Consider the following 115,343-nt stretch of genomic DNA (forward strand, 5'->3'; position numbering starts at 1 on the left):
CCAGGCGGCGCAGGCGCTGGGTGTCAGCGCCCCCACGATGGCGCAGCCTAGCCCGCGCGTATCGCCCGGACAGCCCGCGCACGTGAAAACAGTTCAAGCAGCAAACTGATCGCGGGCATCCGCGCCCGCTGGGCGGGGGAGTGCCGAGCAGCGGGCGTATCGACCAGACGCCGCGCATCCTGGGCAGCCAGGGGCAGCAGCATGTCCACATGCAGGGGGCTGGCCAGCCGCAGGTCCGGCATGCCCGACTGCCGTCGCCCCGCCACATCGCCACCGCCGCGCAGGCGGAAGTCCTCATCGGCGATCAGGAAGCCATCCTCCGTCTCCCGCAGGAGCGCCAGCCTGCGCCGCGCGGTCTGGCCCAGCGCGCTGTCATGCAGCAGCAGGCAGTAGGATTCAGCCTGCCCACGCCCCACGCGCCCACGTAGCTGGTGTAACTGCGCAAGGCCGAAACGCTCGGCATGTTCGATGATCATGACCGTGGCGTCGGGTATGTCCACCCCGACCTCGATCACGGTAGTGGCCACAAGGATACGGGTCTTTCCCGCCGCGAAGTCGGCAATGGCCTGCTCACGCAATGCGATGTCCTGCTGACCGTGGGCAAGGCCAACCACCCCGGCACCAAAATGCGCGCCCAGCGCCTCATGCCGGGCCTCGGCGGCGGCAATGTCGCTGGTCTCGCTCTCGCTCACCAGCGGGCAGACCCAGAATATGCGCGCGCCACGGGCCATCGCGCGTTCCATGCCCGCCAGCAGTTCCCCCATGGCCGACAGGCTATGCAGGGATGTGCGGATCGGTTTGCGGCCCGCCGGTTTCACGTCCAGCCGGCTGACCAGCATGTCCCCCCACTGTGTCAGCAGCAGGCTGCGGGGGATGGGGGTGGCCGTCATGACCAGCACATCGGTCTGCGGGCCTTTTTCACCCAGCATCGCACGCTGTTCCACGCCAAAGCGATGCTGCTCGTCAATCACGGCCAGAGCAAGGTCCTGGAATACCACGCCTTTCTGGAACAGCGCATGCGTGCCAATGACCAGTCGCGCCGTGCCATCGGCAATGCGGGCCAGTGACTCACGCCGGGCCTTGCCCTTCACGCTGCCGCTCAGGAACGCCACGGGCACGGGGGAAAGTTTTGTAAACGTGGCCAGATGCTGCCGGGCCAGAATTTCGGTTGGCGCCATAAGGGCGGCCTGATGGCCGGCTTCCACCGCGCCCAGCATGGCCTGCAGGGCGACCAGCGTCTTGCCCGCACCCACGTCCCCCTGCAGGAGGCGGGTCATCTGGCGTGGTGCGGCAAGATCCGCATCGATTTCCGCAAGGGCGCGTATCTGTGCGGTCGTCGGTTCATGGCCAAAGCGCGACAGGGCCACCCGGCGCAGGCTGCCATCGCCCACCACCGCGCGCCCCGGCCGGTTGAGCCTGCGCGCCTGCGCCATGGCCACCTGCTGGGCCAGCAGGTCATCACAGGCCAGGCGCGCGCGCGCACGCTCGGACGCGCCCGCCAGCGCATCGCCTTCCAGCAGGGCGGGGAAATCACAGGGGCGGTGAAGCGTGCGCAGCGCATCCTCGAACCCCGGCCAGCCGCGCTGCCTGATTACAGTGACGTCCTGCCATTCAGGCAGGGAAGGGAATACGGCAAACGCAGCCTTGATCGCGGCGCGTACCTGGCCTGGAAACAGCCCCGCCACAAGCGGCCATACCGGGTCGAACAGCGGAATTTCATTCATGCGCGCGATGGGCACGAGATAATCCGGATGCGCCATGTTCAGCCGTTCGCCAAACCGCTCCAGCGTGCCCGATACGCATATGTCCTGACCCGCCTCCAGCCTGCGTACCTGATGGGGGGAGAAGAAGACCAGTTCCGCATCCGCCGTGCCGTCACTGACCACCACGCGCCACGGCCGCTTGCCCCGACCGCCACCGGGCGCGGGGGGAACCACGCGCGTGACCGTTACGTGCAGCGTGCAGACCCGGCCCGTCCCGGCCGCGTGCAGGGTCGGGCGGTAGCGCCGGTCCACCACCGATTCCGGCAGATGGAACAGAAGATCGATCACCCGGCTGCCACCCGCCGCCCGTGCCAGCAGCCTGGCGGTTGCGGGCCGCACGCCCTGCAGGCTGTCCACGCCCGCAAGTAACGGGGCAAGAAGGGAATTGGCGGGCGGGGCAGTGGGATCGGACACGCGGTGGTTCATCCTGCGGGGTGGCATGCTGGTCTTGCGGGCTGACAGATGCCCGTATGAGGGCTATAGGACACCTGCGTTACGGAACAAAACACAACCATACAGGGGTGGAACGCAATGGAAGCCAGAACGCCAGACCTCTCCCGTCTCGATACACGACGCCGGAAGATATATTACCGCGCCACGCACCGTGGCACGCATGAGACCGATGTGCTGATCGGCGGGTTCGTCGCCCCCCGGCTGGAGGGCATGACCGAAGCCCAGCTTGATGCGCTGGAAGCGGTGATGGACCTGCCGGATGCCGACCTGGCGGACTGGTTGAGCGGCCGCCGCCCCGTGCCGGAAGACGTGAATACCCCCATGATGCAGGAAATCATGGCCGACGCCACCGATCCCGCCCGTCTTGCCGCGATCCGGGGCGGCAGATGAACAGTACGGCAGGCTTTTCGCTGGCACCCGACGCGCCCCTGCCCGTATGGGGCGTGCCGGAGGGATATGATGCCTTCCTGATCGCACGCAGGCTGCGCGAGGGTCCGGGTCCCGTGCTGCATGTCTGCCGCGATGATGCGGGCCTTGCCCGTATTGCAGACCAGCTTGCCTTTGTGGCACCGGACGCGGAAATCCTGCGTTTTCCCGGCTGGGACTGCCTGCCGTATGACCGGGTTTCCCCCAATCCCGCCATCGTGGCGGAGCGGGTGGCGACCCTGACCCGCCTGCTGGAAAAAGCTGCTGCCCCGCGCATCGTGCTGACCACCGTGATGGGGCTGGTGCAGCGCGTGGCCCCGCGCGCGGCCTTTGCCGGGCAGTCGATCACGATTGCAACCGGCGAGAGCCTTGATGCCCCGTTCCTCATGGAACTGCTCATTGCACAGGGCTACAACCGAACCGATACGGTTATGGAACAGGGTGAGTTCGCGACCCGTGGCGGCATATTCGACATTTTTCCCGCAGGCGAAAGCGAGCCCGTACGCCTCGACCTGTTTGGGGACGAGGTCGAGAATATCCGCCGCTTCGACCCCGGCAGCCAGCGTTCGACCGCGAAGATCGACAGCCTGACCATGCGCCCGGTGGCCGATTTCAGCCTTGATCCCGCCGCCATATCGCGTTTCCGCACCAGCTGGCGTGACCTGTTTGGTCCGGCAGCCGCCAGTGACCCGCTCTACCAGCATATATCCGATGGCAGGCGCCACGCGGGCATGGAACACTGGCTGCCCCTGTTCCATGAACAGATGGAGACGCTGGTGGACTACATGCCCGGCGTCTCCATCTCGCTTGCCAACCAGGCGGAGGAAGTACTCGCCACCCGGCTGGAAATGATTGCCGACCATTATGATGCCCGCAGGCAGCCCACGCGCGAAGGGGAAGTGCCCTACCGCGCCCTGCCGCCACACCTGATGTATCTCGACCGCAAGGGGTGGGATGCCGTGGTGGCAGGCAGAAAGGCCGTGGTGTTCATGCCCTTCGCCCAGCCTGACGGCGCACCCGGCATGGATGCAGGCGGCAGGCCGGGGCAGATGTTTGCCAAAAGCGTTACCGACGGGCGTGAAAATGTCTTCCCCATGCTGCACGCAAAGGTGGAGGAATGGGCCCAGACGGGGCGGCGCGCCTACGTGACCGCCTGGAGCCGTGGCTCGTGCGAGCGTATTGGCGTGCTGCTGCGTGAATACCGCCTGCCGGTCCAGAGCTTTGCCACATGGAAAGAGGCGCAGACGCTCAGGCCCGGCACCGTGGGGCTGCTTACGCTGGGGCTTGAGCGCGGGTTCGTGGCCGATAACCTTGCCTTCGTGTCCGAACAGGACCTGCTGGGCGAACGGATCTCGCGCCCGCCGCGCCGGCGCAAGAAAGCCGACCAGTTCATAGCCGAGGCATCGGAAATTGCGGAAGGCGATCTGGTCGTCCACCAGGATTACGGCATCGGCCGCTATGACGGGCTGGAGACGATTGGCGTGGGCACTGCCCCGCATGACTGTCTGCGCCTGATCTATGACGGCAATGAAAAGCTGTTCCTGCCGGTCGAGAACATCGAACTGCTCAGCCGCTTCGGCTCGGACCAGGCGCATGTGGCGCTGGACAAGCTGGGCGGCGTGTCGTGGCAGTCGCGCAAGGCGAAGATGAAGCAGCGCATCCGCGACATGGCGGGGGAACTGATCCGCACCGCCGCCGCCCGCGCCCTGCGTGAAGCCCCGGCACTGACGCCGGAAGACGGGATGTGGGATGAATTCTGCGCCCGCTTCCCCTTTGTCGAGACCGAGGACCAGTCCCGCGCCATTGCCGACGTGCTGGATGACATGGCATCGGGCAAACCCATGGACCGGCTGGTCTGTGGCGATGTGGGCTTTGGCAAGACGGAGGTGGCGTTACGGGCCGCCTTTGTTGCCGCCATGTCCGGCGCGCAGGTGGCGGTTGTGGTGCCCACCACGCTGCTGGCACGCCAGCATTACCGCACATTCTCCGCCCGCTTTGCCGGGCTGCCGGTCAACGTGGCGCAGCTTTCGCGCATGGTGACAGGCAAGGAAGCCACCGCCGTACGCAAGGGGCTGACCGATGGCACGGTCAACATCGTGATCGGTACCCATGCACTGCTGGCCAAGACCGTGAAATTTGCTGACCTCGGCCTGCTGATCGTGGATGAAGAGCAGCATTTCGGCGTGGCCCACAAGGAAAAGCTCAAGGCATTGCGCGAGGACGTGCACGTGCTCACGCTTTCCGCCACACCGCTGCCACGCACGCTCCAGCTTGCCCTGACCGGCGTGCGCGAAATGAGCCTGATTGCAACGCCACCCACCGACCGGCTGGCCGTGCGTACCTTCATCATGCCGTTCGACAGTGTGGTGATCCGTGAGGCGATCCAGCGTGAGCGCTTCCGTGGCGGGCAGATATTCTGCGTGGTGCCCCGCATCGAGGATCTGGACCGCATGGCTGCCCGCCTGAGCGAGATCGTGCCCGATGCCAGGCTGGTACAGGCACATGGCCGCCTGACACCAACCGAGCTGGAACGGGTCATGACCGAGTTCAGCGATGGCAAATACGATATCCTGCTTTCCACCAACATCGTGGAAAGCGGTCTGGACATGCCGGCGGTCAACACGCTCATCATCCACCGCGCCGACATGTTCGGCCTGGGCCAGCTCTACCAGTTGCGCGGGCGTGTGGGACGCGGCAAGCAGCGCGGGTATGCCTACCTTACCTGGCCACAGACGCATGTGCTCTCGGCCGCCGCACAGAAGCGGCTGGAAGTCATGCAGACACTGGATACGCTGGGCGCGGGCTTCACGCTCGCCTCGCACGATCTTGACCTGCGCGGTGCGGGCAACCTGCTGGGGGATGAACAGTCAGGCCATATCCGTGAGGTTGGCATCGAACTGTACCAGCAGATGCTGGAAGACGCCGTGGCTGATCTGCGCACCGAAAAGGGGCGGCGCAAGCTTCAGGACCGGGACTGGACACCCAACATCATCCTTGGCCTGCCCGTACTCATACCTGACAGCTACGTGACCGACCTGCCGGTGCGCCTTGGACTGTACCGCCGCATTGCCGGTCTTGCCAATGATGCGGAAGTGGAGGCAATGGAGGCCGAACTGGTGGACCGCTTCGGCACGCTGCCCGATGAGGTACGCAACCTGCTGGATGTCGTAACCCTCAAGCGCATGTGCCGCGAGGCGGGCGTGGAACGGCTGGAAGCCGGGCCAAAGGGCATGGTCATCCAGTTCCGTGGCAATACCTTCGCCAACCCTGCAGGGCTGGTGACGTGGATTGCGAAGCAGAAGGAAGCCAATGTCCGCCTGCGCCCCGACCACAAGCTTGCAATCATACGCGAGATGACCAACGCCCAGCGGATCACGCAGGCACGCAAGGCCCTGGACGCGCTTGTCAGGCTTGCACGGGAGAATGCAGCCATCCCGGCCTGAGTATCCGGCAATGTCGGCACGACCGGCTGCGACAGGCCGAAAAGAGACAGTTGCAAAAGTCCGCCCGTCAACGACCGGTACAATCGTGCAGGATCTTCCGCTGAAGTTTTTCCAGAAAGCTTCAGCGGAATCCAGCCTTTCGGGAAAGGGCGGCCCCGGGGTCCCTGTCATTCCCGTCGGTACCCTGTCTTGAACAGATTTCGTTCGCGTTAATGAATGGGCAGGGGAATATGGTTGACGGTCATCACGCCGCCTTCCCAGCTTACATCCCATGACGTGCCGCCTGACGCGGCCTTATGCCCGAACAGCTTGGCCAGTACCAGCGCCGCGCTGGCGCGCGTCTGGCCTGCATTGCGCAGGGTGTCGATCACGGCGTCAAGGTTCTGCACCTGTATGTGACCCGTGGCGGAGGACGCATCGGTATTGCCGGTCAGGTTGGCATCCCCATTGCCGGTAATCTGCATGGCGCCACGTTGTGCGTTGAGTGATGCGACATGCAGCGGGACCATCACGCCCTGCGTGGGGTGGCCGGTAATGGCAATGGCCAGCGGCACCAGTGCCGAACCCGGCACCGAAGCATTGGCCGTTGCCTGCTGCGGCAGCGCACTGGCCAGCAGCGTATTATGGGTGCCGGTTATGCCGATGCCCTGCGTGTCCAGTGTCAGCGTAGCGGGCGTACTGTCGCCCTGTGCACCCGCCAGATGAAGATGCGCACGCCGGAAGGACAGTTTTGTCTCTCCGCTGGTCAGCACGCCACCCTGCCATGTCAGGTCATAGCTGTGCCCCGCACGCAGCCCCGCCATGATGGGCGTGGCGGCGGAGGTGAAGTAATCCCGCGCGCAGCCTTCCGAATGATGGCCGGTCAGGGTGGCGAGCAGGACAAGAGAGGCCACATCCTCCATATCGCGCAGGGCCTGCGGGTCGAGACCGGTACCCGTGGCCGCTATGTCGGCCGCGTGGAAGGTCCGGTCCGCATTCCCCGCAAGCGACAGGTCATACCCGTGCCCGGCAAGGGTGCCGGTTCCATGTGGCTGGCTGCTGGCCACTTCCACATGGGCGCAGGTCGCGGGCAGGGCGGTTGCCCGCGCCACCCCGATGCAGGACAGGGCGACGAGGGCGGTGGTAAGGAGCAATGTCTTCATTTGCCGCACAAGTTGGCGTGATTACGCGCCGGATGCAATGCGGTATGGTATGGCGCGGCATCACAGTTTCCTGCCATGGGCTTCTTCCATGTTCCGCAAGATCGATACCTTCCTTGCATGCCTGCTGGCCACCGTGGCGCTGGCCAGCATCCTGCCCTGCCACGGGGCAGGGACCAGCGTGTTCAACATGCTCGCCATTATCATGATCGCGAACATGTTCTTCCTGCAGGGCGCGCGCCTGTCACGCCGCGCAGTGGTGGACGGCATGACCAGCTGGCGTATCCATCTTGCCATCGGACTGTGCACCTTTGCCCTTTTCCCGCTGCTGGGGGTGGGGCTGCATGCGGTTGTGCCCGGCCTGCTTGACGGGCCTATGTGGACCGGGGTGCTGTTCCTGTGCTGCCTGCCTTCCACCGTACAGTCCTCCATCGCATTTACGTCCATTGCACGCGGCAATGTGGCGGCTGCCATCTGTTCGGCAACCCTGTCCAACATACTGGGTATTTTCCTGACCCCGATGCTGGCGGGCATGGTGCTGGCGCGGCATGCGGCAGGTGGGGGCGGGGGCATCATGCCCATCGTGCTCCAGCTGCTCGTACCTTTTGTCGTGGGGCAGGTGGCCCAGCCCTGGATCGGGGAATGGGCACATCGGCACAAAAAGCTGCTGTCCGTTTCCGACCGGGGTTCGATCCTGGTCGTGGTCTACACCGCCTTCAGCGAAGCGGTGGTACAGGGGCTGTGGCATCGCCTGCCGCCCATGCAACTGGGCCGCGTGGCATTTGTGGACGTGATCATCCTGGCCGTTGTGCTGGGACTGACGCGGCAGATCGGGCGGATGGGCGGATTCGGGCGCGCGGACCGGGTGGCGATCCTGTTCTGCGGATCAAAGAAATCACTGGCATCGGGTGTGCCGATTGCAAGCGTCCTGTTCCCGCATGCCGATGTCGGGCTGATCGTGCTGCCGGTCATGATCTATCACCAGATCCAGCTTTTTGCATGCGCGACCCTTGCCCGCCGCCTGGGCGCGCGGGCGGAAGGGGAGTGACCGGCCTGCATTGCGCGCGATACCCAATCCCCATTATGTAGGCACGCCATAAACAACCGCATGGATTGGGTGAGAAAAATGACAGGACTGGACCCGGATAACTGGGACGCACTGCGCGCACTGGGCCACCAGATGGTGGATGACATGTTCAACCGCCTGTCGACGCTGCGCACCCGTCCGGTCTGGCAGCCGATGCCCACCGCGCTGCGTGAACAGCTGCGTACCGGCCTGCCACATGATCCCACCCCGCCGGAAGAACTCTATGCCCGGTTCCGCGAACTGGTGGAACCGTATTCGACCGGCAACATCCATCCCGGCTTCATGGGCTGGGTGCATGGCGGGGGCACCGCCGTGGGCATGCTGTCCGAACTGCTGGTGGGCGGGCTGAACGCCAATTGCGGCGGCCGGGACCATGCACCGATCGAGGTCGAGCGCGAGGTCATCCGCTGGGCGGCCGAAATGTGCGGCTTCCCGCCAGAAACCACGGGGCTGCTGGTCACCGGGTCCTCCATGGCCAACATGATTGCCGTCATCACCGCCAGCCGTGCCGTGCCGGACGGTCTGGACATGCGGGCAAAGGGCGTGGGCACCCGCAGGCTGGTGGGATATGCCGCTGCCACCGCTCATGGCTGCATATCGCGTGCATTCGACCTGACCGGCCTGGGCACGGACAGCCTGCGCGTGATCCCGGTCGGTGCGGATAACCGCATGATCCTGCCCGAACTGGAACAGGCCATTGCTCGTGACCGGGCGGCAGGGCTGGAACCTTTCATCGTCATCGGCACGGCGGGCACGGTGGATACCGGTGCGATTGATGACCTGGATGCGCTGGCCGATATCGCGGCGCGGGAAAACATCTGGTTCCATGTCGATGGCGCATTTGGCGCGCTGGCCATGCTGTCCGACACGCTGCGACCTGGCCTGCGCGGGCTGGAACGGGCCGACAGCGTGGCCTTTGACTTTCATAAATGGGCGCAGGTACAATACGACGCGGGCTGCATACTGGTGCGCAGGCCCGGCGCGCAGGCGGCGGCCTTCGCCCAGTCGCGCGCCTATCTGGCGCGCGAAGACCGGGGGCTGGCCACCAATGCCCCTTGGTACTGCGACCTCGGCCCCGATCTGTCACGGGGGTTCCGTGCGCTCAAGGTATGGATGACGCTGGGTACCTATGGTGCGGATGGCATGGGCGAGATGATCGCCAACTGCTGCGCCATTGCCCGCCATCTTGCCCGCGCGGTGGAAGCCAGTCCCCGGCTGGAACTGCTGGCGCCTGTCACGTTGAACATCGTGTGCTTCCGCATCATGGCGCCCGTAGACGATCTGGACCATTTCAATGGCGAGGTGGTGAAGGACCTGCACGAAAGCGGGATTGCCGCACCGTCCACAACCATCATCAATGGCCACAAGGCCGTGCGTGCCGCCATTGTAAACCACCGCACCACCACAGCCGATGTGGACCGCATGCTCGATGCCCTGCTGGACCTGGCCGATCGCAGGCTTGCGGCTGGCTGAACATGAAAAACCCCGCTCCATGAACCGGAGCGGGGCAGGAAATACCAAGCAGTCCGGCCGGTCAGCCCCCGCGTCGGGGCTTGGTTGCCGCTTCCTCGGCAAACAGTTCGGACAGTTTCTTCATCATCGTGCCGCCCAGTTCTTCCGGGTCGGTAATGGTCACGGCGCGACGGTAGTAGCGTGTCACGTCATGGCCAATGCCAATGGCCAGCAGTTCGGTGCTGGTACGGGTCTCGATATGGGCGATGACCTCGCGCAGGTGGTTTTCCAGATAGGAACCGGGATTGGCCGACAGCGTGCTGTCATCTACCGGCGCGCCATCGGAAATGACCATCAGGATGCGCCGTACCTCTGCCCGCCCGGCCAGCCTGCGCTGGGCCCAGAGCAAGGCCTCGCCATCAATGTTTTCCTTGAGCAGCCCCTCACGCAGCATGAGACCAAGGTTACGCCGCGCGCGCCGCCACGGCATGTCGGCGGCCTTGTACACGATATGGCGCAGGTCATTCAGCCTGCCGGGATTTTCCGGCTTGCCCGCCTGGCTCCAGGCTTCCCGGCTGCGGCCACCCTTCCATGCGCGTGTGGTAAAGCCCAGAACCTCCACCTTGACCGCGCAGCGTTCCAGCGTACGGGCCAGGATATCGCCACACATGGCGGCAACCGAGATCGGGCGCCCGCGCATGGAACCGGAATTATCGATCAGCAATGTCACGACCGTATCACGGAAATCCGTGTCCCGTTCCCGCTTGTAGGACAGCGAGAGCATGGGATTGACCACGATGCGCGAAAGCCGCCCGGCGTCGAGCATGCCTTCCTCCAGGTCGAATTCCCACGCCCGGGTCTGCTGCGCCATGAGCTTGCGCTGCAGCCGGTTGGCCAGTTTGGACACAACGCCCTGCATGCTGACAAGCTGCTGGTCCAGCGTCTGGCGCAGGCGGAACAGTTCTTCCGCGTCGCACAGGTCCTCGGCTGCTATTTCCTCGTCATAAACAGTGGTGAAGGCACGGTAGGCGGGAAGCGTGCCTTCCTGTTCGGGGCTTTCCTCACCGGGGCCACCCGCTTCTTCCGACCCGCTGGCGGTGCCACCCTGTTCACCGTCCTCCGGCTCATCATCACCTGCGCCCGTGCCCTGCGACATCTGCATGGGCTGGGAGCTGTCCTCCTCCTCCGGGCCTTCATCCTGCGGTTCGGGAGTTGCGTCCTCGCCCTGCTCCTCGTCTTCGCTGCTGGCGCTCTCGGCCTCGGTCGTGCCATCGTCGGCAGCTTCGTCGGGCGTCGTTTCCTGTTCCAGCAGCGAACAGGCCATGAGCAGCCTGCGCGCGGCCTGCGCAAAATCGGCCTGGCTGTCCTGACGTGACGCCATCTCATCCAGCGCGCGGCGGGCGGCGGGCGGCAGGTCATCGTGCCAGCGCGTCATGAGGTCGCGCATGGATTCCACAACCGGCTGGCCGGACATGCGCGCACGCGCCAGCAGCCCGAGCGCCACGGGCGTGGGCAGCCGGGTATGGCTGGGCAGGCGGTCCAGCCCCAGATCCGCGCATTCCTGCGCCAGACGGGCATCGAGATTGGCGGCAACACCCGCCATGTGCCGCGCGCCAAGGCTTTCCACCCGTGCCTGCTCGAGCGTGTCATAGACTTCCCGTGCCTCACCCGCGGGCGGGCGGGCACGGTCATGCAGGCCCGTATCATGATGGCGCAGGCGCAGGGCCGCGGCATCGGCAGCACCGCGCATACGGGTCATTTCCGCATCCGTCATGCGGCGTGAGGGATGGGGCAGGCGCACATGCGAACCGGTGACCGAGACACCGGACGGCACAGGACCGTTAAGGAACGAGACCTCCGTCTGGGCCTGGCCGCCCATGGCGCGCACGGCGCCTACGGTCGCGCGCTTGAAGCGCTCGGCCTGCCGTGCCTCGATCTCGGCCTGGGGAGTGGGGGATTTTTTCCCGTTTTCACGCATGGATCGCCTGTCCTGCCATCAGCCCCTGGGCGCCAGCGGACTGGCGTTGAAGCAGCGCTGGTAATATTCCGCCACCGTGGGGCGCTCCGCCTCGTCACACTTGTTGAGGAAGGTAACGCGGAAGGCAAAGGCAAGATCATTGAAAATGCGGAAGTTCTCCGCCCAGCTGATCACCGTGCGCGGTGACATGACGGTGGAGATGTCCCCCGCGATGAAGCCCGAGCGCGTCAGGTCCGCCAGCGCCACCATGCTCTCCACCCGCCTGCGCCCGGCTTCGTCCTTTTTCGGGTCGATACCCATCTTGGCCAGCACGATGGCGGTTTCCTGTGCATGGGGCAGGTAGTTGAGCGTGGTCACGATGTTCCAGCGGTCCATCTGGCCCTGGTTGATCTGCTGAGTGCCATGGTACAGCCCCGTCGTATCACCCAGACCCACGGTATTGGCGGTGGCGAACAGGCGGAAGAAAGGATGCGGGCGGATGACACGGTTCTGGTCGAGCAGCGTCAGGTGGCCTTCCACCTCCAGCACGCGCTGGATCACGAACATCACGTCCGGCCGGCCGGCATCATATTCATCAAATACCAGGGCACAGGGGTGCTGCAGGCCCCAGGGCAGCAGACCTTCGCGGAATTCGGTGATCTGCTGGCCATCCTTCAGCACGATCGCATCCTTGCCCACCAGGTCGATGCGCGAGATGTGACTGTCGAGATTGATGCGCACGCTGGGCCAGTTCAGGCGTGCCGCCACCTGCTCGATATGCGAGGACTTGCCCGTGCCGTGATAGCCCTGGACCATGACACGGCGGTTGAAGGCAAATCCGGCAAGAATGGCCAGCGTGGTGTCGTGGTCGAATTTATAGGACGGATCGATCTCGGGCACGTGTTCCGTGCGCACGGAAAAAGCCGGGACCTTCATGTCGCTGTCGATGCCGAACACATCGCGCGCCGTGACCTCCAGATCTGGGGCGGAGACAGCCGAAATGGCGGGAAGCGGGTTGCCATTGGCATCCACTGCGGCAGTTGTCAGGTCTGCGGGTTCGTTCATCTGCTTTTTCTCGTCCGTCACTTCGTCGGTTTTGGCCCGTCATGCCTGCGCGGGGCGTGCATACCGGGCCTTGACTATAGGCATATATGTAACAGCCTGCCAGTCCATGGCGGCGTTACGATGGGAACGCACCGGTATTGTGGTGGTGTGCATTCAGGCGCTGCGGGCCATGCCATCCTGCCCGCCTGCCGCCACAAGGTGGGCCCGCACGGCGGCATAGGCAATGTTTATGCCCTTGAAGCGTTCTTCCGCCCTGCGGTCGCCGCCATTGGCATCGGGGTGGTGGCGGCGGGCAAGGTCCTTGTAGCGGGCCTTGAGTTCCTCCATCGAGACGGGCCAGCCCAGATCGAGCACCCCCAGCGGATATCTGAGCGCCTGCGGCGCGTCCGCGCGACGGTCTTCCTCCTGCCTGCGGCGCGTGGCGCGTGCGCGTGCCCTTGCCGCCCCCCTGAGCAGGTCCAGGGGGTCGAGCACGTCTTCCTCGCTGAAGGCATGGGCGGCGCCTCCCTGTCCCAGTTTCCAGGACGGGCGGTTCCATGACGTATCGGCACGGATATGCGCCTCGATCTGGCCGGGGCTCATGCCACGGTAGTAGTCCCACCGCGAATTGTACTCGCGCACGTGTTCAAGGCAGAACCAGAAATACTTGTTCAGCGCATCACGTGATCGCGGCGCCCGGTAGCCTGCGGGCTTGTCGCAGTCATGCATGTCGCAGCAGCGGTCCGGAGCATCCGGATCGGGGTCAAAGGCGCGGTGCCGGGTGTTCCTTCTCTTCATCATTGTCGTTATGTGCGCCTGTTCATACTTCGTGCAAGAGCGAAGCTGTGCAATGAATGATCCCGCTATCATGGAGCCGCCAATGGAACAGCAAGCAACCGGACGGGCCGGACGGATCGAGCGTATCCTACGCGAAAACCTCGCCCCCGTGGAACTGCAGATCAAGGATGACAGCGCCCGCCACGCCCATCACGTCCACATGCGCGACAATGGCGTGCAGGCAGGTGAAAGTCACTATAACGTGCTGGTCGTCAGCCCCGCCTTTGATGGCGTGGGCCGCGTGCAGCGCTCCCGCATGGTGCATGACCTGCTGGCGGCCGAGTTCGCAGGGGGGATGCATGCGCTCTCCCTCGTGCTGCGCACGCCTGCCGAACAGGCACGGATGGATGTGGCATGAAGCCTGCTTTCCCCTTTGCCACGCGGCGGCTCATGATGGGTGGGCTGCTGACCCTGCTGGCCGCCTGCGCCGGCGTGCCCGACCGGCAGGCACTGGACCAGCGCGGCGATATCGAGCGGGTCGAGGCCTACCTGAACACATCACGCGGACTGCAGGCCGATTTTGTCCAGACATGGCCCGATGGCGGCAAGGGACAGGGGGTCATGCATTATGATCCCGGCCGGCTGCGCCTGGACTACACCACGCCGGGGGCGATGAAGCTGGTGGCGGCCGATGGCCACCTGCTGTTTGTCGATCACCGCCGCGAATCGGTCACCCGCATGTCACTTGGCCACCAGCCGCTCGGCCTGATCCTGGAACAGCCCGTGCATCTGTCCGGCCAGATCTTGGTCACGGCGGTGCAGCATGGCGCAAACAGCCTGCAGGTCTCGCTTGCGCGCGCGGACAGCCCGTCACAGGGGATCCTCACGCTCGGATTCTCCGATATCGGGGGCAGGCTCTCGCTGCTCGTGATCGAGATGACGGATGTGGAACGCCAGCACATCCGCCTTGACCTGAGCAATGCCGCGGCAAGCGGGCAGCCCTGGCCCGACACGATGTTTACCCTGTCCGCCAGCAATTAAATGTGAGAGCGGCGCACGGGTTACCCCCGTGCGCAGGGAATCGGGCCAAAGCATTCCGGCCAGGTCGCGGCCAGTGCCGCGTCCACATCCTGCATGGTCGCATGCCGCCCCAGTTTCGCCAGGCTGGTCACACCGTAGTCGCTGATGCCACAGGGCACGATCCCGCCAAAATCACTCAGGTCAGGCGCCACATTGAGCGCCACCCCATGCCAGCTGACCCAGCGCGATACACGCACGCCGATGGCAGCCACCTTTTCTTCCCGTCCCGTGGCGGGATCGACCACCCACACCCCGATACGCTCGGCCCGACGCTCGCCAGCCACATCGAAGCGGGCGAGGGCACGGATCAGCCATTCCTCCAGCGTGTGGACATAGGCGCGCAGGTCACGCGCGGGCACCATGCCGTGGGGTTTCGCCAGATCCAGCATGGCATAGGCCACCCGCTGCCCCGGGCCATGATAGGTCCACTGCCCGCCACGCCCGGCGGGATAGGTCGGATAGCCCCGTGGGTTGAACAGGTCCGATTCCCGGGCCGAGGTGCCAGCGGTATAGGTGGGGGGATGTTCAAGCAGCCACACGCGCTCGGGCATCGTGCCCCCCCGAATTCCGCGGGCCTGGGCCTCCATTTCCGCCAGTGCGGTCGGGTAGGGGACCAGATCCGGCGCCCTGTGCCATAAAAACTCGTTTTCAGTCATTGCCCGCGCGCCTTCCATCGGTTATACGCCCCTTCATCGTCATGACGGTATCGCCCAGTCGATCATCGTTGTCACGTTGCGGCCATGGCGGAATGGTAGACGCGCAAGCTTGAGGTGCTTGTGGGGGCAACCCCGTGGAAGTTCGAGTCTTCTTGGCCGCACCACCCTGTTTTCCTTTAAAAATGCCACGTAACGGGATTCTCTTTCCACAGAAGGGGAGCCCATGCCCGCGCATGTCCCACGCATGGATGGCATGATCGCCAGATGGCATGGCAACCGGACGGATACGTCACTTTTCCGGGTAGGACCGCAGGCCGTGCCCTGAAAAAGTCATGATCTCTCCCCACAAAATCCGTGTATGCCCCTCAACCTGCACAGGAATCGCGCAGGCAACGTTCCATGCATGGAATTGTGACAAAAAGTTGAAACATCCATGATACGTGGTGGTTTCAGGAAGGAATCGTGATTTAAATCATGTCTGGTCCTGATAGGGCGCGCTACATCCTTGCCATCTGGAAGCACCCCATGCCCTGTTTTCATCATGATAACAGACTACAAGGGGATGTTTTCTGTTTCTGTCATGCATCTTGAGGTAAATATTAGTGATTAAGCCCCTTAAAAAAGCCGTATTGCCGGTTGCCGGTCTTGGAACGCGTTTTCTGCCTGCCACCAAGTGCGTGCCCAAGGAAATGCTGACCGTCGTTGACCGTCCGCTCATCCAGTATGCGATTGACGAGGCACGCGAAGCCGGCATCGAGGAATTCTGCCTCGTTTCCAGCCGGGGCAAGGATTCCCTGATCGATTATTTCGATATTTCCTATGAACTGGAAGACACCCTGAAGGCCCGCAAGAAGGCGTCGGCCCTGAAGGCGCTGGAAGCAACCCGCGTCACCCCGGGTTCCATGCTGTCCGTGCGCCAGCAGGAGCCGCTGGGCCTGGGCCACGCCATCTGGTGTGCGCGTGAGTTCATCGGCAATGACCCGTTTGCCATCCTGCTGCCCGATGACGTAGTGCAGAGCAAGAAGTCGTGCATCGGCCAGCTGGTCGAGGTCTACAACAAGACCGGCGGCAATGTCCTGGCCGTAACCGAAGTGCCGCGTGAGCAGACCGGCAGCTACGGCATCCTTGATGTTGGCCATGACGATGGCAAGACCGTCGAGGTCAAGGGCCTGGTTGAAAAGCCCGACCCGAAGGATGCGCCCTCCACCCTGTCCGTGATCGGCCGTTACGTGCTGACGGCGGATGTGCTCAAGCACCTTGCCAAGCTCGAAAAGGGTGCCGGTGGTGAAGTCCAGCTGACGGACGCCATGGCCAAGACCATCGGGCATGTGCCGTTCCACGGGTTCCGCTACGAAGGCAAGCGTTTCGACTGCGGCAGCAAGGTCGGCTTCCTTGAAGCCCAGATCGCCTTTGCGCTGGAGCGTGAGGAACTGGCGGGCGACGTTCGGGAATTCCTGAAAAAGTATAAATGATCTTCCAGCATCGGTTCGATCCCTCGACCCTGCGGGAATATGATATCCGCGGGGTTGTCGGGACGACCCTCGGCCCGGAAGACGCCTATGCCATCGGCCGTACCTTCGGCAGCATGGTGGCACGGGCGGGTGGCTGGCGCATTGTCATCGGCCATGACGGGCGGCTTTCGTCTCCTGCCCTCGAGCGTGCGCTTGTGGAAGGGGCCGTGGCCTCCGGCATGGTGGTGCAGCGCATTGGCTGCGGGCCGACACCGATGCTGTATTTCGCCTCGATTGCCCTTGGGGCGGACGGGGCGGTCATGGTTACGGGCAGCCACAACCCGCCGGACCACAACGGCTTCAAGATGGTGTGCGCCAACAGGCCATTCTTTGGTGCACGGATCAGGGAACTGGGGCGGCTGTCCGCCGCGGGGGATGTAGTGCCACATTACCCCGGCACCACGCATGACGTGGATATCAGGTCCGATTATGTCGCGCGCCTACTGCGCGACCGCGATGACGGCCCACGCCCGCTGAAAGTGATATGGGACAATGCCAGCAGCGCCGCCGGGGAAGTCCTGTCCCTGCTGACCAGCAGACTGCCCGGCACACACCGCATTCTCAATGCCGCAATTGATGGCCGCTTTCCCGCCCATCATCCCGACCCGACCATCCCGGCCAATATGCGCCAGCTTGCCGATGCAGTCAGGCAGGACGGTGCCGACATCGGCATGGCTTTTGATGGCGATGCCGACAGGATTGGCGTGGTGGATGACACGGGCACCATCCTATGGGCAGACCAGCTGCTGGTCCTGCTGGCGCGGGACGTGCTGCGCGAGCATCCCGGCGCCACGATCATTGCCGATGTCAAGGCAAGCCAGACCCTGTTCGATGAAATTGCGCGCGCCGGTGGCACGCCGCTCATGTGGAAATCCGGCCACTCCCCCATGAAGACCAAGATGGCCGAAACACAGGCCCCGCTGGCGGGCGAAATGTCTGGTCATATCTTCCTTGCCGACCGGTGGTACGGGTTTGATGACGCGCTGTATGCCGCCATCCGTCTGCTGGGGATCGTCTCGCGGCTCGACATGCCCCTGTCAGCGGTGCGCAAGGCGCTTCCCGCTACCTTTTCCACTCCCGAACTGCGCTTCGACTGCCCGGAATCACGCAAATTCGACGTGATTGCGGAAGTAGCATCCCGACTGGAAAAAAGCGGGGCCACGGTCTGCGCCATTGATGGCGTGCGTGTCTCCACGGTGGATGGATGGTGGCTGCTGCGTGCTTCCAACACCCAGGCACTGCTGGTGGCGCGGGCTGAAGCGGCGAGCAGGTCGGCGCTGGAACGGCTCAAGGCCGAACTGTGCGCCCAGCTTGCGCTGTCAGGCATCGCGGCACCCGACTTTACGGGGACGGACGCGGAACATTAAGACCATCCGCCCCCATGACGCACCGGGGGTCGATACCGTTTTTTTGTTGTATGCCCGGCAATGGGGTTTAATAAGGCCCGCACCGGTCCGATATGCCGGTCATGACCCCATGCAGGAACCGTGCAGCATAATGGCCCAACCTCCTTTCCGATCCTTTCTTGTGCCGGGGCAGCCTGTCAGCCATCCCGACCACCCGGAATGGGGCGTGGGCGTGGTCCAGTCCGCCATCGGGCACCGGGTGACGGTCATGTTCCCGCATGCGGGCAAGGTGGTGGTTGACGCCACGGTCGTATGCCTGACCGAACTGCCATAGGGGAAACATGGCATGGATACTGCCCCACTGCCCGATTCCTACGGCCGGCTGCTGACCTACCTGCGCGTATCGGTGACTGACCGGTGCGACATGCGCTGCATCTACTGCATGGCGGAAGACATGACCTTCCTGCCCAAGGCCCAGATCCTGTCACTTACGGAACTGGAGCGGCTATGCACATCCTTCATCCGTCATGGCGTGCGCAGGCTGCGGGTCACGGGGGGCGAGCCACTGGTCCGGCGCGATGTCATGTCCTTTTTCCGTGAAATGGGCCACTGGCTTGGCCGGGCGGATGGCCAGCCGGGACTGGATGAACTGACCCTGACCACCAATGCCAGCAGGCTGGCGGAATTCGCGGCCGACCTTCATGCCTGTGGCGTGCGGCGTGTCAATGTCAGCCTTGATTCGCTCGATCCCGCCCGGTTTGCCCGCATAACCCGGCGCGGCAATCTGGCCCGCACGCTTGATGGCATCCATGCCGCGCGTGAGGCGGGGCTGGCCGTGCGCATCAACACCGTGGCCATGGCGGGCGTGAACGCGGATGAATTCGACAGCCTGATTGCATGGTGCGGCGAGATCGGCGCGGATCTGTGCCTGATCGAGACCATGCCCATGGGCGAGACGGGCGAGGACCGGACCGATCGTTATCTGCCACTGTCTGGCGTGCGCCGCAGGCTCGAGCAACGCTGGACGCTGGAACCGCTGGCCTGGCGCACCGGCGGGCCCGCACGCTACGCCCGCGTTGCCCAGACCGGGCGCAGGATCGGCTTCATCACGCCCATGACCCACAATTTCTGCGAAAGCTGCAACCGGGTGCGGCTGTCATGCACCGGCAGGCTGTATACCTGCCTGGGGCATGAAGGCTCGACCGACCTGCGCGCGCCGCTTCGTGCAGGTGCCAATGACGGGGAAATGATGGATCATGTCCGTGCCGCCATCCTGCGCAAGCCGCGCGGGCATGACTTCCTGATCGGTCGCAGCGCGGATGATCCGGCCCGCGTGACCCGCCACATGAGCGTGACCGGCGGCTGAAGGCAGGCGCATGCTACGGATTGCCACGCCGCAGCGCATCTTCCAGGCTGATACTGAACTGCCCTGGTTGCAGGGGCTGTGGCTGGGTGGGGGCAGGGGACCAGCCGGTCATCATCGCGACATGCAGGTCCTGCGCCAGGCTGCCGTCTTCCGCCAGCGGCAGGCGTCCAAGCGCATCCGCCAGCAGGCCTGGATGGGTCAGGCCGCGCATGCGCTGGCGCAGGGCATTGGTCTCCCCCCCGTGGCGCAGGTCGTCCAGCAGCCCGAAGGGCGTACGGTAGGACAGATGGATCACATCCGCATCCGCCACCGGCAGCGCGAATCCCGCACGCTGGAGCAGGCCCGCACAGTCCCGCAGGCCGGGAAAGGGCGACACCCGTGGCGAAACCCCGCCGCGCCGCGCCATTTCGGCTTCCAGCAGCGCATGGCGCAGCCCGCCCAGCGTAGGCAGCACCGGCATGCATGCCAGAAACAGCCCGTCGGGCACCAGTATGCGGCGCACCTGCGCCAGCAGGCCCGGCAGGTCATTCACCCAGTGCAGCGACAGGCAGGCCACCACCAGGTCAAAGCTGTGGGGGGCAAAGGGCAGCCATTCCCCATCCATGCATACGGCGGGGCCACTGTCCTGCCCGCACAGGCGTGGCGAAAGATCGGTCGCCACGGTGGCGATGCCGCGCGCGCGCAGGGCGGGGGCAACCACACCCCGGCCACCCACGTCCAGCGCCGTGCCAAAGGACCGGGTCACATCATCCAGCCGATCCAGCAGGCGCGTGGCGGCTTCCGCCACGATGGGGCGTATATCCACCATGCGGGCCGCCGCGCGGTCGCGATGAAGGCGCACGGCATGGCGGTCGAATATCTGCGGCACCTCGGCGTTCATGGTCATGATGTGCGCCCATGTCCCGCCGCTGCCAAGCCCACGATCATGTGAGCGCATGACCCGCTTTCCCCCATCTTCCCCGTGGCGACGGACCGCGACGCGTCTGCTCGACACACTTTTCCCCCCATCCTGCCTTGGCTGTGGGGAGGCCGTAGACCGGGCGGGCCACCTGTGCGCGACCTGTGTCAGCCAGATTCACCTTCTTGCCGCACCGTGCTGCCGCCGCTGCGCACAGCCTTTTGCTTCCCGCGCGGCAGGTGGCCCCGACATGACCTGCACATCCTGCACCCGGGACCCGCCGCCATGGGCGCAGGGACGCGCCGCCATGGTCTATGACGACATGCCCCGCAATCTTATCCTGCCGCTGAAATATGCCGACCGCACGGAAAACGCAGGGCTGCTGGCCCGTTACATGGCACGGGCAGCCATGGGGCTGCTTGGGCCAGACAGCCTGCTCATACCTGTTCCACTGCACCGGATCAGGCTGTTTGGCCGCCGCTATAACCAGGCAGGCCTGCTGGCCCGCGCGCTTGGTCGCCTGACCGGGTCGCCGGTCATGGTCGACGGGCTGGAGCGCATCCGCGCCACCCGCCCGCTTGAAGGGCTGGGCCGGTCTGCACGCCATGACGTCATGCGCGGCACGATTGGCGTACGCGCCCGGCACCTGGCAGCGATACGGGGGCGGCATGTGATCGTGGTGGACGATGTCATGACCACGGGGGCGACCCTTGCGGCCTGCACCCATGCCCTGCTTGGCGCAGGGGCCGGACAGGTTGACGTGCTGGCCGCGGCGCGTGCCTGTGGCCAGCATGAACAACAATAGGATAAGCTGCACGGGCCACCCGCCCGGCACGGCGCGAATACGACAACAACGAAGTGAAGATACAATGCCCACGATCGACATCTATACCCAGCCCGGCTGCCCCTACTGCATCCGCGCGGTGCGCCTGCTGGCGCACAAGGGTGTCCCGTTCAACGAAATCAATGCCCCGCACGGCACCCCCGCGCGGGCGGAATCCATCCGCCGCTCCGGCGGCAGCACCACCGTGCCGCAGATCTTCATTGGCGATGCACCCGTAGGTGGCTGTAATGAGCTGATGGCACTGGAACGCGCAGGCAGGCTGGACAGCCTGCTGGCGGCGGACTGACACGCGATACAGGTGGAGAGGGCATGATCCGGTATCAGCTGCGCTGTGGCGCAGGCCATGAATTCGAGGGATGGTTTCCCGGCAGCGGCGCATTCGAGCGGCAGGCCGCCGATGGCCTGCTGTGCTGCCCGCAATGCGGAACACATGACGTGACCCGCGCCCTCATGGCACCCGCGGTCCATACGGCCCCGATTCCCGCACCGAAAGATGAAACAGTCCCGCCACCGGCCGCCACGCCACCCGGCCATGCGCCAGGGGTGGTGCCCGATGCCATGATCGCTCTGTTACAGAAAATGCGGCAGACGGTGGAGGAGCATTGTGATGACGTGGGCGACCGTTTTGCCCAGGAAGCCCTGGACATGCACCGGGGCACGCGCGAATCCCGTAGCATATACGGTAACATGACCGCACAGGAGCAGGCCGAACTGGATGAGGAAGGCGTGGAAGTCCACGCCATACCCTGGGTCCGGCGGGCCGACAGCTAGACGAACACGCAAGCGCGCGGCCCGGGCCGACCCCGTCCGGTCCCGCGCCATGTCGGGGAATGATTTGAAATGCATGACAGCAAAAGGGACAACCACCCGCGCCACGCCGGCCACCATCTGGCGCGACACCTGGCGCGCCGCGTGGGTGCCACGCTGTGCGCCGTGGGCATGGTACTCGCCCCCATGGCCATGCCCATCACCCACGCACGGGCGGCGGAACCGGACATCATGGGCCGGTGGATGACCAAGGACCATGACGGGGTGTTCGAGATATTCCATTGCGGGCAGGAAGTCTGCGGCCATCTGGTGGGTCTGCGCTACGAGACCGACATGCCGCGCGACAAGCGCGGGGAAGTGGAATGCAACCTGCCCATGCTAAACGGCTTCACCCCTGATACGGACACACCGGGCCACTGGAACGGACGTGTGACCGACCCGGATACGGGACATGTCTACCATGCCAAGCTGTGGGTTTCACAGTCTGGTGACCTGAAGCTGCGCGGCTTCGTGGCCGTGCCTTTATTTGGTGAAACGGAAACCTGGAGCCGCTATACCGGAACCATTGGCCCGGCATGCAAACTGCCCTGATGGCCCAAGAACACACTTCCAGACCAATGGGGACGACACTTATTCCATGAGCAGCAACATCTCCCGCCGCGCCTTCGCCACCACCCTGGCAGCAATGGGCGTGCCCGCCGTGTCGCGCCGCGCCGTGGCACAGGTCGCAGCCAAGCCACGCATCATCTGCTATATCGGCGGCTATACCCAGCACGGGCCGCCGGGCGGTGCTGGCAACGGGCAGGGGATTTCCGTGTTTGAAATGAACCCGGATACAAGCAGCCTCTCGCCGCTCATGACCTATGTGGACATTGCCAGCCCCTCCTTCATGGCCATGTCGGCGGATTTCAGACATCTGTATGCCCTGAGTGAAATCAGTGACTTCAACGCCAACGGGGAAGGCTGCGTCACCGCGTTTTCCGTCAACCGCTCCAGTGGCGAACTGACCAAGCTCAATGTGGTGCGCTCGGGCGGTGCCGTGCCCGCGCACCTGAGCGTGCATGCATCGGGCAGATACGTGCTGGTAGCCAACTACATGGGGGGTACGGTCGGCGTGCTGCCCATCCACCCCGATGGCGGACTGGGTGACCCGACGGACGTGGTGCACAATACCGGGCCACGGATGCCCGACCGGGCAGCAGACAACCCGCCTGGCAATTTTGCGATAAGCGACCATTCCAGTTCGCATGTGCACATGGTGGCGTCCGACCCGTCGGGCCGGTTCGTGCTGGCGTGCGATGCCGGGCTGGACAGGGTATATGTATGGACGCTTGACCTGCATACCGGCCGCCTCGTGCCCGCAAAGACTCCGTTCATCTCCATGACGCCGGGCTCCGCGCCGCGCCACTTCTCGTTCAATGAGAAGGGCACGATGATCTACATCCTGGGCGAGCAGGATTCGAAGGTGGTCGCTGCCAGCTTCAATCCCCAGACGGGTGAGATCGTACCGCAGCAGACCGTCAGTACCGTAACCCCCCATTTCCGTGGCAGCACGCTGGCGGCGGGCATCCTGCTCTCGCCCAATGGCAAATACCTGTATGTGTCGAACCGGCTGGGCGATTCGCTGGCCAGCTTCCATGTGAATGACGACGGCACGCTGAACCTGGTGGAAGAAATCTGGATGCATGCCGATTACGGGCGCGCGATGATGTTCGACCCCAGCGGCAACTTCCTGTTCTGCGCCAACCAGCGCAGCGATTCCGTCACATCCTTCAAGGTCAATGCCCAGACCGGGGTGCTGGACTTCACATGGAACTTCACCCCCGTGGGCAGCCCGACCACATTCGCGTTCATGAGCACGGTCTGAACCACGATGCCCATGGCCGGGCGGTGCGCGGCCTAGTCGCGCACCAGGGCCGCTATGTAGTTGACCGCAAGGTCACGGCTTTCACGCCAGCCGCCAAGGCCGGGAACCATACCGGCAATGTCAGTGACGCGCAGCCCGGCCTGCGCCGCATGTCGGCCCAGTTCGGCAGGCGTAATGAACTTGCGCCAGTCATGCGTGCCCACGGGCAGCAGGCGCAGCACGTATTCCGCCCCGATCTTGGCCATGGCCATGGAGCGCCATGTGCGGTTCATGGTCGATACCACCATGACCCCGCCCGGGCACAGCAGGGTCGCCAGCATGCGCAGGAAGGCGGCGGGATCGGTCACATGCTCGATCACTTCCAGCGCGGAAATCGCATCGAAGCGCTCGCCTTCGGCCATCAGGGTCTCGGCGCTGGCGCAGCGGTAGGTGAGGGGACCGGCAGATGCGGGCAGCGGATGCTGCCGCAGGTGCAGACGCCCCGCCGTAATCGCGGCCTGGGACGCGTCGAGCCCCGTTACGTCGTAGCCCGCGCGGGCGAAGGCCTCACTTGCCAGGCCCGCGCCGCAACCGATGTCCAGCAACGTGCGCCGCGCGCCATCCGCAGCCAGGGGGGCGGGCAGGTGGCGCATGCTCCAGCCGGTACGCAGGTCATTCATGGCATGAAGCGGGCGCATGGGGCCGGCGGGATCCCACCAGTTGGCGGCGAGATCGCTGAAATGGGCGATCTCTTCCGGGGCGACCGAATCTGCCGACAGAACGGGCGAATCGTGATGCTGCATGGGTGCACCGCCTTTCATTTGGCTTTCTCCCGCTGGACGCGGAAGCTGGGGAGATGTATGTGACGCGGCTTGCATAACCGCAATGCCCCGCATTGGCCAAGCACTGCCATGGCCGGGATCCGTTGCAGCCCGTAGCCTTTATGGAGCCATTATTCCAATGTCCCCTACCGTACCGCGGATCGTGATGAAATTCGGTGGCACCTCCGTTGCCGATCTGGACCGGATTCGCGCCGTGGCGGAAAAAGTCAGGAAACAGGTCGAGGCCGGGTGCGAGGTGGCCGTTGTCGTCTCCGCCATGTCCGGCGTGACCAACCGCCTTGTCGGCTACTGCCGCGATCTCTCGCCCACGCACGATGAACGCGAATACGACACGGTCGTTGCAACGGGCGAGCAGGTAACAAGTGGCCTGCTGGCCATAGCACTGCAGAAACTGGGTGTGAACGCACGCTCGTGGCTGGGCTGGCAGATCCCGCTGCGTACGGACGATGCACATGGCAAGGCCCGGATCGTCTCCATTGACGGCACCAGCCTGATCGGCAGCATGCGGGCGGGGGAAGTGCCGGTCGTGGCAGGCTTCCAGGGCATCGGTCCGGACGGGCGCATCACCACGCTGGGACGCGGCGGTTCCGATACATCGGCCGTGGCGCTGGCGGCGGCGCTGAAGGCCGACCGCTGTGACATCTACACGGATGTGGACGGCATATATACAACCGACCCCCGTATTGTTACCAAGGCCCGCAAGCTTGACAGGATCACCTACGAGGAGATGCTGGAACTGGCATCCGTCGGGGCCAAGGTGCTCCAGACGCGCAGCGTGGAACTGGCCATGAAAGAGCGCGTGCGGGTGCAGGTACTCTCCAGTTTCAATGATGGCCCGGCGCCATCCGAGGGGCACCTGCCCGGTTCAATAGTTGTGGATGAGGACGAGATCGTGGAACAGGAACAGGTCGCCGGCATTGCCTACTCCCGGGACGAAGCCAAGATTTCCGTCCGCCAGCTGCCTGATCGCCCCGGCATCGCGGCAGGCGTGTTCGGCCCGCTGGCCGACGCCAACGTGAACGTGGACATGATCGTCCAGAGCACGGGCGATGACGGAATGACCAACATGACCTTCACGGTCGGCAAGACCGACCTGGAGCGCGCCATTGCCGTGCTGGAGGCGCATCGTGCCACCACCCGCTATGCCGAAGTGCAGACCGATGACAGCGTGGTCAAGATCAGCGTGGTGGGTGTCGGCATGCGCTCGCATGCCGGTGTAGCCAGCACCATGTTCCGCACGCTGGCCGAGCGCAACATCAACGTGCAGGTCATTTCCACCAGCGAAATCAAGGTTTCCGTGCTGATTGCGTCGGAATATACCGAACTTGCGGTCCGTGCCCTGCATACCGCCTACGGACTGGACGCGGCGTGAGCGCCACCGGCATGACGAACGCCACGGCCACCGCCCTGGCTGACCCGGCCCGCAGGGCGGAAGCCCGCAGCCGGCTCGACCATCTGTGCGGGCGCGGCACCCGGTTCCTGGGCAGCCGATATGCGCTGCTGGGCGGGGCGATGTCGTGGGTCAGCGAACGCAACCTTGTCTCCGCCATTTCCAACGCGGGTGGCTTTGGCGTACTGGCCTGCGGTGCGATGGAGCCTGAGCGTCTGGCCGAGGAAATCGCGGCAACCCAGGCCCTGACCAGCCGCCCCTTTGGCGTCAACCTGATCACCATGCACCCCCGGCTGGATGACCTGGTACGCGTGTGCCTTGACGCGGGTGTGTCCCATATCGTGCTGGCGGGCGGCATTCCGTCCGGCCCCGTGATCCGTGCGATCAAGGACGGCGGGGCCCGGGCCATCGGCTTCGCCCCGGCGCTGGTCCTGGCCAAAAGGCTGATCCGCTCGGGCATTGATGCGCTGGTGATCGAGGGATCGGAAGCAGGCGGCCATGTCGGCCCCGTATCGCTGACCGTACTGGCGCAGGAAATCCTGCCGCATGTACACGATGTGCCGGTATTCGTGGCGGGCGGGCTGGGCCGTGGGGATGCGATCCTGTCATACCTGGAGCTTGGCGCCGCGGGCGCGCAGCTTGGCACGCGTTTCGCCGCGTCAAGCGAAAGCATCGCACATGAGCGGTTCAAGAAGGCCTTCATCCGCGCCAACGCGCGCGATGCCGTGACATCCGTACAGCTTGATGAACGTTTCCCGGTCATTCCCGTGCGTGGGCTGAACAATGCGGGCACGCGGGACTTCCTGCAGCATCAGGCGGAAACACTGCGCCGTTTCCAGGCCGGTGAACTGACAAAGGAAGCCGCCCAGCTTGACATCGAGCATTTCTGGGCTGGTTCGCTGCGTCGCGCCGTGGTTGATGGGGATGTGGAGCACGGCTCTGTCATGGCCGGGCAGTCCGTCGGCATGATCACGGGCGAGCAGCCGGTCAGCGAGATTATCAACGAATTGGTCGATCAGGCCGTTGATGCCCTGATCCGACAGGAGGAGAGGGCCCGCTACGGATGACCGATGGCAAGCGCGTTTTTCGCCCTAAATCCGCACCCGGTACCACGGCTCCCGCGCCAGGCACCACGCCCATCGCATCGGTGGGGGACATATTGCGGGCGCGACGCGAGGAACTGGGCTGGAACCTGCCCGATGTCGCGGCATGGCTGCGCATCCGCCTGCCATATCTGGAAGCACTGGAATCAGGCCATGCCGCCGAACTGCCGGGCAGCGCCTATGCAATCGGCTTCCTGCGCACCTACGCCAAGGCTCTGGGGCTGGAAAGCGAACCGCTGGCCGAACGATTCAAGACGGAAACCCGGGGCGCGTTCACCCGCCGGACAGAACTGAGCTTTCCCATGCCACTGCCGGAGCGCGGGCTGCCCACGGGCGTACTGCTGCTGTGCGGTATCGTGATCCTGGTCGGTGCCTATATCGGCTGGTACAGGCTGAGCAGCTCCGGCGGCGCACCGGACATTCCCACCAGGCTGACGCTGCCGGGCCTGTCGTCCAGCACCACCACCGCATCGCCCCAGGTCGCCTCCATGCTGCCACCTGCGGAAGAACGGCCCGCGCCGCAGCCGCTCCCCCCGCAGGAGCGTGAGGCGCTGACCGGCGTCCCGGCCACCACCCCGGCGCCCCAGCCATCCAGCCCGCCCATGCCCGCAGCCCCATCCCAGCCACTGGAAAAGATGGGGGAAGACCGCAACTTACTGACCCAGCCGTCAGCGGCGGCACAGTCCCCGGCAGCTGCGGCCGCCACGACGGATGCGGTCACCCTGAATGCAACTGCGGCGACATGGGTCCAGGTCCGCAAGACCGGTGGTCCCGTGCTGTATGACCACGTACTCCAGCCCGGCGAGACATGGCAGGCCCCTGCTGACCAGACCGGACTTGTACTGACGGTTGGCAATGCGGGCGGCCTGACATTGAGCACCGGCAGCGTGACCACACAGCCGCTGGGCCGCAATGGGGAAGTCAGGCGCAATATCCCGCTGAATCCGGCGGCAGTGGCTGACGGGTCCGTCATGCATGCCCCGGCACCGGTACAGAACATCCATCCGGCCATGCCATCCACCACGGCCGAGACAGCGCCAGCGGACATGACCACGACAGGGAACGGCAATAATCTCTCGCCGCCCCTCCCGCAGCACATCAATCCGGAGTAGGATGGTCTTCCACGGCATGGCCCTGATGGTTCCCATGCCGCAAACCGGCATGTAACAGATTTTCGGGTCGTTACCGTGTCCCGCCACGGCGGGCCGGAGCACAGACCGCCGCCTTATCTGGAGGGCACAAAATGAGCAGCTATCGTCCTTATCAGCATATCGAGCGCCGCAAGTCGCGGCAGATCCATGTCGGCAGCGTGCCGGTCGGTGGTGACGCCCCGGTTTCGGTCCAGACCATGACCAACACGCTGACCACCGACGCCGAGGCCACGATCGCCCAGATCCGCCGCGCCGAACTGGCGGGCGTGGACATCGTGCGCGTCTCGTGCCCCGATGAGGAAAGCACGAAGGCGCTGGCTGAAATCGTGCGCGAGGTGAATGTTCCCATCGTGGCTGACATCCACTTCCACTACAAGCGCGCCATCGAGGCAGCAAAGGCGGGGGCGGCGTGCCTGCGCATCAACCCCGGCAACATCGGCAGCGCCGAGCGCGTGCGGGAAGTCGTGAACGCAGCCAAAGACCACAACTGCTCGATCCGCATCGGCGTGAATGCCGGTTCACTGGAAAAGCATCTGCTGGAAAAATACGGTGAGCCCAACCCCGACGCGCTGGTAGAGAGCGCGCTGGAACATGCGAAAATTCTGGAAGACCACGACTTCCATGAATTCAAGATCAGCGTAAAGGCATCGGACGTGTTCATGGCCGTTGCCGCCTACCAGCAGCTGGCCGATGTATGCGACCACCCGCTGCATATCGGGATTACCGAGGCGGGCAGCAAGCGCGCGGGCACGGTCAAGTCCTCCATCGGGCTGGGCAACCTGCTGTGGGCTGGCGTGGGTGATACCATGCGGGTCTCGCTCTCCGCCGAGCCGGAAGAGGAAGTGCTGGTCGGCTGGGATATCCTCAAGTCGCTCGGCCTGCGCCACCGTGGCGTGAAGATCATTTCCTGCCCGTCCTGCGCGCGGCAGGGCTTCAACGTGATCGAGACCGTGCAGACGCTGGAAGACCGGCTGGCGCACATCAAGACGCCCATGACGCTGTCGATCATCGGCTGCGTGGTCAATGGCCCCGGTGAGGCACTGATGACCGATATCGGCGTGACCGGCGGCGGTTCGGGCCGTCACATGGTCTATTCCGCAGGCAAGCAGGACCACACCATGCCCGCGGGCGACATGATCGAGCACATTGTCGAACTGGTGGAAAAGAAGGTGGAGCAGCTCCAGGCGGCTGACGCCAACAACACGCCCGCCGAGGAAATGGCCCGTGAGGCCAGCATGTCCACCGCGGACTGAGGGTACACGCCGCGCGCCACACCCGGTACGCGGCCACCGGCCCGCCTTCCCCCGGGTGGGCCGGATTCAATGCAGGAATATCGCTTAGTGAGCAGTTTGCAGCCCGTTCGTGGCACCCACGACCTGATCGGCGAAGAGCGCAGGCGTTTCAACCATGTGGTGGAGACCGCACGCCGTATTGTCAGCCTGTACGGGTTTGATGAATGGTCGACCCCCATATTCGAGGATACGCGGGTTTTCTCACGCTCGCTGGGCGATACGTCCGATGTCGTCTCGAAGGAGATGTACACCTTCGAGGACCGTGGCGGTGAATCCCTGACCCTGCGCCCCGAGGGTACGGCCGCCATCTGCCGTGCGCTGGTCACCAACGGCCTGACGCAGTCCCTGCCGCAGAAGGCATTCTACGCCGGCCCCATGTTCCGCTACGAACGCCCGCAGAAGGGGCGTTACCGCCAGTTCCACCAGATCGGGGCGGAACTGCTAGGGGCTGCCGAACCGCTGGCCGATGCCGAGATCATCGCCATGGGCCGCGACGTGCTGAATGCTCTGGGCATTGGCGCGGAAGTGGTGCTGGAACTCAACACGCTGGGTGACACCGCCAGCCGCGATGCGTGGCGCACGGCGCTGGTCACCTATTTCACTGACCGCCGTGATGAACTGTCAGCCGACAGCCAGACCCGGCTGGAACGCAACCCGCTGCGCATACTCGACAGCAAGGCCGCGCAGGATCGCGCCCTTGTGGCCGATGCACCCACGATCGACCAGTTCCTGACCCCCGACGCACAGGAATTCTGGGATGGCCTGCGCCGCACGCTTGACGTGATGGGCGTGCCGTTCCGGCACAATCCGCGCATCGTGCGCGGGCTGGACTATTACGGTCATACCGCATTCGAATTCGTAACCGAACGCCTGGGCGCGCAGGGGACCGTGCTTGCCGGCGGGCGGTATGACGGGCTGGTGGCCGAGATGGGTGGTCCGGCGACGCCCGCCATTGGCTGGGCAGGCGGGATCGAGCGCCTGTCCATGCTGCTGGCCGACAGCCCCGGGGACCCACGCCCCGTGGCCGTCATCCCCATGGGGGCGGATGCACAGGCGGCGGCGCTGACAGTCCTGCAGGCCGTCCGCGCCGCGGGTATCCGGGCCGAGACCTCCTATCGCGGCAACATGAAGCGCCGGATGGAACGCGCCAACCGCATGAACGCCACCCATGCCATCGTGATCGGCAGTGACGAAATCGCGCGTGGCGTGGTGCAGGTCAAGGATCTGGACAGCGGGCAGCAGGCCGAGGTGGCGATGGATGGGGTGGCTGGCTTCCTGCGCGCCGGTTCCGCCACGAAAGCCTGAACCGTGGCACAGTTTGACGACCGTCTGGACCGTATCGTTGCCCGCTGCGACGAATTGCAGGCCCTGCTGGCCGAAGGGCTGTCGGGGGCCGATTTTAGCCAGGCCTCACGCGAATATGCCGAACTTGAACCCATCGTGGCCCGCGTCAATGCCCTGCGTGCGGCGGAAGAGGCGGAGCGCGATGCCAGCCAGATGCTGGCCGACCCGGAAATGCGGGAACTGGCACAGGCCGAACTTGACGCGCTGCGCACGCAGATACCGGACCTCCGTCATGATATCCGCCTGGCCATGCTGCCGCGTGATGAGGCGGACGAGCGCAGCGCCATCCTTGAAATCCGCCCCGCCGCAGGCGGTGACGAGGCGGGACTGTTCGCATCCGAACTGTTTGGCACCTATCAGCGCTATGCCGACCTGCGTGGCTGGCGCTTCGAGGTGCTAGAATATGACCAGTCGGAACTGGGCGGCCTGCGGGAAGGGATCGCCAGCATAACCGGGCGCGGCGTGTTTGCACGGCTGAAATACGAATCCGGCGTGCACCGGGTGCAGCGCGTGCCTGCGACCGAAAGCCAGGGCCGCATCCATACCTCCACCGTGACCGTGGCCGTCCTGCCCGAGGCGGAAGAAGTGGATGTGGAAGTCAATGAATGCGACCTGCGCATTGATGTCTATCGCGCATCCGGGGCAGGGGGGCAGCACGTCAACAAGACCGAAAGTGCCGTGCGCATCACCCATCTGCCCACCAATATCGTGGTGGCGATGCAGGAAGAGAAGAGCCAGCACAAGAACCGCGCCAAGGCGATGAAGATCCTGCGCGCACGCCTGTATGAGCGCAACCGGGCCGCAGCCCATGAATCCCGTGCTGCCGACCGGCGCGCACAGGTCGGCACCGGTGACCGTTCCGAGCGCATCCGCACGTACAACTTCCCGCAGGGGCGCGTAACCGACCACCGCATCGGCCTGACACTCTACAAGATCGACCGTGTCATGGCCGGTGAACTTGACGAGTTTGTCGATGCCCTGACACAGGAAGAACAGGCCGCCCTGCTTGCGGCGGATGAAGGCTGAAGCAGGCAGGGCCCGTTATGACGTGGGGGCCGCGCACAGCGAACTGCGGCCGGGATGGCGCTCGACCACATTGGGATCATCGGGGTCGGCCAGATAGAATTCGGTAAAATTGCGCGCGCCCAGCGCAACAAGATGGTGGCCGTCCGGCTCGTGCAGCACACCTTCGCCACTGACCTGATGGATCTCGATCTTACCGGCGGGGCGCCGGATGGTGATCTCGCCACACAGGGCATAGCTGTGGTTCACACGGCTGACAGGCGTCTCGATATGGGCAGTCTGGGTGGTATGGTCATGATCAAGGTGGAAGGTCGTGACAAGCTGCTCGTCCACATACAGACGCGAGACCTCGGAAACTTCGCCCTCGCCATAGCCATCCTCCACCTCGAACGACCCGGCAAGGGCAGGGGTGGCAAGAATGGTGCACAGTACTGCGGCAAGCAGGGCGCGGTCAGGGCGGAATGAACGAAGCGGAATTTGCATGATGCCTAAATATGACGGAAAGCAGCCATGATGAAAGAGACCATGGCCCCCACACCCGCAAATTTGCGCATGCTCCTGTCAAACGCCACGACCCGGCTCCGTAACGCCGGCATCGAAGCCCCCCAGCGTGAGGCCCGGCTGCTGGCCGCCCATGCCGCTGGCACCGATCTTGCAGGCCTGCTGCGCATCGATGTGCTGGACGACACGGCCCATGCCATGTTCACCCGGGTTCTGGCCCGCCGCCTTAACCATGAGCCGATGGCCTACATTACGGGGCAGGCCGGCTTCTGGTCGCTTGACCTTGCGGTGTCCCCCGCCACGCTGATCCCGCGCGCGGATAGCGAAACACTGATCGAGGCCGTGCTGCACCACCTGCCGGACCGCACGCGGCCGCTGCGCGTGCTGGATATCGGTACGGGTACGGGCTGCCTTGTGCTTGCGGTGCTGGCGGAATATCCGCACGCTACCGGCATTGGCACCGACATCAACCCGCAGGCGGCCCGGCTGGCCGCATGCAATGCCATGCGCAACGGACTTGGATCACGCTGCATGACCCTGTGCTGCAACTGGGCCGACGCCACGGGCGGCCCGTTTGACCTTGTGCTGAGCAATCCACCCTATATCGCGCATGCCGAACTGTCCGGCCTCATGCCCGATGTGGTGGAACATGAACCCATCCGCGCGCTGGATGGGGGTGCTGACGGGCTGGTAGCCTATCGTGCCTTGGCAGCAGACCTGCCCACGCTGCTTGCGCCAGGTGGTATCGCGGTGCTGGAACTGGGAATAGGTCAGGACCACAGCGTGCCCGCACTCATGCAGCGCAGCGGACTGGAAGTAATGGAAGTCCGCCCCGACCTGGGGGGAACAGGACGGGCGCTGGTGATAAAAAAATAATTTGGCAGAAGGTAATACGCACGGTATATTCCAAAGGCGCAGGGAACACGAACAGCACGCTTTCATGCTATTCCATTCCCACGCGAGCGATCCCGATTGCAAAACAGAACAGCTGGCGACATGAACCCTCGGGGTTCCGCCATGCGCAGGGATCCGGTCCGGTATCAACCGGACAATCACTATGGCAACAGACGGGACGGGCAAGACCGCCCCACGGTCCAGGGCAGCGCCAGCGACCGGCAACAGGAAAGTGCTGCGACAGCTTATGAACATGAAACGCATGCGAGGCCGTCACAATCGTTCGGGCGGCAGCAATGGCGGAAGCGTACGCCATAACAATGGCCAGATCCCGTTGAACCGCAACCATGTCTTTGACAGTAATGGGCCTGACCTGCGCGTGCGTGGTACGGCGCAGCAACTGTTTGAAAAATACCTTCAGCTCGGTCGTGATGCCAGCAGCACGGGCGACCGCGTGATGGCGGAAGCCTATTTCCAGCACGCCGAGCATTATTTCCGCATTCTCAATGCCATGACGCAGGCGGCACAGCAGAGCCAGCAGGAACGCATGAACAGCCGTCAGCCGCGTCCCATGCCGGACAACCGGCAGCCGACGGATACGGTTATGGATGAAGCGGGGGAACAGCCTGCCATCGCCGCGCCTGCCCAGCCGGAAGAAACCGCGCCCCAGCCCCCGATTGCAGCCGCTACGCCAGAAGCAGCCCCCGCAGCCCCGGCCCCGCGCGCACCGCGTGTTCCGCGCGCGCCACGCCGTGCCAAGCCGCCGGTGGAAAAAAAGGAAGAACTGGAATCCAGTTCCTCCTGATACGGATATCCCCATCCGCCAGCCGGGTGGGGATCCCGTCAGGCCATGCGGGCAGCCGTATGGTCAGTTACATGAATTGACCAGCCGCCAGACCTTGCGCTTGCGGCCATCTGCCGATTCAGGTGCGTCTTCAACCGTTACCAGCCCCTGATTACGCAGCGCCTGCAGCGCCAGCCGGGCATGATAGGTGCCAAGTTCGGGGAACAGGTCCCCGATTTCCCTGACCGAACGCGCCTTGCCGTCGGACAGGATCTTCAGCACGATCTGTCGCTTGCTGTCATGATTTGTCATGCGCCAGGATCGATGCTGAAAAAAAGTCATTCCTTTCCATACCAGATTTGTCACCAATGGCCTAGCCATCGATCCGTCAAACCTGCACCGGACTGGACAGGACCGTATGGATGGCCGTGGTCAGCTTACGCAGTTCGGCTGACGTAATGGTAAAGGCCGGTGTCAGATAGACGATGCTGCGGAATGGCCGGACCCATACCCCTTGCCCGACCAGCGCGGTCTTGAGTGCGTTCATATCCGGTATACGGTCCAGTTCCACCACGCCGATCGCGCCCATCACTCGTACATCCACCACGTGCGGCAGGGAGCGGCAGGCTTCCAGTCCGGCGCGCATCCGGGCACCGATGCGCGCCACCTGTTCCAGCCGGGGTTCGCGCTCGAACAGGTCGAGGGAGGCATTGGCGCAGGCACAGGCCATGGCATTGGCCATGAAGGTCGGGCCATGCATGAGCGCATGCAGCGGATTGTCGGACAGGAATGCCTCGAACACATGCCGGCGTGCGACCGTGGCCGCCAGTGCCATGGTCCCACCGGTCAGCGCCTTGGACAGGGTCATGATATCCGGCACGACACCAGCCTGTTCACAGGCGAACATCGTGCCGGTGCGGCCAAAGCCGGTAAATATCTCATCAAATATCAGCAGCACGCCATGCCGGTCAGCCAGTCGGCGCAGGGTGCGCAGGACATCGGGCGCATGGAACAGCATGCCCCCGGCTCCCTGTACCAGCGGCTCGACAATAATCGCGGCGATACGGTCCGCCGATTGTGCCAGCAGGGTATCGAGTGCCTGCGTGCGCGCGTCATCCGTTGGCAGGTCGGTTATGAAATGCTCGGGCAGGGCGCCATTGTACAGGCTGTGCATGCCTTCTTCAGGGTCGCACACGGCCATCGTGGCCATGGTATCCCCATGATAGCCGCCACGGAAGGCCAGCAGGCGCGTACGCCCTGCCTGGCCACGGTTGAGCCAGTACTGGATTGCCATTTTCATCGCCACCTCAACGGCGACGGAACCGGAATCGGTAAAGAACACCCGCTCCAGATCACCGGGCAGCATGTCCGCCAGCCGTGTGGCCAGTGTCAGCGCCGGCCTGTTGACCAGGCCGCCGAACATGACATGCGGCATGCATTCCAGCTGCTGCTGCACGGCATGACGGATATGGGGATGGTTATAGCCATGGCAGGCAGTCCACCATGAGGCAATGCCATCAGTCAGTTCCGACCCGTCGGCCAGCGTTATGGTGCATCCCTGCGTGGCCGTGGCGGCCAGCGGGGGCAGGGCAGTCTGCATCTGGGCATAGGGCAGCCAGACATGGCCCATGCCGCGTTCCAGCCATTCAGGTCCATGCATGCGCTGTCTCCATATGATATTGCATTGGCGGGATTGACCGGAGCAGCATGCTCCGGCAGGAGAATGCGCTTCATGGCCCGTTTTGATCCAATTTTCCAGACCGCGCTTGATCATATGGCGCAGCAGCACACCCGCCGCGTGCTGCACCCCATGCGCCATGTGGGGGCGGCTAACGTCGTGCGGAATGGACGGACGCTGATCAACTTCTCCTCCAACGATTATCTCGGCCTGGCCCATCATCCGGCCCTTGCCGCGCGCGCGGCCGCCTGGCTGGCGGAAGATGGTACGGGAGCAGGGGCCTCCCGTCTCGTGACCGGCACCAGCACGCGGCATATGGCGGTCGAAGCCCGGCTTGCCGCCTTCAAGGGGACGCAGGCGGCGCTGCTTCTGGCCAGCGGTTGGCAGGCCAATGCATCGGTGCTGGCAGCGCTGCTGCGGCTGGCGGCCGGGCAGGGCGCACCACCGCTGGTTTTTGCCGACCGGCTGAACCATGCCAGCCTGCACCAGGGCTGCATGGCGGCAGGCGTGCGGCAGCTCCGCTTCCGCCATAACGATCTGGACCATCTGGAAAGCCTGCTCGGGCACCATGCGCAGACACCCGGCATGCGGGTGATCGTGACGGAGAGTGTATTCAGCATGGATGGCGACCAGACCGACATCGCGCGGCTGGCTGCCATTGCCCGGCAGTACGGCGCCTTTACCTATGTGGATGAAGCCCATGCCACCGGCGTGCTTGGCCCGCAGGGGCGGGGGCTGTGCGCCGGGCATGATATCGATCTGGTCATGGGCACGTTCAGCAAGGCGCTGGGCGGGTTCGGGGCGTTTGTCACGGGCACGCGGGCGCTATGTGACTGGCTGGTCAATGCCTGTTCAGGCTTCGTGTTCACCACCGCACCCCCGCCCGCCGTGCTGGGTGCGATGGATGCGGCACTTGAACTCCTTCCCACGCTGGATGCCGAACGCGCACGACTGGTCCGCAATGCGGATCACATACGCGGCGTGATACGTGACTGCGGTCTCTCGCCCGCACCGTCCATGACACAGATCATACCGATCATGCTGGGCGAGGCCCCGCGCGCGCTGGCATTCGCGGCTCACCTTGAGGAGCGGGGCATTCTTGCCACTGCCATAAGGCCGCCCACCGTGCCGCCGGGTAGCAGCCGTATCCGGCTGGCGCTCGGCGCAGCCCATACGGATGGCATGATCGACCAGCTTGCCACCGCCATTCCCGCCGCCCTGCGCGAAAGCACCTGAATGGCACCGGTCCTTCCCGTCGTCTTCGTCCATGGCTGGGCGTTCGACCCGACATTCTGGAACACGACACGCGCCCTTCTTGCTCCGGCAGACACGCAATGCCTGGATTTCGGCTTCTTTGCACCAAAACCTGCCCTCACGCTGCCCACGCGCCCCTATATCGGGGTCGGGCATTCCCTGGGCGCATTATGGCTACTGCGTCATCATGGGGCGTCATGCCGGGGGCTGGTCCTGATCAACGGCTTCAGCCGGTTCAGCGCGGGAGCGGACTTTACCGATGGAATACCCCGAAGGGTGATCGCACGCATGCATACCGGCCTGAACCGTGCGCCTGAAGGACTGCTGCGCAGCTTCCGTCAGCGCGCGGGCATCGACACGCCCCTGCCGCCCCATATCGAACGTGACAGGTTGGACCGCGGCCTGCAGGACCTGATGGACATGGATTGCAGGCCGGACCTGCGGGATGTCACATGCCCCGTTCATGTCATGGCCGGAACGCGCGACGCCATTGCGCCGGCGAGCCTGACGCGGGCCTGTTTCCCGCCCCCGATACTGAATTCCATCCAGTGGCTGGACGGGGGTCATCTGCTTCCCCTGACCCATGCCGCACAATGTGCCCACGCCATTACAGCCATGACCCGACGGATATCCACGCCATGACCCGCAATGCCCGCATTGCCGCATGTTTTGACGCAGCCCATGATTATGAACAGGCTGCCCGCGTCCAACGCATGGCGGCACAGGAACTGGCCCGCCGCATCGGTTACCACCATGGAATGGATGCGCCGTCACGCATTCTCGAGATCGGTTGTGGCACCGGCCTGCTGACCCGTGAACTGCGGCGGCTTTTCCCCAAAGCCCATATTACCGCAACCGATATCGCCCCCCGCATGCTGGAACGCCTGGCACGGCGGATGCCTAACGATGACCGCCTGACCCTGCGCCAGATGGATGGTGAGGCCCCGGATGCGACTGGCCCCTTTGACCTGATATGCTCCAGCCTGGCCATGCAGTGGTTCCATCACCGCTCACAGGCACTGCATGGCCTGGCGGCATTACTGGCGCCGGGGGGGCGGATGGCTTTCGCCACGCTGGCGGATGGCAGCTTCGCGCAGTGGCGGGCGGCATATGACCGGACGGGCGTAACCTGTCCGATGCCGGATTATCCCACGCAGGACGCGTTGCAGCGGGAATGGCCCGTTTCCGGCGCGGGACTGTGGCAAATCACGGAAATTGTCGATACACCGTCAACACCGCTGGCCTTCGCCCGTGAACTCAGGGCCATAGGTGCCACCCATACGGAACACGCGCCCGCCACGCCGGGACAGATGCGTCGCGTGCTGGCGGCCGCACGGGCCCGTCCCTTTGCCATGTCCTATCAGGTGGCATATGGCCAGTTTCACCGCGCACTCTGGCCCGGCGTGTTTGTAACCGGCACGGATACGGATGTGGGCAAGACCGTAGCGTCCGCAGCCCTGGTCCATGCATGGAAAGCCGCTTACTGGAAGCCACTGCAGAGCGGCACGGACGATGCACCATCGGACAGCACGGGCGTGCGCGGGTTGACGGGACTGGATGCGACGCGGCTCTACCCGCCAGCCGCAAGCTTCGGCGCATCCCTCTCACCCGAGGACGCGGCGCGCCATGCCCATACCCGCATCGACCCCGCCGCCATTACCCTGCCGCCCCATGACGGCACACGCGGGCCGCTGGTCGTGGAAGGGGCAGGGGGCGTGTTCGTGCCCATTGCCGAAAACTACCTCATGATCGATCTCATGGCCCGACTTGCCCTGCCCGTGGTGCTGGTCGCGCGCAGCACGCTTGGTACGATCAATCATACGCTGCTCAGCCTGGCTGCCCTGCGTGCCCGTGGCCTGCGGGTAGCGGGGGTCATCCTGAATGGTCCGGCCGAACCCAATGGCCGCAGCGCCATCGAACGGCACGGGCAGGTGCGGATACTGGCCGAGTTCCCGCTCCTGTCCCCGATGGGGCCGCAGGCGGTAGCACAACTGGCGCGCCGCCTGCCGTCCTGGGCGCAAATTACGGGCGAAGCCGTCAGTAACGGCGGATAAGCCCCGCAAGCGTGCCCTGTACGCTGACGCGCGATAAGGGCAGGACACGGGTTTCGTAATGGGTGTTGGCGGGAATGAGTGCGATCCCGTCCTTTTCATGCCGGATGCGCTTGAGCGTGACTTCCTCGCCATCGATCAGGGCCACGACAATCTGGCCATCCGTAGCCTGCATGCCCTCACGGATGATCACCATGTCCCCATCCAGGATGCCGGCATCCTGCATCGAATCGCCCATGACCTCCAGCGCGTAGTGACCGGCCTTGCCCAACATGTCCGCCGGGACGGAAATGCGGGTGGTCGTGGTGTTGATCGCCTCGATCGGGTTGCCTGCCGCCACGCGCCCGACGAAGGGCACTTCCACCACCGCAGCGTGGAAAATCTCGGGGGGCATGGCCGGTGGGGGCACGGGCGCCTGCACGGGGGGGGGAGGCACCTCGATATCCGGCAGGCGCAGGATCTCCAGCGCGCGCGCACGATGGTGCCGGCGATGCAGGAACCCACGTTCCTCCAGCGCCGAGATCAGCCGGTGAATACCGGACTTCGAGCGCAGACCGAGCGCGTCCTTCATTTCATCGAAGGAAGGGGAAAACCCCGTCCGGCGCAGATGGCCGTCTATGAACAGCAAAAGCTCATGCTGTTTTTTCGTGAGCATGCGATGTATCCTTTTGCCGTGGGCAAGACTACCGGGGCGGGGATGCAACGGAACAAATCAAAAACCCGCATCCATGTTCTATATTGGTTCCATATCCGCAGTCAACCGGCTTTCACACACGCGCTCAGCCTGGAACATGGTCGATGCGGATGATGTCGCACATTTCCCCGCATCTGGCGGCAGGGGCGTGGGGCGCGCGCAGCACCAGCGCCTGGCTTTGAGCCAGCACATGCAGCATGGCCGAGTCCTGGACGGGAAAGGGCGTGGCCACAAGTCGGCCCGCCGCGTCATGTGCAAGGCGTGCGCGCAGATGGTCCATACGCTGGTCATTGGTCGGCACATCGGCGCCCAGGACGGCCCGTACGGGGGGCTGGATCGCCTGCGCGATGCCCGCCATCCGCCGCAGGGCGGGCAGCACGAACACGATGGAACAGACAAAGGCCGCCACCGGGTTGCCCGGCAGGCCGATGAACGGCAGGCGACCCAGATGACCGTACATGAGCGGCTTGCCCGGCCGCATGGCAATCTTCCAGAAATCGGTTTTCATGCCGACCTGCTCCAGCCCGCGCCGCACCAGGTCATGGCTGCCCACACTCGCACCGCCTGCCGTGACCAGCATGTCCACGCCATCAACCATGCGTTCAAGTGTTGCAAGATCCGCCATGTCGTCACGCAGCGCGGGCAGCATGACCGGTTCGGCCCCGGCGGCGCGCAGCAGGGCCGCCAGCATCGGCGTATTGGAATTGGCAATCTGTCCCGGCCCGACCGGGCTGCCGGGCAGCAGCAGTTCATCCCCCGTGGCGGCAATGGCCACGCGCGGGCGGCGGGCCACTTCCAGCCATGCATGGTTGGCCGCTGCCGCCACACCGACATCCTGCGCCGAAAGCCTGCAACCCGCCGGGATGATGACCTGCCCCGTCGCGAAATCCTGTCCCAGCCTCCGTACATAGGTGCCGGGGGCAAGAGTGTGGGTGGTGCTGATGGTGGCGCCATCCGCGCTGGCATTTTCCTGTATCAGCACGGCATCCGTACCTGCGGGCATGACGCTGCCGGTAAAGATGCGTACGCATTCCCCCGCGCCCACCTGGCCTGCGAAGGGATGACCCGCCGGGGCGTGACCAATGCAGGCAAGGCGTACGCCCCGCGCGTGCAGGTCCGCCGCACGCACCGCGTACCCATCCATGGAGGAAACATCCGCCGGGGGATTGGACAGGCGCGCGCGTACGGGCGCGGCGCTGACACGGCCACAGGCGTCGGTCAGGGCGACGACTTCGGTGGGGAGGGGGAAAACGCCTTCAAGAACCCGTTTTTGCGCTTCGGCGACACTCAACATCGTACCCGGCACTCCTTTTTTACCCGTTATGGACGAATTTAAGCAGAAATATCGGTCAGGGTGCTTGACCTCAGCCTTGTGTATGCGCATTTTCCGCCAACTTGAACCACTGCTGCACCTGAGTGTTCCAGCAGCGGCGGAGCAGTGCTGAGGATATCATGGCCAAGAGCAACACCATTCAGATCAAACTCGTCTCCACGGCGGACACCGGCTACTTCTACGTGACCAAGAAGAATGCCCGCGCCCAGACCGGCAAGATGGAACTGCGGAAATACGACCCCGTCGCACGCAAGCACGTGGCCTTCCGCGAAGCGAAGATCAAATAACTTTCCGCCCCGGCGGATACAAAAAAACCCCGGCGGAAACGACCGGGGTTTTTTTGTGCCTCCACCCAGGCGGGTACGGTCTTCAGTACAGATGGTCATGGTCGCCATAGGGCACGACAATCTCATCCTGACGCGCAAGGTTCTGCATGGAACGGGCACGCTCATCCAGCAGGTCGGTATCCAGCGCCCCTTCCTTCAACCCGCGCACCCGGCGCAGCCAGACTTCCTGTTCGGCTGTCGCGTCGTGCTGTGCGGCGCGGGCTTCATCAAGCAGGTGCAACTGGGTGGCATAGCTGTGCAGCCCATGTTCCCCGCGCATGACATTCCAGCCAAAATAGGCGGTGAGCCCGATGAACAGGGCAGGGGGAATGGTGACGTGCAATACACGCCGCATGATCTTGCCCAGTTGCATTCCACTTTCTCCCTGCCTTGATGTGCCGGACGGGCTTACCCCGTCCGGCGCGGTCTGTCACCCGTTCTTCAGGATCGTACGCCCGGCATAACGGGCAGCAGTAGCCAGTTCGTTCTCGATACGGATCAGCTGGTTGTATTTCGCCGTCCGGTCCGAGCGCGAAAGCGACCCGGTCTTGATCTGCCCGCAATTGGTCGCAACCGCCAGGTCGGCAATCGTGCTGTCCTCCGTCTCGCCCGAACGGTGGCTCATCACCGCCGTATAGCCTGCGTGCTGCGCCATCTGCACGGCTTCCAGCGTCTCGCTCAGCGTGCCGATCTGGTTGACCTTGACCAGCAGCGAGTTGGCCACGCCATCCTTGATGCCCCGGCGCAGGCGGTCAGGATTGGTCACGAACAGGTCATCGCCCACAAGCTGCAGCTTGTGGCCCAGATTGGCAGTCAGTTCGGCCCAGCCTTCCCAGTCATCTTCCGCCAAGCCATCCTCGATCGAAATGATGGGATAGCGGGCGGACAGATCGGCCAGATAGGCGATCATGCCAGCAGCATCCAGGCTCCTGTCCTCGCCCTTCAGCTCATACCGGCCATCCTTGTAGAACTCGGTCGCGGCGCAATCGAGTGCGAAGGTCACGTCGTCGCCCGGCCGGTAGCCTGCTGCCTCGATCGCGCGCATCATGAAGCCCAGCGCCTCGTCAGCGGATTTGAGTGCGGGGGCAAACCCGCCCTCATCGCCAACATTGGTGTTGTAACCGGCACCCGACAGGCTTTTCTTGAGCTGGGCGAAGATTTCGGAGCCCATGCGGATCGCGTCGGTTACGGTTGGCGCGCCAACCGGCTGGATCATGAATTCCTGTATGTCGATGGGGTTATCCGCATGCTGGCCGCCGTTGATGATGTTCATCATCGGTACGGGCAGGGTGCGGGCATACACGCCGCCCACATAGCGGTACAGCGGCACCTGCAGTTCCTGCGCCGAAGCCTTAGCCACGGCGAGTGATACGCCAAGAATTGCATTTGCACCCAGGCGGGACTTGTTGGGCGTGCCATCAAGGTCGATCATCGCCTCATCAATGGCGACCTGATCGCTCGATTCCACGCCCTGCAGGGCTTCAAGGATTTCATGCTCGACATGGCCCGCGGCCTTGAGCACGCCCTTGCCGCCAAAGCGCCCGGGGTCACCATCGCGCAGTTCCACCGCTTCATGCGCGCCGGTGGATGCACCCGATGGCACGGCGGCACGGCCCTTGGCGCCGGATGCCAGTTCCACGTCCACCTCGATGGTGGGATTGCCGCGACTGTCGAGGATTTCGCGGGCGATGATATCGATAATGGCGCTCATGGTATCTGTTTCCTCAGATTTGACATTATGGGGATACGGCATACGACCGCACGCATATCCTGCCTCACGATAACAGATGCCACGCATCATGCCAGAGCGGGCTATACACATCATGACCAGATTCAGGAGAGTCCCGCCATGAAACGCCTGCCCCTGCTTGCCGTCGTCACCGCCATCGCCAGCCTGCTGCCGCTGCTTGGCTGTACCTGCGCAATCCTGTTCCTGACGCCGGACCATACACCGCGCCTGCTTACGGCGGCGGTAGGCTATGGCGCTGTCATGCTGTCCTTTCTTGGTGCGGTGCACTGGGGGCTGGCGCTGGAGCAGCCTGACATCATCCCGGCAGGCGGCACGCAGCGCCTGACCAACATGCGGCTGGCGCTGGGGGGAATGCCCGCAATCATCGGCTGGGTCGGGCTGTGTGCTGCAACCGTACGGGAACTGGCCGGGCTGCTCATCGTGATTGCGGGCTTCATAGCTGTAGGCATCGGTCAGCGCATGGCGTGGCAACGTGGCGCCATGCCGCGCGGGTACCTGACAGTGCAGTGGTTTGTCATCTGCCTGGCGGAACTGTGCTTCCTGACCATACTTGCGGCATGCATGGGCATGCGCCCGGCACAGTAGGAAATCGGGCAAAATGCACTGTTGAAAAACAAATAAAATTTTCTGGTGAAGCTTTTCTAAAAAAGGGCGGCATCCGAAAACCGTCGTTTCCGTATCAGTCTGTCTTTATGGGCGGACCGACTTTGCTGCATAATAAAAAACCCCGGCACATCAGATGTGCCGGGGTTTTTGCATTCAGGCCACCTGTGCTCAGGTGTTCTGCAGGGCGCGCAGTACATCCGCCGGGCGCACCGGCATATGGCGCAGGCGCACACCCACGGCGTTGAAGATGGCATTGCCAATGGCTGGCCCCACCACCGTCGTGCCCGGCTCACCCAGACCCATCGGTTTTTCCGTGCTGGGCAGGAATTCGATATCCATGTCCGGCGTATCGGCAATACGCAGCGGGGTGTAGGTGTTCAGGTTGCGGTCAACCGGCATACCGTTGACAATTTCCGTATTCTCGAACAGCACCATGCTCAGGCCCCACAGCGCGGCGCCCTCGGTCTGGGCCTTCGCACCATCGGGGTCAACCACGGTGCCCGCATCCACCACGATGGTCAGCTTCTGGCAGGTCACGACACCGGTGCTGCGGTCAACATGCACCTGCGCCACGCAACCGATCCATGTCGGCATGCCGCGTTCCTGTCCCGCCGTGGTGGCGAGACCCATCGCGGTATCCTTGGGCAGACTGGTCTTGCCCCAGTTCACCTTTTCCATAAGCCGGCGCACGACAGCAGCCTGACGCAGCGCGCCACCCACAGAATCCGGTGCCTGACCCTTGTTGCGACCCTGCGCGGTCAGCAGGTCAAGACGGAACTGGGCAGGGTCTTTCTTCTGGCGGTGCGCGACCTCATCAAGGAAGCACTCGACCCCCCAGCTGGTCCAGCCGGGGCTGACCGAACGCAGCCAGCCGGGGCGGAAGGTCTTTTCCGCCAGGTCGTTACGCAGCGCACGGACACGGAAGGCACCCACTTCGTACCAGTGGTCGCCACCGGCGATGGCAAACTGGTCATACGGCTTGCCATCAACGCCCTTTTCCATGAACGCTTCGGCCATCACACCCGTGGGCCAGCCCGCAGCGGCCTGGTAATCCATGGCCGTGATCTTGTCGCTGCCATCAAACGCCATGCGGACACGCTGGACCGAAGGCGAACGGAAGGAATCGAACTGCATGTCATCCGAGCGGGTCAGGATCAGCTTGACCGGCTTGCCCCCCAGCGCCTTTGACGCAAGGGCGGCGGGAATCATGTAGTCACCGTTCAGGCGACGGCCAAACCCGCCACCCAGCAGGTAGCTGCGCAGGATCACCTTGCTTTCGGGCACCTGCAGCGACTTGGCCAGCGTGGGCAGGATCAGGCTCTGCCACTGGTTGCCTGCATGGATCTCGTAGACCCCGTCCTTCTCGAAGGCCAGCGCATTGGTCGGCTCAAGCTGGTAGTGCAGCACGGACGCACAGGTATATTCCTGATCCATGACCGTATGCGCGCCAGAGAAGGCCTGGTCCACGCCGTCATCATTGAAGATGTAGACACCACCATCCTTGTTGTTGATCAGCTGGCGGCCACGGTCCTGGATATCACGTTCGGACGTGTGGATCGTCTCGCCCGGCGTCCATTCCACTTTCAGCGCATCCGTGGCGCGGATGGCGGCGCTGTAGCTTTCGGCCAGCACCACGACCCAGCCCTGCACGACTTCCGACGGGTCATCGATCAGCAGGTAGCGGACATAGCCCTTGATCTTCTTCGCATCGGTATCATCGACCGAGCGGACCTTGGAGCCATAGCGCGTGGGCGGCATCTTGGGGCGGGCATAGACCATGCCCTCGACCTTGGCGTCGATACCATAGATGGCGGTGCCGTTGGTCTTGGAAGGAATGTCCAGTGCCTTGAGCTCGGCATTGCCGATCAGCCTGCGCTCGCTTGCGGGCTTGAGCGGCAGCTTGGCCATTTCCTCGGGCGTGAAGGAGTGGGACGGATGCCCCTTGGCCACGATATCGCCAAAGCTGATCTGCTTGCTGCCAGCGCTGACAATGCCGTTGGCGACCGTGCACTTGTCCGGCGTGGTGCCAAGCAGACGGGCGGCTTCCTCCACCAGCGCGGTGCGGGTTGCCGCACCGGCCTGGCGGAAGACATCCCATGTCATCCATACCGACCAGCTGCCACCGGTCACCATCAGGCCCCATTTGGGGTCGGTATCCACATAGTTGATGCGGACCTTGCTCCAGTCGGCTTCCATCTCGTCCGCGATGATGCGGGCGAGGGCGGTGCCGATGTGCTGGCCCATTTCCGCGCGGATAATATTGACCGTGATGATCCCGTCGGGTGCGATGGCGCACCAGATGGTCGGCTCGAACGCGCCATCACCCGGACCTGCGTTATCGAGGGGGAAAATCTGGTTGGCTGAAGCCTGACGCGCGAAGCCGAACATGACACCGGCGCCAAGCGATGTGACAAGGAAGCCACGGCGTGAAAGGGAAGGCTGTTCACGGCGGCCGTCCCTGCCCAGGCGGAAGCGGTCTAATCTACCCATTTGATGCATCTCCGCGTGCGGTGGCCGCGGCCTTCTTGATGGCCTCACGAATGCGAACATAGGTCATGCACCGGCACAGGCTGCCAGCCATGACGGCATCGATTTCCTCATCCGTGGGAGAGGGGTAATCCTTGAGCAGGCTGACCGCCTGCATGATCTGCCCGGACTGGCAGTAGCCGCACTGCGGGACCTGAATGTCACGCCAGGCCTGCTGGACCGGGTGGTTGCCCTCGGGGTCGATGCCTTCGATCGTGGTGATGTCAGCCCCTTCGGCGGCGCTGACGGGGGTGACGCAGGACCGGGTGGCCCGGCCACCGATATGGACGGTGCACGCACCGCACATGCCGATACCGCAACCGAATTTCGTTCCGGTCAGGCCAACTTCGTCACGGATCACCCACAGCAGGGGTGTATCATCCGGCACGTCAACGGTTACGTCCCGTCCATTGAGGCGAAAGGTCGTCATGTTCTAGCTCCGTCTTTCAGCTCAATGGGACGACGCGACAGGGGGGGCAGGCAGGGTCTTGCGCACCTCGGCCGCCTTCTTTTCCAGATCGGTCCATGGCGGCAGGGTCGTGCGCGTTGCGCGCAAGTAGGTCGCCAGACGGGCCAGATCCGCATCGGAGAAGGAATGGTAGAAACTGGGCATGGATACGGTGGAAATTCCTTCCGTCGTGCCAATCCCGCGCAGGATGACCTGGAACAGGTTGGTCGGCTCGTCCAGCCACAGCGCGTTGTTCAGCGCCAGGTCGGGGCGGCCTTCAACCGGCTGCGGCCCGGCATTGGCGTGGCATGCGGCGCAGGCACCGGCATACAGCTTCGCGTTCGGGTTCACCTGCGGGCCGACCAGATCCCTCATGGACGCCTTCATGGCCCATTGGATGGCCTTGGGGTCCTGGCTCACGCGGGTGGCGGAGTGGTCGATCTGGGCCAGGTAATGCGCGATGGCATGCACGTCGGATTCGGGCAGTTCGCTCAGGCCACCGTGCACGACGGGGGACATGGGACCGGCCGCACTGCCATGCAGGGGTGCCGAGCCGAAGCGCAGGTATTTGAAATACTCGTCCTCGGTCCAGACGACGGGGGTCGGGTTATGCTCGTTGAGCGGCGGGGCAATCCAGTTGTCCACCGGAGCGCCATCGTACGGCGCGCTGCTCTTTTCCGCACCCATGAGGTTACGCGGCGTATGACACGCCGAGCAGTGGCTCAGCCCTTCGGCCAGGTACGCGCCACGGTTCCACTGCGCATCCTGCGAAGGATCGTTCTTGAGCGGGCCTTCATGCAGGAACAGAAGCTTCCAGCCCGCCTGCTCGAGGCGGATGTTGAAGGGGAAACCCACCGTATTGTCGCGCTTGACCGAATGCACCGGCTGACGCGTCATGAGGAAGGCATAGACATCCGCGATGTCCTGATCCGTCATGTGCGTGAAGTGGTCAAACGGGAAGGCGGGGAAAAGCTGCGTGCCATCGCGGGAAATGCCCTTGCGCATGGCGCGATGGAAAGCGGCTTCCGACCACCGGCCGATCCCCGTTTCCGGATCGGGCGTGATGTTGGAGGAGAAGATGGCACCAAAGGGCGTGTCCATCTTGTAATCGCCCGCCAGTTCCACGCCATGCACGCCGCCATCGGTGCGGGTATGGCATTCGGCACAGTAGCCGCCAGCGGCCAGCACGCGCCCGTGTTCGATCTGGGCCGCCGTGAAGGAGGAAGGAGGAGGCGGTGCAACCGGCGCAATCGCCGGATACCACGCATAAGCCAGGAACCCGACGCCACCGGCGACACCGATCCCCACAATCGCTGCTGCAATACGTTTAATCACGATGTTCTCGCGGTTGTGAAAGTCATCATATCACCCCGTATCATCCGCCTGGTTCCAGTGCCGGTATGGCGCGAAACACATGGGATGGCGCAGCGTTGCGCCACCCCCGAAGCACCGGAACTGCCAGATGTGCGGGAACATCGGCGCCACGGCGGAAACTTTTGTATTACCGTTTCCTAATCAAGCCGTCCGGGCGCACGTAAGGTCAAAGCAGGGATAAGACTTATTTACTGATGTATTAAATCAAGCATGACCACCACAAAACCCTTGATAAACGGGCTGTGGGGGCCTTTAGAATTGCTATCTATATATGGATGGATATAGACCAAAATGGCACCTGTCAATCCGGGGAAGGAAAAATCCTTCCCCGGCCTGACGGCTCAGTCGTGGTCCGGCAGGGAATAGGCGACGATATAATCGCCAAGCTTGGTTCCAAACGAACCATGGCCTCCATCCGCGGTCACGATGTACCGCTTGCCATCGACGGCATAGCTCATGGGCGTGGACTGGCCACCGGCGGGCAGGCGGTCCTGCCACAGCACGCGTCCCGTCGTCACGTCATAGGCGCGGATGTAGTAATCCAGCGTGGAAGTCAGGAACGCGACACCACCGGCGGTGGTCAGCGGACCGCCAAGGCTGGGCACGCCCATCTTGATGGGCAGCGGCAGGGGTGCGCTGTCACGAATCGTGCCGTTGCGGTGTTTCCACACGATCTTGTTGGTGCGCAGGTCTATGCCCGACATGTAGCCCCATGCTGGCTGCTTGCACGGCAGGCCGAAAGGCGACAGGAAGGGATGCAGGTCAACGCCATAGGGCACGCCGAACTGCGGCTGCACGCCACTTTCGCTGCCCGAGGGCAGGGATTTGTCGGGGGTTGCCGGGTTGTTCGGGCCACGCGGGATCAGCTTCGACACGAACGGGATGGCAATGGGATTGGCAATCGCGATCTGGCGCTCGGGGTCAATGGCCAGGCCGCCCCACTCAAACATGCCCAGATTGCCGGGGAAGACCAGCGTGCCCTGCAGCGAGGGCGGGGTAAACGTGCCTTCGTAGCGCAGCTGGTGGAACATGATGCGGCAGACCAGCTGGTCGAACATAGTGCCACCCCACATGTCGGCATCCGTCAGCTTTCTGCTGGGGCGGAAGGTCAGCTGCGAGAAGGGCTGGGTGGGCGAGAGATGATCACCGGGGGCCGCACCCTGCGGCACGGGCTGCTCGGGGGCGGGCACCACCAGATGGCCGTTACGGCGGTCAAGCACGAAGATATTGCCGGTCTTGGCCGGAGCATACAGCGTGGGAATGACCTCACCATCCGCGCTGCGGATATCGACAAGGCTGGGCTGGGCGGGAATGTCCATGTCCCACAAATCGTGGTGCACGGTCTGGTAGCTCCAGGCCAGCTTGCCGGTGGAGGCATTCAGCGCCACGATGGAACTGGCATAGCGCTCGGCATCGGGGCCGCGATTGCCACCCCATATGTCCGGCGTCTGCACGCCCATCGGGATATAAATCAGGTCCAGCTTGGCATCATAGGACGACGTGATCCACGAATTGGGGGAGTTGGGCACGAAGGTATGGTGTTCGGACGGCATCTCGTTCGGGTCGGGATTGCCGGGGTCGAACGCCCATTTCAGTGCGCCGGTATGCACGTCGAACCCGCGCGTGACACCTGAGGGTTCATGCGTGGAATAGTTGTCGGTCACCGCGCCGGACACGATCACGGTGGTATCGGTCACGACCGGGGGGGACGTGGGTTCATAGAAACCGAGCGTCCTGACCGGCATGCCGTCGCGCAGATCTACGACACCATTGTTGCCGAAGGAGGCGCAGCGGGCGCCGGTCGTGGCATCAAGCGCGAAAAGCTGGCCATCGTTGGTCGGCAGGAAGATGCGGCGCGCGCATTCCGCCGGGGCGGCGGCAGGCGTGCCGTCGGCCTGTGCCTCGACCCGGTCCTCATGATAGGACACGCCACGGCAGGTCAGGTGCTGGAAGGTCGGGTTATAGGCCAGTTTGGGGTCGAACTTCCACCGCTGCGTGCCGGTTCTGGCATCCAGCGCGATCAGGATCTGATGCGGGGTGCACAGGTACAGCGTATCGCGGATCTTGATCGGCGTGACCTCATCGGTAATCTCCCCCGGGTCGTTCGGGCCGCGCAGGTCGCCGGTGCGGAAGGTCCAGGCAACCTTCAGCCTGCTGACATTGCCGGTATTGATCTGCCTGAGCGGGGAGAACCGGTCCCCGAACTGGGTGCGGCCATAGGCCTGCCAGTCGTCATCGGGCATCTGGTGCGCATCACCGGGTTCCGGGGCGTTCTGCGCCACGGGGGGCAGGTTGCCCGCGATATCCTGCGGGTCACCCATCAGGGCGGCGCCAATCACGACCACCGCCGCCCCGATCGCGCCCAGCAGGGGCAGGCGCGCGCCCGGCCCAGCTGGCTGCAGGTGACGCGTCACCCACGGCAGCAGCAGCACGATGCCGATGGGCACAAGGATATCCCCCCGGGGCGCCAGCGCCCAGAAATCAAGCCCGGCTTCATGGACGGCCCACGCCATGGTGCCCAGCAGCAGCACCGCGTACACCGTAAGCGCCGCGGCCTGCCGCCGGAACAGCAGGAATGCCGTTACCAGAAGCAGCACCCCGGCCACCACGTAATAGAAGGAGCCGCCAATGGCGCAGAGCCATAAACCGCCCCCCAGCAGATAGAGACCTGCCAGGGCGCAGACGGCCACGGCCGCAGCGAGAAGGGGAGCCGAACGTAAGGGGGTATTCATAAGTTTTCCTGATTACCGTGATGCAACAGCACGAACATTCTCCCATGAAAAACCTTAGGAGATGCAGGCAGGTCAAGGCCAAACTTATGAATAAAACGTGTGGGTCATCCTTCTGTTTCGCGTTTTACCGCGAAAATCATCTATTCCCCGACGGTTATAACCGTTGCCAGCGTGGCCCGTGTCCCCCTGGCACGGATGGACTGGCGCAGGGCAAGATACGCCTGCACGAAGCCTGGATGCACCGCCAGTTCCCACCCGGCAAAAGCACTCATGCCCAGTGCATCTTCCAGGTGGGGGGAGGCGGCACGGGTGCGGTCGTCATCCGTCAGGTGCGGCTCCACAATGGTGTAGGTCTGGCCCCTGTCATCATGCCCGCGCAGATATTCGGCATAACAGGCCACGATAAAGGCAATGCGCCCCACCGGGCGGTCGTGGGCGATCACGCCCATTGCCGTGCTCCTGACGAACATGGGCAGCTTGGAGGTACTGTCGGATGCAATGCGCAGCAACTGGTCGCTTATGGCGCGATTGCGGAAGCGGTGCAGCAGGCGGCGGCCATATTCGGTCAGCGCCATGCCCGGCGGCGCCTTGAGCAGGGGTTCCGCATCATGGCCGAGATACTGTTCGACCAGCGCCACCTCGTGCAGGTCTTCCATGATCTCGCTTACTACACGGTAGCCCGACAGCACGCCGGACAGGCCCAGCAGCGAATGGGAGGCATTGAGCATATGCAGCTTCACCTCCTCGTAGGGCTGGACGTTATCGGTGAACTGCACGCCCACGGCCTCAAGTTCCGGACGCCCGGCGCAGAAACTGTCTTCCACCACCCACTGGATAAAATCTTCACAGAAGACCGGAATACGGTCATCCAGACCGCTTTCGGCATCAAGGCGGCGAACATCGTCGGGATGCACGGCCGGCGTGATGCGGTCGACCATGGTGCAGGGGAAGGTGACGTTTTCTTCCATCCACCGGGCAAGCCCCGGATCTTTTGCCCGCGCCCAGCCCAGAAAGGCCGTGCGGGCGACATGGCCGTTCTGCGGCAGGTTGTCGCACGACAGGATGGTGAACGGACCCGCACCGCTTTCACGCCGCCTGCGCAGGGCCTCGGTCAGCAGGCCGAACACGCTGTGGGGCACGTCGCGCTTCAGGTCCTCGGCAATGACAGGGTGGTCGAGGGGAAAGACACCATTCTCGTCAACATAGTACCCGCCTTCGGTCACGGTCATGCTGACGATACGGATCGCGGGATCCGCCAGGCGCGCGATGGTGGCGGCGCGGTCGGCCGGGGCATACATGTATTCGGTTATGGAGCCGATCACGCGCACCACATTGGGGGCGTCCGGCGCACATTCGGTCAGGGAATACAGGCAGTCCTGGGCCGCCATGTCCCGGGCCTTCTGTTCCTCATGGGGGTTTTCCATAAGTCCTATGCCCAGCAGGCCCCAGCCCGACTGGCCGGGACGGTCCAGCACGCGGTCAATATAGACCGCCTGATGGGCACGATGGAAATTGCCCACGCTGATATGCGCGATGCCGGGCGTCACCCTGCTCCGGTCATAGGCCGGCACCACAATGGCGGGCGGCAGATGGGGCAGGGACGCAGTGTCAAGTACGGTCATTACCATTTTCCACGGAAAGTATTGTCGACGCCTAATAAGAAACGCGCGATGTTACAACCCGCGAATATGAAGCGCCTGCCGCCTGCCCGCCACAGAACCCCGGAGCCACACGCCATGGATATGGGACCACGCCTGGCCGTTGTTGTTTTCTAATGCGGAAAACTGCCGTATTAACCCTTCCCGCCGTTGCATATCCGGTGTGCCGGTTCAGAAAATCATGGTGCAGGGCCTGCTCCTGGCCGGACCTGTTGTTGGTAGTGAATGCGTATCCTGTATCTTATTAACAGCCTTAACGGTGGCGGGGCGGAGCGGCCGCTGCCCGCCGTAATCGGGCTGATGCGCGCCTGCGGCCATGACGTGCAGGTGGTGGCGCTGGCGCGCAAGGCGGGCAATGCCATCACCTGGCTCGAAGCCGCCGGGATCGATTACCACATCGTGGATGACCGTGATCCGCAGCACTTCGCCTCCCTGCGGCAGGTCATGGCCTATGTACGCGCAAGCCAGCCCGATCTCCTGTGGACGTCGCTCACGCGCGCCACGCTGTTCGGGCAGCTTATCGGCAGGATGCTGGGCATTCCGGTGGTCAGCTGGCAGCATAGCGCCTTCCTCAAGCCCGCCAACCGGTTCCTGCTGCGCCGTACCCGCAACATGAGCGCCTTCTGGGTGGCCGATTCCAGCTTTGTGGCCCGCGTCACCAACCGGCAGCTGGGCGTACCGCCGGAACGGATCTGCACATGGCCACTATTCGAGGCCGATGCGGCAGCTCCGCCCGCCACGCCATGGAATGGCGACGGGGTCTTCCATATCGGCTCGCTCGGGCGACTGGAGGCGGAAAAGAACATGCAGCTGCCCATCCGCGCCATGGCCGTGATCCGTGAGCGGATGCCCGGGGCACGCATTCACCTTTCCCTGTGCGGCAACGGTTCGCAGATGGCGCAGCTCAGGGCGCTGGCGGCAGGGCAGGCGGGGGGAGAGGCCATAACCTTCGAAGGCTTCCAGCCCGATCCGCTGGCCTTCTGCCGCAAGCTGCATGTCTATGTCCAGCCATCGCGCTTCGAGGGGCTGTGCATCGCCGTGCACGAAGCCATGCAGACCGGCCTGCCGGTCATCGCGACCCCCGTTGGGGCCATACCCGACATCATCCACGATGGACGGAACGGATTCCTGCTTGCGTCCGCCACGCCGGAAGCGCTGGCCGAGCGGATTCTCCATCTCTACACCCGTCCCGAACTCTGCGCCCGCATCGGGCGGCAGGCCCGTGCCGACATACTGGACCATTATGCCAGGGACCGGGTCGAGACGGCGGCCAGGGCCGTCATCCACCGCGCGGAAAAGCTGGTACGGTCGCCACGGCGCCCCGCGCCGGGCGTGTGAGGGATCATCTCCCTTCCTGTCGCGGGGGGATATCGGGTAGAAGGATCGGGTGAATACGATCCAGAATCCCCCCTCTGCGGAGTCCCGGCAACAGGACTCGCTTCTCGGTGTCTCGCAGCGCCTGCCGCCCGCCAACCTGCAGGCGGAACAGGCATTGCTGGGTGCACTGCTGACCAATAACCGGGCCTATGACCGGGTTTCGGATTTCCTGACCGGCACGCATTTCGCCAATGAGATCAATGGCCGCGTATATGACGCAATCTCGCGCCGGATCGAGGCCGGACAGCTGGCCGACCCTGTAACCCTGCGCGCCGAATTCGAGAATACCGGCGTGCTGGACGCCGTGGGTGGCCCAGCGTACCTGGCCAAACTGCTGACATCGATGGTCGGCATCATCAACGCCGCCGATTATGGCCGGGTGATCCATGATGCGTGGATCCGCCGCCAGTTGATCGACATCGGGCAGGACGTGGTCAACAACGCCTTCGGTGCGCGCCCGGACCTGGATGGCCCCGACCAGATCGCCGCGAGCGAGGAGGCGCTGTTCCGCCTCGCGACCGAAAAGGGGCAGGATGGCGGCTTCATGTCGTTCGACCGCGCACTGACGGATGCGCTGGAAATTGCCCAGCAGGCCTTCAACCGCAGCGGCGACGTCGTGGGCCTGACCACCGGCCTGCGCGATCTGGACAAGAAAACCGGCGGCCTGCATCCCTCCGACCTGCTGATACTGGCGGGGCGGCCTGCCATGGGCAAGACGGCGCTGGCCACCAAGATCGCCTTTTCCGCCGCGCGATCCCTGATGGAAGAAGCGCGCGACGCCCCGCCAGATGCCAAACCCAAGGGTTCGGTGGCCATTTTCTCGCTCGAAATGTCGGCCGAACAGCTGGCCACCCGTATCCTGTCCGAACAGGCCAGCGTGTCGGGCGAGAAGATCCGCCGTGGTGATCTGGGGCAGAAGGAATTCGACCGCTTCGTGCAGGTCAGCCGCGAACTGGCGCAGCTGCCGCTGCATATCGATGACACGCCCGCCATCACCCTGTCGGCCATGCGCACGCGCTGCCGCAGGCTGGCGCGGACCAAGGGGCTGAGCCTGGTGGTGGTCGATTACCTGCAGCTCATGCGGCCATCGGTGGGAAGCAGGGCGGAAAACCGCGTGCTGGAAATCTCCATGATCACGCAGGGACTCAAGGCGCTGGCCAAGGAACTGTCGGTGCCGGTCATAGCACTTTCCCAGCTGTCACGTCAGGTGGAGAGCAGGGAGGACAAGCGGCCCATGCTGTCGGACCTGCGTGAATCCGGCTCGATCGAGCAGGATGCCGATGCGGTGATGTTCGTCTACCGCGACCAGTACTACCTCCAGCAGCGCCAGCCCAAGGAAACGTCCTACGATTCACAGGACAAGTACCAGACCGCGATGGAGGAATGGCAGCGCAAGATGGATCTGGCCCATAACCGTGCCGAACTGATCCTGGAAAAGCAGCGCCACGGGCCGACAGGGACGGTGCATCTGTTCTTTGAAGGCGAATTCACGCGCTTTGCCGATCTGGACATGGTGCACGACGTTTAAGAACAATCCGTAAGCACGGCGCAGCCATCCGGTGGCGCGCCGTGCTGTGGCATTATGGCCACAGCCTGTGTCGCAACCCGCTTGTACCACATGGGATGACTGCCGTGCACGAACCTGCACAGGAATATGGGATGGCAGGATGCGGGGAAGCCGGATGGCCGGATCATGAAGCCTCTCCCCCGCACCATCAAAAGTTTTATAAGAAATATTATGCCAACAAATTCCCATGGGAAGACGGCATGCGCCATAATCCCGTCCAGTCCGCCACGTTCTTCAATGGCCAATCCGGTCCATATCCGGCATCATCACCACCATGACTGACACGGCGCTCGCATCCATCTGCGGTTTTGCTTTTTCCGGTATCGAGGCCGTTCCGGTCAAGGTCGAGGTCCAGCTTTCCGTGGGCCTGCCATCCTTCCTGATCGTGGGCCTGCCCGACAAGGCCATCAATGAATCGCGCGAGCGCGTGCGCGCCGCACTGTCCGCCATGGGGCTTGCGCTGCCGGCCAAGCGCATCGTGGTGAACATGGTGCCTGCCAACCTGATGAAGGAAGGCTCTCATTTCGACCTGCCCATAGCCTTGGCGCTGCTGGTGGTCATGGGCCTGCTTTCTGGCGACATGGCACAGCGTTACGCCGCACTGGGCGAACTGTCGCTTGATGGTGGCGTCAACCCGGTCTGTGGCGTGCTGCCAGCGGCCATGGCGGCATGCGGCCTGTCACTGGGGCTGATCTGCCCGGCAGCCCAGGGCGTGGAAGCCCGCTGGGCCAGTGATGACATGGATATCCTTGCCATCCGCTCCCTGCCCGAACTGCTCAATCATTTCCGTGGGCAGCAGGTGATCGACCCGGTTGAACTGCCCGAACGGCTGGACCCGGACCTGACCGCCCTGCCCGACCTTGCGGACATACGCGGCATGGAAACCGGCCGTCGTGCGCTGGAAATCGCAGCCGCTGGCCGCCATTCGCTGCTGATGATCGGGCCGCCGGGGGCTGGCAAGTCCATGCTGGCGGCTCGCCTGCCCGGCATCATGCCCGACCTGACCACGACGGAAATGCTGGAGATCAGCCGCATCCACAGCATTGGCGGGCTGCTCAGGGATGGGCAGCCGGTCTCCCGCCCGCCCTTTCGTGACCCGCATCATTCCGCCAGCCCCACGGCGCTGAGCGGTGGCGGTGCCCGTGCCCGCCCTGGTGAGGTCAGCCTGGCGCATCGTGGCGTGCTGTTTCTGGACGAACTGCCGGAGTTTGCCCGCTCCGCGCTGGAAATCCTGCGTCAGCCGATGGAAACGGGGTCCATTTCCATTGCGCGCGCCGCAGCCCACGTCACCTACCCTGCCCGCTTCCAGCTTGTGGCTGCCATGAACCCGTGCAAATGCGGCTATCTGGGTGACGCCGCACAGGAATGCCGCAAGGCACCACGCTGTGGCGAGGATTATCAGGCCCGCCTGTCCGGCCCGCTGCTGGACCGGCTGGACATGGCCGTGCATGTTGAACCCATGCCCCTCGCCCGTATTGCCGAACCCCGGGGTGGTGAGCCCAGCGCCATCGTAGCCGCGCGTGTGATGGAAGCCGTGCTGCGGCAACGCACACGCCAGGGCGAGGCCCGCAATGCCGAGGCCCCGATCGACGATTTCCGCATTACCGCAGCCGCGCGTGACTTCGCGGTTCAGGCGGCGGAAAAGATCCCGCTTTCCGCCCGTGGCTTTACCCGCCTGCTGCGCGTCAGCCGCACCATAGCCGACCTTGCGGCAAGTGCTGATGTGGAACGGGCCCATATTGCCGAAGCGCTGATGTACCGCATCCGCCGCCCCGGCAGAAAATAGCGCGGCAAGCCCCTTTTCCCCCTTGCGCCCGATGCCCTGCTGGACTAACAAGGCCCCACCGAAGCGGATGGGTGCGTAGCTCAGCGGTAGAGCATCGCCTTCACACGGCGGGGGTCACAGGTTCAATCCCTGTCGCACCCACCATCCGGTCTCCCCCATATTAAAAATATTGATGTGCTCAGGCTGCATGCGGTCATCCATAGGCCCGGTATTGTCACATGCCTGTTCCTGCGCCCGACCCTGTGGTCAGTTCCGGATCATGGCCCTCGTGCAATGGCGTCACGGCATCTGACATAGGACAGTTTGTCCTGAAACAGGAACAGCACGTAATAATCCAGCGTCCGCCGCCGTCTGCGGGTGGGATTGGTGTAGAACGGAAAGACATCGAACGGCCCGTCGTACCCCTCCGGCACGGGGTCGCGCGCATTTATGCAGCGCACACGGAACAGCGGGGCGTAAACGGTGGCATCCGAATCGGTGCGCCTGACATGAAACAGGTTCCGGCGGAATTTGCGCAGGCGCTCGGGCAGGACAAAGATCAGGTTCTGCTCAAGGAAATTCTGCGGCGGGTTACGGTCGCGCAGGTATTTCATGTCCTCGGGCATGTCACAGAAAAAATTGGTGTCCTGTACGATCATTATACGCTTTTGCCCCTTTCCGGCAGTACCCTCCTGCATGTACGGCTCATGGCATGGCTGCCTGCGCGCGCCATTCAATGGACTACCCGTCTCCATATGGGCATGGGGCCGCCGTTTTGCAGGGGTCAGAAACCGAACATATGGTCGATCGAAAAGCGGCCTTCCCCATCCGCCCGCCGCCCGTGGTAACCAAACAGGCGGCATGTCGTATCGCGAATGATCACATACCCCCCCGGCCCCGCCCGGCGCAGGGCCGTCACGCCAAATATCCGGTCGGGCCGGATCAGACGTGAGCCGGACATGGGAATGGCAATCTTCTCGCATGCGATCACCTCTCCACTGGCGGCATGCAGGTGCAAGGACGTGTCCGATACCGCGTGCCATGTGGCGGATGTGGGGTAGATGAGCTTGCAGAAGCTGTATGGTTCCTCACACGCCGCCGTCAGGAACAGCCGCGTGCTCAGCCCCGGTGGTGAACCGGCATAGGATTGCGGCTCCCCCCGATAGGTCATGACGGTATTGAAGATATGCGAGCCGAAGCTGCTTTCGGCCATATGCCCGGTATGGCGGTCCTCATACCGGATCAGGGCATGCAGCCAGCCATCGCCACAGCCGCCATCACGGAAGTCATAGAGCAGTTCCGCATGCCCTGCCCGCCCCAAAAGTGCGCCCACGTCCACCACGCAGGCATGGTCCCGGGGCAGGCAGCCAGCGAAGTGCGACCCGGTGCCCCTGCCCTCCGTATCGAATCCATCCACCCGGACCGGCAGGGTGGACAGGCTTTCCGCCATGGGCGACGGCAGGAGCAGCGTACGGTACCGCGCGGGGTCGGGCACGGGGAAAGGCAGCAGATAGCCGCGCCCGAAAAAACGCGGGTCCAGTTTTTCAATATGCGGATCGGGTTTCAGGTCGGCGCGCTGCACGTTCAGGTGCGCGATGCGGGTACGTCCGCCACGCGTGACCTCGTAGCGCGGGCGCACCACGTAGCCACCGGCACGGAATTCGATCTGCTCGGGCCAGGCCAGACCGGGCAGCACGTCACGCATGTGCACGGCCATGGTCTGGTAGGGTGCAAGATCACACCCTATGGGCACCAGCGTATCCCGCCCCATGCGGTTGAGCTGCATGCTGCCAGCCGGTATCGGCAGGGCATGGCTGTTCTGGACCCACAGCACCACGTCCTCCCCATCCGCCGGGGCTGGCAGGTTGGCATAGCGGTTGGCAGGCCAGGCATTCGCGTCATGGGTTACGGACAGGCTGGCATTGCTGCCCTTTCCCCGTGTCTCCAGCGCGTATTTGACCACGTCATGCCCGGCAATACCCTGCGCATGGATGAAAAGCTGGCCGGTAAATTCCGGCAGGCCGAAGCGCTGCCGGATCTCGGCACTGTCAATGATAATGGCCTGCCCGGCATCCGGTACTTCCTGCTGCCATGTGTGCAGCACGTGCCCATTGCCATCAAAAAGGCGCAGCCACAGCCGGACCGCCTGCGCGCCGTAGCGTGCCCAGTAATTGGCTGTCACGACACGGGTGGAAAATTCCTCCGTCTCACGGAAAAAGGCAAGATTGGTCGCGAAATTCAGCCGGTCCAGATAGGCGTGCCCGACCGAGAGCATGTCCGCGGGCAGGCGCACGGATTCCAGTGTATGGAGCACGCTCCCCTGCGGCAGCAGGGTGGACAGGCGGGCACACATGGCCCCGTGGCTGAAATCCAGCGCCCAGACGGCACCCGCCCCCGTCCGGGCCAGATCCACCACCGGCTGCAGGACATGCCCCGCGCTGGTCTGCCCCACCTTCAGCGAATCATGCGTGTACACCCCTGCCACCGTAATGGGACAGGGCAGCAGGGCCAACAGCGTCTGGGCCATGCCATGCGGGTCATACAGCGCCACGGGGCCGATGCTGGCCAGATGATGTGCCAGTATCTCCAGCTTTTCCGCCGCCAGCGGGTGTGTAAGGGCCTTGTAGGCCGTGTTTCCACCCGAATGCGGGTCAAAAGTATGAATGCCGAGCATGAACCTGTCTTATTCCACTCCGGGTAACAAGCGGGAAAAATTATTATGAAACGGCTGCAAGACCAAGGTGATGCCGCACTGCCTCGGCCGCCATAATCGTATCATCAAGCGGTGTGACCGGCCATATCTCCAGCCGCCCGGCAAAGGGCCGTATCCGCCCCGCCTGCGTCAGTTCATGCAGGAACTGCCCGATCCGGCGTGAACGCCCCGGCAGCGCCGCCACCATGACCGGGGCCGATGTCGCCACGGCCTCCGAAATCATGGAAACGCTGTCCATCGTCACCACGATGGCATCCGCGCAGGCCAGCAGTCCCAGATACGGATTGGACCCGGACTGCTCCCATATCCACGCATCCGGGCCCGCCAGCGCGTGGTGCAGTTCGCGGCAGACCTCCGGCGCGGTGCGGCGTGACGGGGTCAGGGCAATACCGACATGCTCGCGCCGCATCATCGTGGCAAGCTGCCCTCCCAGCACCGCCCCTTCCGTCCTGCCCAGACGGAAGCGCCCGTTCCCGCCCCCGACCAGTACCGCTACCAGCGGGCGCGGCAGGCGGGACAGGCGGGACGCCCATTCCACCCGCGCCCGCGCCAGCAGGTCCGGGGTCACGCCATGCAGCGCCGTACGGGTCAGGATCACGTTTGGCCCCGTAATCCTGTCATGCCGGTTGGCAATGACAAGGTCGAAGCGTGAAGGCGGCAGGCGCGGATTCTGGACCTGTATCACGCACGCTCCCTTCCTGCGCAGCGCGGCCCCCACCGCGCCGCCGCTGCCACCTATGCTGATGACGGGATGCTCCAGATAGTCAGCCCCCAGCCCCAGCGGCTGCACGGCCCTCAGGGGCATGGGCCACCATGCGGTCGGAACATGCCGCCACAGCCCACGTGGGGCCAGGGCATGCAGTTGTGGTTCCAGCCCCGCGCGCCGTGCCAGCCCGAATGTCTGTGAACGCATGCCGGCCAGGTCGGCTGCGATGACGGATGCGGGGCGGGGCGATGTGGTCATGCCGCCCATGTGGAGGGACGCACGCCGGAAGGTCAATGCCCTGCCCCTTTTGTCCAGCCCCCAGCCGCGCTAAGGGACTGCAATGAGCGAGACAGAACCGACTTTTCCCGGCATGGGGCTGGACGACCGCGTGGTGGCGGCCCTGACCCGTATGGGCCTGCACACTCCTTCCGTCATCCAGCGTGCGGTCATTCCCCCCATCATGGCGGGGCGGGATGTCGAGGCCCGTGCGGGCACGGGCAGCGGCAAGACAGTTGCCTTCGCCGCCCCCATCCTGTCCAGCCTCATGGCGCAGGAGGCTGACAACAGCCGCGTGCGCTGTCTCATCCTTTCCCCCACACGTGAACTCGCGGGACAGATCGCTGGCGTGCTGCGTGGTCTGGCCCGTGGCAGCGGGCTGCGCGTGCTGCAGGCCACCGGTGGCACCGCGCGCGTGGCCCAGGCCAGGACGCTGGCAGGGGGAGTCGCAATCGTGGTGGGTACACCGGGGCGTGTGACCGATCTTGTCCATGGTGGGGAACTCGATCTTTCGGCCATCGGCTCCTTCGTGCTAGATGAAGCCGACCGCATGCTTGATCCCGGCTTTGCCGAGGAAATGCTGGCCCTGGCCATGGTCCTGCCGCCAAGGCACCAGACCCTGCTGTTTTCGGCCACCATACCGCCCGCCATGGCGGAACTGGCCAGCCGCCTGCTCCACCGCCCCGTACGGATCAGCATGGAGGTGGAGGACACCCCCACGCCCCGCATCGCCCAATACGCCATTTTCGTACCCATGCGCCACAAGACGCAGGCGACACTGGCCTGCCTGCGCCAATATGGCATGGAACGCGTGATGGTGTTCGTGCGCACACGGCAGGAGGCGGATACCATGGCACGGGCCATTTCGGCCCTGACCCCCGCCATCGCCATCCACGGCGACCATTCGCAGGCACGGCGCGAACGCATGCTGCGTGATTTCCGCCAGGGCCGCGTGGGCGTGCTGGTCGCCACCGATGTCATGGCGCGGGGAATCGACATTGATGACGTCGCCCTGGTCATCAACCATGACATCCCGCCGCAGCCCGAATCCTATGTGCACCGCATAGGCCGCACGGCGCGCGCTGGGCGCAGGGGCATGGCGGTCGCACTATGCGCACCGGAAGAACGCCAGGCGCTCAGGGAGATCGAGCGTCTGACCGGGCAGCGCATCCGTATCGCCAGCCTGCCGGAATAGGTCCGGTCATGGATTTGTCATGCATCCTGCGCCCCGGTGGTCTTGCCGTGGGATAAAGGCTGGATAAACTGCCTGCCATGATGACGCGCAACGCCCTGCCCCCTCTTGCCCCGCGGCATGGCGGACGCGGCCCGTATTCCGACCTGCCGCACGCGGCATGACCTGCGGGCCGGACAATACGCCGCTGCCGGTGCGCATCGCGCGGTCCACCACGTTCCTTGACCGCCTGCCTCCGCCGCCTTCCCGCCTGCCACGCTGGGCAATCGATATTGCCCCGCCCGACCTGTCCCCGTGGCTTGGGGGGAACTGCGGCATACCGGGGGTGATGCATTACGAAGGGCGCAGGCCGGGGCCACATGTCGTGTGCATAAGCCTGATCCATGGCAATGAATTTTCCGGCGCCATCGTGCTCGACCGCCTGCTGCGCGCGCGCATCCGCCCACGGGCGGGACGCCTGTCACTGGTTTTTGCCAATCCCGACGCAATGGCCCTGTTCGACCCCCGCAATCCCGTGCGGGCACGGTGCGTGGATGAAGACATGAACCGTATCTGGTCGCCTGACATGCTGGACGGCAGGCAGACATCACACGAACTGGACCGCGCGCGCGAACTCATGCCGGTCATCATGACGGCGGACAGGCTGCTGGACCTGCATTCCATGCTGTGGCCGGGAGATCCGCTGCTTCTGTCCGGCCTTTCGGCAGCCGGGCGGCGCATGGCACGGCGCATACGCGGGGTGGATGTGTGCGTGGCGGACCGGGGGCACCGGGGCGGATGCAGGCTGATCGACCATCCACGCTTTACAGATGGCACGGCAGCGGCCTGCCTGCTGGAAGCCGGACAGCACTGGCAGGAAGCAACCGTCACCCGCACAATGCAGGCCGTCCTGTCCCTGATCGGGCCATGTTGTGGCCTGCCGGGCGGCAGCGAGGGACCACTGCCCCGGCACGACATGGTGGTCACCCATGTGGTGACGGCACGGACGGGTACGTTCCGCTTTGTCCGCCCCTTCCATGGGGGAGAAATCCTGCCCCGGGCCGGAACGGTCGTGGCGCATGATGGCCATGACGAGATCCGCACCCCCTACGCACGGTGCATGCTGGTCATGCCCAACCTGCGTCCGGCACGTGGCCATACCGCCGTGCGCTTTGCCCGCGCGGACACGGACCGGGGCGATACCGCCCCGGCGCCATGACCGGGGCGGCATCCTTCATGCCATCACTCAGGCATAGATGGGGAAGCGTGCGCAGAGCGCCTTGACGCGTTCATGGACGGCGTGCTCGGTCTTTTCGCATCCTGCCTCGCCTTCGCTTTTTGCGAGAGCGGTCAGGACCTCGTCGATCATGAGGCCGATCTCACGGAACTCCGCCTCGCCAAAGCCGCGTGCGGTCGCCGCCGGGCTGCCCAGGCGGATGCCCGAAGTAATGGCCGGCTTCTGCGGGTCGAACGGGATGGCGTTCTTGTTGGCGGTGATGCCCGCGCGCTCCAGCGCCCGCTCGGCGGCGCGGCCGGTCACGTTCTTGGGCCGCAGGTCAACAAGCAGCAGGTGGCAGTCCGTGCCGCCGGTCACGATGTCGAAACCGCTTGCGACCAGCGTTTCGGCCAGCACGCGGGCATTGCTGGCCACCGCTTCCTGGTAGGTGCGGAAGTCGGGGCGCAGCGCCTCGCCAAACGCCACGGCCTTGGCGGCGATGACATGCATGAGCGGGCCGCCCTGCAGGCCGGGGAACACGGCGGAGTTGATCTTCTTCGCCAGGTCCGCGTCATTGGTCAGGATCAGCCCGCCACGCGGCCCGCGCAGGGTCTTGTGGGTGGTGGAGGTGACCACATGCGCATGCGACACGGGCGAGGGGTACAGCCCGGCGGCGACCAGCCCCGCGAAATGGGCCATGTCCACCATCAGGTAGGCACCGACCTCATCGGCGATGGCGCGGAAGCGCGCGAAGTCGATGATGCGCGGATAGGCCGAGCCACCGGCCACGATCAGCTTCGGCTTCTCGGCGCGGGCCAGGCGCTCCATTTCCTCATAGTCCAGCAGGCCGTCCCCGGCGCGCACGCCATACTGCACCGCATTGAACCACTTGCCGGAATAGTTGGGGGCGGCGCCATGGGTCAGGTGACCACCGGCGGCCAGGCTCATGCCCATCACGGTATCGCCGGGCTTCACCATGGCCATGAAGGCGGCCTGGTTGGCGTTGGCGCCGGAATGGGGCTGCACGTTGGCGAATTCGGCGCCGAACATCTGCTTCACGCGGTCGATGGCCAGGCTCTCGACCTTGTCCACTTCCACGCAGCCGCCGTAATAGCGGCGGCCGGGATAGCCTTCGGCATACTTGTTGGTCAGCACGCTGCCCTGTGCCGCCATGACAGCGGCCGAGACCATGTTCTCGCTCGCGATCAGTTCGATCCCGTCGCGCTGGCGCACCTTTTCCGCATCGATCATCGCGGCCACGGCCGGGTCCGCCTCGCTCAGCGGGGCACGGAAAAACTGCTTGAGGTCAGTATGGCTGATAGGGTCCGGCACCGTCATGTTTCTCCATTCATTGGATCGGCTGTCATTTCCGGCTAGGAAACCGGATATGACACATAGGGGAACAGGCCTGCTATGTGCGCCATATCGTGGCGGTTAGACAACGCCAAAATGACGGAGACAGGCTGATTTGACTGGTATAGCATTTTCCCATCCCATTCAGGGCACCCCATGAGCGCAAACATGAAGTCCAGTCCCGTTCATACCCTGCTGCGCCGGTTGCCCGCAGGCCCCCCGGCGGATGATGCCGGGCTGAAACGCGTACTTGGCGTGGGCAGCCTGATCGCCCTTGGCGTGGGGGGAACGATCGGGGCGGGCCTGTTCTCGCTTACCGGTATTGCGGCAGGCAGCAATGCCGGGCCTGCCGTCATCGTCTCCTTCGCGCTGGCAGCGGTGGCCTGTGCCTTTGCCGGGCTGTGCTATGGCGAGCTTGCTGGCATGATCCCGGCGGCGGGCAGCGCCTATGTCTACGCCTATGCGGCACTGGGCGAGCTGGCGGGCTGGGTGATCGGCTGGGATCTCGTGCTGGAATACACGGTGGGGGCTTCCGCCGTATCGGTCAGCTGGGCGCGGTACATGCGCTCCCTGCTGGACGGATGGGGCATCCACCTCGCCCCCCGGCTCATGGCCTCCCCGTTCGAGGTGGTGGGCATGATCGATGGCAAGCCCGTGCACGGCATTGCCAATCTGCCCGCCGTATTCATCATCGTGGCGATATCGGTGCTGCTCATGCGCGGCATTTCAGGCTCGGCGCGGATGAACACGCTTGTCGTCATCATCAAGCTTACGGTCATCGCCGCCGTGATCGGCTTTGGCCTGCCCTACATAAAGGTTGCGAACTACATCCCCTTCGTGCCGCCCAATACCGGAGAGTTCGGGCATTACGGCCTGTCCGGCATCCTGCGCGCGGCGGGTACGGTGTTCTTTGCCTATCTGGGGTTTGACGCGATCTCGACCGTGGCGCAGGAAACCCGCAATCCCGGCCGCGACATGCCCATCGGCCTGATGGCCAGCCTCGCCATCTGCACGGCGGTCTATATCGCGTTTTCCTTCGTGCTGACGGGGCTGGTCAACTACCATGCCATGATCGGCGACGCCGCCCCCGTCGCCACCGCCATTGACCAGACACCGTTCGGCTGGCTGAAGGCGGCGGTCAAGCTGGGCATCATATGCGGGTTCCTGTCGGTCATACTGGTCATGCTGCTGGGGCAGAGCCGGGTCTTCTTCGCCATGGCGCGTGACGGGCTGCTGCCGCCCATGTTCGGCCGGACACATGCGCAATGGGGCACACCGGTGGGCTGCCACCTGTTCTTCATGGTGGTGACGGGCGTCCTGGCCGCGTTCCTGCCCATCGAGCAGCTGGCCCACATGACATCGATCGGCACCCTGCTTGCCTTTGTCATCGTATGCGTGGGCGTGATTGTGCTGCGCAGGCGCGAACCGGACCGCGTGCGTGTATTCCGCGTGCCTGGCGGCATGGCGGTTCCGCTGGCCGGTATCGCAAGCTGCCTTGTCATGATGGTCTCGCTTGACGGGCTGACATGGCTGCGGCTGGTGGGCTGGCTTGCCATCGGGATGGTGGTCTACGCCACATACGGCGTGCGCCACAGCCGGCTGGCCATGCCCCCCGGGCAATGACATGCCTGCCATGCGGCACATCCCCTGATGGCGGGCGGGTTACCGTATCATAATTTGGCGTGGGGTGAGGACGGGATCATACTCACCCCTTTCCCAGCTGGAGTTGGATTGGATGAGTATCGGTCAGTTTCCCCATGTAAGGCTGCGGCGCAACCGGCACGACCGGTTCACCCGCCGCCTGGTATCCGAGAACACGCTTTCGACCGATAACCTGATCTGGCCGATCTTCGTGACAGAGGGCACGGACTCCGTCACCGATGTCGCCTCCATGCCCGGTGTGCAGCGCGTCAGCCTGGACCGGCTGGCAGCCCATGTGGAACCGGCGGCACGGCTTGATATCCCCGCCCTCGCCCTGTTCCCCATCACGCCCACCGGACTGCGTGACGAGGCCGGGACGGAAGCCACCAACCCCGACAACCTGATGTGCCGCGCGGCCCGGCTGCTCAAGAAGGAATTCCCTGAAATCGGCCTGATTGGCGACGTGGCGCTGGACCCCTATACCAGCCATGGCCATGACGGGCTGATCGAAGCCGGCTACGTGGTCAATGACCCGTCCGTTGAAATCCTGTCTACCCAGGCAGTAAACCAGGCCGCAGCCGGAATCGACATCATCGCCCCGTCGGACATGATGGATGGCCGCATTGGCGCCATCCGCACCGCACTTGATGCAGGCGACCTGGTCAATACCCGCATCATGTCCTACGCCGCGAAATACGCCAGTGCCTTCTATGGCCCCTTCCGCGATGCACTGGGCTCGGGCGGGCTGCTGACGGGAGACAAGAAAACCTATCAGATGGACCCGGCCAACAGTGACGAGGCGCTGCGCGAAGTGGGCCAGGACCTGCTGGAAGGCGCCGACATGGTCATGGTCAAGCCCGGCATGCCGTATCTGGACGTGATCCAGCGCGTAAGGCAGGAATTTGCGGTACCCACCTTCGCCTATCAGGTCTCGGGCGAATACGCGATGCTCATGGCCGCCATCAATAACGGCTGGCTGGACCGTGACCGCGTAATCATCGAAAGTCTCATGTCGTTCCGCCGCGCGGGTGCGAATGGCGTGCTGACCTATTTCGCGCTGGATGCCGCCCGTCTGCTCCGGGGCTGAGCGCGCACAAAAGCATGTGGTGGCAGTCGGATAGTTGATGCCTGCAACCGGGAGGATATGATAACCGTATAGGACACGGGCAGTCTGTTTTTTCTGTTTGCAGGGCTGCCTGTTCCTGTCTTCCGGCTGGTGAGAGCGCATGACCTATACATCGCCACGGCATCCACAGCTCTTCTACACAACGGCCCCCATGCCTTGCCCCTACCTGCCGGGGCGCATGGAGCGCAAGGTCGTGACCGAAATTGGCGGCCCGGATGCGGTTGCCTTCCACAACCGCCTGTCGCGCGCGGGCTTCCGCCGCAGCCACACCATTGCCTATGCCCCCGTCTGCGCAAGCTGCACGGCGTGCACGCCCATACGCGTGCCGGTTGACCGCTTTACCCCCAGCCGCACGCAGCAGCGTATCGGGCGGCGTAATGCGGGCCTGCGCGGCACATCCGTCCCGCCGCGGGCCACGCCGGAACAGTACAACCTGTTCAGCGCCTACCAATCCGTCCGGCACGTAGGGGGAGACATGGCATCCATGACCTTCCCCGATTACCGCGCCATGATCGAGGACACCACGGTCGATACCTTCATGATCGAATTCCGCAGCACCGAAGGCAGGCTGGCCTGCGTGGCGCTGGTGGACCGGCTGGATGACGGGCTTTCCGCCGTCTATGATTTTTATGATCCCGAACAGCAGCACAATTCGCTGGGTACGTTTGCGGTACTGTACCTGATCGCGCATGCCCGTGCGCTCGGCCTGCCCTACCTGTATCTTGGCTACTGGATAAGCGAGAGCCAGAAAATGGCCTACAAGGCCCGCTTCCGCCCCGCGCAGATCATGACGCGGGGCGTCTGGCACGACCTGGATCTGGCCGATTATCAGGCCGGACAGGCGCGTGAGAGCGCCTTCCTGCCGGACGGGATGTTCCGTCCGGCATGATCAGCCACCGCGCGCGTCAGCCGCGCGGCCTGCGGGTGGCCCATGTGGGGGCCGGTTTGCCCATCTCGGCACGCTTGCCCACATAATCACGCAGGTCGGCAAAAGACCGTGTCCGCGCGGGATCTGGCCAGGCCACCCCGGCATCAGCCGTGAACACCACGACATCCTTCAGCCCGCCATCCTTGTATTTCTGCAGGATTACGCCAAGGCCACGTGACATTTCGGGCAACTGATCCAGCGGGAAAACCAGCAGCCGCTTATTCTGGCCCAGCACAAGCACATGATCCCCTTCCGCCGGGGTACATGCCTGGGCACTTTCCCCATCCTTCAGGTTCAGGACCTGCTTGCCGGTACGCTTTTCCGCCGTCATGGCAGATTCCGCCACGATCATGCCGCGCCCCGTGCTGGAGGCAAGCAGCCGCCTGCGCGTGTCCTCCACCGGGAACAGGGCGATGATGTCCTCATCATTGGACAGGTCGATGATCAGGCGCAGCGGCTGGCCATCACCCCGCCCGCGCGGCAGGTCGGACACCCGCAGCGTAAAAGCCCGCCCATCCGTTGCGAATACGCACAGCCGGTCATTGCTGTGGCATTCCACCGCCATGCCCGGTGCGTCCCCTTCCTTGAATTTGAGCGCCTGCGGGTCCTGCCCATGGCCACGTATGGTGCGTATCCAGCCCTTTTGCGACAGGATGACCGTCAGCGGGTCACGCTCGACCGGAAGTGCTGCCTCCACGTCGATCTCAACCGGCGCATCCGCCAGCAGGCTGCGCCGCGCGCCCAGTGCGCCACCGCCAAAGGTTTTCTGGATGGTCCGGATCTCGCTGGCGATATGCTTCCACCGCTGGCCTTCGTTCTCCAGCAGGTCATGGAGCGCCTGCTTCTCCGCACTAAGCTTGGCATGCTCGTTGCGGATCTCCATTTCCTCCAGCCGCCGCAGGCTGCGCAGGCGCATGTTGAGTACAGAATCCGCCTGCAGTTCGGTCAGGTCGAATGCCGCGATCAATGCCGCCTTCGCGTCATCCTCCTCGCGCACGATGCGGATCACCTCATCAAGGTTCAGGTAAACCGCAAGGAAGCCATCGAGGATTTCCAGCCGCCGGTCCACCGCCTGCAGGCGGTTTGCACTCCGGCGCAGCAATACGTCGTGCCGGTGGTCCAGCCATGCCTGCAGCACTTCCTTCAGGCTGCGCACGCCGGGTACCTGATCGGCGCCCAGCACGTTCATGTTCAGGCCAAAGCGGCTTTCAAGCTGGGTGGCGCGGAACAGCGTTTCCATCAGCACCGCCGGTTCGATCCCGCGTGACTTCGGCTCCAGCACCAGCCTGATATCGGTGGTGCTTTCATCGCGGATATCAGCCAGCAGCGGGAGCTTCTTCTGCTCCATCAGGTCGGCAACCTGCTCGATCAGGCGGGATTTCTGGACCTGATACGGGATCTCGGTCACCACGATCTGCCATGTTCCGAAGCGCCCCTGCTCGACTTCCCACTTCGCGCGGATGCGGAAGGAGCCACGTCCCGTCTCGTATGCACGGAGTATGGCGTCACGATCCTCGACAATGCTGCCGCCGGTGGGAAAGTCGGGGCCGGGCATATGGGCCAGCAGTTCCGCCGTGGTGGTGCCGGGCTTGCGGATCAGCGCCAGTGCGGCGGCACAGATCTCACCCACATTATGCGGCGGAATGGAGGTGGCCATGCCCACGGCAATACCTGCCGCCCCGTTGGCCAGCAGGTTCGGGAAGGCTGCCGGCAGGACGACGGGTTCGTGTTCCTCCCCATCATAGGTGGGGCGGAAATCGACGCTGTCCTCGTCAATTCCTTCCAGCAGGGCCTTTGCCACTTCGGTCAGGCGGGATTCGGTGTAGCGCATGGCGGCAGCGTTATCACCATCGATCGAGCCGAAATTGCCCTGCCCCTCCACCAACGGGTAGCGCACGGCAAAATCCTGCGCCAGCCGCACCAGTGCCTCATAGACCGAGGCATCGCCATGCGGATGGTATTTACCAATCACGTCACCCACCACGCGGGCGCATTTCTTGAACCCGGCGGACGGATCCAGCTTGAGCTGCTGCATGGCATAGACCATGCGCCGGTGCACCGGTTTCAGCCCGTCGCGCACATCGGGCAGAGAGCGCGACATGATGGTTGACATGGCATAGGCCAGATAGCGCTCGCTCAGCGCATCGGCCAGCTTGGTATCTTCAATATGACCGGCTGTTGTATCCACAGGCATGCGATCTTCCTCCCGCAGGTGAACAGATAGCGAAACTTTGGCGTTTGTCCAATGGTTCTGTCAGCCCGGCGGGTTGGCCGGGTCTTCAGGCGGTTCGCCTGCAGCGGGAATATCAGCCTTGCGGGCAATCATGTCCGCAAGCCTGCCGCGCGCCTCGGGCACGGGACGGTGGCGCTGGCCAAAGGCATCGCGTCGCAGGAAATGGCCCGACAGCCGCAGCCCGTCATACCAGTCCCGTGGCGTGCCGACCTGCTGCGGATGCAGTACGAAAGTGGGCAGCGGCAGAAGCCGGTCGCGCCATTTCCCCGCCTTTTCATCCGATACGGCCCGCCCGGTGCGGGGCGAGACCCAGCGCAGGTCGTCCCGGCTGCCACCCAGTGCGCAACCATTCAGGTCAAGCCCGAACCCCAGTTCCGACAGCAGCATGAGTTCCCACCGTACGATCTCGGGCATGGCTTCGGCCTCAGCCCATTGCGGGTCGAGGCTGATCCGCGCCAGCAGGCTGGTCAGTCCCTGGAATATGGCCGGATGCGGCTCACGCTCGGGCAGGCAGTCATCAGCCAGCGCGCACAGCGATGCCAGCATGGCCAGCGGCAGGGGATAATCGAGAATGCGCGCGGCGGAGGCGTGAACCGTCTCGGCGGTAATGCTGCCCAGCTGTTCGGGCAGGCGTGCCATCCATCGCGCGCGCACCAGGTTGCCGGTCTGCCATACGGCACGTCCCCTGCTGGCGGAGCCGCCACGGGCCAGACCATGATACAGGCCGTGCTCGCCGGTCAGCACATGCACGATGGCGCTGCCTTCCCCATACGGGGTGGCGGATAGCACAAGGGCGGGAGCCTCCCATTCCATCAGGAGACACCCGCCCTTGCACGCAAAGAACCGGAAACCGGCAAGTTTTTACTGACCTGCGGCCTTTGCCACTTCGGCGGCAAAGTCGTTGTCTTCCTTCTCGATGCCTTCACCAAGCTGGAAGCGATCGAAGCCGGTCAGCTTCGCGCCTGCCTTCTCGACGATCTTGCGCACGCGGCTTTCACCGTCATGTACCCAGATCTGCTCCAGCAGCACGACTTCCTCGTAGAACTTGCGGATACGGCCATCAACCATCTTCTCGATGATGGCATCAGGCTTGCCCGAAGCCTTGGCCTGCTCGACCAGCACCGCGCGCTCACGCTCCAGCGCCTGCGGGTCAACGCTGTCCACATCCAGCGCCGCCGGGCGGGTGGCGGCGACATGCATGCCAACGCGGCGACCCAGGTCTTCCAGCGCCTCGCTGGCGGAAGGCGCCTCGACGGCAGCCAGAACGCCAATCTTGCCAAGGCCGGGGCTTACTGCGCCATGCACGTAGGTCGCGACCACGCCCGACGGCACGCTCAGCACGCGCGCGCGGCGGATGGACATGTTCTCACCAATGGTGGCAATCAGGTGGGTCAGTTCATCGGCAACGGTGCGGCTGCTTTTCAGCACGGCAGCCTTCAGCTTTTCCAGATCGTCGCCCACGCTCAGCGCGGCATGCGCCACTTCGGAGACGAAGTTCTGGAAATGCTCGTTACGCGCCACGAAATCGGTTTCGGCATTGATCTCGACCATGGCGGCCTTCAGGTCCGCCTGCGCCACGCCAACCAGACCTTCCGCCGTGACACGGCCGGACTTCTTGGCCGCAGCCGAGAGGCCCTTCTTGCGCAGCCAGTCGATCGCGCCTTCGATATCGCCTTCGGCTTCCTTGAGCGCCTTCTTGCAATCCATCATGCCCGCGCCGGTCTTCTCGCGAAGTTCCTTTACGAGTGCTGCGGTAATTTCCGCCATTATCCTGATACTCCTCATGACGGGCACACGCCCCGCAGCAGGTGCGGGGCGCGTCCAGTCAGGTCAGTTGCACCATGCGGCCACCAAGCCGCGCTGGTGCCGGGTTCTTATTCGGCGCTCGGGGCAGCCGCGGCTTCCGTCACGGCCGTTTCCACCGCGGGGTCAACCGGCAGTTCCTCGGCCGCACCGAAGTCCTCGCCCGATGCGCCCAGCTCGGCCGAGATGCCATCGAGCACGGCGGACGAGACGAGTTCGCAATACAGGGCGATGGCGCGGATGGCGTCATCATTGCCCGGGATCGGGAAAGTCACGCCACGCGGGTCGGAGTTGCTGTCCAGCACCGCCACGACCGGGATACCCAGCTTGTTGGCTTCCTCGACCGCCAGCTTTTCCTTGTTCGTGTCGATCACGAACAGGATGTCCGGCAGGCCGCCCATTTCCTTGATGCCGCCGAGCGAACGCTCAAGCTTCTCACGGTCACGGGTAATGTCCAGGACTTCTTTCTTGGTCAGGCCCTGGGTGCCATTTTCCAGCATTTCGTCAATGCCGCGCAGGCGCTTGATCGAACCGGTAATGGTCTTCCAGTTCGTCAGCATGCCGCCCAGCCAGCGGTGGTTGACGTAGTACTGGCCGCAGCGCTTGGCCGCTTCGGCAATCTGGTCGGCTGCGGCGCGCTTGGTGCCGACAAACAGCACGCGACCGCCACCGGCAACGGTGTCACGGATCGCCTTCAGCGCACGGTCCAGCATGGGAACGGTCTGCTGCAGGTCGATGATGTGAACCTGGTTGCGCACACCGAACAGGTACGGCGCCATGCGCGGGTTCCACCGGCGGGTGTGGTGACCGAAGTGCACGCCAGCTTCGAGCAGCTGGCGCATTGTGAATTCAGGCATCGCCATGTCGGCTAGATCCTTGTGTCTGGTTTATCCTCCGTGAAGCTCGCCCTGTTTTCAAGGACACCAGAGGTATTGGCTTCACGTGCGAATTGGCCCCCACGTGGGGCCGTGGCGGGATATGACCGTTTTGGGCGCATATTGCAAGACCTGCATGGGCGGCAGGGCAGTCCTGATGCAACTTTTCGCGCAAGATCGGGTTAGCCTGCCCACGGATGCCATGCCATCCAGGCGCTTGATGCGCCCTGACATTTCGATCACGGACATAAGGACCGATCCCCCATGGCGATCACCAAATACGCGACAGCACACTGGTCAGGCGGGCTGAAGGACGGCAAGGGCGAGATCTCGACCCAGAGCGGCTCACTCAAAAACCAGCCCTACGGTTTCAACACCCGTTTCGAGGACAAGCCCGGCACCAACCCCGAGGAACTGCTGGGGGCCGCCCACGCCGCGTGCTTTGCCATGGCACTGTCGGGCATTCTGGGCGGGGCGGGGCTGACCGCCACATCGCTCGATGCAAAATCAGAGATCGTGCTGGAAAAGCAGGGCGAAGGCTTTGCCATCACCGCCGGGAAACTGACACTGGAAGCAGCCATCCCGAACGCCACCGAAGAGCAGTTCCGGGAACTGGCGGAAAAGGCCAAGGCGGGCTGCCCCGTCTCCAAGCTGTTCAACGCCACCATAACGCTGGACGCAAAGCTGAAAGCCTGATCCCGCGTACGGCGCGGCAGGACCGGGTCCGCCGCGCCGGATCCGCGACAGAAGGCCATGGGCATGACCACCCGCCCCTTGTGTCAGGGCGACCGGATACAGCCCGGACTTTTACAGCACGACCGGCCTGTGACCGCCCACCTGCCCCCGGTGGCGCAGCAGGTGGTCAGCCAGCACGCAGGCCATCATCGCTTCCCCCACCGGAACCGCGCGGATACCGACACAGGGGTCATGCCGCCCCTTTGTCATCACGTCCACATTCTCCCCTTCCCGCGTAACAGACGGCACGGGAGTCAGAATCGAACTGGTCGGCTTGACCGCAAAACGCGCCACGACGGGCTGGCCGGTTGAAATACCCCCCAGCACGCCGCCCGCATGGTTGGAAGCGAAGTGCAGTTTTCCATCTTCCATGCGCATGGGATCAGCATTTTCCTCCCCCGTCAGGCAGGCGGACGCGAAACCTTCCCCGATCTCGACACCCTTGACGGCATTGATGCTCATCAGCGCCATGGCAAGATCGGAATCCAGCTTGCCATAGATCGGCGCCCCCAGCCCCGGCGGCACGCCATCGGCCATGACCTCGATCACGGCACCGATGGACGATCCCTTCTTGCGGATATCGGCAAGGTATTCTTCCCATACCGGCAGCATGCCTGCATCCGGGCAGAACAGGGGGTTGGCATTGACCAGATCCCAATCCATGCATGACCGGTCAACCGCATGCGGCCCGACCTGCACCATGGCCGCGCGGATGCGTACTACATCGCCCAGCACCCTGCGCGCGACCGCACCCGCCGCGACCCGCATGGCGGTCTCGCGCGCAGAAGACCGGCCGCCGCCACGATAGTCGCGGATGCCGTATTTCATGTCATAGGCCACATCGGCATGGCCGGGACGGTAGCGGGTGGCGATATCGCCATAATCGCGCGAACGCTGGTCGGTATTGCGGATCAGCAGCGAAATGGGGGTGCCTGTCGTCCTGCCCTCGAACACACCGGACAGGATCTCGACCTGGTCGGCTTCCTGCCGCTGGGTGGTGAACCTTGACTGGCCCGGCCTGCGGCGGTCCAGCCAGGGCTGGATGTCCGCCACATCAAGTGTCAGGCCCGGCGGGCAGCCATCAATCACGCAGCCAATGGCGGGGCCATGGCTTTCCCCCCATGTCGTGACACGGAACAGGTGGCCGAAGGTATTGTAGGACATACAGGCAGGCTTCCCGCGATCAGTTGCCCGCGACCGTGATGTCCGGCGCGGTGGGGTTCTTCATGCCGACAATATGGTAGCCGGAATCAACGTGGTGGATCTCCCCCGTCACACCACCCGACAGGTCGGATAGCATGTACAGGCCCGCACCGCCCACCTCCTCGAGCGACACATTGCGCTCCAGCGGGGAATTGTACTGGTTCCACTTCAGGATATAGCGGAAATCCCCGATGCCGTTGGCCGCCAGTGTCATGACCGGGCCGGCCGAGATACCGTTGACACGAATGCCCTCACCACCCAGGTCCACCGCCATGTAGCGCACGGATGCCTCAAGTGCCGCCTTGGCCACACCCATCACATTGTAATGGGGCATGACACGCTCCGCCCCCAGATAGGTGAGCGTGAGCAGCGAGCCATTCGGGTTCATGATCGCAGCCGCACGGCGCGCCACGGCGGTAAAGGAATAGCACGAGATATCCAGCGCCTTGAGAAAGGCGTCCCGCGGGGTATCGACATAGCGCCCGCGCAGGAACTGCTTGTCCGCCCAGCCAATGGCGTGGACCAGAAAGTCGATCTTGCCCCATTCCTTCTCGATCGCGGCGAAGGTAGCGTCAATGGCGGCGTCATCGCTCACGTCGCACGGCAGCACCAGGGTCGAGCCGACACTTTCGGCCAGCGGGCGTACGCGCTTGCCCAGCGCCTCACCCTGATAGGTAAAGGCCAGTTCCCCGCCCTGCTCCGCCACGGCGCGCGCAATGCCCCAGGCGATGGAGCGGTCATTCGCCACCCCCATGACAAGCCCCCGCTTCCCTTTCATCAATGTTCCCTTGATGGAGATTGTGGGCGCGCCGTCTGACATGCTCGTATCCTTAATGATGAATGACGGATGAAATTTCGGCCTCGTGGTTGCACACGCCGCCGTTTCGGACAAGATGCCGAGTGCCGTTAATTGTAGCCAATATTCATCGCACGGTAACTTACCTTATGTTTCCATATGTTTCCGCATTCCCGTCCGGCCATGACCGGGGCGGCGCCTGCGGGACAGACAGCATTGCGGAACCCCACGTTCATGACCCTTCCCCTCATTGACCTCAATGCCGATCCGTTCACCCTGTTCGATGCATGGATGCAGGACGCCACGGCGCAGGAGCCAAACGACCCCAACGCCATGGCACTGGCCACGGCAACGCCGGACGGACGCCCCTCCGTCCGCATGATCCTGCTCAAGGGGGCGGACCGGCGCGGCTTCGTGTTCTACACCAACCTCAACAGCCGCAAGGCGGCCGAGCTTGCGGCCAACCCGCATGCCGCCCTGCTGTTCCACTGGAAAAGCATCCGCCGCCAGATCCGGATCGAAGGCCCGGTGGAGCCGGTCACCCCCGCCGAGGCCGATGCCTATTTCGCCAGCCGCAGCCGTATCTCGCGCCTGGGGGCGATTGCATCGAACCAGTCCCACCCGCTGGCCGACCGCGCGGTGTTCGAGGCGGCCATTGCCGAACTGGAAGCCCGCTACCCCGAACCGGACGCAGTCATTCCCCGGCCCGCCAACTGGAGCGGCTTCCGCCTTGTGCCGCAGCATTTCGAATTCTGGCAGGATCGTCCGTACCGCCTGCATGACCGGGTCGTGTGGGACCGTGAGGGTGAGGGCTGGACGACCGAACGCCTTTACCCCTGATCCTGAACTTAAGTCCGGCTGATCCGTTTCCGTCACAGGACAGCGCCGCCGCCATGCGGCGCCAACGGATCAGGAGGTGCCCCGGATGTGTGTGCGTAGGATATTGCTGCCCCTGGGCGGGATGAGTCACGCGGAAAGCGCACTGCAGGTGGGTGGTGCCATCGCACGCATGTTTGACGCGCATCTGGCCGTGCTCCATGTCGGTACGGACATGCAGGAGGTCGGCCCCCTGGTGGGTGAAGGACTGTCAGGTGCCATGGTACAGGACATGATCGCCACCGCCCTCAAGGAAAGTGCCGCACGCCTGCATGGCGTGCGCGCGCAGTTCGATGCCTTCATCGCACAGGAAAACATCCCGGTCGTGGCGGTCGACTCCCCCTTCTCGCCCGCCGGCATGGATACCCTGTCCGCCAGCTTCATCGCCCATAGCGGCCACACCCGCAGCGTCGTGGCGTTTCAGGCGCGGCTGTCGGATCTTGTCGTGCTCCGCCAGCCCAACCCGGATGGGGATGTCTCCTCCTCCGACACGCTGCATGCCGTGTTGTTCGAAAGTGGGCAGGGGGTCATCATCGTGCCGCCCGTAGCGCCACCAACCACGGGCAGGCGCATCTGCATAGGCTGGAACGGCACGTCGGAAGCGGCATCGGCCATCCATCACGCGCTGCCGCTGCTGCGCCGCGCGCAGGCCGTATGCATCCTGTACAGCCGGGCCTACCAGCGCCCCGGACCGGATGCACGGCATGTCAGTTCGTTTCTGTCGCTCCATGGCATCACCGCACATATTCACGAATTTGGTAGTGATTCCCATCCCGTGGGGGAGGACATGCTGGCCGCGGCCCATGCGTTCAATGCGGACATGCTTGTAATGGGGGCCTATTCCCACTCCCGCCTGCGGCAGATGATTCTGGGCGGTGTAACGCGGCATATGCTGGAAAACAGCGACATCCTGGTGCTGATGAGTCGCTGATTGCGGCACATTCCCCCCATCTTGCAGCATTTTCCGGAAAGCGAAGGTTAATTTGCAAAAAAAATATGTGTAAATGATGGCCAGCCCTTGATTTTACACCCCCTGCGGGTTAGGTGTGGCGTGAAAAGAACGCTACAGCCTAGTGTAAAATCCTGTATGGAGGACATTATGCGCATCAACGCGGATATTGCGGCGGAACTGAAGGCTGCGGGCGAGAACGCACGCGATGTGCTTCGTGTCGCCCTGACGCGCCTGCGCGGGCAGGTCGCCCTTGTTTCCTCCTTCGGGGCGGAATCGGCGGTCATGCTTGCAATGGCATCCGAAATCGACCCCGACGTGCCAGTGCTGTTTTTGCAGACCGGCCAGCATTTTCCCGAAACGCTGGCATACCGGCAGGAACTGGCCCATGTGCTGGGACTACGCGACGTGCGTGACCTCCACCCGGCTGAAAAACAGATCGGCAAGCGCGACCCGCAGGGCCAGCTCTGGGCGTTCGACCCCGATGCCTGCTGCGCGCTGCGCAAGGTTGAACCGCTGGATGAGGCCATGATCCCGTTCGATGCATGGATTACGGGCCGCAAGCGCTCGCAGGCCGTAACCCGGCAGGCGCTGCCGACAGTCGAAGAAGTCGCGGGGGGCAAGATAAAGATCAACCCGCTGGCCGCCTGGACCCCGCGTGAACTGGATGCGGAAATGACACGTCGCAACCTGCCACGCCACCCGCTCAGCCTGCGTGGCTACCCCTCCATCGGATGCGCTCCCTGCACCCGCCCGGTAACGGAAGGCGAAGACCCCCGCCAGGGCCGCTGGGCCGGGCAGGCCAAGACGGAATGTGGCATTCACCTTCCCTCCCCTTCATAAGGGCGGGATACATATTCACCGGCCCGAACGGCCACCTGATACTTCTTTCGCGTAACGGAAGGTTTTATTTCCATGGACGATCTCGACCAACTCGAGGCGCAGAGCATCTTCATCCTGCGTGAAGCCTACCGGAAGCTGAAGCCGCTGGCGATGCTGTGGTCGCTGGGCAAGGATTCCAATGTCATGGTCTGGCTTGCGCGCAAGGCATTCCTTGGTCGCGTTCCCTTCCCCGTGATGCATGTGGATACGGGCAAGAAATTCCCCGAAATGTACAGGTTCCGCGATGAATACACCAAGAAGTGGAACCTGGAGCTGCTGCTGGGCGACTGCCCGCCGGTTGAGGAAATAGACCCCACCCTGCCGCCTGCCGCACGTTCCGCCGCACGCAAGACCGCGGGCCTTGCCGCCATGATCGACAAATACAAGCTGGCGGGCGTGATCGCGGGAATCCGCCGTGACGAGCAGGCCACCCGGGCCAAGGAACGCGTGTTCAGCCCCCGCGGCTCCGGCCATAAATGGGACGTGCGCAACCAGCCCCCCGAATTCTGGGACCAGTATGCCACCCCGCACGAGCCCGGCATGCACGTGCGCGTCCATCCGCTGCTGTCATGGCGAGAGATCGACATCTGGCGCTATATCGAGCGTGAAGGCATCCCGCTGGTTGACCTGTATTTTGCCAAGGACGGCAAGCGCTACCGCTCGCTGGGTGACCAGGACATCACCAGCCCGGTAGAGAGCAATGCCTCGACCGTGGCCGAAGTGATTGCCGAACTGGAGACATCCCGCACCTCCGAACGCTCGGGCCGCGCGATGGACCATGAATCGGAAGATGCGTTCGAGCGCCTGCGCGTTGCCGGCTATCTCTGAGCGGACAGGACGGAGTTATATTGCAATGAATACCATCCCGACCCCTGCCCCGCAGGAAGCCGCCACCCCCATCGTGATCGTGGGCCATGTCGACCACGGCAAGTCCACCCTGATCGGCCGCCTGCTGTACGATACCGACAGCCTGCCCGACGGGCGCGTGGCGCAGATCATCGAATCCAGCAAGAAGCGCGGGCTGACGGTTGAATGGAGCTTCCTGCTCGACAGCCTGCAGATCGAGCGCGACCAGGGTGTGACCGTGGATTCCACGCGCATTCCCTTCAGACTGGGCAGGCGCCAGTTCGTGATCGTGGATGCGCCGGGCCACCGGCAGTTCCTGCGCAACATGATCACGGGTGCGGCCGATGCCGAAGCCGCCGTGCTGGTGGTGGACGCGAACGAAGGCGCGCAGGAGCAGACCCGCCGCCACGCCATGCTGCTGCGCCTGATCGGTATCCGCCATGTCATCGTGCTGATGAACAAGGTCGATATCCTTGGTTACGACCAGCAGAAGATTGAAGCCGCCGAGCGCGACATCACCGCCCTGCTGCACCAGCTTGAAATCGAGCCGACCGTGTTCGTGCCTGCTTCCGCGCGTGAAGGCGACAACATGGCCGCGCGCTCCGACAGGATGCCGTGGTACAAGGGCCCGACCCTGACCGAGGCGCTGGCCGCCGTCCCGGCCCCGTCCTCACGCGCCGACCTGCCGCTGCGCCTGCCGGTGCAGGATGTCTACCGCTTCGACACCAAGCGTATTGTCGTGGGCCGTATCGAACGTGGCCGCATCCGCGTCGGTGATGAAGTCGTCATCGGCACGCACGGTGCGCGCGCCCGCATCGCCACCATCGAAAGCTGGCATACCGCCCCGCAGGTTGCAGCCGTCGCGGGCCAGTCGGTCGCGGTCACACTGGAGCCGGACGTGATCCCCGACCGGGGTGACTTCCTGTTCCCGGCCGATCATGCGCCGCTCCGGGCCGCACGCATCCAGACCCGCCTGTTCTGGCTGCGCCAGGAACCGCTGCGCGTGGGTGAAAGCTTCAGGCTGCGCCTTGCCACCGCTGAACATCAGGTAACCGTGGCCGCCATTGATTCCGTGGTGCGGCTGGAAGACCTGACCGAACACCCCGCCGAGGAAGTACCGCCCGAAGGCTTTGCCGAGATCACACTCGCGGTATCGGAAACCATGCTGTTCGATCCCTTCCTGCCCGGCACGGCGGATGGACGTGGCGTACTGGTGGACCGCAACCAGCAGATCGTGGGCGGCGCGCCGCTGATTGGCGTGGCCGAGAGTGTTGCGGGCCGCAATGCCATTCACCCCACCGGCAGCGCCGTATCACTGTGGGACCGCGCCCGGGCCAAGGGCCATCATGGCGGTGTGTTCTGGATGACCGGCCTGCCGGGTGCGGGCAAGAGTACGCTGGCACGTGGGGCGGAAAGCCGCCTGTTCGCCCGCGGTATTGATGTATCGGTACTGGATGGGGACACGCTGCGCGCGGGGCTGTGCGCCGACCTTGGCTTTTCGGAGGCGGACCGCCGCGAGAACGTGCGCCGCGCCGCCGCCGTGGCCAGCATCCTGGCCGAGAGCGGACAGGTGGTGATCGTGGCGCTGATCTCCCCCACCGTGGCGGACCGTGAACTGGCCCGCCAGATCGTGGGGGACGGCTTCCATGAAATCTTCATCGACACGCCGCAGGCGACCTGTGAGCAGCGTGATCCCAAGGGGCTTTATGCCGCTGCCCGCGCCGGCAAGATCGCAGGCTTTACCGGAATCGATGCCCCGTACGAAGCACCCGCCAGCCCGGCGCTGCGGGTGGAGACGGCAGGCGCGTCACGTGATGAGACGGCGGACCGCCTGGCCACCTATATTGGCGATGCGGTGCGGCTTGATGATGCGGCCCGGCGCCAGCAGCCCTGAAAGACAGGCCCCTGCCCGCAAGGCACGGGTCACAAGTGCCAGGGCAGCCTAAATTAAGGAAGGGCGCACGCTTGTAAAAGCGTGCGCCTTTTCCTACCAGTTACGGATAGATCAGGCCTGTTGCCTGAAAGGGATCGGTTCACAAGTGGATGTCAGGAACAATCGCCGGGATGAGACCGGCGCAAGCGTCATTACCGCCAACCGTCTGCTCGATGGCCGGATTGTCTGGCTTTCGGCACAGGGATGGTCGGAACTGATCAGCCATGCGCGCGTGTTCGGCAACTCGGAAATCGAGAGCGCCATAAAGCAGGCCAGCACCGCGGCGGCGGCGCGTACGGTTGTCGGCATCTATGGCGTGCAGCTTGACCCCGATGCCGCGGGCATTACGCCCCTTACGGTCCGTGAACGCATCCGGGCGTTCGGGCCGACCGTCCACCCCGATTTCGCCCCCGTGGAGACGCAAGATGTCCACTGACACCACCACCCTGCCGGTCGGGCGCTATGCCTATGACCAGGTGGACCGCACCTTCCTGTCCCAGCGTGTGGCCCAGTTCCGCGAGCAGGTGGCCCGCCGCGTGGCAGGTGATCTGAGCGAGGACGAGTTCAAGCCGCTGCGCCTGATGAACGGGCTGTACCTGCAGTTGCATGCCTACATGCTGCGCGTGGCGGTGCCCTATGGCATGATGGGTTCGGACCAGATGCGCGCGCTTGCCCATATCGCGCGCACCTATGATCGCGACTACGGGCATTTCACCACGCGCCAGAACATGCAGTTCAACTGGATCCGGCTGGAAGATACGCCGGATATTCTTGAACTTCTCGCCCGTGTGGACATGCATGCCATCCAGACCAGTGGCAACTGCATCCGCAACGTGACATGCGACGAGTTTGCCGGTGCCGCCGCCGATGAACTGCTTGACCCACGCATCCATGCCGAGATCCTGCGCCAGTGGTCCACGCTGCACCCTGAATTCTCGTTCCTGCCGCGGAAGTTCAAGATCGCGATCAGCGGCAGCCCGCACGACCGGGTGGCCGCACGCTTCCACGATATCGGGCTGGTCGCGCGCCCCGGACCGCAGGGCCGTCCGGTATTTGACGTGTTCGTGGGGGGCGGGCTGGGCCGCACGCCCATCATTGGCGTAAAGCTGCGCGACAACCTGCCCGAGGAAGACCTGGTGGCCTACCTTGAGGCGATCGTGCGCGTGTACAACGCCTATGGCCGCCGCGACAACATGTACAAGGCGCGTATCAAGATCCTGGTGCAGGCGCTGGGCGTCGAAGCGTTCCGTGAGAAGGTGGACGCCGAATTCGCGCTGATGAACCGCGCGGATTACCGGCTTGATCCCGCCATTGTGGCAGGCATCCGCGCGCGCTTCGGCATCCCCCCGCTCGAAGCCCCGGCAGATGCGGACCGGACGCTGGCGGCAGCCCGCAGGACGGACCCGGCCTTTGACCGCTGGGTGCGTACCAATACCCACCCCCACCGGCACGAAGGTTTCATCTGCGCGGTGATCTCGGTCAAGCCCGATGGCGGCATTCCCGGTGACATCACGGCCGACCAGATGGATCTGGTGGCAGACCTGGCGGACAGCCATTCCTTTGGCGAAATCCGCGTAACCCATATGCAGAACGTGGTACTGGGCCATGTGCGCAAGGACCAGTTGCACGAGCTGTGGCAGAAGCTGGTGGCCGCCCGTCTTGCTACCCCCAATATCGGGCTGGTGGGCGACATCATCGCCTGCCCGGGGCTGGATTACTGCGCGCTGGCCAATGCGCGCTCCATCCCCATCGCACAGAAGCTGAGCGCGCGCTTCGCCAATCCCGAACTGCAGGAACGCATCGGGCCGCTCAACATCAACATCTCGGGCTGCATCAACGCATGCGGGCACCACCATGCTGGCCATATCGGCATTCTGGGCGTGGACAAGCGTGGGCAGGAATTCTTCCAGCTTACCCTTGGCGGCTCGGCGGGGGGAGATGTTGCCATTGGCCAGATCCTTGGCCCGGCGCTGCCGGAAGATGAAACGGTGGATGCCATCGCCCGGCTCATCGATACCTATCTTGTGCTGCGCCATGACAATGAGCAGTTTCTCGACACCTACCGGCGCCTCGGCGCCGCCAGCTTCAAGGATGCCGTCTATGCCCCTGCTTGAGAACGGCCAGGTCACGCAGGATCGCTGGTACATGGCGGCAGAGGGTGAAGCCCTGCCCGATGGTGCCGTGATCGTACCACTTGCACGACTGGAAGAAGGGCTTGCCCGCGCGGGCGATGCCCCGCTGGGTGTAATCATTGCGCCGGACGTGGATGTAGCGGCGCTACGCGCGGCCCTGCCCCGGCTGGAACTGGTTGCAGTGACCTTCCCCTCCTTCCGTGACGGGCGGGCCTTCACGCAGGCGCGTGCGCTACGCGAACATCTGGGCTTTACGGGCGAGATCCGCGCCACCGGCACACCGCTGCCAGACCAGTACGAATTCCTGCTGCGCTGCGGTGTCACGACCGTGCAGACGGAGCGGACGGAAGATGTCAGCGTATGGCAGCAGGCGCACACGATCATTTCCATTGCCTACCAGCCCTCCACCCTGCATGAACGCCCGCAGGGGCTGGGGCTGCGCCGCTTCCTGTCCTGACGTGACGGCAGGGAAAGCCCCGTGCTTTCCCCGCAGCGCGTGACATGTTACCGCAACACCATGCGTAACCGTGTTTTCCCGCCAGTACAGCCATGACCCGCATCCGGGGAACAGGACAGGAGCCGTGCGGCGCGCTTCTGGGCGCGGGGTGGTGGGGCGTGGCAGCCCTGGTCAGCCCCCTGCTGCGCATGAACCTGCGCCGCAGGGCACGCCACGGAAAGGAAATCGTGGCCTGCCTGCCACAACGGCGGGGAATGCCCGGCCAGCCACGGCCCCCGGGGCCCCTCATATGGCTGCATGCCTCCAGCGTGGGGGAAAACGTGGCGATCGTGCCCGTGATCGGGCAGCTTCTTGCCACCGACCCGTCGCTGCATGTCCTTGTCACCACCGGCACCGTGACGGGGGCGGAAGTCCTGTTGACGCGCGTGGCGGCCCTGCCGGGGCATGCGCGCGTGATCCAGCAGTTCGCACCCCTTGATGTGCCACGCTGGGTCCGACGCTTCGTGCGGTTCTGGCATCCCGATGCCGCCGCACTGGTCGAAAGCGAATTGTGGCCCAACCTTATTGCCGCCTGCCGACAGCAGCGCATTCCCCTTGCGCTGGTCAACGGACGCATGTCCGACCGTTCGCTTGCCGGATGGCGCAGGGCGCGATGCCTGCTGCGCCGCATGCTGTCGGCTTTTGGCTGGGTCATGGCCCGCAGCATGGAAGATGCGGAGCGCCTGCGCCGGGGCGGTGCATCCCATATCGACCTGGTGGCCGACCTGAAGGACGCCGCGCTTCCCCTGCCCTGTGATCCCGCAATGCTGGCGACACTGCGCCACAGGCTTGCGGGCCGCCCGGTATGGATCGCGGCCTCGACCCACCCGGGGGAGGATGCGACCATCATGGCGGCGGCTGGCCTGATCCGGCAGGCCGTGCCGGATGCGCTGGCCCTCATCATACCCCGCCACCCTGCACGGGGGGTGGAGATCGCATCCATGGCGGGCGCTGCCATACCCCGTCGTGCACTGGATCAGTGGCCTGACATGGATGATGGTGTGTGGATATGCGACACATTGGGTGAAACCGGCCTGTTCTACAGCCTGGGCGCACCCGTCGTTCTGGGTAACAGCCTGCCCGGCTGCGCGGGGGGTGGACATAACCCGACCGAGCCCGCCCGCATGGGCTGCCCCATCGCAAGCGGGCCACAGACCGCCAATTTCCGTCAGGCCTACACGCGGCTAGGCCACGGTGCACGCTGCGTCAGCACGGCCCATGACATTGCAGCCTGGATCATACCGCTGCTGCAACAGCCCGACACCGCCCGGGCACTGGGGGACCAGGCCCGTCGCCTTGCCGCGCCCGATCCGGAAGTTGCCTGTCAGGTTGCCCGCGCCCTGCGGGCGCTGGGTGGCATGTGATGCGTGCCCCTGCCTTCTGGTGGCGCGCACCGGCACGGCCCGGGTGGGCGGCCACCCTTCTGACCCCGCCGGGATGGCTCTATGCCGCGGCCACGGCACGCAGGGTGCGCAAAACAGGCTGGCGTGCGCCCGTACCGGTGCTTTGCTGCGGCAATATCAGTGTGGGGGGCACGGGCAAGACGCCGTTGGGACTTGATCTGGCACAGCGCGCGATGGCACGCGGGCGCAGGCCAGCCTTCCTTTCACGTGGTTACGGGGGGCGCGTAGCTGACGGGACGCGGGTGGATGGCACGAACCATACCGCGCGGGACGTGGGCGATGAACCGCTGCTGCTGGCCGCCGTCGCGCCCTGCTACGTGGGTGCCGACCGTGCGCAGTCCGCCCGGCGGGCCATCGCGGAGGGGGCGGACTGTCTCATCATGGATGATGGATTCCAGAATCCGTCCCTGCAACAGGACCTGGCACTGGTGGTGGTGGATGGACGGCTGGGCTTTGGTAACGGACGGGTCATTCCGGCCGGGCCGCTGCGCGAACCGGCGCGCACGGGACTTGCGCGCGCAGGCGGCATGGTCGTGATGGGACCGGACAAACACGACGTGGCCCGTGAACTCACGCCTGGCCTGCCATGCTTTACGGCACGGCTGCATCAGGACGTGCGCGACGTGCCACGCGACAGGCCGATCGTTGCCTTTGCCGGAATCGGACAGCCCGGAAAGTTTTTTGACGGACTGGCTGGCGCGGGCCTGCCGCCCCTGCTGCGCCTGGGTTTTGCCGACCACCATGCCTATACCCCGGCGGACTGGGGGCGCCTGCAGGCACTGGCAGCGCGGCATGATGCCTGCCTTGTCACAACACACAAGGACGCCGTACGCCTGCCCCCCGCCTGGCAGCAGCAGGTTCACACGGTCGGGCTGGAACTGATATGGGGCACGCCCGCAATGCCCGAACGCATACTTGACCTATGGCTGGGCAGGAAAGACGGATGACACAACCACCCCCGCGCCCGATTACCCCGCAGATGCGCCTTGAGGCGGCAATCCTGCGCGGACTGCTGTCCATATTCCACCGGATCGGGCCGGTACGCGCCTCCAACCTGGGTGGGTGGTTATGTCGCGTGGTGGGGCCACGGCTTCCGGTCTCCCGCGTGGCGGACGCCAACCTGCGCATGGCCATGCCGGAACTGGACCGTGGCATGCGCCGTGCCGTGATACGGGACATGTGGGACAACATCGGCCGCAACGCCGGCGAATTCCCGCATCTGGCCACCCTGCCCCGCAACAGTGGCCCCGGCCCCGGCTGGGACGTGGTGGGGGAAGAACATCTCGTGGCGCAGGCGGCGCGTGGGGGCCCGACCATTTTCGTATCCGGTCATATCGGCAACTGGGAAATGCTGCCCCCCGCCGTGGCCCGGTACGGACTGCCGTTCTCGTCCTTCTACCGCGCGCCCAACAACCCGCTGGTCGACCGGATCCTGTGCGATCTGCGTGATGCGGCCATGGGCCAGCCGGTTCCCCTGTTTGCCAAGGGCGCGCGTGGCGCGCGCGGCGCACTGGCGCACATACTGAAAGGTGGCCATCTGGGCATGCTGGTGGACCAGAAGATGAATGATGGCGTGGAAGCCCGTTTTTTTGGCCAGCCCGCCATGACGGCGGGCGCCATGGCCGCCATGGCGCTCCGGCTGCGCTGTCCGGTCATTCCCGGTTATGTCGAACGCCTTGGCCCCGCGCGGCTGCGCATCCATGTCCATGCCCCGCTTGACCTGCCTGATGGTGGCAACCGGATTCACGACCAGATGACCCTGACCCAGCGCGTAAATGACTGGATAGAAGGCACAATTCGGCAGCGTCCGGGCAGTTGGCTCTGGCTTCACAGGCGATGGAACAGGCAGTTGCCCAGAAAGAAGCCTAAAAATTAGGCATATATATTTATAATTATTGCTTTTTTATCACAGGATACATCTTCTGCCTCTTTCTGCGGCTTTTCGGGCCAGATTCAGTTTGGCAAAGCAGCCATGCATGAATAGCGTGTTCATACGTTGTCACGCCAAGACAGTCAGAGGGCCACCGAAATGCACATGATGGATCAGCACGTTTCTTCCACCAATGTGGTTTCCCTGCGGCAGGGCTTGCTGCCGCGCCACCGCGAATACCTGATGCGCTGGCTCCAGGCCGGCGCCTGCATGGGCCTGTGTGATGCGGAGGTTGCGGACCATGATGAATATGATGAAGCAGATATCGAACATGTTCTGGTCTGGGTGCGTGAAAACGCCAACCCCGCCTACATGGTCCGCCCCGAAGGCATGGGCTGGGTGCTGATCGACCAGATCCGCGAACGCCCCCTTGCCACCTATCGCACGTTCGAGGCAGCGCTGCATGCGATCCGCCCCGTACTTTCAAACGGTGCCACGGTCGCGGCCTGAAACGCCACGACCGTTATGACAGACTGACCGCCCCGCCTTCAGTTGGCGCTACGCCGCAGCCTGCCGGCGGGCGGAATGACGATCCTGCTGCCACCACCGGGCAGGATCTGGAACACGGCAAGATCACGTCGTGTCCGTCCGTTTTCCAGAAAACCGAAAGCACCGTCCACGCCGCCGAAGCCATCGGCCCGGGTCAGCGCCTGCACTGAATAACCATTCGGGCTGCCTGCCGGACGGGCCTGATCCAGCGCCTTGACCAATGCCGCCGAATCATAGGTCAGGTCAGCCAGAGGCGTGGGCATGTGATGGTAACGCGCCATGAACTGCTGCACGAAAGCCTGCCTGCTGGCCGGGTCGGGTGCCGCATACCATGCCCCCTGCAGCGCGCCGAGCTTGCTGACAAATGCCCCCCACAGGCCGGGCCCCATGACCTGCACCTGCGTGCTGTCAACATGTGCCTCCGCCAGTGCGTGAATGACCTGGCCCAGTTGCAGGCCGGTATCCCCCAGCAGCAGTACGTCAAAGGGTGGCACGGGAAAGACCGGGGCCACGGCCGGGGTGGCCGCAGGTGCGGCCATATCCTGCGCCGGGGGCTGCGGCGTGGGTGCGCCATCGGGATTGGTGGGATCAATGGTCGCCGCGTCGGCCTGTGCCGGAGCAGGCTGGGGTGCCGGGGTGGTTGCGGGGTCCGGCTGTGGCACGGCGGCGGCACGGCTGTCATAGGCTGACAGCGTTTTCAGGCTGGTCGTGATCGCATCCTGCGTGCTGTCATGAAACATGATCTGGGGAGACTGGAGGCCATTTTCCTCACACACCCGCTGCAGCGCCTGTCCCAGCGCCTGCCCCAGCCGGTTGTTGGGCAGGAAAGCCGCGAAATGCTGCCGCCCCTGCTGGTGCGCCGCCAGTACCATGCGCCGTACCTGCTGCTCGGGCGCGATGCCAAGTGCCCACACGCCGGGCTGCGCCACTGAAATATCACTGGTAAAGGCCAGTACGGGAATATTGGCTGGCACGCTGACCCTGGCGGTCTGGGCGGTTTCGTCGGCGGTAAGCGGACCGAGGATCAGCCCGTCACCCGCGGCAATGGCGGCCTGGGCTGCGGCACCCGCGCTGCTGCCGGGGGCTGCGGTATCATGTACATCCAGTGTCGGGGCCGTGGGCGTGTTCATGGCCATGCGGGTGGCGGTCAGCATTTCCTGGCCCAGGCGTGCGTTGCTTCCACTCAGCGGCAGCAGCACACCCACGTTGCGTCCGGCATGGGGCGCATGATGTCCCCCCCCGCTGGCGCAGGCGGTCAGGGCCGATACCGCCAGTCCCGCCAGCAATAAGCGCTTGCATGCGGCGCGTGGAGAGGCAGAATCAGCATCCTGTCCTTGAATCTGGGTTCCAAATGTCTGACGCCTCATCTTCCTCGCCTTCAAAATCTCAACATGCCACGGAACATCCGGGGGATGGTTCCCATGATCCGGTTCATAGCGGAGAATCTTCCCTCCGCCATGCAGGGAACGCGGCGGACACCGTTCCGGTTGTGCATCAGGGGGGCGAACTTGTCCTTGTTGCAACCCCCATCGGCAACCTGGCCGACATGAGCCGCCGCGCGATCGAGACCCTGCAGTCAAGCGACCTGATCCTGTGCGAGGACACGCGTACCAGTGCGCGGCTGCTGCGCGAATATGGCATTCACACCAGAACCCGGCCGCTGCATGACCATAACGAGGACCGGCAGATCCCGGCCCTGCTCGAAGCGCTTGGGGCAGGACAGCGCATTGCCGTGATATCGGATGCGGGAACGCCACTCATGTCGGACCCCGGCTACCGGCTGGTGCGCGCGGTCGTGGCTGAAGGGGGGCGGGTAAGCGCCGTACCGGGTCCGAACGCAGCCATCATGGCGCTGACACTTTCGGGCCTGCCGCCGCATCCCTTCCTGTTTTCGGGCTTCCTGCCCCCGCGTGAGGCCGCGCGGCGCGACGTGCTGGCCACGCTGCATGCAGCGGAATGCGCAGGTCTTGCCGCCACCCTGATCTGGCACGAAGCCCCGCACCGGCTGGCCGACATGCTGGCCACGCTGGCCGATGTCATGGGGGCCGCGCGCCGCGCCGCGGTAGCGCGGGAACTGACCAAGCGCTTTGAGGAAGTACGGCGCGGGACACTGGCCGAACTCGCTGCGCATTATGCCGAAAACGCGGCGCGGGGCGAGATTACCGTGGTACTCGGCCCACCAGCGGGCGACGACAGCACCGCCACCGACCTGGACAGCCAGTTGCGTGCGGCATTGCAGACCCTGTCGGTCAAGGATGCGGCGGCACTGGTGGCAGGCATTACCAGCCTGCCCCGGCGCACAGTCTATGCCCGCGCGCTGGAACTGGCGCGCGAACGGTCCTGATACCCTGCGCCGGGACTGCCAGCGCCGTGGGGGTCAGTGTTCCGGCAGATCGGTGCTGAACAGGGAATCCGGCATTGCCACGCCGCTGGTCGTGGCGTCGAGCAGGTCGACACGGGTGGTTTCCTGCTGGGCATCCTGAATGATCCAGCCACGCAGGCGCAGCGGGCTGTCATGGAAGATCAGTGTCATGCTGCCATCACCGGGGGAGTCGGTGCGCACGACCGTAACGTTGAGCACGTTGCCATCATGCGAAAGCCCGGTCACCGTGACATCACCCGAAAGCTGGAGATGCGGGCGCAGCAGCAGGCCGAGCGGCGTCTTTTCCATGGGCATGGTGGTGGTCTGGTCAAGCTGGCTGTCGTTGAACACGACCTGATCATGGTTGGCCACCAGCAGGAGCGGGCTGGGCGGATCATACTGGAAGCGCATGCGGCGATTCGTCCGGTCTATCCAGGCCGTGCCACTGCTCTGCCTGCCATCCGGGGCGGTCTGGTGGAAACGGGCCTTGAGCTGGCTGATCGCATCCAGATGACGTTCCACCTGCGCCAGCAGCGCATGATCCTGATCGGAGGCGCCAACAGCCATCTGCTCCTGTGCATGGGCCACGGGCGGCAGCACGCCGCCGGCCAGCAGGCAGGACAGACCACAGGCGGCAAGGGTCGAGAAAAATCTCATGATACGGGGCGTTTCCTGCTAACGGTACCGGCCCCACTGGTGCCCCATCATGCCGGTAATATCAAGGCAACGTGCTCAGGAACTGCCAATCAGGACGCCCGCGCCGAATACCAGCAGCCCGCCCAGCACGATCTGCACCACCGCCGAGCCGAATGGCGTGTCCTGATAGCGCCAGCGTATCCATGAAATCACGAACAGTTCGATCACCACCACGACCATGGCCGCAGCCATAGCGGCGGTAAAATCACTGATCAGGAACGGCAGCGTATGCCCGATGCCGCCCGCCGTGGTCATGAGCCCGCAGATCAGCCCGCGCAGCAGCGGCGCCCCACGGCCCGACAGTTTGCCATCATCGGACAGGGCCTCGGCAAAACCCATGGAAATACCGGCACCCACGGAGGCCGCCATGCCGACAAGAAAGGCGTTCCATGGCAGATGGGTGGCGAATGCCGCCGCAAAAACCGGCGCCAGCGTGGAGACGGAGCCATCCATAAGCCCCACCAGCCCGGGCTGGATGACCTGCAGCACGAAGCGGCGGCGCGCGTCCTCGTCCTCCCCCTCGCGCTTGCTGGCAGGCAGGCGGTTATCCTGTATGGCGTTGGCCGCCTGTTCATGCTGGTCCTCGGCATGAGCCAGGTCACCCAGCAGCCTGCGGGTGGTGGCATCGGTCGTGCGCAGGGCGGCCTGGCGGTAGAAGCGGGCAGCATCCATTTCCATCTGCCGGGCATGCTGGCGCACGGCCTCGATCCCCATTGTCTGGACCTGCCATGCCGGTTTACGGACAATGAAATCAGCAATGTCCTGCCTGCGGATCAGCGGGATATGCGGGCCGAAACGCTGTGCATACAGGTCGATCAGGTCACGACGGTGGCCGTCTTCCTCCACCGACATGTCCGTGAATATCCTTGACGTATCGGGGTAGTTCTCACGCAGGGCGTAGGCAAAATCGGAATAGATGCGGCCGTCCTCCTCCTCGTTGGAGATGGCGAGCGCGAGTATTTCCTGATCGGACAGGGAGGAGAATTTACGCATCATCCAGTCTATGCATAAATTTTTCCATTACCTCAAGACTATTGTATAGATAAAAATAATTCTCAATTGTATTCGCAAAGTAATAACAGAAAATGATTATGCTTCTCGATTACATATACTGAAAAAACAGGCCCTGCCGGACAGGGCATAATCACGCCCTGCCCCGCACGGACCATCAGACAGCCGCTTCGGCAAAGATACGGGTCACATCGCCCTGCCAGCGGCCATGATAGGCGGCAAGCCAGGATTCCGCCTGTGTCGGACCACCGGCTGCAATTTCGTGCAGCGGGTCAAGGTAACGGGTCTCGTCATGCCCCTGCGCATCATGCCGGGCGCGGGCACGCAGGCCATCAGTGGCCAGTCCGACCATGCGCGCGGCCAGCGCGCGCAGCGTTTCCTTCCCCCACGGCGTGTCCAGTCCGGTGCGCGGCACCCTGCCACGGATGGCGAGATAATCATCCCAGCCATGTTCCAGAACCAGTTTTTCGGCGGCATGCAGCGTCGCATCATCGTACAGCAGGCCGGTCCATAGTGCCGACTGCGCCAGCATCATGGCGGGGGACCCCGCATCCGCGCCCCGCATTTCAAGGAACTGCTTGAGACGCACGTCGGGAAAGGCCGTGGTCAGATGGTCCTCGAAATCACCAATGGTGGGGCGCACGCCCGGCAGGCCGGGCAGGTCCGCGCCATTCAGCCAGGAACGGAAGGAACAGCCTGCCACGTCCACCATTTCGCCGTTGTGCATGATGAAATACATCGGCACGTCCAGCAGCCAGTCCACGTAGCGGGCGAAGCTGAAACCATCTTCCATGAAGCATGACGGCATGCCCGCCCGCGCGTTGTCGGTATCGGTCCAGACATGCGCGCGGTTGGACAGGAAGCCGTTGGGCCGCCCCTCATAGAACGGGGATGAGGCAAACAGCGCAGTCGCGACCGGCTGCAGGGCAAGGGCCACGCGCATCTTGCGCGCCATGTCCGCTTCCGACCCGAAATCAAGATTGACCTGCACGGTGCAGGTGCGCAGCATCATGTCCAGCCCCATCCTGCCCACCTTGGGCATGTAGTTGCGCATGATGGCGTAGCGGCTCTTGGGCATCCACGGAATATCGGCGCGCGTGGCGGTAGGATGGAAGCCCAGCGGGGCGAAGCCCAGCCCCAGTTCGGTGCAGGCGGGGCGGATGGCGGCGAAGTGCTGTGCCATTTCCGCCTTTGTCTCATGCAGGGTTGCCAGCGGCGCGCCGGACAGCTCGAACTGTCCGCCCGGTTCGAGCGATATGGAACTGCCTCTGGCATCCGCCCGGCCCTTGAGCCCGATGAGCGCGCCACGGTCGATGATGTCTTCCCACTGCGTGCCACCGGCCTGCGCCGCCAGGTCGCGCAGCAGCGCCTCGATTCCACGCGGGGCATAGGGGGGCGATGACCACGCCCTGCGCCCGGGGTCTACGGCATCGGGTTTTACAAAGCCGAATTTCTCGTGTTCCGTACCGATCCGCCATTCCGCCTGCGGGCGGGCGCCCGTGGCGAGGATGTCGACCATCTGATCAAAAGATTCGATTACGTTTGAATTATGCGCGCCGGGATTCGACATGGCGGGGGCAATATCCTCATGACAGTCAGATTAATGCTGGCGACAGGCGGGACGCGCATGCCGGAAGAAGACACGATGCTGGAAGCAGGAAGTAAAGGACGAATGGTTATGAACCTGTAACACATACGGCCTCGAGGCCAGCCCCGACAAGTGCCAGCGCAACCGCGGCGGCCGTATCGGCCCGCAGCACGCGGCTGCCCAGGGAAAGGGGACGCACGAACGCGCGCGCGCGCAGCATGTCATGTTCGCGCATGGAGAATCCGCCTTCCGGCCCGATCAGCACGCAATCCCCCACTTTGGGCGGGGTCTGTGCCGGCCGGGGCTGGCTGCGCTCCAGCGCCGCGAACAGGGCCGTGCCCTCCGGCCATTGCGAAAGCACCGTGGTCAGGGGCACCAGCGCGTCGATGCCGGGTACGTCCAGCCGTTCGCACTGCTCGGCCGCCTCACGGGCGATGCTTTCCAGCCGCGCGGTATTGAGCCGGTGGGTATTCGTGCGCTCTGTCACCACGGGCCGGAAATGCGTCACCCCCAGTTCGGTGCCCATGCGGATGACAGTTTCCGTCGCGTCGCGCTTGGGCGGGGCAAACAGCAGGCACAGACCCTGTGTGACTGCGGGCGCGCGATTGCACGTGACCAGCCGGACATGGCAGCGCTCGCGGCGCAGATGCGTGATCAGGGCCTGCCATTGTCCGTCACGCGCGTTGAATACGGCAATTTCCGCCCCTGCCTGCTGGCGCAGCACGGTGCCCAGGTAATGGGCCTGTCCCGGTTCCAGTTCAATCATGCTTTCCGCCGCCATGGGGGGAATGGTGTCGGGCGGAATGAACAGTCGCGGGCAGTCCCTCATGCCTGGCGGTAACCTTTCGCTGTTTTGCTACGCTGTGGCCGGTCTTGACCCGGTGGGGTCTTCCGGCCCATCTGTTCGCCATTAGCAGCCACGGGGCGCGCCGTCACCGGCAAAGGCGGCCCTGTCGGCAATGTTCATTCAGGGCAAGGAGTTGCGCCATGGACCAGCCTGTACCCCATACGGACATCCGGGTCGATGGCTGGATCGGCCGCCTGCCCGCCCGCCTGCGGCCCTATGCGCTGCTGGCGCGGCTGGACCGGCCCATCGGCACCTGGCTCCTGTTCCTGCCTGGCGTATGGGGCATCCTGCTGCCTGGCGACGTGCCTGCCCGGCAGCGCATTGTCCTGATCGTGCTGTTCGGCATCGGCAGCGTGGTGATGCGGGGCGCTGGCTGCGTGGTCAATGACATGTGGGACCGCGACATCGACCGCCAGGTCGCGCGCACGGCGGGACGCCCGCTGGCATCGGGCGCCCTGTCCATGCGGGAAGCAGGGCTTTTCCTGCTGGCCCTGCTTCTGATCGGGTTCAATATCCTCATGAACCTCAACCCCCTGTCACAGGTACTGGGGGCATCCTCGCTGATCCTGGTGGGGCTTTACCCGCTGGCCAAGCGGGTCACGTGGTGGCCACAGCTGGTCATGGGGTTCACATTCGGCTTTGGCGCGCCGCTGGGCTATGCCGCGGCGGCGGACAGGGTGGATGGCGCACTGTGCGCGCTCTATGCCGCCACCATTGTCTGGCAGCTTGGCTTTGATACGATATACGGCTTTCAGGACATGGAAGACGATGCCCGCATTGGCGTGCGTTCAACATCGCGCCTCATGGCAGGGCATGCGCGGCTGTTCGTGGGGACATGCTATGCCCTGGCCCTGGCCGGGCTGGCAGCGGCGGGCTTTCTTGCCCATACGGGTGTGTGGTTCTGGTACCTGCTGCCCGTGCCAGCCATGCTGCTGGGCTGGCAGGTTCACCAGATCAACGAGCATAATCCGGCCACGTGCCTGCGCCTGTTCCGCTTCAACCGCGAAACGGGGCTTGCCATTGCCATGATCGTACTGGCGGGAACCCTTACGCGCTGACGTGCAGGACACGGCCCAGAAAGCTGCGGACCATGTCCATGCATGTCAGGAAAAGCGCCGGGTCGAACCGATGCCCTTCATCACGCAGGAAGGCGTGCTGGGCATTGAATTCATGCCATTCATAGGTGCAGCCGGCCTTTTCCATCGCCTCGCGGATCATCTGCCGCCCCGCAAAGGGCACATGCGGATCCTGCCGGCCCCATACCATCAGCGCTTCGCCCTTCAGCTCCACCACGCGGGCCAGCGTGTCGTCGTTCCTGCCCTGCCCCAGCGTGTGGGAGTGGATATCGGTGGCATAGAAACAGACCGCGGCCCGGACGCGCGGGTCAAGCGCCGCGCGGAACGCCAGATGCCCACCCAGGCACACCCCCATCGTCGCCAGCGCGCCATTACACTGCGGGTAGCCCGCCAGCCAGTCCAGCGCCGCGCGGGCATCGCCATCATAGCCCTGCAGCGGCTTTTCGAATTTCAGGAAATTGCCCCGGTCCGTGCCAGGCCCGTCATAGGCCAGTACGGTGCCTGCGGGTTCGTATTCGTGGTAGACCTCGGGCACGCTGACCACATGACCCTGCCCCGCCATCATGACCGCAAGTCGGCGGATGGGGGCCGTCACCTGATATATCTCGGAAAAGAGTACGATCCCGGGAAAGCGTCCCTCCACCGCCGGACGGAAGACATGCATCCGCATCATGCCGGACTGCGTTGGGATATCGGACGTCTCGTGCGTATGGATGATCATGGTGATGTTCCTGGCGCAAAAAAGCCATGATAGCAGCATTGGGTGCAGACTGCCGACCGGCGCGGCTGGACAGCACTTTTTTGTAATATCATGACCAGAAACGAAGTTATTTTGTTCAAATATTTCAAAAAAAAGTATCGTGCGTTGACACTTCCCTCCGTCAACGGCCTGTATGGGCCATGAATTTGTTACAGAAATCGTGATGTCATCCCTGTTTGCCCTCTCCCTTGCCACGCTGGCGATCGTATCGGTCGTGGTGCTGATCGCCCGTTTCCGGATCAATCCGTTCATCGTGCTGTTCGCGGTGTCTCTTGCGCTTGCGCTGGGGGCTGGCATGCCACCGCAGAAAGCCATTGCCTCATTCGAGGCGGGCGCGGGCCGGGTGCTGGGTCATGTGGCCACCGTCATCGCGCTGGGCACCATGCTGGGCAAGATGCTGGCGGAATCGGGCGGGGCGGACCGGATTGCGCTGACCATTACCGGCCTGGCGGGCAAGAAGCGCGTCAGCTGGGCCATGATGGTGATCGGGCTGCTGGTGGGGCTGCCGGTTTTCTTCGAGGTCGGGTTCGTTCTGCTCATCCCGCTGGCATTCACGCTGGCGCGGCGCACCAGTACCCCCCTGCTGCTTCTGGCGCTGCCCATGGGGGCGGCGCTGTCCGTCACGCATGCCATGATCCCGCCGCATCCGGCCACCCTGCTCGCGCTTTCGGCCTATCATGCCGATATCGGGCGCACGATCCTGTGGGGCATCGTGATCGGGACGCCGGTGGCGGCCATTGCCGGGCCGCTTTACGCGCGCTTTATCGCAGGCCGGATCGGGCCGGTGCAGCCATCAGCGCTGGAGGCGCAGTTCGTCCACGACGACGTGCCGCGCAGCATGCCCGGCTTTGCCATTACCGTCCTGACCATCCTGTCCCCCGTGGTACTGATGCTGCTGGGTTCCATGGCGAATGTCGTGACAAACCCGCAGACACCGCTGAACAATGCGCTGCACTTCATCGGCAATACCGATATCGCGCTGGCGCTGGCCACCCTGCTGTCATTTCAGGTTTTTGGCACGGCGCGTGGTTTCAGCCGGGAGACAATTCTCAAATTCACCAATGACTGCCTGGCCCCTACCGCGCTGATCATGCTGCTGGTTGGCGCGGGTGGCGGCTTCGGGCAGGAACTGGTCGATAGTGGTGTGTCGACCGCCATCACCGATCTGGCCGTGGGGGCACATGTGCCGCTGCTGGTACTGGCCTGGCTGCTGGCGGTCGTGGTGCGGGTGGCCACCGGGTCGGCCACCGTGGCCATGAGCACGGCGGCAGGCATTGTGGGGCCGATCCTGCTCCGTACGCATGGGGCCTCACCCGAACTGATGGTGATTGTTACAGGCGCGGGCTCCGTAGCACTCGGCCCGCTCAATGATGCAGGCTTCTGGCAGATCAAGGAATATCTTGGCCTGTCGGTCGGCCAGACCATCAAGACATGGTCGGTTATCGAGACACTGATTGCCGTGCTGGGGCTGGGCTTTGCGCTTCTGGCATCACCGTTTGTGCGATAAGCCAGACCGGCACGGTCCTGCGGCGGGGCATGACGGGGCCCCAACCACCGGAATGCCCCGCATCCGGGCGAGGGGCATCAGGTTGGGCAGCGAGCCACACAGCATGGCGGAAAACCGTCGGGATACCGGCTATCACACGCCCTGCCCCTGCGCCCCGTCACAACCCCGCCATGGCGGGCACGCAGGCGGAACCATGATCCGGCCATGGTCCAGCGTGCCACACGCGCCGGGCCGAAGCCTCAGCTTTTCGCGTAAGGGTTGCTGGATGCCCGCAACAGCAGCCGGATGGGCGTACCGGGCAGGTCGAAAGTCTCCCGCAGGCCATTGACCAGATAGCGCTGGTAATCCTCCGGCAACTGGTCGGTGCGGGTCCCGAACACGATAAACGTCGGCGGGCGGGACTTGGCCTGCGTGATGTAACGCAGCTTGAGCCTGCGGCCATCGACCAGCGGCGGCGGATGACGCTCGATCATCATCTCGAACCAGCGGTTGAGCGCACCGGTGGCAACGCGGCGGTTCCAGACCTCATACGCGCGCCGTACGGTGGGCAGCAGCTTGTTGATGCCTGCCCCGGTCATGGCCGAGAACGCCACGACCGGAATGCCGCGCATCTGGGCAAGCGACATCTCGATACGGTCCTTGATGGCCTGACGTGTCCCGGCCCTGTCTTCCACCGCATCCCATTTGTTCAGCGCCAGCACGCAGCACCGGCCTTCGCGCTCGATCAGCCGGGCAATCTGCAGGTCCTGCTCATGCACGCCCAGTGTCGCGTCCAGCACCAGAATGACGACTTCCGCCATCTTCAGTGCCTCGATCGAGGCGGAGACGGACATCTTCTCCAGCGTCTCGTCAATGCGGGCCTTGCGGCGCAGCCCGGCGGTATCGACAAGCTGGATCGGACCTTCGTCATCACTGAGCATGACGGCAATGGAATCGCGCGTAAGCCCTGGCTCGGGGCCGGTAATCATCCGCTCCTCACCCAGCAGGCGGTTGAGCAGCGTGGATTTGCCCGCATTGGGCCGCCCCACAATGGCCAGACGCAGCGGGCCGGGGGGGCGGACATCCTCCTCCTCGCCTTCCGCTGCCTCGGCCTGCTCACGGCGCAGGCGGCGGGTGTTCTTCTGTACCGGCGGCGCGTCGGTGGGCGGCAGGCGGTCCACGATCTCGGCCATCAGGTCGGCAACGCCTTCCCCATGCTCGGCCGAGATGGCGAGCGGCGCGCCAAGCCCCAGCGAGTACGCCTCCATCGCAGCCGCAGCGCCCTGCCTGCCCTCCGCCTTGTTGGCGATCAGCAGGACCGGGCGACCCTGCCTGCGCAGCCAGTTGGCGAAATGCTGGTCGGCGGGCGTGATGCCGCTGCGCGCGTCAATGCAGAACAGGACAAGATCCGCATGCGCCACCGCCGATTCGGAGGAAGCCCGCATCCGTCCGTACAGCGTATCGGGGGCTGCTTCCTCCAGCCCTGCCGTGTCGATGATGCGGATGTTGCGCCCACGGACAGTCGCCTGCCCTTCCTTGCGGTCGCGGGTGACACCCGGCGTATCGGCTACAAGCGCCTGCCTGCGGCCAACCAGCCGGTTGAAAATGGTCGACTTGCCGACATTCGGCCTGCCTGCGATCACGACAACCGGCAGCGCATCCACTGGCGCGGATGGAAAAGATGAACTCACTGCGGCAACTTTCTTTTTAGCTATAGGCCAGAAGATAGCCCTTATTATCCATGAGCAACAGCGTATTATCGACCACGATGGGCGCGGTCGTGACCTCGCCCGGCAATGTATGCAGCGATTCTATGTGCCCCTGCGCCGGATCGACAATGACAACGCCATTCTGCTTGAAGCTGGAAATGCACACCAGCTTGCCACCCGCCAGAATGGGACCGTTCCATACGATGCCACGCTTCTGCTTGTCGGAATTCTCGTACTGGCGCAACTGCGTGATCCAGCGCACATGGCCCGAAATCCGGTCAAGACAGGCCAGCTGTTCATCCATGGAAAGCAGGAATATCCAGTCCCCGATCACCAGGGGCGTGTTCTGGCCCGAAATGCCACGTTCCCACAGCCTGCGGCCCGAGCGCATGTCGATCGCGACCAGGACCGACCCCGTGCTTATGGCATAGGCCGTGCCATCGGCAATGACCGGCATGCCATGCACGCAGGAAAAGTCGATCAGCGCCTGCTGGCCGTTGGTGCTGCCCAGCGTGTCGGCCCACACCACCTCGCCGCCTTCGGCACGCAGGGCCACCAGGTCACCCGACCCGAAACCCGCCAGTACCACGCCCTCGGCCACGGCCGGGGCGGGCTGGCCGTATATCACGGTATCGGCGCTGGTTGCGGCATAGGTCCACAGCACGTTCCCGTTTTCGGCATCAAGGCAGTAAAGATGCTCGTTGATCGTGCCGAAGAACAGGCGACCGTTGGAAATGGTCGGGGCGGAGCGGCCGGGGGTCTGGATATTGACGCGCCACTTCAGCTTGCCGGTCGCGACGTCAAGCGCCAGCGCCTGCCCGATCCCGTCCACGACATAGAGCGTATCCCCGTCCACGCTGATGCCACCGCCAAGGTTGCTTGACATCATCTTGCGCGGCTTGGGGTTGTATTCCCACAGCTTGTGCATGGTGGGCCAGCGATAGGCCCGGATCACGCCACGCGCATCCGCCACGAAAATGCGGCCGTTCTGCACAACCGGCGTTGCCTGGATCACACCGCGCCCGCTATCGCCCAGCGCCACGTAGAACAGGAGTTCCGGCTCCGAATTGCCCGCACCGATATCATGTGTCCACAGGTGGTTCATGCTGCCACGCCAGGCGATGTCAATCCCCCTGTGGTCGGCATTGATGCCGGACTGCGGCCACGTACTGACCGCCGTCGGGGCAGGCACGGTCACGGCCTGCGTCTCATCTGAATCCACCGCCAGACCGGCGGCGGTATGCAGCACGTCGGAACGGTGACCGATCAGCAGCGGCTTCTTTTTCGGGCCACTGGAACAGGCAGCCAGGGCCGGCAGCAGCGCCGCCCCCGCGCCAAGGAGCGCGTGGCGACGGCTCAGGGCTGGTTTCATGGTTTTCCTGTCTGCGGGCATGGGGGAAACGGGGGTCGGACTAGCCACCTGCGTCGTCTCCCATTGTCTGGAGCATGGCTTCGGCGCGGTTGCGTACACCGTCGCCCACGGTCATGTCCATGGCCAGGCGGGTGAACCGGGCACGGGCGTCGGCGTCCCTGCCGGTGCGCAGGTCAAGCAGGGCCTCGGTCTCGATCGCCTGGCCACGCCAGGGCTGGCCCGCGCCATCAAGCAGCGCAAGACGGGAGCGCAGAGTGGCCGGGTCGCCGCCATCAACCTGATGCTGGACCCATAGTAGGCTGGCCAGGGCGGCAATGGTCGGGTCCACCGCCTGTTCCTGTGCCACGCCATCCCACAGGGCAAGGGCCGCCGGCACGTCACCACTGCCCGCCAGCAGGGCCGCGCGTTCCATCCGGGCCAGGATGCGCAGCGGTGGCCGTGCCTTTGCATCCAGTGCCTGCAGTTCCGCCAGGCCGGTCTTCTGCCGTGTGGTCAATGGTGCGACACCGCTGGCCGCCGCATCCGGCGCACGCGCGGCGTCGGCCATGGCGGTGAAATAGGCCGCCGAGACCGCCGCATCCGCCCTGTGCGCGCGGGAGACGGAATACTGCCATCCCCCCGCCCCGATGCAGATACCCGCCACCACGACACCGGCGACAACAAGATAGCGCCGCGCCAGTGCCCTTATGCGTTCGGCACGGATTTCCTCATCGACTTCCGTGAAGATGTCGTCAGCCACGTTCGTGTCGTTCCCTGCTCGCTTGCGCGGTGCATCATACCCCGCGCGTCGTGATTGTCGGCCCCAGCATATCCGGCCCGGACCGGCACGGCAAACCGCCATGTGCGGGTGGCCATGCCTTTATGCACCCGACCCAGCCCGATCACATAGACCGGCCCGTTTTCCACCGCCAGCCACAAGCAGGACGGAAATGCAGAAAGTTCGGGTCTTTCAGCGTTTCCGCCTGTCCCGGTCCGCCAGCAGGCAGCGCGCGGTGGTTACGACATTGGCGACACTCAGCCCCTCCATCGGCGCGTTGCCCACCGGGCCGGGCGCCATGACCACGCGCGCCCACGGGCCTGCAGGGGCATATTCGGATGCCTTGCTGCGCCCGAACAGCCCCACGGTCGGGATGCCCGTGGCGGCCGCAAGGTGCATAAGCCCGGAATCATTGCCAATGAACAGAGTGCAGCGCGCCAGCAGGGCGGCCACCTGCGTAACACTCAGGCCGCCCCCCGTATCCAATGCATCGGGCAGTTGTGCCAGCACACCTTCCGCCCGCGCCCGCTCGGCCGCTCCCGGCCCGTACAGGATGACGGGGCGCATGGCCGGGTCCGCCGCGCGCAGGGCGCTGAACACGGCTGCAAAACGATCTGCCGGCCAGATCTTGCCATCCCAGTTGGCGGTGGGGCCAAGGGCGACCCAGCGCGGGCCATCGGGCAGCATGGTGGCGGCGCGGGCACGCTCGTCCGCACTGGTCCACACCACCGGCATCGGCGCGGGATCAAGGCCAAGCAGGTTGCCGATATGGGTAATGCGCCGCCCCTCCCTGCGCCCGCCGCGCATGACATGGCGCCTGCCCACGCGCAGGAAATAACTTGTGACCGAGCCGCGCAGGTCCACGCACAGGTCCCATTTCTGCCCGCGGCACTGCCGCCACAGCGCCACCCAGTGCATGTCATACCGGCGCTTGACCATTTCGATTGTGCGCACACGGCGCGGCATGTGCGCGAACAGCCCTGCCGCCACCGGCCCGCAGGCAATGGTGAAATCGGCCTGCGGATAGCGGTGCAGCAGCGTATCGAGCAGCCCGGTGGACAGGATGGCATCCCCCAGCCGGGTGGATGTGATGAACAGGATGTGCATGCACGCGGTGCTAGTCAGATTTTGCCTGTGTGCCAACCTCATCTTTGCCCTTGCCTGCGGGCACCGCCATGGCCAGATTGCGCATATGGCCAGAATTGCTCATCTTCCTGATCGCGCCGTACTCGGTATTTCGGGGACGGACCGTGTCTCCTTCCTCCAGGGGCTGGTGTCGAACGACATGACTGCCGTAGCCCCCGGCCATGCCGTATGGACGGCCTTCCTGTCCGCGCAGGGCAAGTGGCTGGCCGACTTCTTCGTCTTTGCCGACCCCGAGGGCGTGCGCCTGCTGGTGGACTGTGACCGCGCGCAGGCCGACATACTGCGCCAGCGCCTGTCGCGCTACCGCCTGCGCGCGCAGGTCGAGATCGGGGAGACGGGCTACGCCGTGCATGCCGCGTGGGGTGATGGTTTCACCCCGCCCGCTGGCTACCCCACGGCCCCCGACCCGCGCCTGCCGCAGGCGGGGTGGCGTGTGCTGCTGGGCCATCCAGCACCCGATGTTACGGCCGACGACGTGGATTATGACCGCCACCGCCTGGCCCTGGGCCTGCCCGATGGCGTGCGCGACTGTGAAAGTGGCAAGACCCTGCTGCTGGAAGCCAATTTCGACCAGCTGAATGGCATATCGTGGACCAAGGGCTGCTATATGGGGCAGGAACTGACCGCACGCACCCGCTATCGCGGGCTGGTGCGCCGCCACCTGCTGCCCGTCATGGCAGGACGTGAACTGCCGCCACCGGGCACACCCGTCATGTCGGGCGATGCAACCGTGGGGGAAATGCGCTCATCACGCGACAGCGCCGGCATGGCCATGATCCGTAACGAGCACATCCACGATACAGGCCTGATGGCAGGGGGACATGCGTTGCACGTAAAGGTGCCGGAATGGTTCACCCTGCCGGACAAGGCATGATATCCCGTATCCGACTTTTACAGATGGCTGGCCCCTCTGGTGCTGCAGGTGCGTGCCTGCCCATGGCCCGGCCCGGTTACGCAAGGTAAGACAGATGCCCTATAGACCGCCCGACCCGACGACCCGCGCCACCATTCTGGACAGGGTCAGATTCAACCCCGATGGCCTGATCACGGCCATCGCCCAGCAGCACGACACGGGCGAAGTCCTGATGCTGGCCTGGATGAACCGCGCGGCACTGGACGAGACGCTGCGCACGGGCCGTGTGTGCTACTATTCCCGCAGCCGCCAGGGCCTGTGGCGCAAGGGCGAGACATCGGGGCAGGTGCAGACGCTGGTGGATGCCCGGCTGGACTGTGATCGTGATGCCGTGCTGCTGCTGGTGGACCAGAAGGGCGTTGCCTGCCACACGGGCCGACGCAGCTGCTTCTATAATGCCCTGCGGCCCGAAGGGATCGTGGAAATAACAAAACCCGAAGTTTCGGCGGAGGCCCTTTATGGCAAAGCCTGACCGACCTGCTCCCGGCAGCAAAGAAGAACGTGACGAACAGATCGGCAAGCTGGTCTGGATCGGGATTACCGTGGTGGGCACCGTGATCATGGGCATTTTCATGCTCCGCACGGAACTGCACGCCCTGATATCGGAAAACGAGCCCCTGCCGCCCGGTGCGTCCGCCCCCGCCGTACCGGGCGATGACCAGAGTACCCCGGTCTCCCCTGCCGTGCGGGCTACGCCGAACGGGACGGGACAGTAGATTCCGCCAGAAGATCCATGATCTCGGCTGCAGCCGCACTGGCCGGGTCCGCACCCGGGCCGCGCAGCAGCGTGCGGATATGCGCAAAACCCGCGCGCTGCAGGGCACGGCTGGCGGGGTCGCGCAGCAGGCGCTCCACGGTGGCGGCCAGCAGGGCGGGCGTGCAGCGTTCCTGCAGCAGTTCGGGCACCAGCCTGTGCCCGCACAGCAGGTTGACCATGGCCACATATGGCACGCGGATCAGCCGCCGCGCGATGGCCGCCGTGAGCGGATTGACACGGTAGGTCACCGCCATGGGCACGCCTGCCATGGCCAGTTCCAGCGTGGACGTGCCTGATTTGGTCAGGGCTGCATCGGCTGCGGCAAAGGCATCGTGTTTGTCATGCACATCCGTCACGACAATGGGCCGGACCGGCCATTTTGCCACCCCCGCGCGTACGATATCGGCAATGACGGGAGAGACGGGCACAACGGGCACGATATCCGGCACGTTCCGCCGCACCACGGTCAGCATCTGTCCGAAAACCGGCAGCAGGCGCGGTGCTTCGGACCGGCGGCTGCCGGGCATGAGCACCAGAACCGGGGCATCGGCCGCGATGCCATACCGCGCGCGGAAGGCTTCGCCCGACCCCGTATCCGCGCCGGACTGAAGCACGGGATGGCCGACAAAGCGCGCTTCCAGCCCGTGGCGCGCAAAGAATTCCGGCTCGAACGGCAACAGGCACAGCATGCGCTCCCACAGGCCGGGGAATTCGCGCACCCGGTGTTCGCGCCATGCCCACACCTGCGGGGCGACATAATGGACGCGTGGAATGGAAAGTGGTGCAATCCGCCGCAGCAGGCGCAGGGTAAAACCGGGGCTGTCGATGGTAATGACCAGATCGGGCCTGTGCGCCGTGATATCCGCCACCGCCTGGTCCAGCCTGCGTGAGAGGTGACGCAGGCGTGGCAGCACTTCCATCAGCCCCATGACCGCAAGGTCACGCAGCGGAAACAGCGACCGCAGCCCCTGCCCCTGCATGCGCTCGCCCCCGATCCCGGCAAATTTCACACCGGGACAGCGCGCACGGAGTGCCGTCATGAGCCGACTGCCCAGCACATCGCCGCTGGCTTCGCCCGCCATGATCCATATGGTCGGGGTAGCAGAGGAAATATCCGGCACGGCAGGCGATGGATAGGGGGAAGTTACGGTCATGCCTGACCCGCTTATCGTGTCGGCCCCGCCAGCGCAAATACCGCGCCCTAGAATAGCAGAATTTTTTGGTGAAGGTTTTCCACAAAGCTTCGGGGCAGGCCGTTCTTTCTTTTTAAAGAGAGGCGGCCGCCAGAAACTGTCAGTCCTTCCGCCTGCTTCCCTGCCGTATGATCAGTGCGCAAGCAGGCCGCGTATGGTTGCACGGATATCATCGGGCAGCGGCACGTAATGCAGGGAAAGCGCTGCCTCTCCCCCATTGCGCATGCTCCAGTCAAAGAAGGTACGCACGGCACGGCCCTGTGCCGTCTCCGCCCGGTCCTGCGGCACCAGCACGTATGTCGCGGCCATGATCGGCCATGCCCCCGCGCCATTCCCGTCCAGCACATCAGCGGCATGGGTTGCATCCTGCGCCCAGCGCGCGGTGCTCACGGCGCGGCTGAAGCTGTCCGGGCCGGCTTCGACCATCTCTCCATGCCGGTTGCGCAGTTCGACAATCGGCATGTGATTGCCAGCGGCATAGGCATATTCAAGATAACCGATACTGCCTTCGGTATTGCGTACGGCAGCGGCAATCCCGTCATTGCCACGCGCGCCTTCCCCTACCGGCCATTCGATGGAGGTGCCGCTGCCCTGCTCCTTCGCCCAGCGGGGCGAGACACGGGCAAGGTAGGAGGTGAACACGAACGTGGTGCCAGACCCATCCGCGCGCCGCACGGGAGCAACCGGCATGGCCGGCAGCGTGACGCCGGGATTTTCGGCCGTGATGGCAGGGTCGTTCCACATCGTGATGTCACCGGCGTACAGCCGTGCCAGCAGTTCCCCCGTCAGGCGCAGGTGGCCTGCGTCAACACCGGGCAGGTTCACCACCGCCACGATCGCACCCATTACGGTGGGAAACTGGAGCAGCCCGTTCTGCGCAAGCTGGGCCGCGTTCATGGGGGCGTCGGATGCGCCAAAATCAACCGTGCGGGCCTTGACCTGGTTCTGCCCGGCGCCAGAACCGATGGTCTGGTAATTCAGGCGGATGTCGGTCGCACGCGCAGCAGCCGCCCCCCATGCGCCATAAATCGGTGCGCCGAAACTGGACCCCGCGCCGGTAATTTCGGTGGCATGGGCGGGCAGGCCTGCCCCGCCCAGCAGCACCGCCAGCCCGGCCCCGATGCCGCGGGTTGCCCACATGCTGGCGACGCGACCGGCGCGCCGTTCAGCCCCGCAGGACTGCATTGCAGCTTTTCTGCGCGGCAGCCAGCACCCGGTCACAGACAGCTTCGATTTCCGCATCGGTCAGGGTCCTGTCCACAGGCTGAAGGGTTATCTCCACACCCAGCGACTTGTGCCCCGCCGGGATCTTGTCACCTTCATAAACATCAAACAGGCTTGCGGCGACAATCAGGTTGCGCTCCGCCCCCTTTACCGCACGCAGCAGCTTTTCCACCGGAACATCCGCCGCCACCACAAAGGCGAAATCACGCTTGAGCGGCTGGAAGGCGGACAGCGCGGGCGGCGCCCTGCGCTTGCGCTTGGGTTCGGGCACGGCATCGGGATACAGCATGAACGCGCAGACCGGCACATCAATACCGCGCGTGGCCAGCAATGCGGGATGCAGCTGGCCAAAATGCCCCAGCACCAGCTTCGGCCCCTGCCGGATCACGCCGGAACGGCCGGGATGGTAGAAGGACGGGGCATCGGCGGTAATGCCCAGCCCCTCCATGGCCGCGCCGGCAATGGCAAGCCCCGCCAGCGCATCGGCCTTGACCTGCCACAGATCCACCGGCCGGGCTGGCTGCCCCGGCAGCCGGGGCGAATGGCCGCTGCGGATACCCGCGGCCACAAGCACCTGCCCATCCGGGCCAAAGGCGGGCCCGACCTCGAACAGGCCAAGATCGGGATAGCCCCGGGCCGCATTGTTCCGGACGGCCGCCAGCAGGTTGACCAGCGGCGTGGGACGCATCTGGTCCAGATCCGCCGCAATCGGGTTGAGCAGATGCAGGTCGGGCGGGGTTTCACCAAACGCGGCGGCCTGTTCCATCGCAACAAACGAGAAACCCACAGTCTCCAGCAGGCCAGCGGCCGCAAGCTGGCGGCGCAGGCTGGCAACACGGGCCTGCCGCGGGGCAAGTGCCGGCAGCGGCACGGCATTGCCCACCGGCAGCGACACGGCAGGCACGCTGTCCAGCCCGCGCAGGCGCAGCACTTCCTCGATCAGGTCCACTTCGGGGTCAAGTGCCACGGCACCCTCCACCGCCGCCTGTGCGCGTGCGGGCGGCAGGTCGGCCTGCTGGTCCAGCAGCATGGGGGTTGCGATGTCGTTGCGCCATGGGGGCACATCCACCACCACGTGGCGGGCATCACATTCTCGCACGGTAAAGCCCAGCCCCTCCAGCAGATGGACGGCCTGGTCCGGCTCTTCCACCAGTCCGCCGATCGTCTCGATCCGGGCGAATTCCAGATGTGCCTGGCGCTGCCATGCGGGTTCGGCCCCGGCAGAGACAACGCTGCCCGCTTCCCCGCCACACAGGTCAAGGATCATGCGTGTCGCGGCCTCAAGGGCCTCAGGCGGCAGGGCCTGGTCCACACCGCGCTCGAAACGCTGGCGTGCGTCGGAATGCAGGTTGTGCCGCCGCCCCGCCAGCGCAATCGCCACGGGGTCGAACAGCGCGCATTCCACGAACACGGTGGTCGTTGTATCGCTCACACCGCTTTCCGCCCCGCCCATGATTCCGGCCAGCGACTGCACGCCACGCCCGTCGGCAATCACGCAGTCATCGGGCGTCATGACATGTTCGCTGCCATCAAGTGCCGCAAAGCTCTCACCCGCGCCACGGCAGATGGTCAGTTCCCCGCCCATGATTTTGTCCGCATCGAACACATGCAGCGGGCGGCCAAGGTCGAAGGTGAAGAAATTGGTGATGTCCACCAGTGCCGAGACCGGGCGCAGGCCGATGGATTCAAGCCTGCGCTTCAGCCAGTCCGGGCTGGGGCCATTCTTCACGCCCCGGATGGCCCGGCCCAGCACCCACGGGCAGGCTTCGGGATAGGTGATGCGCCATGTGACGGGGGTGTCGAAACGGCTTTCCACAACGTCCGCCCGCCACGGCCGGAGCGTGCCCAGACCCGCCGCCGCAAGGTCACGCGCAATACCGCGCACCGCCAGCGCATCGCCCCGGTTGGGGGTAACGGCAATATCGATGATCGGATCATCCAGCCCGGCGAACAGCGGGTAGGACTGCCCCGGCGCGGTGCCTTCGGGCAGTTCGGCAATCCCGTCGGTTTCCGCGCCAATGCCCAGTTCCCGCAGCGAGCACAGCATGCCGCCACTGGTCTCGCCCCGCAGCTTGCCCGCCTTGATGGTCACGCCGCTGGCCGGAATGAAGGTGCCGGGCGGGGCAAAGATCACATGCAGCCCCGCGCGCGCATTGGGTGCGCCGCACACGACCTGCACGCGCGCGAACCCCTCCCCCGCATCGACCTGGCACACGCGCAGCCGGTCGGCATTGGGGTGCTGGGTGGCTTCAAGGATACGTGCGGTGCGGAAGGCGGCAAGAGCCGCCGCCGGGTTCTCGACCCCTTCCACCTCAAGCCCGATGGTGTTCAGGGTTGTGGTGATCTCGTCCAGTGTTGCCGTGGTGTCGAGGTGTTCACGCAGCCAGGACAGGGAGAACTTCATCGATCACAGACCTTCGTGCAGCAGGGCGGGAGACAGGGGGCTGGTGCCGTAATGGCGCAGCCAGCGGACATCGCTTTCATAGAACGAGCGCAGGTCGGGAATGCCGTGGCGCAGCATGGTCAGCCGCTCGATGCCCATGCCAAAGGCAAAACCCTGCCACTGCCGCGCATCCAGCCCGCAATTGGCCAGCACGCGGGGGTGCACCATGCCGGCACCCAGCACTTCCAGCCAGTCATCGCCCGCACCGATCTGCCCGGTCTTGCGTGACCAGCCGATGTCGATTTCCATGGACGGTTCGGTAAACGGAAAATACGAGGCCCGGAACCGCACCGGCAGGTCCGGCATCTGGAAGAACGCGCGCAGGAAGTCCGACAGGCAGCCCTTGAGGTGGCCAAGCGTGATGCCGCGGTCGATCACCAGCCCCTCGCACTGGTGGAACATGGGGGAATGGGTGGCATCATGGTCGGCGCGGTAGGTGCGGCCTGGGGCAATGATGCGGATGGGCGGCTCGTGGTCCAGCATGGTGCGGATCTGTACGCCCGATGTCTGGGTGCGCAGCACGCGCTCGGGCTGGCCCTCGGCCTCGGCTGGCAGATAGAACGTATCCTGATCCGTGCGGGCGGGATGGTGTGCAGGCGTGTTCAGCGCCGAGAAGTTGTGCCAGTCGCTCTCGATATCCGGGCCTTCTGCAATCCGGAATCCCATCGCACCGAAAATGGCGGCCATTTCCTCGATCGTGCGGGTAATGGGGTGCAGCGCGCCGTGCGTTTCCGGCGCGCAGGGCAGTGTCACGTCCACGCGTTCGGCCGCAAGCCGGGCGTTGAGTGCTGCTGTCTCGATTTCCTGCCCACGCGCCTCGATCAGGCGGGAGAGTTCATCACGCAGGCGGTTGAGTGCCGCACCCCGCGTACGCCGTTCATCGGGCGTCATGCGCCCGAGTTCCTTGAGAAGTGCCGTCAGCCTGCCCGACTTGCCCAGCGTGCCGACGCGCACCGCATCCCATTCACGCTGGTCGGTCGCGGCAGCGAGTGCCCGGACCGTCTGGTCCCTCAGGGTTTCGAGATCGTCACTCATAGCACCTCGCACAGGCTCACATCGGGCGGGCTGGCAAGGGATTACCTACCGGCGGCCAGACCCGGCACATGGAATTGTGCCCGCCACCCGCAATGGGCACGGCACGGGCATCGCATTAAAAACAAAACGGGCCGCCCGATGGGACGACCCGTTTCGTGGACCTGTCGCCACGCGGGCGTGGAACAGGGATCAGGCCAGAGCAACCTGCGCCTTCTTCACGATTTCAGCAAAGGTTGCTGCATCGTCATAAGCGATGGCGGCGAGGACCTTGCGGTCGATCTCGATGCCAGCCTTGTCCAGGCCGTTGATGAAACGGCTGTAGGTCAGGCCATGCTCACGCACCGCCGCGTTGATGCGCTGGATCCACAGTGCGCGGAATTCGCGCTTCTTGTTCCGGCGGTCGCGGTAGGCGTACTGAAGCGACTTTTCCAGACGTTCCAGCGCGATGCGGTAGTTGGTGGAGGAACGGCCCCGGAAGCCCTTGGAGAGCTCGAGAACCTTCTTGTGGCGGGCGTGGGTGGTTACGCCGCGTTTCACACGTGCCATATCTCAGGTGCTCCTTATGCCAGACCGTAGGGGGCCCACTGCTTTACAGTGCGGCCGTCCATTTCCGTCAGCACCTGCGAACCACGGTTCGTGCGCTTCATCTTCTGCGAGCGGTTGATCAGGCCGTGGCGCTTGTTGCCCGGACCTGCCAGCACCTTGCCGGTGGCGGTGATCTTGAACCGCTTCTTGACCGATGACTTGGTCTTCATCTTGGGCATTTTCTTCTCCTGAATGTCGGGTGCCCGTGTCTACGCCCCCCATGCGGGTGACGCAGCCACTCCATTGCGGCCGGGCATGCCCTACAGGCCCGGACGCGCGAACAGGCAGGCTATAGACAACCCGCACCCCGCGATCAAGCCCCTTCGCACGCAGGCGTGTGCTTTCCCGCGCCCGCATGGTGCTGTAGGGGGAAAAGACAGGCTGGAAACAGGAGATAAATACAATGACACAACGCGTGGCCTACATTACCGGCGGCAGCCGCGGCATCGGTGCCGCCATCGCGAAATCACTGGCCAAGGATGGCTACGACATCGCCATTTCCTATGCCCGCAACGAACAGGCGGCACAGAAAACGGTTGATGAGGTCCAGGCACTGGGCCGCCGGGCCATGGCCATCCGCTGCGATGGCGAAGGCAGTGGCAACCGCGCCGCCATCCAGCGCGTGGTCAGGGAAATGGGCCGGATCGACGCACTGGTGTGCAATGCAGGCATCTACCCCTATGGTGACGTGGTCGAGATGACGGACGAGCAGGTCGATGCGGTGCTGGGCCTGAATGTGCGCGCCGTCATGATCGAGACCATCGAGGCCGCGCGCCACATGACGCAGGGCGGCCGGATCATCCTGATCGGTTCGACCTTTGCCGAACGCTCCCCCTTCCCCGGCATTTCGCTGTATTCGGCGTCCAAGTCGGCGCTCAACGGCTTCGCACGCGGTGCGGCGCGTGACCTTGGCCCGCGCGGGATCACCATCAACGTGGTGCAGCCCGGCCCGATCGATACCGACATGAACCCTGCCACAGGTGCCGCCGCCGACCTGCTGCGCAGCTTCATGTGCCACAAGGAATACGGAAAGGTCAGCGATATCGCGTCCGTGGTTTCGTTCCTGGCCAGCCCGCAGGCCAGCTTCATCACCGGTTCGGCGCTGACCACCGATGGCGGTCTCGCGGCCTGAGCCACGCCGTGCGCGGGCGGCCCATGATCAGATTTCAATGGCACGGGCCGCCCGCTCATGATACACAGGCTGCATGACACAACTGAACCTGCTCATACGACCGTTCACTCCTGCCATCCAGAACGTGAACCGTATAAGAGAGGTATCAGATGTCAGACATGGACGATTTGAAAGCACTGCTGCAGGCATGTGAGACCACCATCCTCGATGACGGGGATGACGGTTCCGACCCGGCAGATGCACATGTACCATCCCCGGTGGATGAACATGTCCATATCAGCGTAATCCCTGAACATTACAGGCTGCCGGAACACAAACGCAAGAATACGCCCGATCCCTACGCGTCCGTACGCAGGCTCGAGCACCCGCTGCTGGTGCACGAACCTGGAAACGTGCGCGCCCATATCCAGACGGTCGAGCAGGCCTGCCCCCACGCCCTGAACGCCATCCAGGCCATGGCCCAGGCCGACCTGAAGCGACTGGAATGGGGTATGCGGGGCAATGCGCAGCCCGTATTGCTGGTGGGGCCGCCGGGTTCGGGCAAATCCACCGTGGCGCGGCTTTATTACCGCACACTGGGCTATGAGGTCATGACCATGAACGTGGGGGCCATGCCTGATTCCCTGGCCCTTACCGGCACACACCAGACCTTTGGTGATGCCAAGCCGTCCGTGATCGTGGAATGCCTGGCCATGACCGGCATGGCCAATCCCTGCATCATTCTTGATGAAGTGGACAAACCGCCGAAGGATGGGCGGCACGGAAGCGTGCAGGATGCCCTGCTTTCCTTCCTCGACATGCGCGAAGCACGCGAATTCCGGGATTTCTTCCTCAACGTCCCTGTCGATGTCAGCCATATCCGGTGGGTCCTGACCGCCAACGACATCTCAAAGGTTACGGAACCACTGAAATCCCGTTGCCAGATCATTCATGTGGACAGACCCGGGGCGTCCCACCTCCCCGCACTTGCCCTGAACATCCTGCGCCAGATCGAGCAGGACAGGAACCTGCGCCCGGGCTGGTTCGGGCTCGACGGTATTGAAATGGATCTGCTCAGGCAGCATTTTTCGGGCGACATGCGCACACTCCGCCGCATGGTCGAAATTGTGGTGGACCAGCAGGTCAAACGCTGCCCAACATGCTGAACCGGCCAGGGCAGATTTCCTCCCCTGCCCGGCCTTTTTTCAGGTAGCGGGCCGCGCGGCAAGAAAACCACCGCATCCGCAATGCAGGCGGCCAATTTTGAAAGCAAGAAGAATGACACTGAAGAATTTCATGATGGCAGGGATCATGGCCATCACCATCCCTGCCGTCGCGCATGCTGAAGACATGTCATGGGTAAAGCATGAACAGAACTATTCCGAAGTCCTGAAAAATCCGCATGCGAATGAACTGGATACCGGAATTAAAAAAATTACACAAAATGATTACAGCCTTGTCAATGGCCTGCTGCATGAAGAGGGCTTCAATACTTCCGTCGTCAATAACATCGCCTATATCAGAGGCTGCAAGCTTGGCATGTGCATGAATTTTGCATCCATTGCTTTTGATGGTAACGGGAATTATTGGGGATATATGGAAAATATGGATAAAAATTACAAAACATACCATAAAATCTATGGCCACCCCTCCCCTGAAGTCCTCAAGATTCTAAAGGGGCCTGAACACTGATCATTTTTATTGTTTCGATTTTCAGGAAGATCATCATTATTGATGATCTTCCTTGCCTGCCCCGAACATGACCCTCTTTCATCACCCTGATGGAAAGATCAGTTTCCTGCCACCATCTGTCACGGCCCTGAACGGGCGGGCAGCCACCGATTGCGGGCATCCTGGCCGGGCCTGCGCTCCCATTCACAGAGCAGGACAGACAGGACCCGCAGGCAAGCCGTCGGAATGACCCGAAGCCCTTTGGAGACATACAGACACGGCAACCCGCTTACGGGATGACCTGCATGGAAAGCCCGAAGGCAGACTGTTTCCATTAATGATTTTCAGGAAAAACTGGCTGGGGGACCTGGATTCGAACCAGGGCTGACCGGGTCAGAGCCGGTAGTTCTACCGCTAAACTATCCCCCAGCAAGGAGACGGCGGCGCGATGCGCTGCGGTGATCAGGCATATACCTGCCTGCCGCCGGGGGTGCAACCCCTCCCGCTGCTTTTTCGCAAACTTTCTCTTTTGTCTTGCGTTTTATGCAGAACACTCAACACAATAGGTAATACCTTGGCCGTCAACGGGTTTGGGATGAACAATGGTCCAGCACAGGCTCAGCGCATCAAGTCACCACCATGCAGCCTCGCTGCCGTTCGCGTCCGTCGCGAACCGTCGCGTGGGGCGCACGCCACTTTATGCCGCCATTGATCTCGGTACCCATAACTGCCGCCTGCTGGTCGCCCGCGCGGGTGAGCGCGGGCTGCGCGTCATCGACAGTTTCAGCCGCGCCGTACGCCTTGGCGAAGGACTGCACCATTCCGGCCAACTGGCCGAGGCCGCGATGGAACGCACCATCACCGCCCTGCGCGCCTGTGTCGCGCGCATGGGGCTGTATGAACTGCACAGCCACCGCGCCATCGCGACGGAAGCCTGCCGCAGGGCGGGCAATGGCATGGATTTCATCGCCCGCGTCATGCATGAGACAGGGCTGAACATATCGGTCATTTCCGCGCGGGAAGAAGCCGAACTGGCACTTGCCGCCTGCAATTCGCTGCTGCAGGACCGGGACAGCACCGCCGGGCGTGGCCTGCTGTTCGACATTGGCGGCGGCTCGACCGAAATCGCATGGGCACGAATCGACCGTCATGCCCGGCGCCATGACCTGTCGGGTTATGTCAGCCTGCCAATGGGCATCATGACGCTGGGCGAACGCCATGGTGCCGATATCTTTACCGATGCCGGCTACCGCGCCGCCGTGGAAGAGATTGGCAACGTGCTGCGCGGCTTTGATGACGTACATTGCATCACCCGCGAAATCGCGCGCGACAACGTCATGCTGCTGGGCACCAGCGGCACGGTCACGACACTGGCCAGCATGGCGCAGGGACAGGGGCGATATGAACGCGCGGGCATCGACGGATGCAGCCTGTCCGTACCACAGGCGCTGGGCATGATCGGCAGCCTGCGCAGGGCAGGCATGGCGGGTCTCGTGTGCAATCCCGTCATCGGGCCGGACCGCGCGCGCTACCTGCTGCCGGGCTGTGCGATATTCGAGGCGATCGTCACC

106 protein-coding genes and 3 tRNA genes (2 of these 109 only partly in view) are annotated in these 115,343 nt (G+C 64.2%); 62 read left to right on the plus strand and 47 right to left on the minus strand.

Features of this window, described 5'->3' with window-relative positions; all coding sequences use genetic code 11:
* A protein-coding gene (locus tag LDL32_RS04040) for a TetR/AcrR family transcriptional regulator (RefSeq protein ID WP_233064681.1) crosses the window boundary here: on the plus strand, positions 1-109 show its 3' end. Its footprint begins 623 nt before the window's first position; the window shows 109 of its 732 coding nt (coding positions 624-732); the start codon falls outside the window, past its left edge; the stop codon is at positions 107-109.
* Here the strand turns inward: LDL32_RS04040 and recG are convergent.
* Positions 48-2,189, minus strand: a complete 2,142-nt coding sequence (gene recG / locus LDL32_RS04045; RefSeq protein ID WP_233068685.1) for an ATP-dependent DNA helicase RecG — start codon at positions 2,187-2,189, stop codon at positions 48-50. The two genes, LDL32_RS04040 and recG, sit on opposite strands and share 62 nt — an antisense overlap.
* Before the next feature lie 105 nt (positions 2,190-2,294).
* On the opposite strand from recG, the gene LDL32_RS04050 reads away from it, so the two are divergent.
* Complete coding sequence (locus tag LDL32_RS04050) at positions 2,295-2,606, plus strand: succinate dehydrogenase assembly factor 2 (RefSeq protein ID WP_233064683.1); 312 nt, start codon at positions 2,295-2,297, stop codon at positions 2,604-2,606.
* On the plus strand, positions 2,603-6,085 hold the full coding sequence (mfd, locus tag LDL32_RS04055; RefSeq protein WP_233064684.1) for a transcription-repair coupling factor: 3,483 nt from the start codon (positions 2,603-2,605) through the stop codon (positions 6,083-6,085). Before LDL32_RS04050 ends, mfd begins: the two co-directional genes overlap by 4 nt.
* Before the next feature lie 209 nt (positions 6,086-6,294).
* Here mfd and LDL32_RS04060 read toward each other — a convergent pair whose 3' ends face one another.
* The gene (locus LDL32_RS04060; protein ID WP_233064686.1) at positions 6,295-7,227 is read right to left on the minus strand and encodes a hypothetical protein; all 933 of its coding nucleotides are present in this window, start codon (positions 7,225-7,227) and stop codon (positions 6,295-6,297) included.
* Positions 7,228-7,315: 88 nt separating this feature from the next.
* On the opposite strand from LDL32_RS04060, the gene LDL32_RS04065 reads away from it, so the two are divergent.
* Together LDL32_RS04065 and LDL32_RS04070 are read left to right on the plus strand one after the other, a co-directional pair.
* Positions 7,316-8,272, plus strand: a complete 957-nt coding sequence (locus tag LDL32_RS04065) for a bile acid:sodium symporter family protein (protein ID WP_233068686.1) — start codon at positions 7,316-7,318, stop codon at positions 8,270-8,272.
* A 78-nt stretch (positions 8,273-8,350) separates the two neighbouring features.
* On the plus strand, positions 8,351-9,784 hold the full coding sequence (locus LDL32_RS04070; RefSeq protein WP_233064688.1) for a pyridoxal-dependent decarboxylase: 1,434 nt from the start codon (positions 8,351-8,353) through the stop codon (positions 9,782-9,784).
* 61 nt (positions 9,785-9,845) lie between these two features.
* Here the strand turns inward: LDL32_RS04070 and LDL32_RS04075 are convergent, their stop codons facing one another.
* From LDL32_RS04075 to LDL32_RS04085, 3 genes are all read right to left on the minus strand, one after another.
* Complete coding sequence (locus LDL32_RS04075) at positions 9,846-11,741, minus strand: cobaltochelatase CobT-related protein (RefSeq protein ID WP_233064690.1); 1,896 nt, start codon at positions 11,739-11,741, stop codon at positions 9,846-9,848.
* Positions 11,742-11,759: 18 nt separating this feature from the next.
* Positions 11,760-12,785 carry a cobaltochelatase subunit CobS gene (cobS, locus tag LDL32_RS04080; protein ID WP_233064692.1) on the minus strand — a complete coding sequence of 342 codons (1,026 nt, stop codon included), beginning with the start codon at positions 12,783-12,785 and terminating at the stop codon, positions 11,760-11,762.
* Positions 12,786-12,938: 153 nt separating this feature from the next.
* Positions 12,939-13,565 (minus strand): J domain-containing protein, encoded by a 627-nt coding sequence (locus tag LDL32_RS04085; protein WP_233064694.1) that lies wholly within the window; start codon positions 13,563-13,565, stop codon positions 12,939-12,941.
* A gap of 79 nt (positions 13,566-13,644) precedes the next feature.
* Between LDL32_RS04085 and LDL32_RS04090 the strand changes: the two genes are divergently transcribed.
* A complete protein-coding gene (locus tag LDL32_RS04090; protein WP_233064696.1) occupies positions 13,645-13,959 on the plus strand; it encodes a BolA family transcriptional regulator in 315 nt (104 codons plus the stop codon).
* Complete coding sequence (locus LDL32_RS04095; RefSeq protein WP_233064697.1) at positions 13,956-14,582, plus strand: outer membrane lipoprotein carrier protein LolA; 627 nt, start codon at positions 13,956-13,958, stop codon at positions 14,580-14,582. Before LDL32_RS04090 ends, LDL32_RS04095 begins: the two co-directional genes overlap by 4 nt.
* 20 nt (positions 14,583-14,602) lie before the next feature.
* Here the strand turns inward: LDL32_RS04095 and lipB are convergent, their stop codons facing one another.
* A complete protein-coding gene (lipB, locus tag LDL32_RS04100; protein WP_233064698.1) occupies positions 14,603-15,295 on the minus strand; it encodes a lipoyl(octanoyl) transferase LipB in 693 nt (230 codons plus the stop codon).
* A 60-nt stretch (positions 15,296-15,355) separates the two neighbouring features.
* Here lipB and LDL32_RS04105 point away from each other — a divergent pair.
* The 5 genes from LDL32_RS04105 to moaA all read left to right on the plus strand — a co-directional run bounded on the left by LDL32_RS04105 (position 15,356) and on the right by moaA (position 19,500).
* Positions 15,356-15,441, plus strand: a tRNA-Leu gene (locus tag LDL32_RS04105).
* Positions 15,442-15,879: 438 nt separating this feature from the next.
* Positions 15,880-16,749: a UTP--glucose-1-phosphate uridylyltransferase GalU gene (gene galU, locus LDL32_RS04110; RefSeq protein WP_041247593.1), complete on the plus strand. Its 870-nt coding sequence runs from the start codon at positions 15,880-15,882 to the stop codon at positions 16,747-16,749.
* On the plus strand, positions 16,746-18,155 hold the full coding sequence (pgmG, locus tag LDL32_RS04115; protein WP_233064699.1) for a phosphoglucomutase/phosphomannomutase PgmG: 1,410 nt from the start codon (positions 16,746-16,748) through the stop codon (positions 18,153-18,155). The genes galU and pgmG overlap by 4 nt, the downstream gene beginning before the upstream one ends.
* Before the next feature lie 130 nt (positions 18,156-18,285).
* Positions 18,286-18,468, plus strand: coding sequence for a DUF3553 domain-containing protein (locus LDL32_RS04120; RefSeq protein WP_233064700.1), 183 nt, complete (start codon positions 18,286-18,288; stop codon positions 18,466-18,468).
* Positions 18,469-18,480: 12 nt separating this feature from the next.
* Positions 18,481-19,500 (plus strand): GTP 3',8-cyclase MoaA, encoded by a 1,020-nt coding sequence (moaA, locus tag LDL32_RS04125; protein WP_233064701.1) that lies wholly within the window; start codon positions 18,481-18,483, stop codon positions 19,498-19,500.
* A gap of 13 nt (positions 19,501-19,513) precedes the next feature.
* Here the strand turns inward: moaA and LDL32_RS04130 are convergent, their stop codons facing one another.
* Entirely contained in the window at positions 19,514-20,437 is a 924-nt protein-coding gene (locus tag LDL32_RS04130; RefSeq protein ID WP_233064702.1) for a methyltransferase domain-containing protein, read from the minus strand.
* Between LDL32_RS04130 and LDL32_RS04135 the strand changes: the two genes are divergently transcribed.
* The 5 genes from LDL32_RS04135 (at position 20,436) to LDL32_RS04155 (ending at position 23,877) form a co-directional block, all read left to right on the plus strand.
* Complete coding sequence (locus LDL32_RS04135; protein WP_233064703.1) at positions 20,436-21,203, plus strand: ComF family protein; 768 nt, start codon at positions 20,436-20,438, stop codon at positions 21,201-21,203. The genes LDL32_RS04130 and LDL32_RS04135 overlap by 2 nt on opposite strands.
* A 64-nt stretch (positions 21,204-21,267) precedes the next feature.
* On the plus strand, positions 21,268-21,528 hold the full coding sequence (gene grxC, locus LDL32_RS04140; RefSeq protein WP_233064704.1) for a glutaredoxin 3: 261 nt from the start codon (positions 21,268-21,270) through the stop codon (positions 21,526-21,528).
* 23 nt (positions 21,529-21,551) lie between these two features.
* Positions 21,552-22,013, plus strand: coding sequence for a DUF1178 family protein (locus LDL32_RS04145; protein WP_233064705.1), 462 nt, complete (start codon positions 21,552-21,554; stop codon positions 22,011-22,013).
* Positions 22,014-22,082: 69 nt separating this feature from the next.
* A complete protein-coding gene (locus tag LDL32_RS04150) occupies positions 22,083-22,601 on the plus strand; it encodes a DUF2147 domain-containing protein (protein ID WP_233064706.1) in 519 nt (172 codons plus the stop codon).
* Between the two features lie 46 nt (positions 22,602-22,647).
* Positions 22,648-23,877: a lactonase family protein gene (locus LDL32_RS04155; RefSeq protein WP_233064707.1), complete on the plus strand. Its 1,230-nt coding sequence runs from the start codon at positions 22,648-22,650 to the stop codon at positions 23,875-23,877.
* 32 nt (positions 23,878-23,909) lie between these two features.
* On the opposite strand, the gene ubiG is transcribed toward LDL32_RS04155, so the two are convergent.
* Positions 23,910-24,659, minus strand: coding sequence for a bifunctional 2-polyprenyl-6-hydroxyphenol methylase/3-demethylubiquinol 3-O-methyltransferase UbiG (gene ubiG, locus LDL32_RS04160; protein ID WP_233064708.1), 750 nt, complete (start codon positions 24,657-24,659; stop codon positions 23,910-23,912).
* Between the two features lie 157 nt (positions 24,660-24,816).
* Between ubiG and LDL32_RS04165 the strand changes: the two genes are divergently transcribed.
* The 6 genes from LDL32_RS04165 to prfA all read left to right on the plus strand — a co-directional run bounded on the left by LDL32_RS04165 (position 24,817) and on the right by prfA (position 32,004).
* Positions 24,817-26,070, plus strand: a complete 1,254-nt coding sequence (locus tag LDL32_RS04165) for an aspartate kinase (RefSeq protein ID WP_233064709.1) — start codon at positions 24,817-24,819, stop codon at positions 26,068-26,070.
* Positions 26,071-26,081: 11 nt separating this feature from the next.
* Complete coding sequence (locus LDL32_RS04170; protein WP_233068689.1) at positions 26,082-27,155, plus strand: nitronate monooxygenase family protein; 1,074 nt, start codon at positions 26,082-26,084, stop codon at positions 27,153-27,155.
* Positions 27,152-28,303, plus strand: a complete 1,152-nt coding sequence (locus tag LDL32_RS04175; RefSeq protein WP_233064710.1) for a helix-turn-helix domain-containing protein — start codon at positions 27,152-27,154, stop codon at positions 28,301-28,303. Before LDL32_RS04170 ends, LDL32_RS04175 begins: the two co-directional genes overlap by 4 nt.
* A 131-nt stretch (positions 28,304-28,434) precedes the next feature.
* Positions 28,435-29,595, plus strand: coding sequence for a flavodoxin-dependent (E)-4-hydroxy-3-methylbut-2-enyl-diphosphate synthase (ispG, locus tag LDL32_RS04180; protein WP_233064711.1), 1,161 nt, complete (start codon positions 28,435-28,437; stop codon positions 29,593-29,595).
* 87 nt (positions 29,596-29,682) lie between these two features.
* Positions 29,683-30,939 (plus strand): histidine--tRNA ligase, encoded by a 1,257-nt coding sequence (gene hisS / locus LDL32_RS04185; RefSeq protein WP_233064712.1) that lies wholly within the window; start codon positions 29,683-29,685, stop codon positions 30,937-30,939.
* A gap of 3 nt (positions 30,940-30,942) precedes the next feature.
* On the plus strand, positions 30,943-32,004 hold the full coding sequence (gene prfA / locus LDL32_RS04190) for a peptide chain release factor 1 (protein ID WP_233064713.1): 1,062 nt from the start codon (positions 30,943-30,945) through the stop codon (positions 32,002-32,004).
* Positions 32,005-32,019: 15 nt separating this feature from the next.
* On the opposite strand, the gene LDL32_RS04195 is transcribed toward prfA, so the two are convergent.
* Positions 32,020-32,484: a hypothetical protein gene (locus LDL32_RS04195; RefSeq protein ID WP_233064714.1), complete on the minus strand. Its 465-nt coding sequence runs from the start codon at positions 32,482-32,484 to the stop codon at positions 32,020-32,022.
* A gap of 30 nt (positions 32,485-32,514) precedes the next feature.
* On the opposite strand from LDL32_RS04195, the gene prmC reads away from it, so the two are divergent.
* Complete coding sequence (prmC, locus tag LDL32_RS04200; protein ID WP_233068690.1) at positions 32,515-33,378, plus strand: peptide chain release factor N(5)-glutamine methyltransferase; 864 nt, start codon at positions 32,515-32,517, stop codon at positions 33,376-33,378.
* 271 nt (positions 33,379-33,649) lie between these two features.
* Positions 33,650-34,201, plus strand: a complete 552-nt coding sequence (locus LDL32_RS04205) for a DUF4167 domain-containing protein (protein WP_370636633.1) — start codon at positions 33,650-33,652, stop codon at positions 34,199-34,201.
* A gap of 63 nt (positions 34,202-34,264) precedes the next feature.
* Here LDL32_RS04205 and LDL32_RS04210 read toward each other — a convergent pair whose 3' ends face one another.
* Entirely contained in the window at positions 34,265-34,522 is a 258-nt protein-coding gene (locus LDL32_RS04210; protein ID WP_233064715.1) for a hypothetical protein, read from the minus strand.
* A gap of 46 nt (positions 34,523-34,568) precedes the next feature.
* A complete protein-coding gene (locus LDL32_RS04215) occupies positions 34,569-35,840 on the minus strand; it encodes an adenosylmethionine--8-amino-7-oxononanoate transaminase (protein WP_233064716.1) in 1,272 nt (423 codons plus the stop codon).
* Between the two features lie 63 nt (positions 35,841-35,903).
* Here LDL32_RS04215 and LDL32_RS04220 point away from each other — a divergent pair, with 63 nt between their 5' ends.
* The 3 genes from LDL32_RS04220 to bioD are packed head-to-tail and all read left to right on the plus strand — an operon-like array spanning position 35,904 to position 39,166.
* Positions 35,904-37,094 carry an 8-amino-7-oxononanoate synthase gene (locus LDL32_RS04220; RefSeq protein WP_233064717.1) on the plus strand — a complete coding sequence of 397 codons (1,191 nt, stop codon included), beginning with the start codon at positions 35,904-35,906 and terminating at the stop codon, positions 37,092-37,094.
* Positions 37,095-37,754 (plus strand): alpha/beta fold hydrolase, encoded by a 660-nt coding sequence (locus tag LDL32_RS04225; protein WP_233064719.1) that lies wholly within the window; start codon positions 37,095-37,097, stop codon positions 37,752-37,754. It begins immediately after the preceding gene.
* Positions 37,751-39,166 carry a dethiobiotin synthase gene (bioD, locus tag LDL32_RS04230; protein WP_233064720.1) on the plus strand — a complete coding sequence of 472 codons (1,416 nt, stop codon included), beginning with the start codon at positions 37,751-37,753 and terminating at the stop codon, positions 39,164-39,166. The genes LDL32_RS04225 and bioD overlap by 4 nt, the downstream gene beginning before the upstream one ends.
* Here bioD and lexA read toward each other — a convergent pair.
* Positions 39,150-39,818 (minus strand): transcriptional repressor LexA, encoded by a 669-nt coding sequence (gene lexA / locus LDL32_RS04235; RefSeq protein ID WP_233064721.1) that lies wholly within the window; start codon positions 39,816-39,818, stop codon positions 39,150-39,152. The genes bioD and lexA overlap by 17 nt on opposite strands.
* 124 nt (positions 39,819-39,942) lie before the next feature.
* Entirely contained in the window at positions 39,943-41,151 is a 1,209-nt protein-coding gene (glp, locus tag LDL32_RS04240; RefSeq protein WP_233064722.1) for a gephyrin-like molybdotransferase Glp, read from the minus strand.
* Positions 41,152-41,309: 158 nt separating this feature from the next.
* Between glp and rpmG the strand changes: the two genes are divergently transcribed.
* On the plus strand, positions 41,310-41,477 hold the full coding sequence (gene rpmG, locus LDL32_RS04245; RefSeq protein WP_007400522.1) for a 50S ribosomal protein L33: 168 nt from the start codon (positions 41,310-41,312) through the stop codon (positions 41,475-41,477).
* A gap of 82 nt (positions 41,478-41,559) precedes the next feature.
* On the opposite strand, the gene LDL32_RS04250 is transcribed toward rpmG, so the two are convergent.
* Positions 41,560-41,889 (minus strand): septum formation initiator family protein, encoded by a 330-nt coding sequence (locus tag LDL32_RS04250; protein ID WP_233064723.1) that lies wholly within the window; start codon positions 41,887-41,889, stop codon positions 41,560-41,562.
* A 57-nt stretch (positions 41,890-41,946) separates the two neighbouring features.
* A complete protein-coding gene (gene eno, locus LDL32_RS04255) occupies positions 41,947-43,227 on the minus strand; it encodes a phosphopyruvate hydratase (protein WP_233064724.1) in 1,281 nt (426 codons plus the stop codon).
* Between the two features lie 138 nt (positions 43,228-43,365).
* On the opposite strand from eno, the gene LDL32_RS04260 reads away from it, so the two are divergent.
* Positions 43,366-43,851, plus strand: a complete 486-nt coding sequence (locus LDL32_RS04260; RefSeq protein WP_233064725.1) for a DUF3429 domain-containing protein — start codon at positions 43,366-43,368, stop codon at positions 43,849-43,851.
* A 189-nt stretch (positions 43,852-44,040) separates the two neighbouring features.
* On the opposite strand, the gene LDL32_RS04265 is transcribed toward LDL32_RS04260, so the two are convergent.
* From LDL32_RS04265 to LDL32_RS04285, 5 genes are all read right to left on the minus strand, one after another.
* The gene (locus tag LDL32_RS04265) at positions 44,041-46,362 is read right to left on the minus strand and encodes a molybdopterin cofactor-binding domain-containing protein (protein ID WP_233064727.1); all 2,322 of its coding nucleotides are present in this window, start codon (positions 46,360-46,362) and stop codon (positions 44,041-44,043) included.
* A complete protein-coding gene (locus LDL32_RS04270; RefSeq protein WP_233064728.1) occupies positions 46,355-46,828 on the minus strand; it encodes a (2Fe-2S)-binding protein in 474 nt (157 codons plus the stop codon). The genes LDL32_RS04265 and LDL32_RS04270 overlap by 8 nt, the downstream gene beginning before the upstream one ends.
* Before the next feature lie 21 nt (positions 46,829-46,849).
* The gene (locus LDL32_RS04275; protein ID WP_233064730.1) at positions 46,850-48,181 is read right to left on the minus strand and encodes a cytochrome c; all 1,332 of its coding nucleotides are present in this window, start codon (positions 48,179-48,181) and stop codon (positions 46,850-46,852) included.
* A gap of 380 nt (positions 48,182-48,561) precedes the next feature.
* A complete protein-coding gene (locus LDL32_RS04280) occupies positions 48,562-50,952 on the minus strand; it encodes a glucose/quinate/shikimate family membrane-bound PQQ-dependent dehydrogenase (RefSeq protein WP_233064732.1) in 2,391 nt (796 codons plus the stop codon).
* Positions 50,953-51,092: 140 nt separating this feature from the next.
* Entirely contained in the window at positions 51,093-52,574 is a 1,482-nt protein-coding gene (locus tag LDL32_RS04285) for a mannitol dehydrogenase family protein (protein ID WP_233064733.1), read from the minus strand.
* Between the two features lie 261 nt (positions 52,575-52,835).
* Between LDL32_RS04285 and LDL32_RS04290 the strand changes: the two genes are divergently transcribed.
* From LDL32_RS04290 to LDL32_RS04305, 4 genes are all read left to right on the plus strand, one after another.
* Positions 52,836-53,948 carry a glycosyltransferase family 4 protein gene (locus LDL32_RS04290; RefSeq protein ID WP_233064734.1) on the plus strand — a complete coding sequence of 371 codons (1,113 nt, stop codon included), beginning with the start codon at positions 52,836-52,838 and terminating at the stop codon, positions 53,946-53,948.
* Between the two features lie 49 nt (positions 53,949-53,997).
* On the plus strand, positions 53,998-55,515 hold the full coding sequence (locus LDL32_RS04295; RefSeq protein WP_233064735.1) for a replicative DNA helicase: 1,518 nt from the start codon (positions 53,998-54,000) through the stop codon (positions 55,513-55,515).
* Between the two features lie 313 nt (positions 55,516-55,828).
* A complete protein-coding gene (locus tag LDL32_RS04300) occupies positions 55,829-57,340 on the plus strand; it encodes a YifB family Mg chelatase-like AAA ATPase (protein ID WP_233064736.1) in 1,512 nt (503 codons plus the stop codon).
* Positions 57,341-57,409: 69 nt separating this feature from the next.
* Positions 57,410-57,484: transfer RNA gene (locus LDL32_RS04305), tRNA-Val, on the plus strand.
* Between the two features lie 113 nt (positions 57,485-57,597).
* Here LDL32_RS04305 and LDL32_RS04310 read toward each other — a convergent pair.
* The 3 genes from LDL32_RS04310 to LDL32_RS04320 form a co-directional block, all read right to left on the minus strand.
* Positions 57,598-57,978 carry a hypothetical protein gene (locus LDL32_RS04310; protein ID WP_233064737.1) on the minus strand — a complete coding sequence of 127 codons (381 nt, stop codon included), beginning with the start codon at positions 57,976-57,978 and terminating at the stop codon, positions 57,598-57,600.
* Positions 57,979-58,103: 125 nt separating this feature from the next.
* Positions 58,104-59,993: a hypothetical protein gene (locus LDL32_RS04315; RefSeq protein WP_233064738.1), complete on the minus strand. Its 1,890-nt coding sequence runs from the start codon at positions 59,991-59,993 to the stop codon at positions 58,104-58,106.
* A 43-nt stretch (positions 59,994-60,036) separates the two neighbouring features.
* A complete protein-coding gene (locus LDL32_RS04320; RefSeq protein ID WP_233064739.1) occupies positions 60,037-60,996 on the minus strand; it encodes a mitochondrial fission ELM1 family protein in 960 nt (319 codons plus the stop codon).
* An 82-nt stretch (positions 60,997-61,078) separates the two neighbouring features.
* Between LDL32_RS04320 and LDL32_RS04325 the strand changes: the two genes are divergently transcribed.
* Together LDL32_RS04325 and LDL32_RS04330 are read left to right on the plus strand one after the other, a co-directional pair.
* A complete protein-coding gene (locus tag LDL32_RS04325) occupies positions 61,079-62,209 on the plus strand; it encodes a DEAD/DEAH box helicase (protein ID WP_233064740.1) in 1,131 nt (376 codons plus the stop codon).
* 157 nt (positions 62,210-62,366) lie between these two features.
* On the plus strand, positions 62,367-63,404 hold the full coding sequence (locus LDL32_RS04330) for a succinylglutamate desuccinylase/aspartoacylase family protein (RefSeq protein ID WP_233064742.1): 1,038 nt from the start codon (positions 62,367-62,369) through the stop codon (positions 63,402-63,404).
* Positions 63,405-63,431: 27 nt separating this feature from the next.
* Here the strand turns inward: LDL32_RS04330 and glyA are convergent, their stop codons facing one another.
* Positions 63,432-64,721, minus strand: a complete 1,290-nt coding sequence (gene glyA / locus LDL32_RS04335) for a serine hydroxymethyltransferase (RefSeq protein ID WP_370636745.1) — start codon at positions 64,719-64,721, stop codon at positions 63,432-63,434.
* A gap of 201 nt (positions 64,722-64,922) precedes the next feature.
* Between glyA and LDL32_RS04340 the strand changes: the two genes are divergently transcribed.
* The 3 genes from LDL32_RS04340 (at position 64,923) to LDL32_RS04350 (ending at position 68,410) form a co-directional block, all read left to right on the plus strand.
* Positions 64,923-66,377, plus strand: a complete 1,455-nt coding sequence (locus tag LDL32_RS04340) for an amino acid permease (protein WP_370636634.1) — start codon at positions 64,923-64,925, stop codon at positions 66,375-66,377.
* A 112-nt stretch (positions 66,378-66,489) separates the two neighbouring features.
* Entirely contained in the window at positions 66,490-67,482 is a 993-nt protein-coding gene (gene hemB, locus LDL32_RS04345) for a porphobilinogen synthase (protein ID WP_233064744.1), read from the plus strand.
* Positions 67,483-67,621: 139 nt separating this feature from the next.
* Complete coding sequence (locus tag LDL32_RS04350; RefSeq protein WP_233064746.1) at positions 67,622-68,410, plus strand: arginyltransferase; 789 nt, start codon at positions 67,622-67,624, stop codon at positions 68,408-68,410.
* Between the two features lie 16 nt (positions 68,411-68,426).
* On the opposite strand, the gene parC is transcribed toward LDL32_RS04350, so the two are convergent.
* The 4 genes from parC to rpsB all read right to left on the minus strand — a co-directional run bounded on the left by parC (position 68,427) and on the right by rpsB (position 73,348).
* The gene (gene parC / locus LDL32_RS04355) at positions 68,427-70,643 is read right to left on the minus strand and encodes a DNA topoisomerase IV subunit A (protein WP_233064748.1); all 2,217 of its coding nucleotides are present in this window, start codon (positions 70,641-70,643) and stop codon (positions 68,427-68,429) included.
* Positions 70,644-70,703: 60 nt separating this feature from the next.
* Positions 70,704-71,495 (minus strand): DNA repair protein RecO, encoded by a 792-nt coding sequence (recO, locus tag LDL32_RS04360; RefSeq protein WP_233064749.1) that lies wholly within the window; start codon positions 71,493-71,495, stop codon positions 70,704-70,706.
* Positions 71,496-71,543: 48 nt separating this feature from the next.
* A complete protein-coding gene (tsf, locus tag LDL32_RS04365; protein ID WP_233064750.1) occupies positions 71,544-72,449 on the minus strand; it encodes a translation elongation factor Ts in 906 nt (301 codons plus the stop codon).
* 107 nt (positions 72,450-72,556) lie between these two features.
* The gene (gene rpsB / locus LDL32_RS04370) at positions 72,557-73,348 is read right to left on the minus strand and encodes a 30S ribosomal protein S2 (protein WP_233064751.1); all 792 of its coding nucleotides are present in this window, start codon (positions 73,346-73,348) and stop codon (positions 72,557-72,559) included.
* Positions 73,349-73,624: 276 nt separating this feature from the next.
* On the opposite strand from rpsB, the gene LDL32_RS04375 reads away from it, so the two are divergent.
* Entirely contained in the window at positions 73,625-74,056 is a 432-nt protein-coding gene (locus LDL32_RS04375) for an OsmC family protein (RefSeq protein ID WP_233064752.1), read from the plus strand.
* Positions 74,057-74,167: 111 nt separating this feature from the next.
* Here the strand turns inward: LDL32_RS04375 and aroC are convergent, their stop codons facing one another.
* Together aroC and fabI are read right to left on the minus strand one after the other, a co-directional pair.
* Complete coding sequence (gene aroC, locus LDL32_RS04380) at positions 74,168-75,259, minus strand: chorismate synthase (protein WP_233064753.1); 1,092 nt, start codon at positions 75,257-75,259, stop codon at positions 74,168-74,170.
* Positions 75,260-75,278: 19 nt separating this feature from the next.
* Positions 75,279-76,118: an enoyl-ACP reductase FabI gene (gene fabI, locus LDL32_RS04385; RefSeq protein ID WP_233064754.1), complete on the minus strand. Its 840-nt coding sequence runs from the start codon at positions 76,116-76,118 to the stop codon at positions 75,279-75,281.
* Positions 76,119-76,328: 210 nt separating this feature from the next.
* Here fabI and pdxH point away from each other — a divergent pair, with 210 nt between their 5' ends.
* From pdxH to LDL32_RS04445, 12 genes are all read left to right on the plus strand, one after another.
* Positions 76,329-76,934 carry a pyridoxamine 5'-phosphate oxidase gene (pdxH, locus tag LDL32_RS04390; protein WP_233064755.1) on the plus strand — a complete coding sequence of 202 codons (606 nt, stop codon included), beginning with the start codon at positions 76,329-76,331 and terminating at the stop codon, positions 76,932-76,934.
* 121 nt (positions 76,935-77,055) lie between these two features.
* Entirely contained in the window at positions 77,056-77,901 is an 846-nt protein-coding gene (locus tag LDL32_RS04395) for a universal stress protein (RefSeq protein ID WP_233068694.1), read from the plus strand.
* Positions 77,902-78,069: 168 nt separating this feature from the next.
* Positions 78,070-78,762, plus strand: a complete 693-nt coding sequence (locus LDL32_RS04400) for a phosphoadenylyl-sulfate reductase (protein WP_233064757.1) — start codon at positions 78,070-78,072, stop codon at positions 78,760-78,762.
* A gap of 72 nt (positions 78,763-78,834) precedes the next feature.
* Complete coding sequence (cysD, locus tag LDL32_RS04405) at positions 78,835-79,629, plus strand: sulfate adenylyltransferase subunit CysD (protein WP_233064759.1); 795 nt, start codon at positions 78,835-78,837, stop codon at positions 79,627-79,629.
* Between the two features lie 25 nt (positions 79,630-79,654).
* Positions 79,655-81,541 carry an adenylyl-sulfate kinase gene (gene cysC, locus LDL32_RS04410; RefSeq protein ID WP_233064760.1) on the plus strand — a complete coding sequence of 629 codons (1,887 nt, stop codon included), beginning with the start codon at positions 79,655-79,657 and terminating at the stop codon, positions 81,539-81,541.
* A 145-nt stretch (positions 81,542-81,686) separates the two neighbouring features.
* Positions 81,687-82,016, plus strand: coding sequence for a DUF2849 domain-containing protein (locus LDL32_RS04415; RefSeq protein WP_233064761.1), 330 nt, complete (start codon positions 81,687-81,689; stop codon positions 82,014-82,016).
* Entirely contained in the window at positions 82,006-83,694 is a 1,689-nt protein-coding gene (locus tag LDL32_RS04420) for a nitrite/sulfite reductase (RefSeq protein WP_233064762.1), read from the plus strand. Before LDL32_RS04415 ends, LDL32_RS04420 begins: the two co-directional genes overlap by 11 nt.
* Positions 83,681-84,169 (plus strand): DUF934 domain-containing protein, encoded by a 489-nt coding sequence (locus LDL32_RS04425; protein ID WP_233064763.1) that lies wholly within the window; start codon positions 83,681-83,683, stop codon positions 84,167-84,169. Before LDL32_RS04420 ends, LDL32_RS04425 begins: the two co-directional genes overlap by 14 nt.
* Positions 84,170-84,261: 92 nt before the next feature.
* Positions 84,262-85,572, plus strand: a complete 1,311-nt coding sequence (locus LDL32_RS04430; RefSeq protein WP_233064764.1) for a 3-deoxy-D-manno-octulosonic acid transferase — start codon at positions 84,262-84,264, stop codon at positions 85,570-85,572.
* Positions 85,572-86,558 (plus strand): tetraacyldisaccharide 4'-kinase, encoded by a 987-nt coding sequence (lpxK, locus tag LDL32_RS04435; protein ID WP_233068695.1) that lies wholly within the window; start codon positions 85,572-85,574, stop codon positions 86,556-86,558. The genes LDL32_RS04430 and lpxK overlap by 1 nt, the downstream gene beginning before the upstream one ends.
* Positions 86,555-87,487 carry a lauroyl acyltransferase gene (locus tag LDL32_RS04440; protein ID WP_233064765.1) on the plus strand — a complete coding sequence of 311 codons (933 nt, stop codon included), beginning with the start codon at positions 86,555-86,557 and terminating at the stop codon, positions 87,485-87,487. Before lpxK ends, LDL32_RS04440 begins: the two co-directional genes overlap by 4 nt.
* 159 nt (positions 87,488-87,646) lie before the next feature.
* Complete coding sequence (locus LDL32_RS04445) at positions 87,647-87,991, plus strand: hypothetical protein (protein WP_233064766.1); 345 nt, start codon at positions 87,647-87,649, stop codon at positions 87,989-87,991.
* Positions 87,992-88,029: 38 nt separating this feature from the next.
* Here the strand turns inward: LDL32_RS04445 and LDL32_RS04450 are convergent, their stop codons facing one another.
* On the minus strand, positions 88,030-89,397 hold the full coding sequence (locus LDL32_RS04450; RefSeq protein WP_233064767.1) for a penicillin-binding protein activator: 1,368 nt from the start codon (positions 89,395-89,397) through the stop codon (positions 88,030-88,032).
* Here LDL32_RS04450 and rsmI point away from each other — a divergent pair.
* Complete coding sequence (gene rsmI, locus LDL32_RS04455) at positions 89,382-90,374, plus strand: 16S rRNA (cytidine(1402)-2'-O)-methyltransferase (protein WP_233064769.1); 993 nt, start codon at positions 89,382-89,384, stop codon at positions 90,372-90,374. The genes LDL32_RS04450 and rsmI overlap by 16 nt on opposite strands.
* 33 nt (positions 90,375-90,407) lie before the next feature.
* Here rsmI and LDL32_RS04460 read toward each other — a convergent pair whose 3' ends face one another.
* From LDL32_RS04460 to LDL32_RS04475, 4 genes are all read right to left on the minus strand, one after another.
* Positions 90,408-91,049, minus strand: coding sequence for an outer membrane lipoprotein carrier protein LolA (locus LDL32_RS04460; protein ID WP_233064770.1), 642 nt, complete (start codon positions 91,047-91,049; stop codon positions 90,408-90,410).
* Positions 91,050-91,124: 75 nt separating this feature from the next.
* The gene (gene mbfA, locus LDL32_RS04465; protein ID WP_233068696.1) at positions 91,125-92,081 is read right to left on the minus strand and encodes an iron exporter MbfA; all 957 of its coding nucleotides are present in this window, start codon (positions 92,079-92,081) and stop codon (positions 91,125-91,127) included.
* A 175-nt stretch (positions 92,082-92,256) separates the two neighbouring features.
* On the minus strand, positions 92,257-93,669 hold the full coding sequence (locus tag LDL32_RS04470) for a glutamate--cysteine ligase (RefSeq protein WP_233064771.1): 1,413 nt from the start codon (positions 93,667-93,669) through the stop codon (positions 92,257-92,259).
* A gap of 106 nt (positions 93,670-93,775) precedes the next feature.
* Positions 93,776-94,516 (minus strand): 16S rRNA (uracil(1498)-N(3))-methyltransferase, encoded by a 741-nt coding sequence (locus tag LDL32_RS04475; protein WP_233064772.1) that lies wholly within the window; start codon positions 94,514-94,516, stop codon positions 93,776-93,778.
* A gap of 158 nt (positions 94,517-94,674) precedes the next feature.
* Here LDL32_RS04475 and ubiA point away from each other — a divergent pair, with 158 nt between their 5' ends.
* On the plus strand, positions 94,675-95,592 hold the full coding sequence (gene ubiA / locus LDL32_RS04480; RefSeq protein WP_233064773.1) for a 4-hydroxybenzoate octaprenyltransferase: 918 nt from the start codon (positions 94,675-94,677) through the stop codon (positions 95,590-95,592).
* On the opposite strand, the gene LDL32_RS04485 is transcribed toward ubiA, so the two are convergent.
* Entirely contained in the window at positions 95,582-96,331 is a 750-nt protein-coding gene (locus tag LDL32_RS04485) for a dienelactone hydrolase family protein (RefSeq protein WP_233064774.1), read from the minus strand. The genes ubiA and LDL32_RS04485 overlap by 11 nt on opposite strands.
* A 202-nt stretch (positions 96,332-96,533) precedes the next feature.
* Between LDL32_RS04485 and LDL32_RS04490 the strand changes: the two genes are divergently transcribed.
* The gene (locus LDL32_RS04490) at positions 96,534-97,877 is read left to right on the plus strand and encodes a gluconate:H+ symporter (protein ID WP_233064775.1); all 1,344 of its coding nucleotides are present in this window, start codon (positions 96,534-96,536) and stop codon (positions 97,875-97,877) included.
* Positions 97,878-98,116: 239 nt separating this feature from the next.
* Here the strand turns inward: LDL32_RS04490 and der are convergent, their stop codons facing one another.
* The 4 genes from der to LDL32_RS04510 form a co-directional block, all read right to left on the minus strand.
* Entirely contained in the window at positions 98,117-99,547 is a 1,431-nt protein-coding gene (gene der / locus LDL32_RS04495) for a ribosome biogenesis GTPase Der (protein WP_233064776.1), read from the minus strand.
* A gap of 16 nt (positions 99,548-99,563) precedes the next feature.
* Entirely contained in the window at positions 99,564-100,937 is a 1,374-nt protein-coding gene (locus LDL32_RS04500) for a PQQ-like beta-propeller repeat protein (RefSeq protein ID WP_233064777.1), read from the minus strand.
* A 40-nt stretch (positions 100,938-100,977) separates the two neighbouring features.
* Entirely contained in the window at positions 100,978-101,676 is a 699-nt protein-coding gene (locus LDL32_RS04505) for a hypothetical protein (protein WP_233064778.1), read from the minus strand.
* A gap of 210 nt (positions 101,677-101,886) precedes the next feature.
* Positions 101,887-102,801 (minus strand): glycosyltransferase family 9 protein, encoded by a 915-nt coding sequence (locus tag LDL32_RS04510; protein ID WP_233064779.1) that lies wholly within the window; start codon positions 102,799-102,801, stop codon positions 101,887-101,889.
* Positions 102,802-102,886: 85 nt separating this feature from the next.
* Between LDL32_RS04510 and LDL32_RS04515 the strand changes: the two genes are divergently transcribed.
* The 3 genes from LDL32_RS04515 (at position 102,887) to LDL32_RS04525 (ending at position 104,469) form a co-directional block, all read left to right on the plus strand.
* Positions 102,887-103,714: a folate-binding protein YgfZ gene (locus tag LDL32_RS04515; protein ID WP_233068697.1), complete on the plus strand. Its 828-nt coding sequence runs from the start codon at positions 102,887-102,889 to the stop codon at positions 103,712-103,714.
* 94 nt (positions 103,715-103,808) lie between these two features.
* Positions 103,809-104,225 (plus strand): phosphoribosyl-AMP cyclohydrolase, encoded by a 417-nt coding sequence (gene hisI / locus LDL32_RS04520; RefSeq protein WP_233064780.1) that lies wholly within the window; start codon positions 103,809-103,811, stop codon positions 104,223-104,225.
* Positions 104,212-104,469, plus strand: a complete 258-nt coding sequence (locus LDL32_RS04525) for a hypothetical protein (protein WP_233064781.1) — start codon at positions 104,212-104,214, stop codon at positions 104,467-104,469. Before hisI ends, LDL32_RS04525 begins: the two co-directional genes overlap by 14 nt.
* Here LDL32_RS04525 and lpxB read toward each other — a convergent pair.
* The 6 genes from lpxB to rpmI all read right to left on the minus strand — a co-directional run bounded on the left by lpxB (position 104,444) and on the right by rpmI (position 111,169).
* The gene (gene lpxB / locus LDL32_RS04530) at positions 104,444-105,664 is read right to left on the minus strand and encodes a lipid-A-disaccharide synthase (RefSeq protein ID WP_233064782.1); all 1,221 of its coding nucleotides are present in this window, start codon (positions 105,662-105,664) and stop codon (positions 104,444-104,446) included. The two genes, LDL32_RS04525 and lpxB, sit on opposite strands and share 26 nt — an antisense overlap.
* A 171-nt stretch (positions 105,665-105,835) precedes the next feature.
* Entirely contained in the window at positions 105,836-106,888 is a 1,053-nt protein-coding gene (pstS, locus tag LDL32_RS04535) for a phosphate ABC transporter substrate-binding protein PstS (protein WP_370636635.1), read from the minus strand.
* Positions 106,869-109,331 (minus strand): phenylalanine--tRNA ligase subunit beta, encoded by a 2,463-nt coding sequence (gene pheT / locus LDL32_RS04540; RefSeq protein WP_233064783.1) that lies wholly within the window; start codon positions 109,329-109,331, stop codon positions 106,869-106,871. Before pheT ends, pstS begins: the two co-directional genes overlap by 20 nt.
* Positions 109,332-109,334: 3 nt before the next feature.
* Positions 109,335-110,405, minus strand: a complete 1,071-nt coding sequence (pheS, locus tag LDL32_RS04545) for a phenylalanine--tRNA ligase subunit alpha (RefSeq protein WP_233064784.1) — start codon at positions 110,403-110,405, stop codon at positions 109,335-109,337.
* A gap of 189 nt (positions 110,406-110,594) precedes the next feature.
* Positions 110,595-110,951 carry a 50S ribosomal protein L20 gene (gene rplT, locus LDL32_RS04550; RefSeq protein WP_233064786.1) on the minus strand — a complete coding sequence of 119 codons (357 nt, stop codon included), beginning with the start codon at positions 110,949-110,951 and terminating at the stop codon, positions 110,595-110,597.
* 14 nt (positions 110,952-110,965) lie between these two features.
* A complete protein-coding gene (gene rpmI / locus LDL32_RS04555) occupies positions 110,966-111,169 on the minus strand; it encodes a 50S ribosomal protein L35 (RefSeq protein WP_007400447.1) in 204 nt (67 codons plus the stop codon).
* Positions 111,170-111,393: 224 nt separating this feature from the next.
* Between rpmI and LDL32_RS04560 the strand changes: the two genes are divergently transcribed.
* From LDL32_RS04560 to LDL32_RS04570, 3 genes are all read left to right on the plus strand, one after another.
* Positions 111,394-112,122: an SDR family NAD(P)-dependent oxidoreductase gene (locus LDL32_RS04560; RefSeq protein WP_233064788.1), complete on the plus strand. Its 729-nt coding sequence runs from the start codon at positions 111,394-111,396 to the stop codon at positions 112,120-112,122.
* 149 nt (positions 112,123-112,271) lie between these two features.
* A complete protein-coding gene (locus tag LDL32_RS04565; protein WP_233064789.1) occupies positions 112,272-113,267 on the plus strand; it encodes an AAA family ATPase in 996 nt (331 codons plus the stop codon).
* Positions 113,268-113,379: 112 nt separating this feature from the next.
* A complete protein-coding gene (locus LDL32_RS04570) occupies positions 113,380-113,793 on the plus strand; it encodes a hypothetical protein (RefSeq protein WP_233064790.1) in 414 nt (137 codons plus the stop codon).
* A gap of 334 nt (positions 113,794-114,127) precedes the next feature.
* Here LDL32_RS04570 and LDL32_RS04575 read toward each other — a convergent pair.
* Positions 114,128-114,201, minus strand: a tRNA-Gln gene (locus LDL32_RS04575).
* 173 nt (positions 114,202-114,374) lie between these two features.
* Here LDL32_RS04575 and LDL32_RS04580 point away from each other — a divergent pair.
* A protein-coding gene (locus LDL32_RS04580) for a Ppx/GppA phosphatase family protein (RefSeq protein ID WP_233064791.1) crosses the window boundary here: on the plus strand, positions 114,375-115,343 show its 5' portion. Its footprint extends 159 nt past the window's final position; the window shows 969 of its 1,128 coding nt (coding positions 1-969); its start codon is at positions 114,375-114,377; the stop codon falls past the right edge of the window.

The organism is Komagataeibacter sp. FNDCF1 (assembly GCF_021295335.1).
GTDB lineage: Bacteria > Pseudomonadota > Alphaproteobacteria > Acetobacterales > Acetobacteraceae > Komagataeibacter.

Coding starts and splice junctions, on each gene's coding strand:
- LDL32_RS04150 (WP_233064706.1), top strand. CDS start 22,083: ATGCATGACAGCAAAAGGGACAACCACCCGCGCCACGCCGGCCACCAT.
- LDL32_RS04205 (WP_370636633.1), top strand. CDS start 33,650: ATGAAACGCATGCGAGGCCGTCACAATCGTTCGGGCGGCAGCAATGGC.
- LDL32_RS04220 (WP_233064717.1), top strand. CDS start 35,904: ATGCGCTTCATGGCCCGTTTTGATCCAATTTTCCAGACCGCGCTTGAT.
- bioD (WP_233064720.1), top strand. CDS start 37,751: ATGACCCGCAATGCCCGCATTGCCGCATGTTTTGACGCAGCCCATGAT.
- rpmI (WP_007400447.1), bottom strand. CDS start 111,169: ATGCCCAAGATGAAGACCAAGTCATCGGTCAAGAAGCGGTTCAAGATC.
- LDL32_RS04375 (WP_233064752.1), top strand. CDS start 73,625: ATGGCGATCACCAAATACGCGACAGCACACTGGTCAGGCGGGCTGAAG.
- LDL32_RS04060 (WP_233064686.1), bottom strand. CDS start 7,227: ATGAAGACATTGCTCCTTACCACCGCCCTCGTCGCCCTGTCCTGCATC.
- LDL32_RS04165 (WP_233064709.1), top strand. CDS start 24,817: ATGTCCCCTACCGTACCGCGGATCGTGATGAAATTCGGTGGCACCTCC.
- LDL32_RS04330 (WP_233064742.1), top strand. CDS start 62,367: ATGACCTGCGGGCCGGACAATACGCCGCTGCCGGTGCGCATCGCGCGG.
- LDL32_RS04420 (WP_233064762.1), top strand. CDS start 82,006: ATGTCCACTGACACCACCACCCTGCCGGTCGGGCGCTATGCCTATGAC.
- LDL32_RS04075 (WP_233064690.1), bottom strand. CDS start 11,741: ATGCGTGAAAACGGGAAAAAATCCCCCACTCCCCAGGCCGAGATCGAG.
- LDL32_RS04085 (WP_233064694.1), bottom strand. CDS start 13,565: ATGATGAAGAGAAGGAACACCCGGCACCGCGCCTTTGACCCCGATCCG.
- tsf (WP_233064750.1), bottom strand. CDS start 72,449: ATGGCGGAAATTACCGCAGCACTCGTAAAGGAACTTCGCGAGAAGACC.
- recO (WP_233064749.1), bottom strand. CDS start 71,495: ATGGAATGGGAGGCTCCCGCCCTTGTGCTATCCGCCACCCCGTATGGG.
- LDL32_RS04470 (WP_233064771.1), bottom strand. CDS start 93,669: ATGTCGAATCCCGGCGCGCATAATTCAAACGTAATCGAATCTTTTGAT.
- LDL32_RS04155 (WP_233064707.1), top strand. CDS start 22,648: ATGAGCAGCAACATCTCCCGCCGCGCCTTCGCCACCACCCTGGCAGCA.
- LDL32_RS04280 (WP_233064732.1), bottom strand. CDS start 50,952: ATGAATACCCCCTTACGTTCGGCTCCCCTTCTCGCTGCGGCCGTGGCC.
- LDL32_RS04285 (WP_233064733.1), bottom strand. CDS start 52,574: ATGACCGTACTTGACACTGCGTCCCTGCCCCATCTGCCGCCCGCCATT.
- LDL32_RS04490 (WP_233064775.1), top strand. CDS start 96,534: ATGTCATCCCTGTTTGCCCTCTCCCTTGCCACGCTGGCGATCGTATCG.
- LDL32_RS04430 (WP_233064764.1), top strand. CDS start 84,262: ATGACCCGCATCCGGGGAACAGGACAGGAGCCGTGCGGCGCGCTTCTG.
- parC (WP_233064748.1), bottom strand. CDS start 70,643: ATGCCTGTGGATACAACAGCCGGTCATATTGAAGATACCAAGCTGGCC.
- LDL32_RS04350 (WP_233064746.1), top strand. CDS start 67,622: ATGACCTATACATCGCCACGGCATCCACAGCTCTTCTACACAACGGCC.
- LDL32_RS04070 (WP_233064688.1), top strand. CDS start 8,351: ATGACAGGACTGGACCCGGATAACTGGGACGCACTGCGCGCACTGGGC.
- aroC (WP_233064753.1), bottom strand. CDS start 75,259: ATGTCCTACAATACCTTCGGCCACCTGTTCCGTGTCACGACATGGGGG.
- rpmG (WP_007400522.1), top strand. CDS start 41,310: ATGGCCAAGAGCAACACCATTCAGATCAAACTCGTCTCCACGGCGGAC.
- glp (WP_233064722.1), bottom strand. CDS start 41,151: ATGTTGAGTGTCGCCGAAGCGCAAAAACGGGTTCTTGAAGGCGTTTTC.
- LDL32_RS04395 (WP_233068694.1), top strand. CDS start 77,056: ATGAGTCACGCGGAAAGCGCACTGCAGGTGGGTGGTGCCATCGCACGC.
- LDL32_RS04260 (WP_233064725.1), top strand. CDS start 43,366: ATGAAACGCCTGCCCCTGCTTGCCGTCGTCACCGCCATCGCCAGCCTG.
- LDL32_RS04135 (WP_233064703.1), top strand. CDS start 20,436: ATGACCCGCTTTCCCCCATCTTCCCCGTGGCGACGGACCGCGACGCGT.
- LDL32_RS04270 (WP_233064728.1), bottom strand. CDS start 46,828: ATGACGACCTTTCGCCTCAATGGACGGGACGTAACCGTTGACGTGCCG.
- LDL32_RS04265 (WP_233064727.1), bottom strand. CDS start 46,362: ATGGGTAGATTAGACCGCTTCCGCCTGGGCAGGGACGGCCGCCGTGAA.
- mfd (WP_233064684.1), top strand. CDS start 2,603: ATGAACAGTACGGCAGGCTTTTCGCTGGCACCCGACGCGCCCCTGCCC.
- ispG (WP_233064711.1), top strand. CDS start 28,435: ATGAGCAGCTATCGTCCTTATCAGCATATCGAGCGCCGCAAGTCGCGG.
- lpxB (WP_233064782.1), bottom strand. CDS start 105,664: ATGACCGTAACTTCCCCCTATCCATCGCCTGCCGTGCCGGATATTTCC.
- LDL32_RS04170 (WP_233068689.1), top strand. CDS start 26,082: ATGACGAACGCCACGGCCACCGCCCTGGCTGACCCGGCCCGCAGGGCG.
- pheT (WP_233064783.1), bottom strand. CDS start 109,331: ATGAAGTTCTCCCTGTCCTGGCTGCGTGAACACCTCGACACCACGGCA.
- lpxK (WP_233068695.1), top strand. CDS start 85,572: ATGCGTGCCCCTGCCTTCTGGTGGCGCGCACCGGCACGGCCCGGGTGG.
- LDL32_RS04210 (WP_233064715.1), bottom strand. CDS start 34,522: ATGACTTTTTTTCAGCATCGATCCTGGCGCATGACAAATCATGACAGC.
- LDL32_RS04300 (WP_233064736.1), top strand. CDS start 55,829: ATGACTGACACGGCGCTCGCATCCATCTGCGGTTTTGCTTTTTCCGGT.
- LDL32_RS04130 (WP_233064702.1), bottom strand. CDS start 20,437: ATGCGCTCACATGATCGTGGGCTTGGCAGCGGCGGGACATGGGCGCAC.
- fabI (WP_233064754.1), bottom strand. CDS start 76,118: ATGTCAGACGGCGCGCCCACAATCTCCATCAAGGGAACATTGATGAAA.
- rsmI (WP_233064769.1), top strand. CDS start 89,382: ATGTCTGACGCCTCATCTTCCTCGCCTTCAAAATCTCAACATGCCACG.
- LDL32_RS04565 (WP_233064789.1), top strand. CDS start 112,272: ATGTCAGACATGGACGATTTGAAAGCACTGCTGCAGGCATGTGAGACC.
- hemB (WP_233064744.1), top strand. CDS start 66,490: ATGAGTATCGGTCAGTTTCCCCATGTAAGGCTGCGGCGCAACCGGCAC.
- LDL32_RS04340 (WP_370636634.1), top strand. CDS start 64,923: ATGAAGTCCAGTCCCGTTCATACCCTGCTGCGCCGGTTGCCCGCAGGC.
- cysD (WP_233064759.1), top strand. CDS start 78,835: ATGGACGATCTCGACCAACTCGAGGCGCAGAGCATCTTCATCCTGCGT.
- cysC (WP_233064760.1), top strand. CDS start 79,655: ATGAATACCATCCCGACCCCTGCCCCGCAGGAAGCCGCCACCCCCATC.
- pdxH (WP_233064755.1), top strand. CDS start 76,329: ATGACCCTTCCCCTCATTGACCTCAATGCCGATCCGTTCACCCTGTTC.
- hisI (WP_233064780.1), top strand. CDS start 103,809: ATGCCCTATAGACCGCCCGACCCGACGACCCGCGCCACCATTCTGGAC.
- LDL32_RS04400 (WP_233064757.1), top strand. CDS start 78,070: ATGCGCATCAACGCGGATATTGCGGCGGAACTGAAGGCTGCGGGCGAG.
- LDL32_RS04425 (WP_233064763.1), top strand. CDS start 83,681: ATGCCCCTGCTTGAGAACGGCCAGGTCACGCAGGATCGCTGGTACATG.
- LDL32_RS04450 (WP_233064767.1), bottom strand. CDS start 89,397: ATGAGGCGTCAGACATTTGGAACCCAGATTCAAGGACAGGATGCTGAT.
- LDL32_RS04090 (WP_233064696.1), top strand. CDS start 13,645: ATGGAACAGCAAGCAACCGGACGGGCCGGACGGATCGAGCGTATCCTA.
- moaA (WP_233064701.1), top strand. CDS start 18,481: ATGGATACTGCCCCACTGCCCGATTCCTACGGCCGGCTGCTGACCTAC.
- LDL32_RS04175 (WP_233064710.1), top strand. CDS start 27,152: ATGACCGATGGCAAGCGCGTTTTTCGCCCTAAATCCGCACCCGGTACC.
- LDL32_RS04570 (WP_233064790.1), top strand. CDS start 113,380: ATGACACTGAAGAATTTCATGATGGCAGGGATCATGGCCATCACCATC.
- LDL32_RS04065 (WP_233068686.1), top strand. CDS start 7,316: ATGTTCCGCAAGATCGATACCTTCCTTGCATGCCTGCTGGCCACCGTG.
- LDL32_RS04145 (WP_233064705.1), top strand. CDS start 21,552: ATGATCCGGTATCAGCTGCGCTGTGGCGCAGGCCATGAATTCGAGGGA.
- LDL32_RS04515 (WP_233068697.1), top strand. CDS start 102,887: ATGGCCAGAATTGCTCATCTTCCTGATCGCGCCGTACTCGGTATTTCG.
- LDL32_RS04290 (WP_233064734.1), top strand. CDS start 52,836: ATGCGTATCCTGTATCTTATTAACAGCCTTAACGGTGGCGGGGCGGAG.
- LDL32_RS04195 (WP_233064714.1), bottom strand. CDS start 32,484: ATGCAAATTCCGCTTCGTTCATTCCGCCCTGACCGCGCCCTGCTTGCC.
- lexA (WP_233064721.1), bottom strand. CDS start 39,818: ATGCTCACGAAAAAACAGCATGAGCTTTTGCTGTTCATAGACGGCCAT.
- eno (WP_233064724.1), bottom strand. CDS start 43,227: ATGAGCGCCATTATCGATATCATCGCCCGCGAAATCCTCGACAGTCGC.
- LDL32_RS04475 (WP_233064772.1), bottom strand. CDS start 94,516: ATGAGGGACTGCCCGCGACTGTTCATTCCGCCCGACACCATTCCCCCC.
- LDL32_RS04440 (WP_233064765.1), top strand. CDS start 86,555: ATGACACAACCACCCCCGCGCCCGATTACCCCGCAGATGCGCCTTGAG.
- LDL32_RS04095 (WP_233064697.1), top strand. CDS start 13,956: ATGAAGCCTGCTTTCCCCTTTGCCACGCGGCGGCTCATGATGGGTGGG.
- LDL32_RS04320 (WP_233064739.1), bottom strand. CDS start 60,996: ATGACCACATCGCCCCGCCCCGCATCCGTCATCGCAGCCGACCTGGCC.
- recG (WP_233068685.1), bottom strand. CDS start 2,189: ATGAACCACCGCGTGTCCGATCCCACTGCCCCGCCCGCCAATTCCCTT.
- LDL32_RS04460 (WP_233064770.1), bottom strand. CDS start 91,049: ATGAGATTTTTCTCGACCCTTGCCGCCTGTGGTCTGTCCTGCCTGCTG.
- LDL32_RS04120 (WP_233064700.1), top strand. CDS start 18,286: ATGGCCCAACCTCCTTTCCGATCCTTTCTTGTGCCGGGGCAGCCTGTC.
- ubiA (WP_233064773.1), top strand. CDS start 94,675: ATGGACCAGCCTGTACCCCATACGGACATCCGGGTCGATGGCTGGATC.
- LDL32_RS04445 (WP_233064766.1), top strand. CDS start 87,647: ATGATGGATCAGCACGTTTCTTCCACCAATGTGGTTTCCCTGCGGCAG.
- lipB (WP_233064698.1), bottom strand. CDS start 15,295: ATGGAAGGCGCGCGGGCAATGACTGAAAACGAGTTTTTATGGCACAGG.
- pgmG (WP_233064699.1), top strand. CDS start 16,746: ATGATCTTCCAGCATCGGTTCGATCCCTCGACCCTGCGGGAATATGAT.
- grxC (WP_233064704.1), top strand. CDS start 21,268: ATGCCCACGATCGACATCTATACCCAGCCCGGCTGCCCCTACTGCATC.
- LDL32_RS04525 (WP_233064781.1), top strand. CDS start 104,212: ATGGCAAAGCCTGACCGACCTGCTCCCGGCAGCAAAGAAGAACGTGAC.
- LDL32_RS04310 (WP_233064737.1), bottom strand. CDS start 57,978: ATGATCGTACAGGACACCAATTTTTTCTGTGACATGCCCGAGGACATG.
- pstS (WP_370636635.1), bottom strand. CDS start 106,888: ATGCAGTCCTGCGGGGCTGAACGGCGCGCCGGTCGCGTCGCCAGCATG.
- rpsB (WP_233064751.1), bottom strand. CDS start 73,348: ATGGCGATGCCTGAATTCACAATGCGCCAGCTGCTCGAAGCTGGCGTG.
- LDL32_RS04250 (WP_233064723.1), bottom strand. CDS start 41,889: ATGCAACTGGGCAAGATCATGCGGCGTGTATTGCACGTCACCATTCCC.
- rplT (WP_233064786.1), bottom strand. CDS start 110,951: ATGGCACGTGTGAAACGCGGCGTAACCACCCACGCCCGCCACAAGAAG.
- mbfA (WP_233068696.1), bottom strand. CDS start 92,081: ATGCGTAAATTCTCCTCCCTGTCCGATCAGGAAATACTCGCGCTCGCC.
- LDL32_RS04485 (WP_233064774.1), bottom strand. CDS start 96,331: ATGATCATCCATACGCACGAGACGTCCGATATCCCAACGCAGTCCGGC.
- LDL32_RS04315 (WP_233064738.1), bottom strand. CDS start 59,993: ATGCTCGGCATTCATACTTTTGACCCGCATTCGGGTGGAAACACGGCC.
- ubiG (WP_233064708.1), bottom strand. CDS start 24,659: ATGCAGCATCACGATTCGCCCGTTCTGTCGGCAGATTCGGTCGCCCCG.
- prmC (WP_233068690.1), top strand. CDS start 32,515: ATGAAAGAGACCATGGCCCCCACACCCGCAAATTTGCGCATGCTCCTG.
- LDL32_RS04325 (WP_233064740.1), top strand. CDS start 61,079: ATGAGCGAGACAGAACCGACTTTTCCCGGCATGGGGCTGGACGACCGC.
- cobS (WP_233064692.1), bottom strand. CDS start 12,785: ATGAACGAACCCGCAGACCTGACAACTGCCGCAGTGGATGCCAATGGC.
- LDL32_RS04215 (WP_233064716.1), bottom strand. CDS start 35,840: ATGCATGGACCTGAATGGCTGGAACGCGGCATGGGCCATGTCTGGCTG.
- LDL32_RS04560 (WP_233064788.1), top strand. CDS start 111,394: ATGACACAACGCGTGGCCTACATTACCGGCGGCAGCCGCGGCATCGGT.
- pheS (WP_233064784.1), bottom strand. CDS start 110,405: ATGAGTGACGATCTCGAAACCCTGAGGGACCAGACGGTCCGGGCACTC.
- LDL32_RS04225 (WP_233064719.1), top strand. CDS start 37,095: ATGGCACCGGTCCTTCCCGTCGTCTTCGTCCATGGCTGGGCGTTCGAC.
- LDL32_RS04050 (WP_233064683.1), top strand. CDS start 2,295: ATGGAAGCCAGAACGCCAGACCTCTCCCGTCTCGATACACGACGCCGG.
- LDL32_RS04500 (WP_233064777.1), bottom strand. CDS start 100,937: ATGAAACCAGCCCTGAGCCGTCGCCACGCGCTCCTTGGCGCGGGGGCG.
- LDL32_RS04510 (WP_233064779.1), bottom strand. CDS start 102,801: ATGCACATCCTGTTCATCACATCCACCCGGCTGGGGGATGCCATCCTG.